Source organism: Nocardia sp. alder85J (assembly GCF_020176955.2).
In the GTDB taxonomy this organism is placed as follows: Bacteria; Actinomycetota; Actinomycetes; order Mycobacteriales; family Mycobacteriaceae; genus Nocardia.
The window spans coordinates 114,847-227,122 of sequence record NZ_JAIUCZ020000005.1 but is presented as its reverse complement, the minus strand read 5'-3'; the positions used below and the strand labels follow the sequence as shown (position 1 = coordinate 227,122).

Sequence of the window (112,276 nt, the reverse complement as noted above, 5' to 3'; positions counted from 1 at the left end):
CTGGCGGGTGCCGCTGACGGCCGCGGTGCGGCGGGTCGGTCCCGGAAAAGCCTTGCAGGGCAACCTGGATCCCGCCGTCCTGTTCGCGGGCGCGGATGTGATCGAACGCGAGGTCCGCCGCATCGCGCACGAGGCCGACGAGGCGATCACCCTCGGCGCCGCCGGCCATATCTTCAACCTCGGCCACGGCGTCCTCCCCGACACCGACCCCGGAGCCATCACCGCGACCGTCGAACTGATCCACAGCCTGCCCGCTCCCTTGTGAGCCCGCCGCCCGGAATCCGCTGCGCGGTCGTTCCGGGGATCACGGCGGCAGAGTCCCCTCGCGCTCCGCGGGCCGTGCCCGGTGATCTCGAGCCCGATCCGATGCCGCCCGCAGGGCGTGATGTGGGGGCGGTGGTGTCGGCGGATCCCGTTGCGCTCCATACCGCATCGCCGTGGCGGGCGCGGGTGACGGCATCGCCGCGGTCCTGCCGCTGTCGGCTGTGCAGCCATCGGCGACGATCTGTGCTGTCGGTACCGCCCACCGCCGAGCGAGTGTTGCGGGGTGGTTCTCCGAGGGTATCGACACCGAGTGCGGGTGTGCCCGGAGGAGCGAGTGGGGCGCGGAGTAGGTTCGCCGGAGGTGGAGCGGTCGGACGGAGGTGTTCCCGTGGTGCGGGTGGCGGTGGTCGGCGGCGGAATCAGCGGTCTGGTGGCGGGGTATCGGCTGCGGATCGCGTTCGGGCCGGATCTGGAACTGGTGCTGGTGGATCCGCGGGAGCGGATCGGCGGCACGTTGTTCACCGGGGAACTCGCGGGCGGGCCGATGGATCTCGGGGCGGAGGCGTTCGTCGGGCGGCGGCCGGAGATCCCCGCGCTGCTCGACGAGCTGGGCCTCGCGGACCAGTTGGTGCATCCGGCCGGTAAGCGGCCGCTGGTGTGGGCCGGTGGGTCGGCGCATCCGATGCCGGGCCGGACCCTGATGGGTATCCCGGCCGATGCCGAGACCGTCGGCGACCTGGTCGACACGGCGACCCTCGCGCGGATCGCCGACGAACCGAATCGCCCGCTGCGCTGGGAGCCGGGCACGGACGTGTCGGTCGGCGAACTGGTCGGCGACCGGTTCGGGGAACAGGTGGTGCGGCGCAGCGTCGATCCGCTGCTCGGGGGCGTCTACGCGGGGCCGGCGTCGGCGATCGGGGTGCGAGCGGCCCTGCCGACGCTGGCCGCGGCATTGGACGCGGGTGCGGGCAGCCTGTCCGAAGCCGTCACCCGGGCCCTGCCGCCACCGTCGACGGCCCCGGTGTTCGGCGGTATCCGGGACGGATATCGGGTGCTGCTGGACGGTCTGGCCGACGCGGCGGCTCCGAAGCTGGAAACCGGTACGGCGGCAACGGGTCTGGTACGCACGGCGGCGGGCTGGCGGCTGGATCCGCTCGGGGATTTCGACGCCGTGGTGCTGGCGACGCCCGCACCGGTCACGGCCGCGCTGCTCACGACGGTGGCGCCGGAGGTGGCGCGGGCCGCCGCGAGCATCGACCTGTCCTCGTCCGCGGTGGTGGCGCTGGCGCTGCCCGCTGACACCGCGCTGCCGGACAATTCCGGGATCCTGGTCGCCACCGGAGAATCCTTGCGCGCCAAGGCTTTCACCCTCTCCAGCCGGAAGTGGCCGCATCTGGCCGAGCGTGAGGTGGCCCTCGTGCGCGCCTCCTTCGGCCGCTTCGGCGACGACACCCCGCTGACCTGGACGGACGAGGCCCTGATCGCGGCCGCCGCCGAGGACCTCACCACGGTCACCGGAATTCCGATCCGCCCGGTCGCCGCCACCGTGCAACGCTGGCGCGCGGGACTGCCGCAGTACGCCCCCGGCCACCTCGACCGAGTCGCCGCGATCGAATCCGGCGTCGCCGAACTGCCGGGCCTGGCGATCGCCGGCGCCTACCTGCACGGCGTCGGCGTCCCGGCCTGCGCCGCCACCGGCACCGCCGCCGCCGACCGCATCCGCGCTCACCTCGGCCGCTGATCCCGCGACTCGTTCGGTGCGGAATTCGCAGTTGCCGGCGGGTCGTGGCGGCCGACCCGCGCGCTGCACCGGAGTCCGGACCGGCTCGATGCCGCAGCGGGTTTCGCAGCGGCCGGTGGGGTGGGTGCGGGTGGCGGGGCAGGGTGGGAGTGGCACGATGGGGGCATGGCGCGACTCGATTATCAGGCTCTCAATTCGACCATTCGGTACCTGATGTTCTCGGTGTTCCAGGTGGAGCCGGGAGTGCTCGGTGAGGATCGGGCGGCGGCGATCAAGGAGGCCCGGGCGTTCTTCGAGGGACTCGAGGAGCGCGGGGTGGTGGTCCGCGGCCTGTACGACGTGGCGGGGATGCGGGCCGACGCCGATTTCATGATCTGGACGCACGCCGAGCGGATCGAGGATTTGCAGGCCGCGTACGCCGATTTCCGGCGCACCACCGAGCTGGGGCAGGCCAGCAATCCGGTGTGGAGCAATGCCGCCCTGCACCGGCCCGCCGAGTTCAACAAGAGCCACGTCCCGGCCTTCCTGGCCGGCGAGGACGCGGGTAATTACATCTGCGTGTATCCGTTCGTGCGCTCGTACGAGTGGTACCTGCTGCCGGACGCCGAGCGGCGCAAGATGCTCGCGGATCACGGCAAGGCCGCCCGCGAATTCCCGGACGTGCGAGCCAATACGGTGGCCGCGTTCGCGCTCGGCGACTACGAGTGGATCCTGGCCTTCGAGGCGCCGGAACTGCACCGCATCGTCGATCTGATGCGCGAACTGCGGGCCACCGAGGCCCGGTTGCACGTCCGGGAGGAGATCCCGTTCTTCACCGGGCCGCGGGTCGAGATCGAGCAGCTGATCACCGCCCTGCCCTGAGCCCCGCGCGAATCACGCCCCGGTAATTCGGGGCGTGCTCCGCGCGCGGGCGGATCGTACGGTATATCGGTCCGCTCAGTGCGCGGGACTGTCCGAGGGGTGCAGTCGCAGCGAGATCGAGTTGATGCAGTACCGCTTGTCGGTCGGGGTCGAGTACCCCTCGCCCTCGAAGACGTGTCCGAGGTGGCTGTGGCAGTTCGCGCACAGCACCTCGACGCGGCGCATGCCCAGCGTGTCGTCCGCGCGCAGGATCACCGCGTCGGAGTCGGCGGGATCGAAGAACGACGGCCAGCCGCAGTGCGAGTGGAATTTCTCCGTGCTGCGGAACAGTTCGGCGCCGCAGGCCCGGCACTCGTAGATGCCGGGTGTCTCGGTATCGGTGTATTCGCCGGTGAAGGCACGCTCGGTACCGGCCTCCCGCAACACCGCGTACTCCTGCGGGTTGAGCCGGGACCGCCACTCCTGCGGGGTGAGCGTGATCTTCGGAGCGGGGATGTCGGTGTCGGAACTCATTGCACCGATTCTAGTTGCGTCGCCGGCGCCCGGCAGGTGACCGATCGGTGACGCCCGGTCAGGCCCGGGCGCCCTCCATGATCGACACCTGTTCCTTCGGCGCGGTGCCGACGGCGGAGGCGGGCGGGGTGTCCGGGCCCGCGCCGACGGCGGACGCCTGGTCGGCGGGCAGCAGGAAGGCCGGATCGATACCGGAATCCAGGCGTCCCTCGCGGCGGGCGGCCAGATAGCGGTCGCCGAGCACGCAGAACACCACGACCAGCAGCAGCCCCCAGCCGAAGGTGACGCGCAGGTATTCCAGCGCCCGGCCCGTGCTCTGCCAATGGTCCAGCAGCCACTTGTCGTAGGTCATGAAACCGAAGATGGCCAGCCACGCGGGCCAGTTGCGCAGCACCGAATTGCGCAGCGCCACGCTCATCAGGAACGGGAACACCAGCATCGAGTAGTACTGCTGGCCCAGCGACGGCAGCAGCCAGGACGCGATCAACAGCACCCCGGACATGGTGGTGACGAAGAACAGCTCGTCGTTGCGGTAGTAGCGGTACAGCAGCCACAGCGAGATCAGCACCAGCGCGCCCATGACGAGCCGCATCGACCAGGTCAGCCAGACCGGCAGGCCGTAGTACGCGGCGTTGCCGACGATCGCGCTGTTGAAGTAGTCGCGCGAACCCATGAAGTACGGGAAGGTCCGATGCACGAAATCCATCGGATCCTTGATCAGCGGCCAGGCGGCGGCCATCAGCACCGCGGGCACGCCCAGCGCGGTGATGAACACCTTCCACTGCCCGCGCAGCAACGGGATCAACAACAGCGGCGCCAGCGTCGGTTTCACCGCGATCGTGAGCCCCATGACGACACCGGCCCACAGATCCCGTCGTCGCAGCACCAGCGCCAGGAAGATCACCTCGGCGGCCAGCAGGCAGCCGTTCACATTGCCGAAAGCCAGTGTGTTGATGACCGTTTCGGAGGAGAACATCAGCACCAGCAGCCCCGGCGCCGCCGGCGACTTCAGGGCTACCTTGAACAGCCGCAGCAGCAAATACCAGGCGAGCACGATCGCGACGGCGTTGAGCGCGACGAAGCACCACTTCGACTTCTCGGGATCGATGAGCGCCAGCGGCGCGATCATCAGGGTGCCACTGGGCGGGTACAGATAGTGCGGATCGACGAGGTCGAAGTTCTCGTTGTAGATCGCGCGCCCGTTCAGGAACGCCAGCGACGCCTTGTACACCGGAGCGAAGTCGTCGGTGATGTTGAAGTTGGTGCCCTTGACCAGGACCGTGCGCAGCGCGGTGAGGACCGCGAACGGCCACAGAGCGAAGTTCAGAACCTCGGAAGTGGTGCGCGCGGTGCGCGGCTCGAGCTGACTGAGGAACACTGGGGCACGGTACACCGGAAACAACTCCGATGGTTGCTGGGGAGGGGTTTTCGGGGTGGGTCAGGCGGGGCAGGCGGAGCCGTCGGCGGGGAGGCCGGCGTCGTCGAGATAGCCGGTCAGATTCTGCTGGACGCAGGCGGAGTGGGTGAAGGTCGGATGGCCCCAGCCCTGCCAGGTCACCGTGGCGGTACGGGCCCCGGCCACGCCGAGGGCGCCGGTGACCGAGGGGCGGCCGTCGCCGCCGGTCACGGGGTCGGCGGTGTTGCCGAGGATCAGCACCGGCAGGGTGAGGGTGGCGGGAACCGGCGGCGGGGTGGGGACCGGCCAGGCCGTGCACGTCATCAGCCGCGCGGCGGCCACCCGGCCGAAGGCCGGATACTGTGTGCCCCACGTGGTTTCGAGGTCCTTGGCGTGGGCCGGGGTGGCCGGTTGCTGGCTGTCGCTGCACCGGGTGACGAACTGGCCGTCGGCGGCCACGGCCGCGGATTCGCGGAGGGTGAGTTTGCCGAGCGGGCCGCGGTCGCCGCGGCCGGCGGCGGCCAGCGCGTCGGCGAGTTCGGCGATGTGCGCGTCCTGGTCGGCGCGCGGGTCGCCGAGGAAGCCCGACACCGTGGTGACCAGTGCCCCGGCCGACAGGTCACCGAGGTCGCCGGCCGCGGCGCGGCGGATCAGATCGGTCACCGCGGCGCGAGGATCGGGGCCCAGCGCGCAGGAGGTGGCCACGCAGCGCTGGGCGAAGGCGGTCAGGGCCGCCTCGGCGCCCTTCACCCGCTGTTCGGCGCGGGTGGCGGTGTCGGTGTTGACCGCCTCGGGCGAGTCGAGCACCAGCCGGCCCAGGTGCGGGCCGTATTTGGCGGCATAGGCGAGGGCCACCCGGGCGCCGTTGCCGGTGCCGAGCAGGGCGATGGTGTCCACCTGCCACTGTCGCCGCAGCGCGTCGATGTCGTCGGCGGCGTGGGCGGCGTCGAAGGTGCCCTGATACGGCTGCAGGAAGTCCTGGCAGGCGATGGTGGCGTCCTGGCTGAGTTTCGCCATCGCGTCGACCGGGTCGCCGCCGCCGGTGGCGAACTGGCCCGCGTCGGCGAGCTGGCGGTGGGTGTCGGCGGGCAGGCAGTCGATCGGCTGCGAGCCGCCGATGCCGCGGCGGTCGACCGCGACGATCGGATGCGCGGCCAGCACCGCGGGTGCGGGCCCGGCGACCAGACCGGCGAGGGTGGCGATGGAGGAGCGGTCGCCGCCGGAGGTGAGCAGCAGGGGAGCGGCCCCGGCCGGGGTCTGCGGCGCGCGGGCGCGGGCCACCGCGGTGCGGAAGGTGCCCATGATCGCGCCGCCGGAATCGATCGGCGTCGCGTACTCGGCGCATTCGAAGACCACCCCCGCGGGTGCGGCGCCGAGCCCGAGCTGGTCGAATGTCGTTGCGGCACAATCGTGCCAGGTGAGATCGTGCTTCGGCGCCTGCGGGGCCGGCACGGCGGGTGCGGCGGCGACGCTGGTGGTGGCGGCCGCGCCACCGGCATGCGGATGTTCGACGGCGACGCCCGGACGCAGCGAGGGCCCGGCGCCACAGGCGGTGGCCAGCAGCCCGGTGGCCAGCAGCACCGGCAGTACGAGAGCACGGCGCCGCTGTGGTGCCAGAGCACGGCCCCGCCGTGGTGTCAGATCACGGCTCCGCCGTCGTGTCCTGCGCATGCGGTACAGCCTGCCACAACGGGTCAGCCCTGGCCGTGGCCGCGCTCCCAGCGGGTGAGCACCGTGCCGTCGTCGTCGAGCAGGGCGTGCCGCATGACCATCGGGGTGGGGGCGGCGCTGGGCCCCACCGCGATTCGGGTCGAGGAGCCGCCGACCAGCAGCGGTGACACGGTCAGGCACAGCTCGTCGACGAACCCGGCGGAGAGGAGGTCGCCGAACAGCGTGGGCCCGCCCTCGAACAGCACCCGCAGCAGCCCGCGTGCGCCGAGCGCCGCGCGGATCGCGGCCGCGGTGACGGTGTCGTCGCCGGCCTCGATCACCTCGGCCCCGGCGTCGGTGAGGGCCTGTTTGCGGCCGGCGTCGGCGGAGGTGGTGGTGAGGATCAGCGGCGGCCGTCCGGTGTCGGTGAACAGCCGCCCGGTGGGGTCGATGTCGGCGCGGGCGGTGACGACGGCGATCGGCGGCGGGGCCCCGGCCGGATCGCCGCCGAGTCCGTGGTGATGCAGGCGGATCCGGCGGTGGGCGTCGGTGCGGGCGCCGCCGTAGTTCTCCGCGCGGGCGGTACCGCCGCCGACCAGGATCACGTCGGCCAGATCGCGCAGGATCGCGAACACCGCGCGGTCCGCGGGCCCGCCGAGCGCGCCGGAGCGGCCGTCGACGGTCGCGGCGCCGTCGATGCTGGCGATGAAGTTGACGCGCAGCCACGGCGAATCCGGGTGCGCCGGATACGCGTAGAGCCGAACCAGATCGTCGGGGCCGAGCGTTGTGAACTGGGTCGCATTGGGCACACGGTGCATGATGTCCGATCACACCACGTCAGTAGGCTGCGTGTGTGCAACAACGCCTCGTCGATCGTCATCCGGATGTCCCGGCCGATCAGCTCATCGCCCAGATGGTGCCGCCGCCCACGTTCGACGAGGTGAGTTTCGACACCTACATCCCGGATCCGAATCAGCCCAGCCAGGCCGCGGCGGTCCGCAAGGCCGGTGAATTCGCGCAGCAGGTCACCAGGATCCATGCCGCGAACGGGAAGAAGTCCCTGTTCGGCAAGAAGAAGCACGTGCCCGGTGCGGGCCTGTACCTCGACGGCGGTTTCGGCGTCGGCAAGACCCACCTGCTGGCCAGCATCTACCACGCGGTGCCCGGCCCGAAGAGTTTCGGCACCTTCGGCGAGCTGACGAACCTGGTCGGCGCCCTGGGCTTCAACAATGCCCTGGATCGCCTGTCCGGCAACAGTGTGTTGTGCATCGACGAATTCGAACTCGACGATCCCGGCGACACCATGCTGGTGTCGCGGCTGCTGACGGAGCTGACCGCGCGGGGCGTCTCGGTCACGGCGACGTCGAACACGCTGCCCGGCCAGCTGGGTGAGGGCCGGTTCGCCGCCCAGGACTTCCTGCGCGAGATCAAGAAGCTCGGCGCGCTGTTCGACACCGTCCGCGTCGACGGCCCGGACTACCGTCACCGCGACCTGCCGCCCGCGCCGGAGCCGACCGCGCCGGGGCTGCTGGCCGAGAAGGCCGCGGCCACACCGGGTTCCACCCTCGACGACTTCGACGAGCTGCTGCGGCACCTGAGCACCCTGCACCCGTCCCGCTACGGCGCGCTGATCGGCGGGGTCGGCGCGGTGTACATCGGCAATGTGCACACGGTGACCGATCAGGCGGTGGCGCTGCGGATCGTGGTGCTCGCCGACCGGCTCTACGACGCGGGCATCCCGGTCACGGTCTCCGGTGCCGCGCTGGATCGGATCTTCTCCGAGGAGATGCTCGGCGGCGGTTACCGTAAGAAGTATTTGCGGGCCATTTCCCGCTTGTTGGCGCTGTCGCGTTTCGAAGCGCCCGCGGGTGCCGCATGATTTTCGAGCCCGCGGTCCTCGCGGGTGTGGAAGGAGTTCGATCGTGACCCGTCATCGCCTGTTCGGCGCCGCGCTGGTGCTGACCGCCACCGTGTCCTCCGGAGCCGGCCTGCTGGCGCCCACGATGGCGGCCGCGGCCGAACCGCCCGCCGCGACCGGTTCGGTGCTGTCCGGGGTGGACGATCGGTCGCTGCACCTGGAAGGTGTGCTCAACGCTCGCGACCTGGGTGGTTACCGCACCACCGACGGCCGCGTGGTGCGCACGGGCCTGGTGTACCGCACCGGTGAGCTGGGCAAGGCCACCGACGCCGACCTGGCCGCGCTGACCGGTCACGACGTGCGAGTGGTCGACGATCTGCGCACCTCGTTCGAGCGCACGGCCAGCGCCGACCGGGTGCCCGCCGGGGCCACCGCGAACTGGGACGACATCATCGGCGGCAATCCGGTGGAGATGCTGAAGTCGTTCAGCGCCGGCCCGGACCTGTACCGCGCGTTCATCACCGAACCGGCGGCGAACGTCGGCTTCGCGAACGTGCTGCACGACATCGCGAATACCGACGCAGCCGTGCTGTACCACTGCTCGGCCGGCAAGGACCGCACGGGCTGGACCTCGGCGGTGCTGCTGACCCTGCTGGGCGTGGATCGCGACACCGTGAACTACGACTTCCTGCTGTCGAACTTCTACCGCGACGCGCCCACCGGCGACATGGTCAACGGCGTCGCCCAGCCGGAACTGGACGCCGCCTTCGACCAGGTCGGCAAGAGCTACGGCAGTTTCGACAACTACCTGCACGAGGGCCTTAAGCTGACCGACGGCGACATCGCGGTGTTGCGGGCGAAGCTGCTGCACTGACGCCCGAGGTCGCCGCTGCGGTGGTCCGACGCCCGAGGCCGCCGCGTTCGGGCCGTCGCCGCATTGCCGACGGCGATTGCGGGCGCCTGCGCGGGATACGTTGTGTCAGATCGTCTTCTGCATGACGTAATCCCGGCACAGCCGGGTGCCGACGGTGAAGGTGCGGGTGCCGACGATCTCGAAGCCGTGTTTGGCGTAGAAGCGCTGGGCCCGCACGTTCTCCTGGTTCACACCGAGCCAGAGCCCGGCGCATCCGGCGTGGCGGGCCGCGTCCACGGCGGCCCGCATCAGTGCCCCGGACACCTCGCCGCCGTGGTGACCGGGCAGCACGTACATCTTGTCGAGTTCCAGCGCCGGTCGTCCCCGCACCGCGCTCGCGACGTCCGGATCGGCGGGCTCCCCGGCGACGAGCATGGCGTAGCCGACGATGTCGGTGTCGGTGACGGCCTTGAGCACGGTCCGGTGCGGATCGGTGAGGTAGTCGCCGAACCGGTCGCCGGACAACGCGTCCGCGATGAACGCCGCGATATCGGTGGCCGTCAGATCCGGGGGACAGGCCAGCGGGAAGGTCGCGGCCGCGACATCGCTGAGGGATTCGGCATCCCACAGCCCGGCCCGGTCGACAACGACTTCGGCCGGCGATCGTTCGGCGGTATCGATCGGCTGCTCGCTCATGGCGTTTCCGTCCGGCGGGTGAGGGCGACCCGGGTGGCGGTGCTCGGCGGTCTGCCGCGGCGCTCACCCGCCGTTTCCGTTCGGCAGGTGCGGGCGGTCGGCGTGGTGACGCGCTGCCGCCGGCTGCGGCCGCCGCACGCGGTGCTGTCGTGTCGCGACCGTTCCGGCCTCGGACCGCACATGGTCTACCCCTTCCGGCCGGTATCGGCGCGCGACGAGACGTCCGATGATGCGCGAATGTGATACGCAGTGTATCGGCGCGGCCGGTGCGCCGGTGCCCGGTCCCGGCCGAGATCCGCTGGCGCACGGCGATTCCCGAGGTCAGCGCGCCGGGTGAATGCTGGAGGGATCATGGGATGAATTAGGCTGTCGGGTGATGAGGCGTGCGTATCTGGTCTGGGGTGTCGGGGTTGTCGGCTATGTGATCGCGGTGTTGCAGCGCACCTCGTTCGGGGTGTCGGGGCTGGCCGCCGCCGACCGCTTCCACGCCGGGCCGTCGGTGCTGTCCGAATTCGTGGTGCTGCAGGTGATCGTGTACGCGGGCATGCAGATTCCGGCGGGGCTGATGCTGGACCGGTTCGGCTCGCGGGCGATGGTGGTCACCGGCGCGCTGGTGATGGCGTGCGGGCAGGCGCTGCTGGCGGTCACCGGGACGCTGTCGCTGGCGATCATCGGGCGGGTGCTGGTCGGCTGCGGCGACGCCTGCACCTTCATCTCGGTGCTGCGGCTGGTGCCGCGCTGGTTCCCGGCCCGGCGGGCGCCGCTGCTGTCCCAGGTCACGGCGATGCTCGGGCAACTGGGCCAGATCCTCTCGGCGGTACCGTTCCTGGCGCTGCTGCACACGGCCGGCTGGTCACCGGCCTACGCGACGGTCGCGAGCCTGTGCCTGCTGGGCGGGGTGCTGGCGCTGGCGCTGATCCGCGATCTGCCGCCGGGCTCCACCGAGACGCGGCCGGCGCCGGCGGGGGTGCGGCAACTGGGCGGACAGGTGCGGGCGCTGTGGCGGCACCCCGGCACCCGGCTGGGTTTCTTCACCCACATGGGCACGATGTTCTCCACCACCACCTTCGCGCTGATGTGGGGCGTGCCGTATCTGGTGTCGGCCCAAGGCTTCTCGCAGTCGGCGGCGGGCTGGCTGCTGACCGTGTCGGTGGCGGTGGCGATCGTCGCCGGGCCGCTGATCGGCGAACTGTGCGGCCGGTTCCCGCTGCGCCGGTCGCAGTTCGTGCTGACCATCATGGTCGCCGCGGTGGTGATGTGGACGAGCGTGCTGGCGCTCGGGCGGCCCGCGCCGGGCTGGCTGCTGGCGCTGCTGGTGGTGGTGATCTCGATCGGTGGCCCGGGCTCCAACGTCGGCTTCGACTACGCGCGCACCTTCCACCCCGGCAGCACGCTGGGTACCGCGCAGGGCATCGTGAACATCGGCGGCTTCCTGGCGACGCTGCTGGTGATCGAGGCGATGGGCCTGGTCCTCGGGCACGCCGGCGGATACACCTTCGGCGCGTTCCGGGTGGCCTGGCTGGTGCAGTATCCGGTCTGGATCGTCGCCTTCACCGGAATCCTGGTGTCGCGCAGGAAGACTCGCAGGCACCTCGAGCCGGCCGTGGCCGGTCCGGCGAGCGCGGACCTGGTCGTGCAGCCGGCGGCCGGCTGAGGTCAGGCGGCGCTCCACCCGCCGTCGACGGGCAGGATAGCGCCGTTGATATTGCTCGCGGCGTCCGAGGCCAGGAACACCGCCACCTCGGCCTGCTCCTCGGGGGCGGCCTGGCGCTCACCGAGCTGGATCACCGGATACAGCCGCGCGGCGCCGACCCGGTCGAAGTCGTCGGCCGATTTCGCGATGTTGGTGATGGTCGGGCCGGGCAGGATCGCATTGCAGCGGATGCCGTCCTGTGCGTACGCCCAGGCCACGTTCTTGGTGAGGCCGATCACGCCGTGTTTGGAGGCGGTGTAGGCGACACCGGCGGCGGCGCCGCGGATCCCGGCCTCGGAGGCGGTGTTCACGATCGCGCCGTGCCCGGCGGCGAGCATGTGCGGCAGCACCGCCTTGGTCATCAGGAAGGTGCCGGTGAGGTTCACCCGCAGCACCCGCTCCCAGACATCGATCGGGGTCTCCGCGGGCAGTTGCATCCGGTCCATGATCCCGGCGTTGTTGCACAGCACGTCGATGCGCCCGAACACGTCCAGGGCGCGGCGCACGGCCTGCTGCGCCGACTGCTCGTCGCCGATGTCGGTGGTCACCGGGACCGCCGTGGCGCCGATGTCGGCGACCACCTTCTCCGCGGCGGCGCCGTCGATATCGGACACCACCACATGGGCTCCCGCCCGGGCGAACGCCTGCGCCATGGCCCGGCCGATACCGGATCCGGCACCGGTGACGATCGCGACGTGGTCTTCGAAACTGTTGCTGCTCAAGGGATCTCCTCGGGTGGACGATCGGTTTCAGACGGTGACGGTGGTGCCGGGATAGGTGACGACCACCTTCTCGGCGGCGCCCGGGGTGAGGGCGAGCCGGAAGGCCTCCTGCACATCGGTGGCCGGGATGCGATGGCTGAGGATGCGGGCGAACCGGCCCGCGTGCGCGGCCAGCTGCGGGGTCACGGTGAAGATCTCGGCCGGATGCCGCTGCGCTCCGATGATCGTCAGTTCGCTGCGCCGGACCGCGTCCAGATCCAGCGGCGCGGGCCGTTTGTGGATACCGGCGACGACGAGCTTCGCCCCCCGTTTCGCGGCGCCGACCGCGGTGTCGACGGCCGCGGCGGTACCGGCGGCATCGATGTAGATGTCGGTGCCCGGCCGGGGCACGCCGAGCGCGTCGGTGCTCTCGCCGTGCAGGGCGGTGAGCCGACCCCGCACGTCCTCGCGTTCCGCATCGATGACCGCGTCCGCGCCGATCTGCAACGCGGTGGCCAGCCGCTCCGGCAGCAGATCGGTGACGACGACGTGTTCGACGCCGCGCAGTTTCAGCCAGATGGTGGCGCCCAGGCCGATCGCGCCGCCACCGAGCACCACCACCGTGTCCCCGCGCCGCGCCCCCGACCGCTCGACACAGTGGCGCGCCGCCGCCATCGGCTCGTTGAGCGCGGCCACCTCGAACGGCAGCGCATCGGGGACGATCGCGACGCTGGTGCCGACGACCGCGTTCTCGATCAACAGATAATCGGCCAGGCCGCTCACCTCGGCGCCGACGGCGACCACCTCACCGGCGGGTTCGTGGCCCAGCGGGATCGGCCGCAGCCGCCCGTCCGGACCGGGTACGCCGGCGGTGACGAACAGCGCGTCGGTGCCGCAGATCCCGCAGGCCCGGATCCGGACCAGGGCGTCCCGGGGGCCGGGTTCGGGGCGGTCGATGTCGACCACCGCGACGGTTCCGGCGGTGGCACCGGTCTGCACGGACTGCATCGTCGGCATGGATGCCATCCTCGCGCTGTTCGCCCACGGGTTGCCAGCAAGCGACGGTAACGGTCAGACCCGCGCGGGCTGTTCCGCGTCCGACACCGTGGTCGGGGCGGCCGACTCGCCGGCCTGCCGGTCGGTGATCGCCCGGCGGACGGGGATCGCCAGGCAGATCAGCGCGGCGACCAGCGAGACGCCGGAGCCGATCAGGAAGGTGACCCGGAAGCCGTGCTCGGTCGGGAAGACGTGACCGCCGAGGGTCAGGCTCATGGTGGCCAGCACCGCGCCGACGACCGCCGACGAGATGGAGGTGCCGACCGAGCGCATCAGGGTGTTGAACCCGTTGGCGGCGGCGGTCTCCGACTGCGGCACCGCACCCATGATCAGGGCGGGCATCGCGCCGTAGGCGAAGCCGACGCCGGAGCTGCAGATGATGTTGACGATCAGCAGGCCCCACGCGTGGTGCATCAGGGGCAGTCCGGTGGCGTAGCCGATGGCCATGACGACGGCGCCGGTGGTCAGCGTGAACTTGGGGCCGCGCACGGCCGACAGCTTCGCGCCGACCGGCGAGATGAGCATCATCATGACGCCGGCCGGGGCCATCCACAGGCCGGCCGCCAGCATCGACTGGCCCAGGCCGTAACCCAGCGCCTTCGGCAACTGCAACAACTGCGGGACGCTCAGTTGTAGCGCGTACATGCCGACGCCGACCGCGACGGTGGCGATATTGGTGAACAGCACCTGCGGCCGCGCGGTGATCCGCAGATCGACCAGCGGTTCCTCGGCGCGCAGCTCCCACCAGCCCCAGATCAGCAGCAGGACGATCGCGCCGGCGAACAGGCCGAGGATCGAACCGCTGGTCCAGCCCCAGGACGCGCCCTTGGAGACGCCGAGCAGCAGGCAGACCAGCCCGCCGCCGAGCAGGACCGCGCCGGCGCCGTCGAAGCGGCCCTGCTTGCCCTCGGAGGTGCCCTCGGGCACCACGACGGTGATCGCCGCGGTGGCGACCAGCACCAGTGCGGCGGCGGCCCAGAACAGCACCCGCCAGTTGCTGTACTGCGTGATGGCGGCGGCGATCGGCAGCCCCAGCGCGCCGCCGATGCCCAGCGAGGAGCTGATCAGCGCGATACCGGAACCGAGCTTCTCCGGCGGGAGCACATCGCGCAGCAGCGCGACGGCCAGTGGGATGGTGCCGAAACCGAGGCCCTGCAGGCCGCGGCCGACGATCATCATCGGCGCGTTGACCGCGAGCGCGGCGATCACCGAACCGGCGATCAGCGGCACGGTCGAGGCGATCAGCATGCGGCGTTTGCCGAGCATGTCGCCGAGACGACCGGCGACGGGTGTGGCGACGGCGCCGACGAGCAGGGTGATGGTGACCACCCAGGCGGTGGTCGAGGAGTTGCTGTGCAGGATCGTGGGCAGCTGGCCGAGCAGCGGCACCACCAGCGTCTGCATCAGCGACGCCACGATGCCGGTGTAGGCGAGCACCGCGAGGATGCTGCCGGGCCGGACCGGGGTCGATGCGGGCATGGAGTGCTTCTTTCCCTCTGAACGGAAGTTCAACTATATGCACCGTACATAGAATGTGTATGATGCACAATAGATGTGGTGCACGTCTCGCGTGGGACGATGCGGGCACACGATCAATGCCGATCGTGTCGGGAAGGATCGAGATGGACAGGCCGGTTGCGGACATCGAACTGGAGACGATGCTGCTCGGGCGACGGATGAACCCGGGCACCTCGCGGCGGCGCGAGGGCGCGGCACTGGACCGCTACAGCGCCTATGTGCTGCTGAGCCGGATCCGGGCCGAGGGGCCGATGTCGATCGGGCAACTCAGCGACGCCTTCGGGCTCGACGCCTCCACGCTGAACCGGCAGACCGCCGCCATGTGGCGCGCGGGGCTGGTGCGGCGCATCCCGGATCCGGACGGCGGCATCGCGCGGAAGTTCCGGATCACCGAGGAGGGGGAGCGGCGCCTGGAACTGGAACGGCTCGGCAACATCGCGGGCCTGGAGATGGTGTTCGAGCGGTGGACCGACGCCGAGATCGCCGAATTCGCCGCGTACCTACAGCGATTCAACGTCGGCATCGAGCGCATCGAGGGCCGGTCCTGGCCGCGCGCGGCGGATTTCCGGCAGGCGGGCTGAAGGCGGCGGAAATATCGCGGGCCCGTCGGCGTGCTGCCGACGGGCCCGGGAAATGTTGTGAGCGAACGGCATACGCCGATGTGCCCGCCTGTCGCATCGGTGTGAGCCGGTCGGCGGGTACGGCCGCGTATCAGGCCGGATCGGTGGTCCGGTCGCCGATCCACCGCGCGATATCGGTCTGATCCGCGCCGGGCCCGAGATCGCCGGAGGCCGCGGCCCACAGCTCCACGGCCCGCTCGCTGAGCGGGACATGCGCGCCGACCGCCGCGGCCAGCCCCTGCGCGATGCGAATGTCCTTGACCATCAAGCTCATCGCGAAGCCCGAGTCGTAGGTGCCGGGCAGGATGAACCGCGGGAACTTCAGCTCGGTGGAGGCGCTGCGCCCGGAGGAGATGTTGATGGTGTCGATCAGCACCTTCGGATCCACCCCGAAGCGCTGCCCGATCGCGACCCCCTCCGACGAACCCAGCAGATGGATCGCCGACATCAGATTGTTGATCGCCTTCACCGCGTGCCCGGCGCCGCTCGCACCCACGTGCTGCAACCGGCCCAGCGGCGCCAGCAGCCCGGCGACGCTCGCGACGGCCGCGTCCGGGCCGCCCGCGATCAGCGCCAGCGTGCCCGCGTTCGCGCCGGGCACCCCGCCGGAGACCGGCGCGTCGACCAGGGTGATCTCCCGTTCCGCCAACGCGGCCGAGAGTCGTTGCGTCGATTCGGGTTCCGACGAACTCATATCGATCACCACGGTGCCGGGCCGCAATTCGGCCAGCACCGCCGCGTCGCCGAGCACCGCCTCCACGATCGCGGAGGTCGGCAGCATCAGGATCACGAACCCGGCCCCGGCGACCGCCGCCGCGGCGGTGTCGGCCACCCGGCCACCGGCGGAAACCAGTGCCGCGCGGGCGGATTCGGCCGGATCGAAGCCGATCACGTCGACCCCGGCCTCGACCAGCCGCCGCGACATCGGCCGGCCCATGTTGCCCAGGCCGATGAAAGCGACCGGCCCGTTCACGAGTGCGCCTCCGACCCGGATTCGGCAGCGGCGGCGCGGTGTTCGGCCAGGATCGGCCCGGCGATCCGGAACGCCTCCACCCCGGCGGGCACCCCGGCGTAGATGGTGGCCTGCAACAGCACTTCCCGGATCTCCTCCTCGGTGACCCCGTTGGTCAGCGCGCCGCGCACGTGGGTGGCGAATTCACTGGACCGGTTCAGCGTGGCCAGCATCGCCAGATTCAGCATGGAGCGGGTGCGGCGGTCCAGGCCGGGCCGGGTCCACACCGAACCCCAGCAGTACTCGGTGACGAGTTCCTGCATGGGCAACTGGAAGTCGTCGGCGGCGGCCAGCGCCCGGTCGACGTACTCGGAGCCCACGACCTCGCGACGGACCTGCAGGCCCGCCTCCCAGAGTTCGCGGCGTGTGGTGTCGGCAGATGTCACGACGATTCCTTTCCCGGATGTCGGATGGGCGGCTGTCGGCCCGGAAGTGGTCGTCCGGCTCAGGCTTCGGGAATCGCGCTGTCCAGGAACAGATCCGGGGTGGGACGGTCGCCACCGCCGTAGCCGGACAGGTCCGCGATCCCGGCGTGCTCGGTGAGCATCTCGGCATCGATCAGGGCGCGACCGGTGAACTCGCGGGCCGGCCGGGACAGGATCGCCACCGCCGCGTCGGCCATGATCTCCGGGCTGCGGGCCGCGGTGAGCTGCTGCTCGCCGTCGGGCATGTTGGCCACCGCCGAGGTCGCGATGAAGGTCTCCGGCCACAGGCAGTTGGAGGCGATGCCCGCCTCGGCGTACTCGCTTGCCCAGCCCAGCGCCAAAATGGTCATGCCGTACTTGGACAGCGTGTAGGACGGATGCACACCCAGCCAATACGGATGGAGGTTCAACGGCGGCGCGATGGTGAGCACGTGCGCGTTCGACGAGGCCCGCAGATGCGGCACGGCGGCCTTGGTGAGCAGGAAGGTGCCGCGCAGGTTGATGTCCTGCATCAGCCCGAACTTCTTCGCCGACAACTTCTCGGTGGGTTCGGTGGCGATGGCGCTGGCGTTGTTGACGCAGATGTCCACCCCGCCGAACTTCTCGACGGCGGTGTCGATCACCCGCTGCACGTCCTCTTCGTTGCGCACGTCGCCGACCACCGCCGCGGCCCGGCCGCCGGCCGCCTCGATCTCGGCGGCGGCGGTGTGCACCGTACCCGGCAGCCGTGGATGCGGTTCCGCGGTCTTGGCCAGCAGCACCACATTCGCACCCTGCCGGGCGGCCGCCACCGCGATCGCCAGCCCGATCCCGCGGCTGGCGCCGGAGATCACCATCGTGCGGTCCGCCAGGGTGGGCTGCTCAGCCATCATTCTCCTTTTTCGGCGCATCTACTCGGGTCATTTGCGTTTGATGGTATTGGCATTCTCATTTTTTGCAAGTACGGTATCCATTGATGAACGACCATGTGCAGACCTCGTCCGGCATCCCGCTCGAGCCGGTCTACGGACCGGGTGATCGCGCTGCCGAACCGCCCGCTCCGGGCGTCTTCCCGTTCACTCGCGGCAACTTCGCCACCGGCTACCGCGGGCGGACGTGGACCTTCCGGCAGTACTCCGGCTTCGGCACGCCCGAGGAGTCCAACCGGCGCTACCGTTACCTGCTGGAACAGGGCGGCACCGGCCTGTCGGTCGCGCTGGACCTGCCCACCCAGTGCGGTTACGACTCCGACGATCCCGAGGTGAGCGAGGAGGTGGGCCGCGTCGGTGTCGCGGTCGACACCCTCGCCGACGCCGAGATCCTGTTCGACGGCATTCCGCTGGACAAGATCAGCACCAGCTTCACGATCAACGGCACCGCCGCGATCCTGCTGGCCTTCTATGTCGCCGCCGCGGAGAAGAAGGGGGTGCCGCGCGCGAAGCTCACCGGCACCATCCAGAACGACATCCTCAAGGAATACGCCTCGCGCGGCACCTGGATCTGGCCCCCGGAGCCGTCGCTGCGGCTGATCGCCGACACCATCGAGTTCTGCGCCGCGGAGGTGCCACGGTTCAACGCGATCTCGGTGGCGGGTGCGCACTTCCGCGACGCCGGCGCGAATGCGGTGCAGGAGATGGCCTTCACCCTCGCCGACGGTGTCACCTACTGCGACACCGTGGTCGAGCGCGGCCGGATGACCATCGACCAGTTCGCGCCGCAGGTCTCCTTCTTCTTCTACACGCACGGCGACTTCTTCGAGGAGATCGCGAAATATCGTGCGGGACGCCGTCGCTGGGCCACCATCGTGCGGGAGCGTTACGGCGCCACCGCCGACAAGGCGTCGATGTTCCGATTCGGTTGTGTCGCAGGCGGAGCCTCGCTGTACGCGCCGCAGGCGCAGAACAATCTGGTCCGCATCGCGTACGAGGCGCTGGCCTCGGTGCTCGGCGGCGTGCAGTCGATGTTCACCGCCGCCTGGGACGAGCCGTTCGCGCTGCCCTCGGAGGAGTCGGCGACGCTGGCGCTGCGCACCCAGCAGATCCTCGCCTACGAGACCGGGGTCACCCGGGTGGCCGATCCGCTCGGCGGCTCCTACTTCGTGGAGGCGCTGACCGACGCCACCGAGGAGCGCATCAAGGACATCATGACCGACCTGGAGAACCACGGCGGCATGGTCCGGGCGATCGAGGACGGCTACCTCCAGGGCCTGATCGCCGACGAGGCGTACAAGCTGCACCACGAGGTGGAATCCGGCGAACGCCCGGTCGTCGGCGTCAACCGCTTCGTCTCCGACGAGCCGGCGCCGGACATCGACACCTACGAACTCGACGCCGAAGGCCGTGAGCTGCAACTGAAGCGGCTCACCCGGGTGAAGGCCGAACGCGACTCCGCGGCCGTTCGCGCCAGCCTCGACGCGCTGTCCCGCGCCGCGGAGGGAACCGAGAACCTGATGCATCGCCTGATCGACTGCGCCAACGCCTACTGCACGGTGGGCGAGATGGTGAACGCCCTCAAGGGTGTCTGGGGCGAGTTCCAGCAGCCGGTGGTGTTCTGATGCCGGCCCGCATTCTCGTCGCCAAGCCCGGCCTGGACGGGCACGACCGCGGCGCCAAGATCGTCGCCCGCACCCTGCGCGACGCCGGATTCGAGGTGGTCTACACCGGCATCCGGCAGCGCATCGAGGACATCGTGTCGATCGCGCTGCAGGAGGATGTCGCCGTCGTCGGCCTGAGCATCCTCTCCGGTGCGCACGTGGCGCTGACCACCCGCACGGTGAACGCGCTGCGCGAGGCCGACGCCGGTGACATCGCCGTCGTGGTCGGCGGCACCATCCCGCAGAGCGACGTGCAGAAGCTGCTGGACGCCGGTGCGGCCGCGGTCTTCCCGACCGGCACCCCGCTGGAGACGCTGGTCACCGAGATCCGGGCGCTCACCGGGACGGCGACGCCGTCCTGAGCAGTCCGCAAGCGTAACCCGCAGCGCCACAGCAACTATCGTGAAACACCTGGAGGACAACGTGCGCATCGGTGTGATGATCGGCCCCGAGAAGGGCGACGCGACCCGCAAACTCACCCGGATGCTCGCCGACATCGACTGGGCCGAGTCCGCGGGCCTGGACACCGCGTGGATTCCGCAGCTGCCCAGTGACTTCGACGCGCTGATCACCATCGCCCTGATGGGCATGCGGACCACCCGCATCGAACTGGGCACGGCCGTGGTGCCGTTGCAGGCCCAGCACCCGATCACCCTTGCCCGGCAAGCATTCTCGGCGCACACCGCCGCCGGGGGCCGGCTGGTGCTCGGCGTCGGCCCGTCGCACCACTGGATCGTGCGCGACATGCTCGGGCTGCCCTACGACAAGCCCGCCGCCTACACCCGCGACTACCTCGAGGTGTTCAACGCCGCGCTGGCCGCCCCCGGCCCGGTCGACGTCGAGAACGACACGTTCACGGTGCACAACCCGCTGGATCTGGGCCCGGCCTCGCCGCTGCCCGTGCTGCTCGCCGCGCTCGGCCCGGTGATGCTGCGCATCGCCGGTGAACAGGCCGACGGCACCGTGCTGTGGATGGCCGACGAGCGCGCCATCGCCGACCACGTGGTCCCGAAGATCACCAAGGCCGCCGCCGACGCGGGCCGCCCCGCTCCCCGCGTGGTGGCGGGCCTGCCGGTCTGCCTGTGCCGCCCGTCCGAGGTCGACGAGGCCAAGACCCGCGCCAATCGCATTCTCGCCGAGGCGGAGACGTCACCGAACTACCAGCGGCTGCTGGACATGGGTGACGCGCAGAACGTCGGTGACATCTGCATCGCCGGTGACGAGGAGCAGATCGCGGCCCAGCTGCGCCGCTACGCCGCCGCCGGCGCCACCGACATGTCGGTGCGCCTGCTCCCGATCGGCGACACCCTCGACGAGCTGCGCGAATCCAAGCGCCGCACCCGCGAGATGATCGCGACCCTGGCGGCGGAGCTGCGGTGAGCGCGCCGGGGGAGGGGTCGCCGACCGGCGGCCCCGGCCCGCTCGCGGGCATACGCATCCTCGAGGTCGGCACCATGCTGGCGGGCCCGTACGCCACCATGATGCTGGCCGACCTCGGCGCCGAGGTCACCAAGATCGAACCGCCGACCGGCGAGATCTCCCGCCAGGTCAGCGACACCTACTTCGCCAGCCTCAACCGCGGCAAGCGCAGCATCCGCCTGGAACTCGGCACCCCCGAGGGCCGGCAGCGCCTGCATGAACTCGCCGCGAATTCCCATGCGCTGCTGGTGAATCTGAAACCGTCCGCGATCCGCCGCCTCGGCCTGACCTACGAGACACTGCGCGCGTACAACGAGCGCATCGTCTGCGTGGCGATCACCGGCTTCGGCCTCGACGGCGGCGACGACCCCGCCTTCGACTACATCGTCCAGGCCGCCACCGGCGTCGCCGCCATGACCGGCGACCCCGCGGCCCCGCCGACGCTGCCCGGCTACTCCTCCGCCGACAACTCCACCGGCCTGACGGCGGCCCTGGGCCTGCTGGCCCAGATCGTCTCCGGCCGCGGCGGCCAGGTCGACGTGAACCTCCGCGACGTGATGCTGTCCCAGCTGAACTACCACGCCGCCGCCTACCTCAACACCGGCACCGCCCCCACCCGCCGCCCCTTCGGCGCCCACTCGTATTACGTTCCGGCCCAGATGTTCCCGACCGCCGACGGCCACCTGGCCCTGTTCATCACCCACGACGGCTTCTGGAAGACCTTCGCCACCGAAGCCGCCGTGGCAGGCTTCCCCACCATGGCCGAACGCGCCGAGCGCCGCGAGGAGGTCCTCGCCGCCGTCACCACCGCGCTGGCCGCCGACACCGCGATCAACTGGGAAAACCGCCTGCGCCCCTTGGGCATCCCGGCCGCCGCCGTCCGCACCCTCCCCGAATCCCTGGACGCCACCCCGCAATCGGTGATCACCGCCGGCGACTTCCGCCTGGTCGGATCGCCCATCCGCATCACCGGCCACCACCCCGCCTACGGCCCACCTCCGGCCCTCGGCGAGCACGAGGACTGAAACGGGCACGGGCCCGGATCTTCCTTCCCGCTTCGGGCTGCGCCGGTCGCTCATTAGGATGTGCGCAGGTACCGGTCCAAGGAGACGGAGTCGAGTTGGCCATGCCGGCGTGGGCGGCGGATCCCGAGATGTTGATCATCACCGAGGATCAGTACCTGGCGCTGCCCGAGGACGTGCAGCGATCCATCGAGGTGGTCAACGGTCAGGTGATCTTCTGCCGCAGCGGAAGTCGGCAGCACAACCAGGTCGCCCGGCGTCTCGCGAACGAGATCGAGGCCGCCCGCCCCGAACATCCGTGCAGCCGATCTGCGGATTCAGGCGTCGAGTGCGGTGAAGGCGATGTCGACCGGGAACGGGTCGGTGAGGACGAGACGCTCCTGGTGGGTGTCTGCCAGCCGGTAGGTGCGGCTGGCCCAGTCCAGACGGAATTCCTGGATTATCTTGTTCCGGCGGTCGGCGTCGAGGTGCACGATGAGGTAGGTGCGGATGCCCTCTCGGGCATATTCCGCATGCTTGTCGACCGTGTCGGTGTACTCGGAGCCCGGTGACCCCACTTCGACCACCAGCAGGGCGTCGGAGGTCATCACCTTGCGGTCCTCGTCGAAGCATCGATTCAGGACCACATCCGGGCGGCGGAACGAGAATCCTGGGCTGGTGAGGCGGCTTGCCACATAGTGCATTTCGAAATCGGTCAGTACCTCGGTGTTAAATCGGGCACAGTTGCACGTGCTGTTGCGTCGCTCCGGTTCGGGTTCAAACTGGTCAGGATCTCCAGGTCGCCCGCGTTGTCAACGCTCGTCGCACCTGGCTGTTATCCGGTCGGGGCACGGTCGACCAGCAGTGACGTTCAGAGTCACGCATCTGAGTGCAGACATGTCGGCCTGATCGAGGGCGAAGGGAGGCCACGGTGAAGTGACCGGCGGCATCCGCAGATCCAGCAGATGCTGTCGCGCGGTCAGACGATCAGCGCGATCGCCCGGGAGTTACATCTCGACCGCAAAACCGTCCGCCGCGACGATCTCAGCGATGACCAACGCGAACGCCTGCACCATCCATCCAGACGATGCCGATCCGCGGATCCTGCAAGAGCAGGACCTGCTGAACCTTCTGGATACGGAGGGTTCAGCGATTGGCGACCGCTACTGCGGATACTGCGGTAATCGCCGAACGGTCCGGTGGCCGCCAAACTCGAGAATGTCCTGGATCTGGTCGAAGCTCACGGAGTCGCCGAGTTCTTCCAGATCAAACTGAATCGCTATCGTGGCATCCCGCTCGACCGCGTTGCGACCGTGGCTCGACCGGTGCGGTACTGGGGAATCTGACTGTCGCGCTTCAGTATTCGAGGTCCGACCACGGGATCGAGATCGGGAACGGGAAGTTGATCCGGATGCCGTCCTCGTCGTCGGGGGTCCATTCGTTCACGAACAGGTAGTTGGACCGGTACCGTGGCTGGACGCCATCGGGAAGCCGGCCGACGCGTGTCTCCAGTGCGTAGGCGCGGACGAATTCGATCGCGCTCGTCTCACGGTGCAGGTGGACTTCCCAGTACCAGGGGATTCCGCCGCTCGCGTAGCGCGCTCGCTTGATCTCCATCTCGCGGCTGCTGTTCGACGGTGAGAGCACCTCACCGGCGAGTAGGACGTCCTCGGCGCGGACATCCTGGTACGGCCGGTCCAGGCAACGATGTATCAGGAAGTCGGGGGTCAGGAAGCTGTTCTTGCCCGTTCTGCCGAAGAAGACGTTGATCTCGAGACCTGCCCGCCAGCATTCGTCCGGCCCGGTGGCCGCATGATCACGAACGCAGCGTTCGAAGGAATTCCACATTCGTGCCGTGAAGATCGAGTGTTCCGCAGGTCCGCGTCGCACCCACACGACGCGGCGGTCCCACAACTCGATCTCACCGGCGATCTCCTCCGGCAGCCGCTCGAGCTCTTCCCAGGTCATGAAGGCCGGGAGCTCCGGTTGCACGGCGAATTCGGCGGACATGCAGCCATGATAGCGAGGGCACGCCTGACGCTCACTCGTCGTACGTCACCGTGATCGACGCCGAATCCGGCACCCCCTGGCAGGTCAGGACGTACCCGTCCTCGATCTCGTCGTCGGCGAGGGCGTTGTTCTGCCGCATGGTCGCCTTGCCGTCGAGGATCTTGCCGATGCAGGTGGCGCAGTTGCCGGCCTCGCAGGAGAACGGCGGGCTCAGGGTGGCGCGGCGAGCGCTCTCCAGCAGCGTCTCGCCGTCCTTGCGGGGCACCGTCTTCTTCTTGCGGTTCAGGATGATCGTGACCGTGCCCTCCTCGGTCACCGCGGGGGCGGCGGGGGGAGTGGCGGCGATGGTTCCGGCCGTCTTGACGGTGTCCGCGTCCGGCTCCGCACCCGGGATCACCGGCGCGGCCGCCCCGAAACGCTCGCTGTAGATCAGCCCCGGACCCGGCAGCGCCAGCTCGATCATCTCCATGAACGGCTCCGGCCCGCAGATGTAGCTGTCGGCGTGCCCGTCGACCCCGGTGAACTCGCGGATAGCCGCCGGAGTGAGGAATCCGGCGTCGGCGTCGAGATGCCGGGTGACCGCCAGCCGGTCCGGATACTGCCGGACCAGCTCGGCCAGCGCCGACTCGAAGATCATCGACGGCTGGTCGCGGTCGGCACACAGCAGCCGCACCCGCCGCCCGGTGGTGGCCAGCGCGCTCTTGGCCAGCGACAGGATCGGCGTGATACCGCTGCCGCCGGAGAAGCCGAGCAGCGGAACATCGGTGTCGCGCAGGCAGAACCGGCCCGCGGCCTGGCTGATCTCGACCACGTCGCCCTCGGCGAGATTGTCGTGCATCCAGTTGGAGACCGCGCCGCCGGGTACCCGCTTCACCGTGGTCATCAGCTCGGTGTCGGTCTCCGGCGCGCTGGACATGGAGTAGGACCGGAACAGCTCGCGGCCGTCCACGGCGACCCGGAACGTGCAGAACTGCCCGGCCACGTAGGAGATGGGTGTGTCGTGGGGCGCCAGCACGAAGGTGCGGGCGTCGACACTCTCCTTGACGATCCGGGTCACGGTCGCGCGTTGAAACATTGGGGGTCTCGCCATGAACCGCCACCTCCTGGTATTAAGATTCTAACGTACAGAGAATACTATTCTCACTTACGAGACGAGATCTTCTCAACGAAGTCCCGCGACGGCAAGCATCGCGAGCGGAGATCGCCTCGTCGGCACGGATACCGGAACGGGCAGGAACACGACGATGAACGAGCCGATCGCGCTGGTCTTCGACGACCGGGCGTACTCGCGCACCCGGCTCGACGCCCTGGCCCGCGGCCTGGCCGTCACCCTGCGCGAGCGCGGGGTGCGCCGCGGCGACCGGGTGGCGCTGATGTCCGGCAACCGCCCCGAGTTCGTGATCGCCGTCCGCGCGATCTGGCAGCTGGGCGCCTCGGTGGTGCTGATCAGCCCCGCCTGGAAGCGCGCCGAGACCGAGCACGCGCTGGTCCTCACCCGGCCCGCCGCCGCGGTGGGCGACCAGCCGGTGCTGGCCGAGCTGATGTCGATGCTGTCACTGGACGAGCCGATCATCCCGCTGGTCGGCCCCGACACCGAACCCGAGCGCGACGCCGAGGCGGTGCTGGTGTTCAGCTCCGGCACCACCGGGATGCCGAAGGCGGTCCGGCACACCCACGCCTCCTTCGCCGCCGCGGTCGTGCACTGGCGTGACGCGCTGGAGCTGTCCGCCGCCGACCGGATCCAGGTGCTCACCCCGCCCTCGCACATCCTGGGGCTGTTGAACATCGAGACCGCGCTGGCCGTCGGTGCGCGAATCCGGTTGCACCGCCGCTTCGATCTGAACCGCATGCTGGAATGCATTGCCGAGGACAGGATCACGGTGGAGATGGCGGTGGCGCCGATCGCGCTGGCCCTGGCCCAGCATCCGGATCTGGAATCCTACGACCTGTCCTCGCTGCGCTACATCATGTGGGGCGCCACCCCGGTCACCGCCGGCATCGCCGAAACCGTCACGCGCCGAACAGGTGTCGGCTGGGTGCCGGCCTACGGCGCCAGCGAACTGCCGGTGATCGCCTGCAATCCGCTCGACGGCGCCCGCCTGGACAGCGTCGGCAAGGCGGTGCCCGGCGTCGAGGTCCGGGTGATCGACCTGGAGTCCGGAGAACCGTTGCCGCCCGGCGCAATCGGCGAGATCCAGCTGCGCGCACCGTCGCTGATGAGCGGGTACCTGCCGGAGGAGGCGAACGCCGACGCGTTCGACGACGGCTGGTACCGCACCGGCGACGTCGGCTCCGTCGACGCCGACGGCTGGATCCGGCTCACCGACCGGTCCAAGGAGATGATCAAGGTCAAGGGTTTCCAGGTGGCGCCCGCCGAGATCGAGGGCGTGCTGCTGAGCCATCCGGGGGTGATCGACGCCGCGGTGTTCGGCGTCCCGGACGGCGCGGACGGCGAGGCGATCGTCGCGGCCGTCGCGGTGTCCGCCGCCGCACCGCCCACCGCGGAGCAGCTGGGCGCCCTGGTCGCCGACCGGCTCGCCGGCTACAAGCGCCTGCGCCGGGTGCTGTTCGTACCCGAAATTCCGCGCCTGCCGTCCGGCAAGGTGCTGCGCCGAGTTCTCAAGGAGCAGTATGGACGTTCGACTGACCAGTGAGCAGCGCCAGCTGCGCGACGCGGCCGCCAAGCTGGCGTCCGACCTGGGCCCCGGCTCGGTGGGGGAGCTCGGCGACCCCACCCGGCTGGCGCGGCTGGAGAAGGCCGTCGACAGCACCGGCTGGCGGGCGCTGCGCTCCGACGGCGCCTCCGGCGTCGAAGTGGCGCTGGTGGCCGAGGAATTCGGCCGCGGCCTGGTGGACGTGCCGTTCCTCGGCCCGGTGCTGGCCGACGATCTGCGCGGGCAGCCCGACGAGGACACCGGCGGCTGGACGATCGCGGTCGAGGTGGGCGCCCGCTTCGGCGGTCACCGCGCCGTCGACGCGCGCGATGCCGAGCACGCGCTGGTGGTCGCCGACGGCGCGATCCTGTCCGGCGCTGTCGGCGAACTGCTGCCCGGCGCGGATCCGACCCGGGTCGACGCGGCCCTCACCGGCGCGGTGCAGTCGATCGGCGAGCTGTCGGCCGAGCAGGCCGCGCAGTGGCACGCACTGGCTCTGGTGGCCACCACCGCCGATCTGCTCGGCGCGGCCCGCGGCGCTCAGACCCTGGCCGTCGAGTACGCGAAAATCCGTGAGCAGTACGGACATTCGATCGGCTCCTATCAGGCGGTGGCCCATCTGCTGGCCGAGAGCCAGGCCCTGATCGAGGGTTCGATCAGCGTGCTGCGGCACGCCGCCTGGGCCGTCGACGAACTCCCCGCCGCCGAGGCCGTGCAGGCCGCTCGGATCGCGAAACTGTACTGCGCCCGCGCCGCCCGGACCATCTGCGAGACCTCGATCCAGGTGCACGGCGGCATCGGCAACACCTGGGAATGCCTCGCGCACATCTACCTGCGGCGGGTGCTCACCTCGACCGAACTGTTCCCCGTCAGCCTGGAGGAGATCGACCTTGGACTTTCGTGATTCGCCGGAGGAAGCGGAGTTCCGCACCCGGCTGCGCACCTGGCTGGCCGATATCGCCGGCACCTTCCCGACCTCGGGCGACGAGTACTGGGCCAAGCAGGGCGAGTGGCACCGCGCGCTGTACCAGGCCGGTTTCTTCGGCCTGTCCTGGCCGGAAGACGTAGGCGGACAGAACCTTCCGCCGGTCTACGACGTGATCCTGGACGAGGAGCTGGCGATCGCCGGCGCCCCGCCGCGGCCCAGCCTCGGCTATCTGGTGGTCGGCCTCGGCCACCACGGCAGCGCCGAACTCCAGCAGCGCTTCCTGCCCGGCATGATCAACGGCACCGAACGCTGGTGCCAGGGCTTCAGCGAACCCGGCGCCGGCTCCGACCTGGCCTCGCTGCGCACCACCGCGACCCGCGACGGCGACGAGTACGTCATCAACGGTCACAAGATCTGGACCAGCTACTCCGACGTCGCCGACTGGTGCCTGCTGCTGGCCCGCACCGACCCGCAAGCGCCGCGGCACAAGGGCATCTCGGCCTTCGTGGTGCCGATGAAACAGCCCGGTATCGAGCAGCGGCCGCTGAAGATGATCAGCGGTGTCACCAAGGAATTCGGCCAGGTGCTGTTCGACGGCGCCCGGGTGCCGGCCGACCACATGGTGGGTGAACCCGGCGAGGGCTGGAAACTGGCCATGACCGTCGTCGGCCACGAAAGAGAGCCCTCCACCCTGGGTTTCGCGGCCCGCTACGGAAAACTGGTGCGGCAGATGGCCACTCGCGTCGACGGCCCGCCTCCGGCCGATCTGGCCTGGGCCGCGGTCGAGGTCGAGATGCTGCGCCTGCACGTGCGGCGGCGGCTGTCCGAACAGCTCGACGGTATCGTCCACGGCCCCGACGGCTCGCTGGACAAGCTGCTGATGACCTGGGTCGACCAGTCCGTCGGCCACGCGGCACTGGCCGTCGGCGGCACCCGGGACCCGGAACTGCTCGGCTCGTACATGTACAGCCGCGCGCAGAGCGTCATGGGCGGCACCTCGCAGATCCAGAAGAACATCATCTCCGGTCGCATCCTCGGATTGGGAGCCTGACATGTACGACATGCCCGATGCGATCCGCGTGGAAGCCGAAGGCCCACTGCGGATCATCACACTGAACCGGCCGGAGCAGCTCAACGCCGTCGACGACGAGCTGCACCACGGCCTGGCCACGCTGTGGCCGCGGCTGTCCGCCGACCGCGGCGCGCGCGTCGCGGTGCTGACCGGCGCCGGCAAGGCGTTCTCCGCCGGCGGCGACTTCACCTACCTGAACGAGCTGCGCCAGGACGCCGATCTGCGGGCGAAGACCATCGCCGACGGCCGCGACATCGTGCTCGGCATGACCCGCTGCCGGGTCCCGGTGGTGACCGCGGTCAACGGTCCCGCGGTGGGGCTGGGGTGCAGCCTGGTGTCGCTGTCGGACATCGTGTACATGGCCGAGACCGCGCACCTGGCCGACCCGCACGTGCAGGTGGGCCTGGTCGCCGCCGACGGCGGCCCGCTGACCTGGCCGTTGCACACCAGCCTGCTGCTGGCCAAGGAGTACGCGATCACCGGCGCCCGGATCACCCCGGACCGCGCCCGCGAGATGGGCCTGGTCAACCACGTGGTGGCCGACCCGCTGACCGAGGCCCTGGCCTGCGCGAAGAAGATCCTCGAATTGCCGCAGCAGGCGGTCGAATCCACCAAGCGCATCCTGAACACGCACCTCGAGCGCGCGGTGCTGGCCACCCTGGACTACGCGCTCAGCCAGGAGAACCAGTCCTTCCAGAACGAGGACTTCGCCGCCATCGTCACCAGGCTCACCGCCAAGAAGGGGTGAGCGCGCGACCGCGCGTCGAATCGAGCCACTGTGGCCCGGGGCATCGCCCCGGGCCACAGTCGTGTCCGGACCCGGCCGGACGGTCCCCGGGACTCGGGTTGCCGCGGATGTGCGGCGGTCGCGTTCCCTGGGTATTCCGGCCGGCGTCGGCTTGAACTCGCGGTGATCGCAACTGTTTGCCGGTGTCGCCGAACCTGATCGAATGTATTCAGCCCTCTCGGACCGATGCTCCGGGCACGTGTGTTCCGTGCTGCGCTTATATCCGTCTGTGCAGGTTCTGAAGAGCGCCGATCGGACGCGATTGATAGAAATCAGCCTTAGTGCAAATACTGTCCCTTTTGACTGATTTGTGTATATTTCGGAGTGATCGCCCGGCGGGAACTGGCATGGGGATGGCAGATCGGGATTTTCCGCCCGCCGGGTGATAACTCGGTTCGGTACCTCGGGCAGGGGTGCCGGGCCGGGGCATCCGGGATGCCGGCGTCGCGTGTCCGCACGTGGCGTCGGCATCCGTGGTCCCCCATGAAAGTGAATACAGATGAGGAAAACCACTGCGTGCGCAGTGTTGCTGGTCGGTGCCCTGAGCACCGCCGGCGGCGCCGCGCAGGCCGAGCCGATCGTCGACCGGGCACCGGCGCAGCAGTCCGTCCCGGACCATCAGGCGATCGAACTGAACGGTATACATTTCACAATTGACCGCGAGGGCGGCACGCTCGTGCTGTCGGCCCCCGAGGCCGGCTTCGAGACCGCCGGCGGCACCCTGGTGGTCCGGGACACGGCCGGGAATTTCCAGGACTCCCTGCCGCTGTCGTACCGCACGGACGATCGGGAATATCCGATTGCCGCGGAGATCGCCGAGCACACCGTGCGACTGACGCCGTCGCGGACGGACGCCCACGTCGTCGCCGACCCGATCACCCCCGCGGCCATCGCGCACGGGCAGGACATCACCTCGGCCGGTGCGGTGAGCGAGTCGTTCACGCCGCGGGATCTGACCGCGCTGGTCGCCTACGCCCAGCGCGTCGGCATCGCGTCGGTCGCCGGCGCGGCGATCGGCGCGCTGGTCGGGGGCACCCTCGGCTGCGTCGCCGGCGCCGCCGTGGGCTCGGTGTCGGCCGCCGTCACCACATTGCTCGGCGGCGTACTCCCCGGTGCGGTCGTCGGCTGCATCGCCGGCGTCGCGACCGTGGGCACCGTCGGCACGCTGCTCGGCAATGCCCTGGTGCTCGGCCCGGTCGTGCTGTGGTCGAGTTACCAGTACTTCTCCACCATCCTGGCGCCGTGCAACGGCCCGGGGACCTACTGCGTGGATCCGGCGGCTCCGGCTCCCGCGAAGTGAGTGGAAGTACGGCGAATTAGGCCGGAGTAATCCGGCCGCGGTGGCCCGGGACGATCGTCCCGGGCCACGGTCGTATTCGACCGCGCGACGGCAGGCGAGCGTCGTTCGCGATCGTGGGATTCGAATATCGGATCGGATCTCGAAGTGGCCCTGGTCGATCGACTTCACTCGGGGTGATCCCGTCGCCGACCGCCCGTGGCCTGGGCGTCCGGTGGCGGGAATTCGCTCGGCGCGACAGCGCGGAAAGCGATGTCGCGCCGGACATCCGGGATCCCGGCACGTGTGTATATGCGCGCGTCCGGAATCCGCGGTCCCCCCGATGGAAAGTGAATACAGATGAGGAAAACCACTGCGTGTGCAGTGCTGCTCGTCGGCGCCCTGAGCGTCGCGGGCAGCGCCGCGAATGCCGAACCGATCACCGATCGGGCCCCGGCGCCGCAGCCCGTACCGGAGCACCAGGCGGTCGAACTGAATGGTGTCCATTTCACTGTCGATCGAGCGGGCGGGTCGATCGTGATCTCGGCCCCCGACGGCGCCTTCGAAACCGTGGACGGCAGTGTCGTCGTCCGTGACGCGGCCGGAAAGTTCAACGATTCGCTGCCGTTGTCGTACCGCAAGGACGATCAGGTGTTCCCGATCGCCGCGGTGGTCGCGGGCCACAGCGTGCGGCTGACCCCGTCGCTGACCGACGGGCACGCGGTCACCGACCCGATCACCGCCGCGGACATCGCGCGCGGGCAGCAGCAGGCCGCGGCCGAACCCGTGAGCGAGTCGTTCACCCCGCGCGACCTGAACGAACTGGGCCTGTTCGCCGCGCGCGCCGGCGTCGCGGCCGTGGGTGGCGCCGCCATCGGCGCGCTCGTCGGCGCGACGGCCGGTTGTGTCGCCGGCGGCATCGCCGGCTCGGTGTCCGCCGGAGCCACCACACTCCTCGGCGGGCTGCTCCCCGGTGCGGTGGTCGGCTGTATCGCCGGCGTGGCGGTCCTGGGAGCCCTCGGGACGATCGGCGGCTACGCACTGGCCGCCGGTCCGGTCATCATGTGGTCGGCGTACCAGTACTTCTCCACCGTGACGTCGCCGTGCACCGCGCCCGGCCCGATGTGTGTGAATCCGGCGGCGCCCGTCCCGGCGAATTAGTCCGTCGTACGGAACCCGCTGCGGCCGTTGCACTGTCGGAACAGGGGTGCGGCGGCCGGGGCGGGTTTTCCGTACGGTGGGGAGCATGGGGTACTTCGACACCAACTGTCTGGTCACCGGGGTGAGCCTGCGCCCGGTGGATGCCACCCTCGTTGTGTTGCAACGAGTCCCGGGGGCCTACCGGCCGATCACGTTGGGCATGACCGGTACCCACGATCGCTACGGCGCGATCGACGGCATCGAGGAGGATCTGAACACCGACCTGGTGGTCGGGTACTTCCGGGCCCGGCAACGCGACGGCCGGTTCGCGGCCCCCGAATGGGATTGCGACGAAACGGAAGTCGACGTCCTCGTCGCCGGTATCGCGCGCACCTGCGGCGCGGTCGCCTTCCCGGACTTTCCCGCCGGATTCCCCATTGCCACCGCGCTCGACGGCGAGATGATCGTGCACGCCCTGATCGCGCGCCCGGTCTGGGATGCGCTGACCCAGGTCGCGATCCGCGCGAACGACACCGTCGAGAACCAGTTCGAGCGCATCTTCGGCCCGGATTCCCCGGCTACCGAGATCTATCGCGACCGCCTGACCGACCTGGAGAAGCCGATCCGGGAACTGGCCGCGGTCACCGATTTCCTCTCCACCCACGGCCTGATCTGGGCTCCGCCCCCGGAACCCGCGCAACGGTACCCCACGGTCGGCTACGGCGCCATCCACACCGGCGACGACGTCCGCGACTACCTCCGCCGCGCCCAACGCGACTACCAGGACATCCCCGGCGTCCGCCTGGCGTTGACCCGCTACGCGGCCGCCGCCCGCGAACTGAACGACTGGTGAACAGCGAAACAACATACGCGACAGGCAGTTCCGGCCGCGCCCGCGGCACCTCGGTCAGCCGCCGCGCAACTGGTTCGGCGGCCCGGCAATTCGGTCGGCGGCTGCGTAACCAGCTCGGTGGCCGGGCAATTCGGTCGGCGACCGAGTCGTTCGCTCAGCGGCCGGGTGTCGCGGGTGTCAGGTCGACACCCGGCGGCGGCCGCAGCCGCCGCAGCGCCCCGTCCATGGCGGTGACGTACAGGGCCCAGCCGTCGCCGTCGCGGGCGATGCGCACCGAACTGGCGCCATCGGGTGGCATCCGGACCGGACCGGGCGTGATCAGCCCCGTCACCACGGAACACGCCGCACCGGTCGCGGGATCGGCCTGATACACCGCCCCGGCGACCTGATCGGCGAAGTACAGCGTGCCGGACCGGGCCGCATCCATATCGTCGGGCAGCGCGACCAGACTCGGGGCACCCAGCACGACGCTCGCGTTCTGGGGCGCGTCCAGCGGCACCCGGTAGATCTGCGCCGTCAGCGTGCTCACGTAGACCGCCTGCCGGTCTCCGGACAGTGCCATCCCGTTGGACAGGCCGAGCGGCGCCCACGCCTTGGTGTACTCCCCGGTGGAGGGCCGGTACCGGGACACGCCCTGGGAGGTGTCCGACGGTGCGGACGAGGCGATGAGCAGATCACCGTCGGGCAGCAGCAGCAACCCGTTGGGCATGTTCAGCCCGCCGAGCAGATCGGTGAACTCCCCGGTCGCCGGGTCGTAGCGATGCAACGCCCCCGGCGGCCCGGGAAACGCGTCACCGGTGAGGAAGTACACGGAGCGACCGTCGAACCGGACCCCGCCGGGCGCGGTCAAACCGCGTGCGAGCGTGTCGACCTCGCCCGAGGCCCGCAGGTGCAGCAACTCACCGGACTGCAACCCGGAGACGTAGAAACCGCCCTGCCCGTCCGGGTCCAGATTCTCCAGCTGGCCGTGCCCGGTCATCAGCGTGGTGGACTGCCACCCCGCCGAACAGTCCGTGGCCGCCGACGCCGCGCTCAGCTGCGCCTGCCCGGTGATCACTCCCGCGGCCGCCGCGGCGGCCAGCCATCCCGCGCGGATCCGCCCGCGCCCCCCGTTGCTCCCGATCCGCATGGGCGCCAATCTATCAGCGCCCTCACGGACCCGCCCGGCGTGACGTCGACCGGGTCTGCTGCCCGCCGGCCTGACCCGGAAACGACTGCGGGCCCGGTCGTCTCACGACAACCGGGCCCGCCGCATCGATCCGCGATCAGCCCTGGGCCACCAGTGTCTCCGAGCGCTGGACGGTTCCGGTGATCCCGGTCGCGTCCTGCCCGGCCAGCAGCACAGCGGCATTCGCCATCGCCTCCGGCGGCTCGATCGCCTCCGGCGGAATCTTCACCCCGCCACCACCGGCCGCCCACCCCTCGGTGAGCACCACCCGCGACGGGCTCAGGCAGTTGACGGCGATGTTGTCGCCCTTCAGATCCGAGGCCAGCCCCAGATACAGCCGCTCCGCCGCCGCCTTGGACACCCAGTAGGCGTTGGCGCCGCGGTCGATCATGTCGACCCCGGTGGTGGTGATCGCGATCAGCGAGCCGCCACCGCGGGCCCGCACGTGCGGGATCACCGCCTTGGTCACCAGGAACACCCCGGTCAGGTTGACGTCCAGGCACAGCTGCCAGCGCTTGAGCGGAGTCGTCTCGATCGGCCCCATCCACAGCACCCCGGCGTTGGCCACCAGGATGTCGATGCCGCCGAACGCGTCCACGGTGGTGGCCACCGCCGCGTTCACCGACTCCTCGTCGGAGACATCACACGGCACCGGCAGCGCGCGGCCGCCGGCCGCGGTGATCCGGTCGGCCACCGCGCCGATGGTGCCCGGCAGCTTGCCCTCGGTCTCGGAGCGGGCCGCGACCGCGACCGTGGCCCCCGCGGCCGCCAGGGCCTCGGCGACCGTGGCCCCGATGCCCCGGCTGGCCCCGGCGACGAAGGCGACCTTGCCTGCCAGCGAAGTCATCGCGGGCTCACTTCGGCGGGAAGCGGAGAGCGCCGTCGAGCCGGATGACGTCGCCGTTGAGGTAGTTGTTCTCGATGATGGCCTGTGCCAGCTGCGCGTACTCCTCGGACCGGCCCATCCGCTTCGGGAACGGCACCTGCGGGGCCCAGTACTGCTCGAGCTGATCGGCGGCCTTGCCGTAGGCGGGGGTGTTGATGGTGCCCGGCGCGATGCCGACCACCCGGATGCCCAGCGGCGACAGGTCGCGCGCGGCGACCAGGGTCATGCCGATCACGCCGCCCTTGGCCGCGGAGTAGTTCAGCTGGCCGATCTGGCCCTCGTACCCGGCGATGGAGGCGGTGTTGATGATGACGCCGCGGGCGCCCTCCTCCAGCGGCTCGGTCTTGGCCATCGCCGCCGCCGCCAGCCGCATGACATTGAACACAGCGGTCAGGTAGAACTCGATGGTGATCTTGAACCCGTCCAGGGCGAGCGGGGACCCGTCCTTGCCGACGAGCCGGCCGCCCTTGGCGGGGCCGCCGTGGGTGTCCACCGAGATGCGCAGCGGGGCCAGGGCCTCCGCCTCCGCGATCGCGGCCAGCACCGATTCCTCGCTGGTGGCGTCGGTGTGCACGTAGCGGATGCCCAGCTCGTCCTCGAGCTGCTTGCCCTTCTCGTCGGCGACATCCGCGACGACGACCTTGGCGCCGGCGGCGTGCAGGCGGCGGACGGTGGCCTCGCCGAGGCCGCCGGTACCGCCCACGACCAGCGCAGAGCTCCCGTTGATCTGCATAGTGCTTATCCTCTCTTGCAACTAGGACTCTCTTGAGGTGAGAATAATATTCTCATGAACATCAGCATGATCCTAGACATGGCCGCATCGGCCGGAGAACGACCGGTTATCACGGTCGACGATCGGTCGCTGTCCGCGTCGGACCTGCTCGCGCAGGCCCGCCGGGCGGCGGCGCGCTTCGGGCAGTACCCGGCGGTGCTGTACCTGGGCGCCAACCACCTGGCCTATCCGGTGGCCCTGTTCGGCGCGGCGCTCGCGGGCGTGCCGTTCGTCCCGCTGAACTACCGCCTCGGCGAACAGCAGCTCACCGCGCTGCTGGCCCGCCATCCCGGCGCGCTGGTGCTGCGTCCGGAGGATCTGGACGAGCTGGTCGCCGGTGACGCCGGCGAGGCCCCCGAGATCGAGGTCCCCTGGGACGGTGACGCGGTGGCGGTGATCATCTACACCAGCGGCACCACCTCGGAACCGAAGGCGGCGTTGCTGCGGCACCGTCATCTGATGGCGTACCTGCTCAACACCGTGGACTTCGGCGCCGCCGAGGAGGGCGCGGCCTCGCTGGTGGCGGTCCCGACCTACCACATCGCGGGCCTGACCAACCTGATGTCCAACCTGTACTCCGGCCGTCGTGTGGTCTACCTGTCGGCGTTCGACGCGGCGGGCTGGCTGGACACCGTCCGGCGGGAACACATCACCCACGCGATGGTGGTGCCGACCATGCTCGCGCGCATCGTCGCGGCGGTCGACGGCGACGACGCGAACGTCCCGACGCTGGCCAGCCTCTCCTACGGCGGCGCCCGCACCCCGCGTCCGGTGCTGGAGCACGCGCTGCGGGTCTTCCCGGCCACCGGTTTCGTCAATGCCTACGGCCTGACCGAGACCGCCTCGTCGGTCGCGGTGCTGGGCCCCGACGACCACCGGGTCGCCTTCGCCTCCGACGATCCGGCCGTGCGCGACCGGCTCGGCTCGGTGGGCCAGGCGCTGCCCGGCATCGAGATCCAGATCCGCAGCGAGGCCGACGAATTGGTGGGCACCGGCGAGACCGGCCTGGTGTTCGTGCGCGGTGAGCAGATCTCCGGCGAGTACGGCGGCCGCAGCGCCCTGGACGCCGAGGGCTGGTTCCCCACCCGCGATCTGGGCCGCTTGGACGCCGATGGTTACCTGTTCATCGAGGGCCGCGCCGACGACACCATCATCCGCGGCGGCGAGAACATCGCGCCCGCCGAGATCGAGGACGTCCTGCTCGAACATCCCGGGATCATCGAGGCCGCGGTGATCGGTGTCCCGGATCCGGAATGGGGGCAGCGGCTGGTGGCCGTGGTCGTGGGCGCCGAGGGCGGCGCCCCGATCGACCCGGAGGAGTTGCGCACCTGGGTCAAGGACCGGCTGCGGTCCTCGAAGACCCCCGACGCCATCGTCTTCCGCCCCGAACTGCCCAAGACCGAAACCGGAAAGCTGTTGCGCCGCAACCTCGTCGCCGAAATGGAGAGCTCCAATGCCTGAAGCCGTCATCGTCTCCGCGCTCCGCGCACCGATCGGCACCGCCCGCAAGGGCACCCTGCGCGACACCGACGCCTTCGAGCTGTCCCGCCACGTGGTCGGCGCGGTCGCCGAACAACTCGACGGCGCCCCGGTCGACGACGTGATCCTGGGCGAGGGCCGCTACGGCGGCGGTGTGCTGGCCCGGTACGCGGCGATCACCGCCGGGCTCACCAGCTCCGCGGGCCTGGCCAACAACCGGCACTGCGCCGCGGGCATGGCGGCGGTGCAGTCCGCCGCGGGCAGCATCCGCGCCGGCATGGACGAGCTGATCATCGCCGGTGGCGTGAACTCCGAATCCACCTCGCCGCGTTCGCGTTTCCGCATCGGCCGGGACGAGGAGGGCAACGAGCAGTGGCAGGACCCGTGGACCTCGCCGAGTCATCCGGAGCGGGTCGACGCCCCCACCATGGACATGTCGATCACCGTCGGCTGGAACACCGCGGTCAAGTCGGGCATCTCCCGCGCGGAGCTCGACGCCTGGGCGCTGCGCTCGCACCGCAACGCGATCGCCGCCATCGACGAGGGCCGGTTCAAGGAGGAGATCGTCCCGATCGAGACCCCGCACGGCCTGTTCGCCGTCGACGAGCACCCGCGCCGCGACACCAGCCTGGAGCGGCTGGCCGGCCTGAAGGTGCTGCACCCGGAGATCGAGGGCTTCAGCATCACCGCCGGTAACGCCTCCGGTTCCAACGACGGCGCCGCCGCCCTGGCGATCGCCAGTGACCGTCTCGGCCTGCCCGCCCTGGGCTACATCCGCTCCTGGGCCTCGGTCGGCGTCGACCCCGCCGACACCGGCCTGGCCCCGATCGAGGCGATCACCAAGGCCGTTGCGCGCGCCGGGATCTCGCTGTCCGCGGTGAAGCTCATCGAGATCAACGAGGCGTTCGCCTCGGTCCCGATCGCCGCGATCCGCGCCCTCGACCTGGACGAGCAGATCGTCAACTACTCCGGCAGCGGCTGCTCGCTGGGCCATCCGGTGGCCGCCACCGGCGCCCGCATGATCGTCACCCTCGTGCACGAACTGCGCCGCCGCGGTGGCGGTTTCGGCATCGCCGCGCTGTGCGCCGGCGGCGGCATGGGCTCCGCGACCGTCATCGAGGTCCCCGCCCCGTGACTCCGGCCACCCGCCGCCCCCCGCATCCGGCCGTGCCGCACGCGGCCGTCCCACCGTCACCGGATGCGGCGGTGCGGCGGCCGCCGGTCACGGCCGGACGGCCGAATACCACCGCACCGCGGCCACTTCCGGCGCCGAGTCGCGACCGGAGGCGGTCGTGACGACGGTGGCCGAATTGCTGGCGGCCGCCCGGTCGGGCTCGATGCGAGCCACCGGGCGACTGCTGAGCCTGGTCGAGAGTGACCAGCGGGACGAGGTGCTCACCGCCGTCGACCCCGCCCCGGTCCGGGTGGTCGGCGTGACCGGCCCGCCCGGCGCCGGGAAATCGACCACGATCGCCGCCCTGGTCGCCGGCTACCGCGAGCGCGGGCAGCGGGTGGCCGTCCTGGCCGTCGACCCGTCCTCCCCGTACAGCGGCGGCGCTCTGCTCGGCGACCGGATTCGCATGGCGCAGCACATCAACGATCCGGACGTGCTGATCCGCTCGGTCGCCACCCGCGGCCACCTCGGCGGCCTCGCGGCGGCCGTGCCCGCCGCGATCCGGCTGCTGGGGGCCCTGGGCTACGACCTGATCCTGCTGGAGACCGTCGGCGTCGGCCAGTCCGAGATCGAGATCGCCGCCATCGCCGATCCGACCCTGGTGATCCTGAATCCCGGTGCCGGAGACGCGGTTCAGGCCGCGAAGGCGGGCCTGCTGGAGGTCGCCGACATCATGGTGGTGAACAAGGCCGACCGCGACGGCGCCGATCAGACCGTCCGCGACCTGCGCCAGGAAACCCACGCCCCCATCCTGAAACTGATCGCCGCGCGCAACGAGGGCATCACCGAACTGCTCGAGACCATCGACGCGCACGCCCGCACCGACACCCCCGAGCGCCGCACCGCCCGCGCTCGCGCCCAGATCCTGTCCCTGGCCCAGACCCGCCTGCGCACCCACCCGGACCTGGACACCCTCGCCGCCGCCGTCGCCGCCGGCCACGGCGACCCCTACACCGCCGCCGAAAACCTGCTGCGCCCGGCCCGATCGGCGGCGGCGCTACCCTGAGGGCCGCCACCCGGAGCCGGTCCGCGGCGATACCGCCGCCCAGCGGTGCCCGGCCTGCGGACCGGCGGAAATGCTGTGTGCGCAAACACTATTCGAGCGCGTCGAGGATCTTGGTGACATTGCCGGTGAGCACCGACGTGAGAACCGTGCGTTGTGGTCGCCCGTCCTCGGCGATCGGCTCCCTGGTCAGCGCCGTCAGATAGGTGTCGGTGACATCGCTCGACGCGAGGCCCAGGGGTGACCGCCAGTCGTGCGACCGCAGATCGCCGAGGGTCTGCTTCAGCTGCTCGGAGGCGTTGCGTGCGCGGGAACCCGAACTCCACAGTTTCTCGCTCTCGTCGCGACGCGCCTCGGAGGACAGCATGAACTCGGTCTGCGCGGCCATGTTCGTGGCTTCGTGTCCCAGTCTCACCTCGGCCGCGTCGCCCGCGATGATCTGGCCGAACACGTCATCGGCAGCCGCCGCCGATTCACCTCGGTCCTGTTGCTCGAGGACGGTGCGGCGGACGATGTCCTCGGTCCGTTGCGCGCCGATACGGCGAGCGTTCTCCTCCGACCAGAGGCTGCGCTCGGTGCAATAGGACGCTTCCCGGTCGGCGACCACCCGCTCGAGTGCGCCGCCCTCCCGCAGGGCTCGCACCCACGACGGATTCCCACTCGATCGGGCGGTCGCGTCGTCGACGAACGTCGTGAAATCATCGACCAACTGCGCCTTGTGGCTGTTGCGCCGCTGAACGGTCTCCTGGGCCGACCGCCACATCCCGGCCGCCTCCCGATGCGCGTCGGCGGCCCGGTCGTAGGCGTCGCCCACCTCGTGCCACATGTCGTCGACGACGCCGTCGAGTGCCAACGGGTCCGTGTCGCTCGCCCAGTCGAACGACTGCATCTTGACGCCGAACCAGTCCTGGAACCGGCTGCCGGCCGACAACTCGGCATCGCGCGCTGTCACGTCGGCGAGTTCCGCATCGAACAGCGCCGATTCGACGTCGTCGTCCAGTTCGGCCAAGCGCGTGGTGGCCGTGTGCATCCGGTCCACCCGCTCCCGGAACGGCTCCGTCTCGTCGACCACCTCGGGGATGCCGTCGGACCGGCCGAGATCCAGCTCCGGCGCACGTTCCGCGTCCTCGACCGCACGCCCGCCCTCCCGGTCGACAACCGTCTTCTCGGCGGCATCGTCTCGAACAACGCGAGCCATATCGGCTTCGGTATCTCCCCAGGCCTCCGCCTCCTTCCTGGTGAGGCGTCTCAGATCGTCCAGGATCCGGGCGAGGACCCGGTTCAGATCGTCGGTCATGCGCGCCTCGCCACCGGGGCAGGTACGGGTGGCGCGGCGGCGATGCGGCGGGCGGTGAGTTCGTCGGTGCTGGGCTTCCGGAACACGGCTCGGGACATCCGTACCCTTGTCTGCTCGACACGGCACTACTCGTCAATGGGACCACTGATCCGCGACGATCGTCGCGATGAGCCCACCCGTCTCCGGGAACCCCCGGACGCGCTATCCGATCGAGTCGATCAGCAATGTCGCCGCGACCGCCGCCCCGTCGGTGCCGACCGTGCCGGCCACCTCGCCCGCCCGTGCCCGGGTGCCGGCCGCCAAGGCCGTCCCGACGGCGGCGGACGACAATTCCGGATCGGGATCGGCGTTCTCCGGCAACGACGCACCGATGCCGAGTTCGGCCACCCGCCGCGCCCAGTACCCCTGATCGGTCATCTGGGGGATCACCACCTGGGGCACCCCGGCGCGGGCGGCGATCGTCGTCGTGCCCGCACCTCCGTGATGGACGACGGCGGCGAGCCGGGGGAACAGCGCCTGATGGTTCACCTCGCCGACCACCAGACAGTCGCAGCGGTCATCGATCGCGGCCAACCGGGCCCATCCCCGGGACAGCAGCACCCGGCGGCCGTGCGCGCGGACCGCATCGATCGCGACCCGGGCAACCCCGTCGCGCACCCGCATGCTCCCGAAGCCGATGTACACCGGGGGAGTCCCCGCGTCCAGGAATGCCGTCAGCTCACCGGGCAGCGGCCGTGCGTCGGGAACGATCCAGGCGCCGGTCTGCACCACCTCCAGATCGGGCGATCCGGGCCACGGCCCCAGCACCGGATCCGCTGCCAGCAGCGGCCGGTCGGCGATGACGTGATCGCGCACATTGCGCACCGCCGGCAGCCCGAGCGCGGCCCGGTGGGCATCCAGCGCCGCGCCGAACTGCGCGTTCCACCCCTGCGCGTCGATCTCCCACAGCGTCGGGTTGCCGATGCCCGCCGGCGGCGGCAGTTCGCCCGCCATCCGAGGCATCGGCGCATGATGCGGCGAGGGCAGGCCGGTCGGCTGATAGCTCGCGTACCGATAGTGGATACCCAGCCGCTCCGCGGCCGACCGCCCGGCGATCTCCGTGATGCCGGTCGACACCACCACATCGCATCCGACGGCCGCCGCGGAAATCGTATCGAATTGCGCCGCAGGCCATTCGGCCATGTAGACCAGCAGTTCCGCCCGCGTGGCCCGCTCTCCGTCCGACCCCGGTATCGGCGGCCCCAACGGCACCAGCGGCACCCCGAGTTCGGTGAAGCGCGGCGCGAAATTCGGTGGCGCGCATACCCGTACCCCCACCCCGAACTCCCGTAGCCGCAGCGCGAGCCCCAGCGCCGGCTCGATATCGCCGCGCGTCCCGCTCGCCGACAACAGCACCTGCACGCCGTCACCCCTTGTCCGGATATCCTGGCCTGGACCGTAATCGGCCCGGTGCGCCCCGGAGTTCGATGTATCCCCACCGGTGACGAGGTCTTCGGCGCTGATTTCGCCATGGTGTTGCCGCAGTGTCGATCCGGTCGTCCTCACGCGCGGGGGCGGTGGCGCGGCCCGGATCCGCCCCCGTCCGATACGAGCCGCGGGACGTCGGAGCCCGAGATCGGCCGTGCCCCCGGCGGCGAGGCGCCGCCACCGATCGGGGACGGGCGTCGCGCTCGGCTCCGACAGGCCACGTGCCGCGTCAGACCTCCGGAGGTGAGGTGCCGGGCCCGTTCCCGAGCCACGGTGTCGCGGGAGGCGGGATGCCCGGATCGGTCCCGGGGAGCGGGGTGCCGCGCCGGACCTCCGGCGCCGCGGCGCCCCGGTCGTCCCCCGGCATCGGCCTCCCGTCCCGGACCGCGGCCGCGATCACCTCGACCGCCCAGGTGAGCGCCTCGCCGGCTTGGCCGGCGTCCAGCTGCCACAGGGTGGCGAGCCGCTCGAAAGTGCCCGGGTCCCAGAACAGGTCGAGGATCGCCACCGCCATCCGCCGCCGATCCTCCGGCCAGGTGGCCGCCGCGGCGGCCACCGCGGCAACCAGAGCCTCGCGCCGGTCGTGTTCGACGGCGGCGAGCGCGGGTTCCTGCGGCCGTTCGACATCCCAGTGCCGCACCGCGTACGAGGGCAGGCTCGCGAGCACCCGCGCGGTCACCGGCGCCAGATCCGTGAGGCTCAGCCCGGTGTAGGTGACACCGGACTCCTCGCCGAGCCGCCGCATGATCGCCTCGTGCAGATCGTGCTCGGTCGGGAAGTGCCGGTATACGGTCCGCTCGCTGACCCCGGCGCGCTCGGCGACCGCACGGAAGGTCAGACCACGCCAGTCCCAGGTGGTGAGCCCGTGCACCAGCTCGGACCCGGCCGCCAGGATCCGGTCGCGGGTGCGCGCGGCCCGCTCGCGCCGGAGCGGGCTGTCGTACGGCCGCCGCGTGTCACCGGTGTCGTGCGCGTCGGGTGCGGGGGAGGGGTGTTCTGCGTCGATCGGGCGAATCTCCTGTGCGGTGCGATGTATTCGTGTCATGATACTGACGCGAATTCAGTCGGGACTGACACTCGGCCGATGCGGCGCCGGACATCCGGCGCGCACCGGCAGGCCGGCTGCGTTCCACCGCCGGGTTCGTGCTCGTGCGGATGCGCCGGACATCCCGCGAATGCTACCGGCCACCCGTCGCCCGGCCGCCGCGCCGGGAGCCGGACCGCGTCCTCCGCCTCGGCGATCCCGGACGAGCGGCGCACCCCGTACCTGACACTCGGCAACCACGCACCACCACGACATTCGCGGCCGGCCACGGCGCCACCGGCGCGGCGAATGCGCTGATCGATGAGAGACATCCGATGGCGATCCACGACGATCTGCTGACCGAGGCCCGTTCCCTGCCCTCCAGCGCAACCGGCAACGGCCCGGCCGAATGTCACGACCTGATGGCCCTGAACTTCACCTCCCACTACTACCAGGCGTTCGCCCAGATCCCCTCGTACTCGCGCTGGTTCGCGCACGAGGCCGACCTGACCGCCACCTACCGCTACGAACGGCGCGTGCTGAAATTGCTGCAATGGGGTTTCCACCGCAGCCGTGGCGACCGCTTCCACGACATCGATTTCCGTGCGATGCAACAGGATCCGATCAGCGAGGTCACCCGCCGCTACGACCGGCTCGGCGAGCCGATCACCGACGAGTTCGCCGCCGGTATGCGGCAGTGGTGGCACGACAACGCCGAACAGCGCGAGGCCAACGTCCATCCCGACCCCGCGGCCTTCGGCCTGGACTTCGACGAGGTCCGGCCGCTGTTCGCCGAATACGTCGCCCGCGCGGCGATCTGGACCGCGTCCCGATGACGCGTACACCCACCGACAAGGAGTGAAACCCGAATGACCATCGACCTCACCGGCGGCATCGATCCCGAGCGCGAGAACGTCTTCGCCGACCGCCCGGACGATCCCGAGATGCGGGATTCGGTCAGCATGTGGATCTTCGACGACCGCGGTGCGGTGGCGCTGCCCCGGTTCGGGATCGAAGCCGTTGCCGCGCAATGGCATCACCGCGACCACCAGCTGAACCTGACCCTCGCCGACGGCCGCGCCTACCGGCTGCGCGAACCCGGCAAGGCGCATTCGCCCCTGGACGAGCACGGCCGGCCCAGCGTCCTCGGCGCGGGCCCGCTGGAATTCCGTTGCGTCACACCGTTCCGCACCTGGACCGCGACCTTCCGCGGCGCCGCCGTCGAAACCTCCACCGCGGCACTGACCCGCGCGGAGGTGGACGGCCCGCGTGCGGACCTGGAATTCGAGATCGAGACCACCATGGCGGTGCCGCCGTGGATCCAGGGTTCGCTGCTGCCGGAGGCGAAGGCGCTGCTGGACGGTTCGGTCGAGGGCGATCTGATGGGCGGCCCCCGCTACGAACAGCTGTTCCGCGCCACCGGCGTGGTCCGGGTGCGCGGGGAGGAGCACGCGTTCACCGGCAGCGGCCTGCGGATCCGCCGTCAGGGCGTGCGGCAGCTGTCCGAGTTCTGGGGCCACGCCTGGCAGTCGGCGGTCTTCCCGAGCGGAAAGGCGTTCGGCTACATCGCCTATCCGCCGCGTGCGGACGGCAGGCCGACCTTCAACGAGGGCTATCTGTTCACCGGCGACGGCGAGCTGATCCCGGCCCGGGTGGTGGAGGCGCCGTGGCTGGCCCGGGTGGTGCCCACCGGCGAGGACGTCTCCCTGGTCCTGGAATCGGAGCGGCTGGGCCGGGTCCGGATCACCGGCGAGACCCTGCTGGCCACCCACGACCTCACCGACCGCGGCAACTTCCCGGCCCTGCAACAGACCGCCGTCCGCTACACCTGGGACGGTGAGCAGACCTACGGCATGCTGGAACGTTCCAGCATGCGCGACAAGGTCGAGGGCCTGCCCGCCCGTGCGGCGCAATGAACAGCGCTGATCCACCCGAATGGGCCGAGTCGGATCGACATGCGACAGTGGAGGGTATGAACGATCACACCGTGGCCGCGACCCTGGCCGCGGAGGCGGGCGAACTGCTCCTCGCCATCCGCGACGAGGGCGGCGCCGCCGGCGACCGGAAGTCGAACGAGTTGCTGCTGGCCCGCCTGGCCGAGCTGCGGCCCGAGGACGCCGTGCTGTCGGAGGAGAGCACCGACAATCCTGTTCGGCTGCAACGGGATCGGGTCTGGATCATCGACCCGCTGGACGGCACCCGGGAATACGGTGAGCCGCCGCGCCCGGACTGGGCGGTGCACGTGGCGCTGGCGGTCGGCGGGGTGGCCACGATCGGTGCGGTGGCGCTGCCGGCCACCGGCGTGGTGCTGCACACCGGCGAACCGCCGGTGGTCCCGCCGCGCCCGGACGGCCCGATCCGCGCGGTGGTCTCGCGCAGCCGGGCCTCGTGGGAGGTACGGGAGATGGTCGCGCGGCTGTCGGCGGTGACGGTGCCGATGGGGTCGGCCGGCGCCAAGGCGATGGCCGTGGTGCGCGGCGAGGTGGACGTGTACGCGCACTCCGGTGGTCAGTACGAATGGGATTCCTGCGCACCGGTCGCGGTGGCGGCGGCGGCCGGGCTGCACGTGTCCCGGGTGGACGGCTCCCCGCTGCGCTACAACCGCCGCGATCCGTACCTGCCGGATCTGCTGATCTGCCGTCCGGAACTGGCGGACAAGGTGCTCGCCGCCCTCGCGTGAGCGGCCGCGCCCGAGAAGCCCTGGCCCGAGCGACGAAAGGGCCGCCACAACAGGTCGTTGCGGCGGCCGCGATCATCGGAATTCCCCGGGTCCGGGATCGCCGGACCGGGTACGGGCGCGTCGTTGCCCCGGATTTCCTGCTGCTGTGACTAGCTGCAGGCCGGAACCGCGGCGCCGCCACCCTGGAGGGCGAGCAGGGCACAGAAGGTGCTGGCGGCGACCTTCCACTGGTCACCCTCCTTCACCGCCGCCCCGGACTGGTCGGGCAGCACCGGGCTGCCACCGAGCAGCAGCGTCCACTTCACGTCGGCGTGGGTCGCGTCCTTCAGGCTCACCGACTGCACGGTGGCGGCGGTGCCCTGCGCCTGCGGGTTGCCCGCCTGCGCGGCGAGCACGGGCCCGAACTGGTCGCTCTTCTCGACCAGGGCGGTCCGCTGCGGCGCCGGGGCGGCGCCGTTGAAGAAGCCGACGAAGGCGTCGGTGACGGCCTTGGTGGTGGCCGGATCGGCGGCGGCGGCCGACGCGGACGCGGACGAGGCGGCCGCACTGGTCGAGGCCGCGGCCGAGGTGCTCGAGCTGCTGCTGCTGGACTTGTCGTCCGAGCAGCCGGTCAGCGCGGCCGTGGCGACGGCCAGACACGCGACCGCGGTCATGGTGTGGCGGATGATGGGAGCGCGCATGGCGATTCCTCTCCGGCGCACGGATCGAATTCCGATCGCCGATTTTTCGTGGGTTACTGATTCCTCCCGAGGCCGCGGGTGCCCTCTGGGCGTGGCCTCGGCAGAGGTCGAAAAGCGCGGATGGTGTGCTGTCGCGCGCCGTGACGGTCCACACCATAACCGCCACGCGCGCGACGCACGGACCTTTTCGTCCGATTTACCGGATATTTGCCTTCATATCGTCGAGCCGCGCCAGCACCGGGAATCCGCTGACGCTCAGCGCGTTCCCGTGCCCGGTCTGATGGATGTCGAACACGGACTGGATGGCGGCGTAAAAGCCCTGCACATCCAGGGTTTGATTGACCGCTCGTTTGGCCTGCCGCAGCCCGAAGGGTGGCATCTTCGCGATCTGTTCGGCCCAGGCCCGGGTCTCGGTGTCCAGCTGGTCGCGGGGGACCACCTTGTTGACCATGCCGACCTGTTCGGCCTCGTGGGCGGTGACCGGCCGGCCGGTGAACAGGATCTCCTTGGCCTTGCGGGGGCCGAGTTCCCAGGTGTGGCCGTGGTACTCGACGCCGCCGATGCCCATGAGGACGACGGGGTCGGAGAACAGGGCGTCCTCGGCGGCGATGATGAGGTCACACGGCCAGCACAGCAGCAGTCCGCCGGAGATGCAGCGGCCCTGGACCGCGGCGATCGAGGGCTTGGGGATGTTGCGCCAGCGCAGCGAGTACTCCAGATACCGGCGGGACTCGTTGGCGACGATCAGCTCCAGGGTGATCTTGTCCGGCACCGGCCCGCCGCCGCGCAGATCGTGCCCGGCCGAGAAGTGCTTGCCCTCGGCCCGCAGCACGATCACCGCGACCTCCGGATCGTCGCCCGCGCGCACCCAGGCGGCATCCAATTCGTCCAGCAGCGCGGCATTCTGGGCATTGGCGGCCTCGGGCCGGTTCAGCGTGATGGTCGCGACCTTGTCGGCGACCGCATAGTCGATATAGGACATGGGACCTCTTCTCCGCCTCGCGGCAGGTACAGCCTCGCGGCAGGTTCAGCCTCGCGGCAGGCCGAGCACCCGCTCGGCGATGATCGTGCGCTGGATCTCGGAGGTGCCGCCGGCGATGGTGCCGGCGAAACTGCGGGCATACCGTTCGAACCAGCTGCACGAGAAGTTGTCCAGGTTCATCGGCAGGTACGCCGAGGTGAAGCCCGGATGGGTCAGCCCGTCCGCACCCTGCGCGTACAGCGCCTGCTCGCTGGCCGACTGGACCGCCTCGGACCCGAGCACCTTCAGGATCGACAGCGACTGGGTGTCCTGTTCGCCGCGCGCGGCCCGGGACAGCGCCTGCGAACCCAGCAGCCGCAGCGCCTGCAGATCCATCGCCAGCGTCGCGTAACTGTCCTTGTCGAACACCGACCGCGGGTGGAAGTCCTCGGTGAGCTCCTGCAACCGGTCCGCGAAACTCAGCCAGAGCAGGGTGCGCTCGTGTCCGAGCGAGCCGTTGGCGACGGTCCAGCCGCCGTTGAGCGGGCCCAGCAGATTCGCCGCCGGCACCCGGGCCTTCTCGAAGAACACCTCGTTGAAGTCCAGATCGTGCGGTCCGCAGATGGAGGCGAACGGCCGCCGGGTGACCCCGGGGGTGTCGGTGGGGATCAGCAGCACGCTGATGCCCTTGTGCTTCGGCGCGTCCGGATCGGTGCGCACGAAGGTGAGCAGCACATCCGCGTCGTGGGCCCCGGAGGTCCACACCTTCTGCCCGTTCACCACGAAGTCGTCGCCGTCGCGGACCGCGCGGGTGCGCAACCCCGCCAGATCCGAACCGGCGCCCGGCTCGCTCATGCCCAGGGCCGCAGTGATTTCCGCGCGCAGGATCGGCACCGCCCAGCGCTGCTTCTGCTCGTCGGTGCCGAAGGTCAGCAGCGAGGCGGCGATGATGCCCAGGCCCTGCGGGTTGAAGCTGTGGTAGATCCGCCGCTTGGACAGTTCCTCCAGATGCACGTACTGCTGCAACACAGTGGCGTTGCGGCCGCCGAACTCCGGGGGATTGGCGGGCAGCAGCCAGCCGTTGTCGAACAGCAGCCGCTGCCAGCGCCGGGCCCATTCCGGCACATCGGCACTGGATCGGGCGCGTTCGGTGGTCTCGGCCGCGGCGGGCAGATGCTCCTCGAGGAAGGCCGCGAATTCGGCCCGGAATTCCTCGACGTCGGCGTCAAAGGACAGTTGCACGGTACTCCTCGGCGATCAGCGCTCGGTGCTCGGCCGCGCCGCCGAGCAGCAGCTCACCGGCTTTGGCCCGCTTCAGCGCGAATTGCAGGTCGTTCTCCCAGGTGAAGCCCATGCCACCGAACAGCTGAATGCCGTGGCGGAACACCAGGGACTGGCATTCGCCGGCGCTCGCCTTGGCCATGGCGGCCGCGAGCCGGCGGCGGGGGTCGTCCTCGGCGATGGTCAGCGCCGCGAAATAGGCCAGCGCACGGGCCCTTTCGATGGCCACGTACATATCGGCGGCCTTGTGCTTGACCGCCTGGAACGAGCCGATCGCAACACCGAATTGCTGCCGGTTGCGCACATGGTCCAGCGCCAGGTCGAGGATGCGGCGGCAGGCGCCGACGGTGGTGAGCGCCAGCCCGGTCAGCGCGACGTGGCGGGCGCGCTCGACGTCGACGTCGGCGCGGGCCTCGTGCCCGGCCCGAACCCCGGCGAAGGACACGTCGGCGACGTGCAGCACCGGATCGAACACCGGGCTGCGGGTCGCGGTGACCTCGCTCGCGGGCACCACGAAGACCCCGGCGGGGGTGACCACGGCGAACCGGTCGGCCCGGTCGCCGTCGAGCACGTGCCGCGCGGTACCGGTGAGCACCCAGCCCCCGGCGTCGAGATTGGCGGTGACGCCGGCGAACACCGCGGTCCCGGACTGTGCCGGATCCTCGAAATCCGGTGCCAGCGGCGCGAATTGGCTCATCGTCGCCAGATACGGGGTAGGATCGGTGGCGCGGCCCAGTTCCTCCAGCACGATGGCCAGCTCCACCGCGGCTGCCGGATCGGTGAGCTCGGTCCAGCCCTGCCGCACATAGGACTGCCACAACGCCGTGCTGTCACCGCCCTTGTCGGCGACCTCGCGGATCAGTGCCGGTGGGCACTGTTTCGCGACCACGTCGCGCACCGTGTCCTGCCACAACCGTTGGTCCGAGTCGAACTCGAAGAGCATCCCGGCCTGCCTCCTTAGCCAGTGGTGATTTCCACCATTGTGAGAATATCATTCTCTTATCACGAAAGTAATAGTCTCGAAAATGGTGGGGGACACACGTACGTTGTGCACAACCGTGGCGTACTCTCCGGTACAGTGCTCTCATGTTCTCCACACATGGCAGAGGACTGGTTCTCCGGTGAGCACTCCGAACGAAGAGCCGGCCTGGAAGCAGCGCGCCGTCGAGCGGTCCATCCGCACGGCCAAATTGCGCGCCGAGCAGCGCGTGCAGCGCTTCCTCGACGCCGCTCAGGCGATCATCACCGAGAAGGGCAGTACCGACTTCACCGTGCAGGAGGTCGTCGACCGTTCCCGGCAGTCGCTACGCAGCTTCTACCTGCAGTTCGACGGTAAACACGAATTGCTGCTGGCGCTGTTCGAGGACGCGCTGTCCCGCTCCGCCGACCAGATCCGCGCCGCCGCGGCCGGGCAGACCGACCCGCTGGAGCAGGTGCGCGTCGCCGTGGAGTTGCTGTTCGAGCTGTCCCGGCCCGACCCGACCGCGAAGCGGCCGCTGTTCACCGATTTCGCTCCGCAGCTGCTGATCTCGCATCCGGCCGAGGTGAAGGTGGCGCACGCGCCGCTGATCGCGCTGTTCGCCGAGTTGCTGGAGGCCGCGTCCGAGGCCGGCGAACTGCGGCACGGCATCAACCCGCGCCGGATGGCCGCGATGACGATGCAGACGGTCATGTTCACCGCGCAATCCGCCGGTGGCGCCGATGACGCGAACATGCAGCACCCGATCACCGCCGACGAGGTCTGGAACTTCTGCGCGCACGGCTTCGCCAAGCTGTAGGCCGCGCGCACGGCTGCGCCGAGCCCTGTCCCCGCTGTGCGTGCTTCCGGCCGCCGGAGTGAGAACGCTATTCTCAAAGCGGGAGAGTTTCACTTACACTCGAACGCATGTGGAGTGATCTTCTCGCCAGCCTCGCGGTGCGGCAGGTATCGGCGACCGACAGCGGCGCGGTGTTCGAGGGGCAGAACCTGCCGCTGGACTACCACCGGATCTTCGGTGGCCAGATCCTGGGCCAGTTCATGCAGGCCGCGACCGCGGTGCACCCGGACAAGTCGGTCAAGTCGATCCAGACGCTGTTCGCCAAGGAAGGCCACACCAGCGAGCCGGTGCGGTACGAGGTCACCACGCACCACGCCGGGCGGGCGTTCGCGACCGTGTCGGTCGTGGCCCGGCAGCCCGATCGGGTGGTCGCGACCGCCTCGCTCTCGCTGCACGCCGCCGAGGAGGGCCCGGTCGTGCAGACCGTGCCCGCGGTCCCCGCGCTGCCGAGTGCCGAGCACAAGGTGGAATTCAGCCTGATCCCGTGGGAGACCCGCTCGACCGGCCAGCTCGACGATCCCGCCGCGGGTGCGCCGGAATACGAGCTGTGGATGCGCACCCCCGAGGTGGATCCGGCCCTCGCGCCCGCGCTCACCGCCTACGCCACCGACCTCAACCTGATCGGCACCGCGCTGCGGCCCGTCGAGGGGGTCACCCAGGCCGACGCCCAGCAGAAGTTCGCCTCCGCGGTCACGTCGCACAGCCTGTGGTTCCACCGGCCCTTCCGCAGCGACGCCTGGCTGCTGCTGCGGCAGCACAGCCCGCTGCTGGCGCACAGCCGCGCCTTCGGCCGGGGCGACGTGCTCACCGAGGACGGCTTGCTGGTCGCCTCGTTCGCACAGGAAGCCCTGGTTCGCTTCAAATAAGTTCCAGCAGCCGAACATCGACGAGAACGAGTCCGATATGGGATCGAAGACGCTTCCGGGCAACGACATTCGCGTGGTCCAGTGGGCCACCGGCAACATCGGCACCCGCGCGCTGCGCGCGGTGATCGAACATCCGGGGTTGCAGCTGGCCGGGCTGTACGTGCACAGCCCCGACAAGGCCGGCCGCGACGCCGGCGAACTGGCCGGGATCGGCCCGGTGGGGGTGCCCGCCACCGGCGATCTCGCCGAGATCACCGCCCTCGGCGCGCAGTGCGTGCTCTACATGCCCGCCCGGTTCGACGCCGACGAGGTGTGCGCACTGCTGGAATCGGGTGCGAACGTGGTGACCACCTGCGGTGAGTTCCATCGCCCCGCGGGCATGGACCCGGCACTGCGCGATCGGGTGGAGAAGGCGTGCGCCGCCGGCGGCGCCTCGGTGTACAGCACCGGATCCAGCCCCGGGTTCATCACCGAGGCGCTGCCGCTGGTGCTGACCTCGATCCAGCGCCGCCTGGACCGGCTCGCCATCGACGAGTACGCCGATCTGTCGCAACGTGATTCGCCGGACATGCTGTTCAACCTGATGGGCTTCGGGCAGCCGATGGCCGAGTTCGACGACATGCGCGCCGCCTATCTCGGCGCCTCCTTCGGCCCGTCGCTGCGCCTGGTGGCCGATGCGATCGGTATCCCGATCGACGAGGTCGCCGCGCACGGCGAGTTCGCGGCCACTCCCCGCGAACTCACCATCGCCGCGGGCACTCTCGCCGCTGGAACCGTTGCCGCGCAACGGGTCACCGTCGACGCGCTGCGTGACGGCGAGCCGGTGCTGCGGTTCCGGGCCAACTGGTACTGCACCAAGGACGTGGAACCGGCCTGGGATCTGCGCGACACCGGCTGGCACATCTCGCTACAGGGCGACACCCCGCTGGAGATCGACCTGGTATTCCCGATCCCGCTGGAGCGCATGGCCGAAACCTCGCCCGGCTACACCGCGCACCGCGCGGTCAACGCCGTCGCGGCCGTGGTCGCGGCCCCGCCCGGCATCCGCACCACCGTCGACCTGCCGCAGGTGATCGCGCAGCTCGGCTGAACCGTGTTGCGGGGGTGGCGGATCCGCCCCCCGCAACCGTTCTAGGCGACCGTCACGCTGCTGCCGACGATGAGCGGCAACGACTCCCAGCCCCGCACGGTCGAGGTGGAGGCGAGTTTCGCGTTGTCCCAGTCGACTTCCCACGACGGGAATCGTTTCAGCAACTCCTGCATGGCGATCCGCCCCTCCAGCCGCGCCAGCGAGGCCCCGAGGCAGAAGTGCAGCCCGAAGCCGAAGGCCAGCTGATGCCGGATGTCGCGGTGGATGTCGAACCGATCGCCGTCGGGCACCCGGCGCGGATCCCGGTTGGCGGCCGCGATCAGCACCAGCAGCACACTGCCCGCCGGCACGACCGTCCCGTGGAACTCCGCATCGGCGGCGACGTACCGCCCGATCGCCGGCCCCGCCGGCTCCATCCGCAGGATCTCCTCGACCGCGTTCGGGATCAGCAGCGGATCCTCGACCAGTTCCCGCCGCTGCTCCGGATGTTTCGCCAGGATCGACCCGATCCACCCGATCAGCCGCCCGGTGGTCTCGTTGCCCGCCCCCGCCACCACGGTGAGATAGGTGACGACCTCGTCCCGGGTGAGCGTCCGCCGCACCCCGTGCTCGTCGTCGAATTCGGCGTGCAGCAGTTCGGTCATGATGTCGTCGGACGGATGCTCGAGCCGCCAGTCCAGATAATCGTTGAACGCCTCGTTGCTCAGCGTCGCCCCGCCCCGGAAATCGGCCTGCTGCCCCGGCTCCGTCCGCAGCGCCGAATCGGTCGACTCCCGGAACGCGGCCTGATCGGCCTCCGGAATCCCCACCAGCATTCCGATCACCCGCATCGGCAGCTCGGTCCCGACCGCGGCCATCAGATCGAACCGATCCGCACCGACCAACGGATCCAGTGCGGCGGAACAATATTGCCGCACCCGCGGTTCCAGCGCCGCGATCCGCCGCGGAGTGAACATGCGCGCCAGCAACTTCCGATGAATATCGTGCCCCGGCGGATCCTCCATGATCAGCGTTCCCGGCGGCAGTTCGATCCCCGACTTGATCAGTTCGAGGATGTTGCCCCGCCCCGACCGGAAGGTCCGCCAATCGTGCAGCGCCCGATCACAATCGTCGAACCGGCTGATCAGATGGAAGTCGTACTTCTCGTTGTAATAGATCGGCGACTGTTCCCGCAGCCGCCCGAAGGTCGGATGCGGATCCTGCGCCAGGATCGGATCGTACGGGTCCCAGTAGACAACATCATCGGTATTCACATGCGGCCCTTCCCTTTTCGACCGGCGGCGGTCCCCACCCGACCGCACCCGGCCCCGGCCACACCGGCCGCGCGGATGCGCCCGGCCGCGCGACCGCCTCGCGCCCGACTATACGCCGATGCTTAACAGTCGTTCAGCATTTCAGCGCGCCGGTCGGGGCCCCACGATCGAGGCGCGCTCCACGATCCGGGTGTGCGGCCAGTAGTCGCTGGTGGCGTAGTGCTGCACGGCCCGGTTGTCCCAGAACGCCACGGTATCCGGCTCCCACTTCAGGCGGACCTGATGTTCGGGTGAGTCGACGGTGCGGGCCAATCGGTCGATCAGCTCCCGGGACTCGCCGGACGCCAGCCCCTCGATCCGTTGCACGAACACCCGGTTCACGTACAGGTGCCGTCGTCCGGTCGCGGCGTGCGTGCACACCACCGGATGGCTCACCAGGGGGAATCGGACCCGCATCGCCTCGTGCTGATCCTCGGGCACCAGATGCCGGAATGCCTGGAGGAAATCGTGGACGGCGTCGAGATTCTCGACGGCGTCCCGGGTTTCCCGATCGAGACTGTCGTAGGCGGCGTACATGTCGGTGAACAGGGTGTCGCCACCGATCGGCGGCACCGCGATCGCATGCAGGATCGCCCCCATCGACGGCAGCTCCCGCCAGGTGACGTCGTGGTGCCAGGAATTCTCGTACCCGGACACCGACGCCGATTTCTCGAAACGCACCAATTCCGGTTGCTCACTGTTGGATTGCAGCGCCGGATGTATTTCCAGTTCCCCGAACCGCCGCGCGAACGCCAGATGTTGTGCGGGTGTCACCGGCTGCTCCCGGAAGAACAACACCTTGTAATCGTGCAGCGCCCGCCGGATGTCGGCGATCACCTCGTCCGGCAATTCGGCCGTGAGGTCCACCCCGCTGATCTCCGCCCCGAGCGTGACTCCCACCTGCCGGGCATCGAAATGCTGCCACCGCAGTCCGGCGAGCCGATCGCGCTCGGCGGCCAGATGCGTATACGGCCCGGTGAGCAGCGGTGGGTATGCGGGCAGTGGTACCGCGTGCGGCCCGCCGACGGGTCCGGGACGCTCCGCTACGGCCGACTCGGCCATATCTCCTCCACGAGTGTGCGTAGTGCTGTAGTCGCTTGACTACAGACTAGGCCCCGGCCGGCCCACCGGCCCCCGGCCCGCACCTACGACACCGCCGCCGGGGGCGACCGAACAGCGCGAACACCACCGTCCCCGCATTCGATTCACGCTGATTCCAGCTGCCGGGAACCTCGCCGCGCGACGGCTCACCGTCGAATTCCACCGCATCGGACGCCACCGAGACCGTGGCGATTCCGATCGGGCCACCGTCCGCTCGGCGCCCGCCCCCGGCCGCGGCCGGGCGACCCTCGGTTAGCGTGAACGAATGACCGAACGCCGAGCCACGCCGACCCGAGAGGGCCCGGTCGGCCGCGAGGCCGTCGCCGCCGCGGTGCTGACCCACGCCGCGGACCTGTTCGCCGAGCGCGGCCCCGCCGCGACCTCGATCCGCGACATCGCCGATCGCGCCGGGGTGAACCACGGCCTGGTCTTCCGCCATTTCGGCACCAAGGATCACCTGGTGGGGGAGGTCCTCGACCACCTGGGCGCCGAATCCGGCGCCCTCGCCGCCGCCGAGGGTTTCTCGGTCACCGACGCCAGATTCGCCCGCCACCTGCGCGTACTGGCCCGCTGCATCCTCGACGGCTACCCCGTCGAGCAGTTGCAGCAACGATTCCCGGTCATGCGGCAACTGCTGGACCGCACCCGCGCCGAGCACGCGGACGACCGCACCGCCGCCCTGGCCGTCGCGCACGCCGCCGCCTTCGGCCTCGGCTGGCAGTTGTTCGAACCGTTCCTCCGCGCCTCGACCGGGCTCCAGGACCTGCCCGCCACCGAACTCGGAGAACTGATCGCCACCCGGATCGGCCGCCTGCTCGCCGCCGACGATCGGGACTGAAGCCGTATCCCGGTGCCGGGCAGCGTCGCTCGCGGCTGGGAAGGTGTGACCGCACCGCGGTCACGTGCCGGATCGCAAGTATTTCAACACGCAACACGAGCACCGAGTTCTCCGAATGCGCGGGGCGCGAATTGTTTCCGGCGAATCGCCGAGCACGGCATGCGCGACCGGCGAGCCGTGTACTCGGATCGGGCTTCGCAATGATTGCGGCACTGGCACTTTCGATTCACCGGTACCGACTGGTACGCCTTATATGCTGGCGTTCAACATATTTCGATCCTCGTTTTCGAGTATCGGTTTAGGATGTGAGGCGCGGCGATCTCCGGAGCTCGCGCTCCCGGTACGCCGCCCGGTCGGTCCGGCCGGTCGTACGAGGGGAGTCAGCGTGGCCGTTTTCACCGCCGTCACCGTTCGCCACCCGAACTGACCGAGCAGCGCCGATCGCGATCGCTCCCCTGACGCACCCGCGACCGCCGTCGGCGTTCGCCGCACCGGCTACGCTGTCACCCCGTGGCCGACTGGCAGTGGGATCCGTCGCTGTACCGAGGCAGTGCCGACTACTACACCCGCGGCCGCATCCCGTATCCGAGCGCCCTCGCCGACGCCCTGTACGCCGCCCACCCTTTCGCCCCCTCCGCCCGCCTGCTCGACATCGGCTGCGGCCCAGGCTCTCTCACCCTCCTGCTGGCCGACCGATTCGACCGGGCGGTCGGAGTGGACGCCGACCCCGACATGATCGCCGCAGCCGCCGCCCTGGCCACCCGGGCCGGTCGCACGAACACCGGCTGGCGCTGCCTGCGCGCCGAGCAACTCCCCGCCGATCTCGGCCACTTCGACCTGATCACCTTCGCCCAGTCGCTGCACTGGATGGACCGCCCGAAAGTCCTGCACACCGCCCGGTCCATGCTCACTCCCGGCGGCATCTGCGCCCACGTGCACGCCACCACCCACGAAGGTGTCCCGCCCACCACCCCGGCCGAACACCCCACACCCCCGCACCCGGACATCAAGAACCTGATCACCGCATATCTGGGCCCGATCCGCCGAGCCGGAAACGGCCTGCTCCCGTCCGGCACGGCATCCGGCGAGGACGAGATCTACCGGGCCGCCGGCTTCACCCGAATCCACCGTTTCGAAATCCCGGGCCGCACCGTCACCAGAACCACCGACGACCTGGTCGCCGCCGTCTTCTCGCTGTCCGGCTCGACCCCACACCTACTGGGCGACAACCGAACCCGATTCGAAGCCGACCTCCGCCATCTGCTGCGCGAGGCCGCCCCCACCGGCCTCTTCAGCGAACACACCCGTGAGATCGCCGTCGACCTCTGGAAGCCGTGACCGGATGGCCCCCCGCCGAACCGGCCGAAGCTGTGCCGGGCCGACGATGACGAAGCCGCAATCCCGCCCGCGCCCGCGGCCGGCTCCCGGCCGCATGGTCCGGCGAATCCGATCGGAGACGCGACTACCGGTGTTGGAGCGGATGGTTCAGTCGAACCACCCGGGATCCCCGGCGGCGATGAACCCGGTCAGCACCACCGAATCCCGATGCGCCTCCTGCAACAGCACCCCGAGCCGCCGCAGCGCCTCGGCATCCTCCCCGTAGGCGACGAACATTCCGGCCTCGGGGTCGTAGCCGACCCGCTCGGCCAGCTCCGGCGCCCGCATGGTCACCGCCGACCGGGCCACCCCCGCCCACCCGTAACCGCCTCCGTCATAACCGAATTCGGTGAACACGGCCTCGGTGGCGAGCATGTGGTCATCGGACAGCATCAAGCAGTAGTGCCCGGGCTTGTGGTCGTACTCGAAGAACACCAGCGGAGCGAAGGTCTCACGATCGGTCACGCCCGGACCCTACCGGACACCCCACCCCACCCCGCGCCGATCCGCCACCCGGCCGCGCACCGGCCCGACGAGCGCATACGCGTTCGGCGCCCGGCCGGGCCGCTCTACAGTGGGACGATCGTGGATGAGGAGACCGGGCCGGTGAGCAGTGGTGAGGTGCAGCAGGTTCCCGTAGCGCTGGCCGACGAACGGGTCGGGGTGAACAGTGCGGTGGCCGCGGCGGTGACCCGGTGGGTGGGGTCGATGCCGGCGCTGTACGCGGTGCTGGTGGCCTTCACCGCGTACATGGCGGTGGCGACCTGGTGGCCCCCGATGCGCCGGCTGGATCCGTATCCGTTCCCGTTCCTGATGTTCCTGGACAATGTCGCCCAGCTGGCGTTGTGCCTGATCATCCTGGTGGGCCAGCGGGTGCTGACCGCGGCCGCGGATCGGCGGGCGGTGCAGACCTACGAGAACGCCGAAGCGATCTTCGTGCAGGTCGCCGCGCTGCAAGCACATCTGGACCGGCAGGACCGAGCCCTCAGCCGCGGCCTGAGCCTGCTCGATACCAGCCCACATCCGTGGATCGAGCGCCACCACGTGCAGAATCCACCGCAGGCCGCCGATCAGGTGGTCACCCGCAACGACCGCATCGCGGTATGGCTGACGGCGCGCCTGGGCAGTGTCTACGCGTTCTACATCGCCGCGGGGACGCAGGTGGTGTGGATCGTGGCCGCCGAGACCGGTGTCCAGCGATTCGACCGGTACCCGTTCCTGTTCATGTCGTTCCTGTCGACCCTGGCACAACTGGTGTTCATGATCGTGATCATGGTCGGCCAGGACGTCCTGGGCCGTTCCGGCGACCGCCGCTCGGAGCAGACCTTCCTGGACGCCCAGGCGGTGCTGCACGAATGCCGCCGCATGACGGACCGCCTGACCGCTCAGGACCGTGTGATCGACAGCCTCACCGGCTACGTCACCGTCCGGCTCACCGACCAGCTGGCCCGCGCGGCCCACGACACCGGCGAACGGGTCGCACACCAGACCCGCGTCCACACGGCCATGACCACCGGCCGCACCCCCGCCGAGGCCGGTGTGCTGCGCCGCTGGGACGACCTGACCGACCGCGAACGCGACGACTACCGCGTCCAGGCCCGCCGCATCGGCGAGAACCTCGCCGCCATCGGCTGTTTCATGGTCCCCGCCGGCGACCCGTCCCTCGACGTCACCTTCGACGACGCGGAGGTCCGTGTCCTGGCCCGCCTGTCCTACGACCGCTGGATCCAGGACAAGATCGCCACTCGCGCGGCCGCCCACGACGACCCCGACGACGCCACCCCCCTGCCCTGGGACGAATTACCCGACGCCGCAAGGGTCCGGCACTTCCAGACCGCCCGCCGCATTCCGGTCGTCGTCGCCCGCACCGGATTCCAAGTGCTCCGCGGCACCCCCGCCCTCCACCCCACCCGCCGCACTCCCACCCGGCCCACCGGCCGAACCCCCTCGAGCACAACGGTTCCCGACCGATCCGATGCCAGAGTGGGCCAGTGAGCGGATCGACCCTCGACATCCTGAAATCCGGCCTGTCCGACCCCGCCCCGAATCCGGGGCCCACCGGACGACCGCTCGCTGCGACTGCTCTCTGACCACCTGCGATCGTGAACGACACCCACGGCCTGCCCCGCGATCTGGTGGAGTACCTGATCGCCACCCGCTGACCCGTCCGCGCCCGGACGGGGCTCAGCCGATGTCGTTGGATTCCCGTGACAGGTGGAGGTAATGTCCCGTGCCGGCATCGGTGCAGGTCATCCCCGTGGGCTCGCTGTCGCAGGTGATGGCGCCCGCCGATCGGGTGCGGCCGTAGTCCAGCGTCGGCACGTTCGGGTTCTTCCCCGGGCCCGAGTAGGAGGGAACGATGGTGTCCCCGTGGCAGTGTGCGACGGGTTCGCCGCCCTGGTCCAGGCTGAACCGGTCGCCCCAGGCCAGATGGCATTCCGCGGGCCGCGGCACGGCGTAGTGACCGTCGCCCTGGCAGACCACGCTGCCCGTGCCGTCGGCCCGGACATCCATGGCGCAGAAGATGTTTCCCGACGGTGACTGGAATGTATCGCTGTCGGCGGCGGCGATCCCCGGGAAGGCGACGACCGCCCCGACCGCCGCGGCGGCGAGCAATGCGAGCTTGATGATGGTCACTGACGTGCTCCGTTCCTCGGCCCGCACTTCCTCCGAATGCGGCCGCACCAGATCCTAGATCCTCCCGTCCGCCCCGGAACCGGCTTCCGCGACCCGATCGCCCGGTCGTGACCGGGTCCGAGTCGTGCCGGTGCTCGGGTCAGGACTCCACGCCGGTATCGGCCGGCGGCCGGTGCGAGGCCAGGAACTCGTCCACGATGCGGACATGATCGTCGTGGGTGGTGCGGGCCGCCCCGACCAGCCGCCCGTAGGCGACCGGGCCGACCAGCTGCGCCATCGCGGCGGGCACGGTGTCGCCGCCGAGCGCCGCGCGACCCTCCTCGGTCGCGAACAGCTCCTCGAACGGCTGCCGGTAGTGATAGTGCAACCCCATGCGGAACATGGCGGCCTTGGTCATCTCCGCCGGGGCCTCGGCCGGGGCGCCGGCGGTGAGCCAGGTCAGCGCCACCTTGCTCAACGGCGCGGTCTGGATGACCGCCGCCTGCCGCTCGACCAGTTCGATCAGCTTGTCGCGCGACGACCCGTCGCCGGGCGCGGTCACCACCGGGAGGAGCACGCGGTACAGCGCGTTCGTCCCCGCTACGACCCCCTTGCCGAGGTACTTGTACAGGGTGTTCTTCGCGGCCTTCTTCCGCTCGCCGTACACATGGACGGCGAGCGGCCTGAGGCCACCCGATTTGATCAGCGTCACCACCGCACGCAACTGCTCGGTCCGCGTCGGCGGCGCCTGCGGAGTCTCCGCCGTCGGGGTGTCCTCGGTGGTCCCAGTCGTCATCGTGTGCTTCCCTCCAGAAATCTGCTGCCACTACCCCAGCAGGAACACTGCTGCCGATCCTACTGTGATCTTTCCGGTGCCCTCCGGCGCGAGCGGCGGACGACCGCCGAAGACGAAGGAGGGCAAGCCCGCTCGCCGCGAGTCAGCCGAGGCCGGCGGTCCGCACCGGCACCCCGGAGTCCGGCACCCCCGCGTAGCCGGGCAACTCGACCCCGTTGATCGCCCGCTCGATCAATTCCGGAAACCACTGGCCCTCGAAATCCACATCCGGTTCGGCGTCCGGCCCCGGGGCCTCGAGACTGCGCGCGTGCAACCGCCCGATCTCCTGGTTGGCCTCGACGAACGAACGCATCCGCCGCTCGTAACCGGCGAACCCCGCCACCGGATCCCAGTCCGCGGCGGCCAGTTCGCCGGCCAGCAGACAGGCCCCCACCAGCGCCAGCCCGGTGCCCTGCCCCGACAGCGGCGACGAACTGAACGCCGCGTCCCCGAGCAACCCCACCCGCCCGGCGGACCACCGGTCCATCACCACCTGGGCGACCTGGTCGAGGTAGAAGTCCGGCGCGTCGTCCAGATGCGCGAGGATGCGCGGCGTCATCCAGCCCATACCGTGCATCCGCTTGCGCAACAGGAGCTTCTGCGCCGCGACGTCCCGGTGGTCGATGTCCAGTTCGGCCGATGTGAACGAGAACATCGCCATCGCCCGGGTGGCGTCCCGGATCGGCCGCAGCCCCGCGGAACGCCCGGACTCCTGGTAGTCGATCAGCCAGCGGTCCAGCCCGAATTCGTTGGGCACACTGTAGAAGGCCATCACATGACCGAGATGCCGGACGAACCGTTCCCGCGGCCCGAACACCATCGCCCGCAACGCCGAATGCAACCCGTCCGCCCCCACCACCAGGTCGAACCGCCGCCGAACCCCACCGGCGAAGACCACATCGACCCCGTCCGCGTCCTGGTTGAGCTCGGCGATCCGGTCGCCGAAGACGTACTCGACCCCGTCGCAGGTGTCGTCGTACAGCACCCGGGACAGATCCCCGCGCAGGATCTCGATCTCGGAGATGAACCCGTCCCCGCCGTCGTCGTCCGCGCGAAAGGTCTCCAGCACCGTCCCGTCCCGGTCCACGGTGTACGCGCCCGCGGTCTCGGTACGCGCCGCCCGCACGGCCGCGTCCAGCCCCATGCGCCGGATCACCTCCTTGGTGACCCCGCGCGCATCCACCGCCTGCCCGCCGGGCCGCAACGCCGGGGCCCGCTCCACCACGGTCACCTCGGCCCCACGCCGGCGCAGCCAGTGCGCCAACGCGGGTCCCGCGATGCTCGCTCCCGCCACCAACACCCTGACATCACGCACTGCGCCTCCCGCTGACCCGCCCGGATCGCCTGCCGCTCCGGGGTGTTCGGACGTACCGACGCCGGATCCACCGGAAACTCATCGGCCCGGCGCGCGAGCCGATCGCGGCCGTCCCCCGTGTCCGGCCCGGTGACCCCGGCCCGCTCCGCCGGTATGGCCGAGTTCACAGCGCTCGCGCCGCGTTCGGGAGTAGCTTCTCGGGTATGGACAACGAGGGGCCCAGCCGGACCGCGCTGACGACTGCGTACGCCCGGGCCTATCACCAAATCGCCGACCGGCCAACGATTCTCACCGATCCGGTGGCGGCGCGCCTGCTGGGCGTCACCGCCGGCGAGCTGACCGAACTGGGCCGCCCCACCCCCGGCGGCCCCGACGGCGACGCGAATCTGGGCATGCTGCGCCTGGGCGTCGGCGACCGGCCCCGCCGCCTGTTCTTCGCCGCCCGTGCCCGTTTCGCCGAGGACCGGGTCGCCGAGGCCGTCGCCGCCGGCGCGCAGCAGGTCGTGATCCTCGGCGCGGGCCTGGACACCTTCGCCTACCGCAACCCGCACCCCGGCCTGCGCGTCTTCGAGGTCGACCATCCCGCCACCCAGGCGTGGAAAACCCGGCGCCTGGCCGCCTCCGGAATCGACCTGCCCGAGCGATTGACCTTCGTCCCGGTCGACTTCGAAACCGACACGCTGGCAACACGATTGGCGGACGCCGGCTTCGACCGGACCGATCCGGCCGTCTTCGTGTGGCTGGGCGTCGTCTTCTACCTCACCCCGGAGGCCGTCGGCGGCACCCTCGAATACATCGCCGGTCACTGCGCGCCGGCGGAGGTGGTCTTCGACTATCTGGCGGACACCGACGAGGATCGCGCCCAACTGCGCGCCCGCGCGACCCGGGCGGCGGCCGTCGGCGAACCCTGGTTCAGCTACTTCACCCCCGACGGCATCGCCGGCCGATTGCGTGCCCTCGGTTTCACCGCAGTGGAAGACCACTCCGCCACCGATCTCATCACCGGATACCTCGCCGAAGCCACCGAATTCGCGGGCGAACCACCCCGATCCCTGCGCCCGGTCCGCATCCTGCGCGCGAGCCGCTGACGAATTCCGCGACGCCCGGCGCCGCCATTACATGAAGTCCGGCGTGCGCACCGGACGATTCCGCGCGCCGCCGTGAATATTGCCGGCGGCCCGAATATTCGGCTGCCTGTCATGCGGCCATCGCATCGGGCCATGCGGCCGATGCATATCGGCGTGGTGCACATTCTCGTGGGGCGATGATCAGGACCCGGCTGCCCGTGCGGCGAATCCACCTGCGCGACAACCCGTACGGACCGGTCACCGACTGTTCCGGCGGCGTGGCCGCGCCGGAATCCGGCGGTGGGCAGAGTTCTTCAGACGGGATTCCAAGGTGCAACGAGTCAGATTGTCCGGTGTTCGCACTCGCATTCTTGCGATCGCGTTCGTCCCCAGCCTCGCACTCTTCGGTATCGGCGCCGGCTACACGATATATCTGAGCGACGAGGCGGGACATGCCGAGGATTACTCCCGCAGCATGGTGGACAGCCTGTCCTACAGTGAGAACCTGATCGGCTCGGTGGAACAGGAACGCCTGTTGTCCATGTGGCAGTTGTCGGGGCAGGACGGAAATCCCAAGGCGCTGGCCGAGGCGCGAACCCGTTTGGACAAGGCATTGGCGGCCTTCGACACCAGCGGTAAGAGCATGCGGAAAATCGGTGGTCAACTCCAGGAGAAGCAGGCCGAGGCCTTCAACGCCCTCATCCACACGCAACTTCCGGCGCTGCGGCTCGGCATCGACGCCGCCGCGGTGCCGACCTCCGACGTGTACGCGTTCTACACTGCACTTCTCGAAGGTATCGACAACGGCGGCAGCAAGGTCGTCGGCCAGAATGCCCCGACCATCGCCACGGCGATCAACGACATGATCACGCTGAAACTCGTGCAGTCGATCGAGGCGAATTCCCGGGGCAGCGCGCTGACCGTGGTGGCGGCCGGCGGTAACCTGCCCCCGGCGCTGATGGAGGAGTTCCGCAATACCGTCGGCCTCTACCACGCGCTGCTCGGCCAGCTGGTCAACGACCTCGACGGCCCGGACGTGAAGCTGGTGCAGGATCTGCTCGCCGGCCCCGCGCTGGCGCAGATGAGCACGATGGAGGATGCGCTGCTGCACCCCGCGCCGTCCAAAACCGGTGTCCCGGCGCCTCTTCCGATGACCCTCGAACAGTGGCGGGTGGCGGCGAACACGGTGAGCGAACAACTGTTCGCGTTGAAACGGCAGCATGATTCGCGCTCCAGCCTGTCGGCCGCCGATCTGGCCCACGATCGGTCCCGGGCCGTGCTGGTCGGCGGCGGCAGCGCGATCGCGCTGGCGATCGTGGCCTTCGCCATCGCGATCCTGCTGGCCAACCGGATCATCGGCCGGTTGCGCCGGCTGCGCGCCGAGACGCTGGCGCTCGCCGAGCGGAAACTGCCCGAGACCATGCGCAAGATCGACGCCGGCGAGCAGGTCGATCCCGCCGCCGAGGCCGCCGCGCTGGACTTCGGCACCGACGAGATCGGTGAAGTGGCACAGGCTTTCAATCGCGCGCACACCGCCGCGGTCGCCGCCGCCATCACCGAGGCCCGGACCCGGGAGGGGGTGCGGTCGGTCCTCCTCAACATCGCCCACCGCAGTCAGATCGTGGTGGCCCGGCAGCTGGAACTGCTGGACCAGGCCGAGTCGACGCAGGAGGATCCCGCCCTGCTGGACACCTTCTTCCGGCTGGACCACCTCGCCACCCGCGAACGCCGCAACGCCGAGAACCTGATCATCCTCGGTGGCGGTAAGCCCGGCCGGCAGTGGCGGCGTCCGGTGCCGCTGATGGAACTGGTCCGCAGCGCCGTGGCCGAGACCCTCGACTACGCGCGCGTCAACACCCACCGCCTGGCGCAGGTGTTCGTGCTGGGCACCGTGGTCGCCGACCTCATGCACCTGCTGGCCGAACTGGTCGACAACGCGACCGCGTTCTCCCCGCCGCAGTCACGGGTGGACGTGACCGGTAACAGCGTCGGCAAGGGCGTCGTCATCGAGATCAGCGATCAGGGGATGGGGATGCCCGCCGGCGAGCTGGAACGCGTCAACGAGATGTTGTCCAACCCACCGGATTTCGGTCTCACCACGCTGTCGGCGGACTCCCGGCTGGGTCTGTTCGTGGTGGCGCAGCTGGCCACCCGGCACGGAATCTCGGTACGGCTCAGTGATTCCGACTACGGCGGTATCCGCGCGATCGTGCTGATCCCGGTGCGTCTGATCACCACCGATCCGCCGGTCACCGACCACCTCCGCGATCGGGTGTCGGTGCGCTACAACCCTTCCGGCGCGACCGGATCACCCGCGCTGGAACCCGGGACGGAGCAGCCCTTCTCCGCCACCGAGTCCGGATCGCGCCGTGGACGGTAACCCGATTCGGCTGCCCGGCGACCATGTCGGCGGCCTGCGGTGACACACGACGATCACTTCCGGTTCGACGAGAACGCGCCACTGCTGCGGCCGTACGCGCTGATCCGCGGCCGCACCGTCAACCTGGGCCCCGACCTGGACATGCTCACCTTCGTGGTGACGGTCGAGCGCGGGCCCCGGTTGCGCCATCCGGAACCGGAGTACGCCGACATCCTCGAGCTGTGCCGCGTGCCGCAGTCGGTGGCCGAGGTGTCGGCGATCCTGCGATTGCCCCTGGTGGTCACCAAGATCCTGGTCAGCGATCTCATCGGTGACGGTTACCTCGATTGCCGGACGCCCGAGCACACCGACGTCGGGCCCGTGGACCTGCCCACCTTGCGGGCCGTGCTCGACGGCGTCCGCCGACTGTGACCGGGCCGGGTCTACGGCCGGCCGACGGCTTCGCCGACCGAATACGCCGACGGCCAGCGGCCGTCCCGGATCTCGCTGTGCACGATTCCGGTCAGCAACTGCGCGATGCGCTGGACCGCTACTCTGGATTCGCCTGCGGGAGAGGACATCAGGATGATGCGCCGCTCGACGACCGGATCCCGCAGGGGTGCGGCGCTCACCCGGCCGGCCGCCAGATCACCGGCGACCGTGATCAGCGGCAGGATCGTCCACCCCACACCCGCTGCCACCAATTGCCGGATCACATGGTGCGAGCTGGTGGTGGCCGCGATCCGCGGACCGCTGCTCGAAAAGCCCACCCGATCGAGCGAGGACCGCAGTGCGGTGCCGCGCGGCAGCATCACCAGGGGCTTGCCGACGACCTCGCGCAGCGAGATCGGCGATCGAGCGCGCAGACCGGCGGCCGCGGGAGCGACGACCCACAGTGGTTCGGAGGCAAGGAAACTGACTCGCAGTCCGAGGGTTCCGGAGGTCTCGGTGGTGAGGCAGACATCCAGATGACCGCTCTCCGTGCCGCGGTGCAGCCGCCGCGCGTCACCGGTGATGATGCGGAGGTCCACGCCGGGGCCGTCCCGGTGCACGGCCGCGAACAGGGTGACGCCGACGACTTCGGCGACACTGTCCAGCAGCCCGACGGTGACGGTCTCGTTCGGCGAATCCGGCACCGGTGCGATCTCCAGCCGCGCGCGGCCGAGCTCGTCCAGGGCGCGCCGGCTGCGGTCCAGCATGATCGCGCCGGCCGGGGTCAGGACCATGCCGCCGGGGGTGCGGTCGAACAGGGTGACGCCGAGTTCCTGCTCGAGGGCGCGGACCTGCCGGGTGACGGAGGACTGGGTCAGGTGCAGCACTTCGGCGGCGCGAGTGACGCCACCCGCGTCCGCGACCGCCAGGAACGCGGTCAATTGCTTGGTGTCCATGTCGAACAGCCGTGCCCCTCCGGACCGGACTCTCCGTCGGGTGCCCGGGTACAGTACGAACCCATCCGGACAATTTTGTCCGGATGGCACTATAGCCCGGACCCCGAGTAACTGCCATGGGAACAGCGGACCGGACGCCGATCCGGCTCAGCTGTCCGGCGCTGCGAGACCCGCCTTCAGCAGGGCCCACAGTCGTCGCGCCACCCCCGTCCGATCCGGCGCGTCCGTCCGGGACAGATAGGCGGCCATCATGTCCAGCCCCAGCCGCAGGTCCTCGACGGTGAGATCGGCACGGAGCGTTCCACGCTGCCTGGCGTCGGCCAGTTTCGAGGCGAGCACCACCGTCATCCGATCCGCCATGGCCGCGAGGCGGATATCCGAGGTCGTGGGGTCGACCATCACGAAAAACGCGTTGGACGAGACCAATTGATCGATCAGGGTCGCGATCAGGTCATCGAACGTGGTCTCCGGCCGGGCCACCAGCGCTTCCAGGAACTGGAGATTCTCCTCGAACACGGCCAGCCCCAAGCTCTGCCGATCCGGGAAGTGCCGATAGAGGACGGCCTGCCCGACCCCCGCCCGCCGGGCCACCCGGCTGATCGGCGCATGGACTCCGAACTCCGCGAAAACCTCCCGAGCCGCCGCGATGAGAGCGGCGCGATTGCTCGACGCGCCACCCGGTCCGCGATTCGGCCGGCGAGTCTTCTGCCCCGGTTCCGCCATGGCGGCCACAGTATCAATAGACAACTGACCGGTTTGGGGGATCGAATGCCGCTGCGGAGATCCAAATTCTAGCAGTGCTAGACAATGTAGCGACCGGATGCTACCGTTGCCGTAGTTTCTAGCGATGCTAAAAATCGAAAGGGCAAGCGTGGGATCGAGATCCGGGGAGCAGACGACATGACCTTCACCAGCAACGAGCAGCAGTTCCTCGCCGAAGCCGGAATCGGCCGCCTGGCCACGGTGTCGCCCGACGGCATCGTGCAGAACAACCCGACCGGCTACCGGGTCAATCCCGACGGCACGATCGACATCGGCGGCATGCGGATGCGTGCCAGCCGGAAGTACCGCAACGTCGAGTCCGGCAGCCGGGTGTCCTTCGTCGTCGACCAGCAGGTCTCGTTGGAGCCGTACGTGATTCGCGGCATCGAGATTCGCGGCACCGCCGAGGCGCTCGCCGACGAGGAGCCGCCGTTCCCGCCCCAGGAACGGGCGGTCATCCGAATCCACCCCGAGCGGATCATCTCCTGGGGCATCGACGGCGGCTCCTTCGACTTCACCGGCCGCGGTGGAACTCCAGGTGCACGGCGACGGTGATCGCGCGGTGAATCCGAATCGAGCGGCGCCTACCCGTGCCGCGCCACGTCCTCGCACAGGATGCGAGGCCAGCGGGCGAGATCGGCCGGCGTGCGCGCGACCTCGAGGGTCGCCTTCGGCAGCAGTCCCACCAGCGCCTCGGCGGTCGACACCGGATGGCCGGGGTCGTCGATCCAGGCCAGCACCGTGGTCGGCACGGTGATCGCGGCGATCGCCGCGGGGGCGGGCAGATCGCTCATCGCCGCCCCGCGGAACAGCGAGGGCAGCAGTTCCTCGGTGACATCCGGCCCGGTCTCCGGCGTTCCGACGGTGGCCGGCGGGCGCGGCGCGGCGAGATCGGCGGCGAGGAAGGCGTCCAGTCCCTGCTCCTCGATCAGCTGGGCGTTCTTCCGGTAGATGTCGGCCTTCGCGGCCCGGGTCGCCCAGGCGGTCGCGGGTACCAGCAGGGTGAGGCCGTCGAATCGGCCGGGGTCGCGGACGGCGGCGTGCAGCAGTGTCCCGGTGCCCATCGAGGGACCGACCCCGTGCACCTGCTCACCCGGAAACCACTGGTCGAGCAGCATCAGCAGATCGTCGGCCAGCGCCGGCCACCGATAGTCCTCGGGGACGGCGCGACCGGTCGAAAAGCCGTGGCCGCGTGCGTCGTACCGCAGCAGCCGGGTCCCGCTGAGGCCGCGGCCGAGATCGAGGTCCATCAGCCGGTCACGGTGGCGGCTGGAGGTCAGGCCGTGGAGTTGGACGACGGGGTGGCCTCCCTCGTCGCTCAGTTCCACATCGAGGTCGGCGCCGGGAACGCGGAAGGTCGGCACGGTGGCTCCAGGGTGAGACGGCGGACGCGCGGAAAGATGTCTAGGATACCGTCATGCGGCTGACCAACGTGGCGCACCTCCGCCTGCCGTTCGGCCGCCTGCTGGGTTTCGACGTCAGCGTGGACCGGGTCGGCCGGTCGCTTCCCGTGTCCTTCGACCAGCGGCGACACGTCGGTGCCGGTGATCGGGCGGGCTCGTGGATGGCGTTGTCCCTCAGGCTCCCCGCGCCGGTACCCCTCGACGACCTCGCGACGGCCTGGCTGGCGGTGATCGAACGGCACGGCACGCTGCGGTCGGTGTTCGTGCCGGGCGAGGACGGCGAACCCCGGCTGCACGAGGTCGGCATCGCTCCCGGCGGCTGGGTCGAACACGAGATCGCGCCGGGGCAGGCGGTCAACGATGCGCTGCGTGCGGTACTCGATCGCGCCTGTTCCCCGTACAGCCGTCCGTCGCACCGGCTGTGCGTGCTGGAGACCGCGGTGGGTCCGACGCTGGTGATCGCCGCCGACCACTCGCACGTCGACATGTGGTCGATGCTGGTGATCGCCCGCGATCTGCTGGCGGCGCTGGCCACGGTGCAGCGGGGGTGCCCGCCGGAGTTGCCGCCCACTCCCGCCTTTGCGGAACACACTCTCGCGCTGCGGGATCGGCAGTCCGCGCCGGCCGAGGTGCACCGCCGCTGGGCCGAGGTGCTCGCCGCCAGCGGCGAGGTGATGCCGCGGTTCCCGCTGTCACTGGGTGAGGCGACGTTGCAGGAGGAACGCGTCGAGGTGCGCGACGTCCTCGACGTCGACGACAGCGCCGCGTTCTCGGCGCAGGCCCGCGACGACGGCGTCTCGACCCTGGCGCTGGTGGTGGGGGCGATGACCGAGGTGACCCGCGACCTGGCCGGCACCCCCCTGCGAGCCGTGTTCCCCGTGCACAGCCGCTACGACACCACCTGGCACGACTCGGTGGGCTGGTTCATCACCAACTCGGTGCTCGAGTCGGCCGATCCGGACCCGCGCGCCAGCGCCGACGCGGTCAAGGAGGCCGTCCGGATGGGCTCCTGGCCGCTGGAGGACATCCTGCGGCCGTGGGGCGGGATGCCCGAGGCGCCGGGGATGTTCGCGATCTCGTGGCTGGACCTGCGCCGACTACCGGTGCGGGTCGACGCCACCGGACTGGAGGCCCAGTACGTCGGCGCCATGATCCGCACCGACGGCGTGATGCTCTGGTTCATCCTCGACGAGGCGGGCCTGCACCTGCGCTGCCGCTACCCGGACACGCCCGAGGCCCGCCGGCACGTCGGCACCTGGCTGGACACCCTGATCGCCCGCCTGAAGTCGCGGGCACGCGCCTCGGTCGGTGGCCTGCTCCGGCTCGGCGACCGCAGCTATCGGGTGCAACGAGCCGAGCGCGCCGACGTCCCGGCGCTGGTCGAACTGCTGTCCGACGACGAGATCGGCCGTACCCGTGAGGGTTTCGACCTGGCCCGCTACGAGGAGGCATACGACGCCGTCACCCGGGACCAGGCACACTACCTGGCCGTGGTCCGGGACGAGGGCGACAAGATCGTCGGCACCATGCAGCTCACCGTCATCCCCGGCCTGTCGCGCGGCGGCGCCACCCGCCTCCAGATCGAGGGAGTCCGCGTCGCGGCCTCCGAACGCTCCCGCGGCATCGGCACCGCGATGCTGGAGTGGGCACACGCTCACGGCAGGCACCGCGGCGCGACCCTGGCCCAGGTCACCACGGACCGGGCCCGCGAACGAGCACATGCCTTCTACGCTCGACTGGGCTACGAGAACAGTCACGTCGGACTGAAGCGGCCGCTCTGAAGCATCAGGGCGACTGCCTCGACCCAGACGATCCGCGCGAGCGGATCGGCCTCTGCGAGATAGGAACTAGCGCGAGGTGAGGCCCGCGAGGGCCGCCTTCGCGGGCGCGTATCCGGCTCGAGCGGACGCGAGATACACGCGCCTGGCGGCGTCGGTGCGCCCCGAGGATTTCCACTGATCGCCCAGCGCCTTCAGCGCGACCATGTCGCCGTCCTGTTCCACCTCGCGGTAGAGGAGTTCGGCCAGGTCGTTCTCGCCCCGGGCCTCGTGAACCGTTGCCAGATGGACCTTTCCGAGGACGTGGCCGTGGTCGACGTAGCGGCGGTACCAGTAGGCGGCCTGGCCGAGGTCGCCCGCCTTCATGCACATGTGGCCCAGCGTGAGCATCGAGAGCGTCTCGCCGCTCTCGGCGGCCTGCCGGTACCAGTGCTCGGCTTCGGTACGGGCGCCGCGGTTTTCGAGCAGTCGCGCCAGGAACGACATGGACAGCGCGTCGTTCATCGCCGCGGCCTCGCGGAGCAGCCGTTCGGCTTCGCCGATGTCGCCGCGCTTCTGATGATCGCGGGCACGGGCCAGCAGCTGACCGACCTCCCCGCGCCGCCGGCCGCCTCCCGTCGATCGTGAATTACGCCCGGGGACTTCCGGTTTCGATTCGAGGGCAGGCGGCGTCCGATCCGCCAGCAGCGTCAGCGCCCGGGGGATGGAGGGCCGCGCCTCCGGCTGTTTGTCCATCAGCGCGGTGATGAGCCGACCGAGCGGCCCGGCGCGCGCGGGCGGGGGAGCCGCATCGAACATCACCGCCTTCATCGTCCCGTGAATGGTGTCGCGGCGGAACGGCGACACTCCCTCCACCGCGTGATAGAGGGTGACACCGAGGGAATACAGATCACCGGCCGGCGTCCCTTCGCCGTCGATCCGCTCGGGCGCCATGTACTCGAACGAGCCGATGATGGTCTCCTTGGCCGTCAGCGTGTGATCGGAACGATGACGCGCGGTGCCGAAATCCGTGAGCAGCACCCCACCGTCGGTGGCGAGCAGGATGTTGCCCGGCTTGACATCCCGATGGACCACCCCGGCCTCGTGCGCGGCCCGCAGCGCCTGCAACAACGCCGCGGCGACGGTGGTGGCCTCCGCGACCGCCACCGGCCCGTCACCGTCGAGCTGTTGCTTCAGGGATCGCCCGGACACCAACCGCATCACGATCCAGGGCGTCACACCGTCGGTCACCACATCGAGCACCCCGACGATATTCGGATGATCCCGCAGCCGCGCGGCATTACGCGCCTCACGTTCGGCCCGTGCGACCCGCTCGGCATGCTCCGCACTCGATTCGGCCTGCGGCAGCAGCACTTCCTTCACCGCGACATCGACACGCAGCCGCTGGTCACGGGCCCGCCAGACGGTCCCGAACCCACCGCTGCCCAGCTTCTCGATCAACCGGTAGCGGTCGGCGAGCACCCAGCCCGGTCGTCCCAGCCCCGACATGAAGACCCCCAGCGGTTCTGTGCCCCGGCAGCGTTCGGGCCCAGCCAACTTTACTCGAACACCACCGCCGCCGTCTCCCCGCTCATCCTCCCCACTCACGAGCCGACCCCGGCTACGCAGGCGATCGGCCGGTCTCCGAATCATGCACGCGCAACGGGAGTTCCCGCGGTGCCACGGTCATTGCCGAGGTCGACAGCGAATTACATCCGCAGCCGGGACGGGTCGTCGACGCGCCGAACCGTTCCGGGCGATGGTGCGAGTCCGCGCGGCCGACGGTCTCAGCTCGCGGCCGCCAGCACCCGCCACCGCTTCCGGGGACGGGAGCGAACCGGCGGAGCCGCGCATTCGATGCGCCGGCGCGCTTCGTCGGTACTGATCCGCAGCAGATCGGTCAACAGCTCGACGGTGTCCTGATAGCCGGTATCCGCGGCGAGGCCGCGCCGCTCGGCTTCGGCGACGGCCGCGCGCATGGCAGCATCGAGCCGCCTCCGGCGACGTTCGGTTTCGACGAGGGTGCGCAGCAAGTCGACATCGGCCAGTTCCGGCCATCCGGAGGTACGAGAAACCGGCGCCAGCGCGGTCGAATGTATGTTCACCCGCGGCAGCCTACCGCATGAGTAGCACATATGTTCGATAACGCGACCGGCGTGCTCCCGGGGCGTCCGTACGGCGGTCGCGGGCGATCTCGTCGGCCCGGCCGCGGCGAGCACCGCGCGCTACGTCGCGGCGGCGGATACGGTCAAACGGTGTGCCCGGCGCGGATACCGGGCAGCGGCCTTCTTCAGCGCCGCCGCTACCGGCGAGAACTGCCTCCGCTGTAGCAGGGCGAGGAAGGCGTCATCGGACGGTAGCTGCGAAAGGACGCCGGCGACGAAGGCCCTGTCCTTCGAGCTGTGACAGGTATCGAGTAGCCGGGCCAGCGTCGGCGCTGCGGCCGGACCGACCTGGCAGACCACATTGAACAGTGGCGCCTTGTCGGGAAACAGCGTGTGCATGTCCATCGGCGCACCGCCTTTCAAGTACCCGATGCGATCCAGCTGCGCGGCGGTCGTCACTGCCGGGACCAGCAGGTCGAAGGTCCAGGAGCGCTGGTCGGCGGCCCGCTGGTCGGCCAGGTCCGCCTCGAGCCAATCCTGCCGTTCCGGCAGCAGGTACGACGACAACATCCGGGCCTGTAGCACAGGACCCGTGTCGCGCAATGCCTCGACCCGCCCCACCGCCGCGGCGTACTCCGTGTCGGACGCCGCGGCCAGATGGGCCCGGATCAGCCGAGCGGCCTCGGAATGCATGCCCCACCAGGGTTCGTCCTGCGGTCGGCAGGACAGGACGTCGTACCAGGGCACGTGGTAGCTGCGCCGACGCCACGGCGTCCAACCGCCGGGGTCCTCCACACGCCTGTCCACCGTCAATCGTCCGGCGTGCGTGAGGACATCGACGGCGAACCCGATCCCGCCCGCGGAGACCCAGCCCTCGACCATGGGCGCGGCGAGTTCCTCGCGAACGTGCCGGCCGTGCCGGACCATCGAGGAACAACAACTGTTCTGGTCGTCGGTGAGGATCGTGGCGACCGCTGCCGCGCCCAGCGCGGAAGGCTCTGTCCGGCCCGGAGATTCGAGGTGATCCAGCCACGACATCCCGGCATCGGCCGGCTCGGCGTTCCCCTCACGGCGTCCATTGCCGAGCAACCCGATGATCCGCTCCCGCTGCCGCTCGACCACCCGCGTCAACGGCGCGGTGGGTGCGGCCTCGATCGGCCGATGGCCGGTCACCCCCCGAAACGGCTCGGCCCTGGCCAGCCACCGTTTCGGCACGACCCACGTGTCCTCATCGTTCATGAGCGCAGGCTAACGCCGCCCACCGACAAACTGACCGCCGTCACCCGAGCCCCGTGGCCGTCCGGCACTCGGACGGTCGTCGCGGAGAGCGGCGCCGGGCGGTGGTCGAGGGCCACGGTCAGTTCGGCCGTTCCCCCCGGTCGTCGTATGCCGCTCGAGCGGCATCGATATGCCCCAGATGCGCGATGCTCCACTCCAGTAGCGGGGCGGTGGCTTCGCGGAGGGTTCGGCCCATCGGGGTGAGTTCGTAGCTCACATGGGGTGGCATGACGTTGTGGACGGTGCGGGTGAGGATGCCGTCGCGTTCGAGGCTGCGCAGGGTGACGGTGAGCATGCGCTGGCTGATGCCGTCGATGTCTCGTTTGAGTTCGGTGAAGCGGCGGGGGCCCTGGTCGAGGTTGCGCACGACCAGCAGTGACCATTTGTCGCCGACCAGGTCGAGGACCACTCGGGTGCGGCAGGCGTTGTCCTGTGGCGTGCTCATGGTTACCTCCAGGGAACCGGGGCACCGGAATGTGCCTTATTGCCTGCGGTGTGTCGAGTGGCCATCATAGTGATGGTTCTCGAACAGTACCGGGTTACCTATGGTAACCATTCGCGCGCTGTCGCGCCTCCAACCGAAGGATCCTGGCAAACATGTCGACATTTCTGCTGGTACACGGTGCCTGGCACAGTGGGCGGGTGTGGGAGCGGCTGGCGCCGCTGCTGGAGTCGGCGGGGCACCGTGTGCTCGCGCCGTCGCTCACCGGCTACGGTGACAAGGCGCATCTGCTCGGTCCCGAGGTGGGACTGGACACGCATGTCGACGACATCGTCACGCTGATCGAGCGGGAGGATGCCGGCGAGGTGGTGCTGGTGGGGCACAGTTACGCGGGGCTGGTCATCTCCTCGGTCGCCAATCGGGTTCCCGGCCGGATCGCCCATCTGGTCTATCTCGATGCGATGGTCCCCGAGGACGGTGAGACCGCGGTGGATGTCCTGCCTGTGACGCAGCACATGATCGACCTCGCCGCGAGTTCCGGTGCGGGCTGGCGCATTCCGCCGATGCCGGAACTGCCGGCGCCCTTCGGGCTGTTCGGGGTCACCGATCCGGTGGATGTGGAATGGCTGCGGGGGATGCTCTCGGATCAGCCGGTGCGCTGCCTTCAGCAATCGGTCCGGCTGGACAACCCGGCCGTGCAGGCGATCCCGCGCACCCACATTCACTGTGTCGGGGCAGCGCCGGAGGGTGTCACGCGGCGGCCTGTTCCGGCGGTGCAGCCCAACGGAACTCCGTCGCAGGTGTGGGAATTGCCCACCGGTCACGACTGCATGGTCACCATGCCCGTCGAACTCGGCGACATGCTGTTGCGGCTCGGTAGTAGTCGCGCACGGAATCTGGCCGGAGCCGCCTGCGCGCGGTAGCCACCGGCTCCCCGGTGGCAGGATGCCGGTGTGGGTGATTATTTCGAACGTATCGTCGACCTCGAGGTGGCCTCCGCCGAGGCGGGCGCGGTGGCCGAGCGCATGGTGGACTGGATGGTGTCGCGGGGATGGCTGCTCCGCGAGACTTCACGCGACTCGATGTACAGCCTCCAGGTCGACGAAGGCCATGTGCCGGGTCCCGATTGGATGCGGATCACCCAGGAGTGGGGCGACGACTGGATCCCCGGACCTGTCGCCGTCATCGTCGGCCGCCATGAACATCATGCCGGTCAGGGTGGGATCGAACCGTCCTCCGCGGTGTGCCCGCATTGCAGGTCCACCACCGTCGTCATCGACTACCCGCAGCGGTGGGAGGCCGATCCCGTTGTGTGGCAACCGTTCTCGGAGGCCATCGAGGCATGGAAGGATACCGGGGCCGGCTCGGCGATCTGCCCCTCCTGCACCACGTCGAGCCCGATCACCGCCTGGCACTGGGCGGACGATTTCGCCCTGGGCTGCCTCGCCTTCGACTTCTGGGGCTGGCCACCGCTCACCGAGGACTTCATCGCCGAGTTCGCCGGTCGGCTCGGGCATCGAATCGGGCACCACACGGGCAAGTTCTGAACCGGCGAGCGATTCACTGGTGTGCGAAGCGGAATCCCGTCGCCCGCAACCGCGCCGAGCTGATCGGTACCTCCGGGGATCCGATCTCGCCGCGGTAGGTCAGCGCGGGAAGTCCTGCCGCGGTGCAGATCTCGCCGAAAACCTGTTCGTTGGTCGGTGGCACCACCGCATCCGGGTAGGCGTTGTAGACGCCGGTGAGTTCGTGGGTGACCACGTGGTCCAGTGCCGCCGCGGCATCGCGGTAGTCGATCCGGTACAGCAGTGCCCGCGCCGCGAACGGCACACTGCCACCGAGCCTTTCGTGGGCGAAGCGGACCCGGGCGGGGTAGTCCATATCGCGCGGATGGCCGTAGACGTCGGGTATGCGTAGCACCGCGCCGCGCCCGGCGTTCAGCACGATCTGTTCGGCGGCAACGAAATTGCGGGGTGAGGCGTCCGGATCGTCGGTCGTCGGGGTGGACTCGTCGACCTCGGGGACGGCGGCCGCCCCGTACACCGAGCCGGAGCCGGCGAAGACCACCCGCTCGTGCAGATCCGCGGCCACGCGGGCGCTCGCCACCAGCGTGTCGGCGTATTCCGCGACCCGGGACGCCGCGTCGAACGCCCTGGTCAGCCGCGGGCTCACCGTCAGGACGACGGCGTCGGCGCCGTCCACCGCGCGGGCCACGGCGGTCCGGTTCGAGCCGCGGGTGACCACCACTTCCGTGCACACCCGGCGCAGCTCCGGAATTCGTTCCGGTGTGGTGGTCGTCCCGGTCACCACGTGCCCGGCCTCGGTCCAGCGCCGGGCCAGCTCCATGCCGACGTTGCCACAGCCGATGATCGCGTACCGCACGGAAACCTCCAGAGGGAAACGGTGTTTCCATTGTGTACCCGAGTCGCCCGGTCCGCGCGGTGAGCGACCGATCGACGTATCCTGACCCGCACGCAGCGGTGTGCCGACAGTGAGGCCGATTCATGATTCAGACCTTCGCGGTGAAGGACGGCTGGCCCGCGCTACGCGCCCGGTGGGCGGATCGTCTGCCCGGAGAAGACCTGGCACTGCTCGACGAGGTGGTGGAATTCGCCGGGCACAGCCACGCCGGTCAGCGCCGACCGGCCGGTGAACCGTACCTCGAGCACCTGCTCGAAGCCACGCGCGTGCTCGTCGAGGCCGTCGGGATCACCGATGTCGACATCCTGCGGGCCGCCGTGCTGCACGACGTGGTCGAGGACACCCCCTGTTCGCTCGACGAGGTCCGCGAGCGTTTCGGCGATCGGGTCGCGGCACTGGTCGATTGGGTCACCAAGCCGCCGCGCCCGGCGAGCCGCAGCCGCGAGGAGGCGCGCGGCGCCTACCTGGCCCGGCTGGCCGGTGCGCCGGACGACGCGATCCTGGTGAAGCTCGCGGACCGGTTGAGCAATGTCCAGCGCCTGGACACCCACCCCCGGCCCGCGAAACAGCGCGACTACTACAACGAGACCGTCCGCACCATAGTGCCACTGGCCCAACGACATCCGTGGTTCCGCGACTGGTACGGCGCCTGGCGGCACGAGTTCCGCCGACTTGCCGAGGAACCCTGATCGCCTGCCGCTCAGGAGATTCGGCTGCCCACCGATTGCGCGAGGAACGGCCAGGAGCGATGCAGTTCGTCCTCCCAGTACCCCCAGGAGTGGGTTCCCTCCAGCCGATCGTCCACTGTGACAGGGATGTTCAGAGCATGCAGGCGATCCTCCAGATTGACGGTGCAATAGTGCACGGCGGCCTCGATCGGCCCGCCGAAGGTGATCTGGATCGGCAGCGGGATCCGGCCCTCCTGCACCCGCCGGTCGGCCGGGGTGTCGTGGGGCGCGGCCGGTACGCCGTTGCCGGCGCTGAGATAGACGGTGGTGCCCCGTAGTTCGTCGGCGTGCAGCAGCGGGTCGTTGGCCCGCCAGGCCGGGCCGTCGGCGGGTCCCCACATGTTCTCGACACTGCGTGCGCCACCCCAGTTCTCGACGGTGAGGCGCACGAATTCGTGCCCGACCGGATCCGAGGTCTGGGCGCACCCGCTGTAGGAGGCCACACTGTTCCAGAAGCCGGGCTTGGCGATGGCGAGATTCAGTGCCGACGTGCCGCTCATCGAAACCCCGGCCAGGGCCCGCTTCCCGTCGGCGTGCAGGTACTCCTCGATGACCGGGGGCAGTTCGTCGTCGAGGAACGTCTGCCATTTGTTGCGGCCGAGCACGGGATCGTCGCGCTGCCAGTCGGTGTAGTACGAACTGCTGCCGCCGATCGGATTGACCACGTTGATGTCCTTGTCGCGCAGGAACTCCAGCGCGTCGGTCTGCGCGTCCCACCCGCTCTGGTTCGGCCCGCCCTGGGAACCGTTGAGCAGGTACAGCGTCGGCCGGGGCGCCGGGTCCGCGGCGTGCACGATCTGGATCGGGATCTCCTTCCCCATGGCCGGGGAGAAGACCGTGACCGTCTCCCGCCGATCACCGCCGGGGTCCGCCGACACGATCCGGGCCGGCTCCGGCGCGGCGGACGCGGGTGTGGCCGCCGCCGATCCGGCCGCGAGCAGGGCGCACACCACTCCCCAGTGCAGTATCGATCGCGGTGATCCCACAGTCGTTCCCTTCGGTCCGGTGTTGCCGATTCGCGGTGCTCTGAGGAGTTCGTGTTGCCCGCCCCGATGGTTTGGCCGTCCCGGCGACGGATTCCGGCGGATGTCAGCGCACGGTGATCGCGCGGCTGTGCCGGCCGGTGGCGCCGCTGGGGAAGGGCGGGGCCCGGCGCTCGGTCTGCCGGTCACCGGCGCCGTCGGTCGCTCTGACCTGAATGAGGTGGGTGCCAGGCGACTCCGGAGACCGGTTCCCGCGCCGCCGCCGGCCATGACCACGGCCATCGTGGCGAACAGGGCCTGTTCGTCGTGGCTGCCGAAGCGGCGGATCGCGGCGGTCTCCAGCGGACGCGGGCAATGCTCGATCACGGTGGCCGCGAGGGCCGAAAACAGTGATGCGGCACCGTCGATGACCGCGGCCACCAGTTCACCGACCCCCAGCACGAGGGCCGCGGCGAGGCGGCCGCCGCCGCGGCCCGCGCGCGACCGCGCTCCGGCCGCGCATCGACATCGGGCACAGCAGATGTCATCGGCACGGTCAGGCAGGCGGCATGAGTACGGTGTCGATCAGATAGACCGTGGCATTGGCGGTCTGCACACCCCCGCAGACGACCGAGGCGCCGCCGACGGTGATGTCGTCACCGTCGCGAGTCGCGGTGAGGTCCGCGCCCTCGACGGTCTTGTGCACACCGGCGATCCGGTCGGGTGCGATCCGGCCGGGCACGACGTGGTAGGTCAGGATCTTCGTCAGCGTCGCCGTGTCGGTCTTCAGCGCGTCGACCGTGGCGGCGGGGATCGCGGCGAATGCCGCGTCGACGGGTGCGAACACGGTGAACTGGCCGCCGTCGAGCGTATCCACCAGATCCACCTGCGGATTGAGCCGGCCGGACACCGCCGAGACCAGCGTCGTCAGCAGCGGATTGTGGGAGGCGGCCACCGCCACCGGATCCTGCGCCATTCCCGCGGCGGATCCGGCGCCGGTGGGCACCTGCTGCGCGTAGTTCTTGCAGCCGGGCCCGACCGGGGCCGCCATCGGCGCGGCCGCCGGCGTCGCGGCACGGGCGGACGAGGTGGCGACGGCCGCGGTGCCGGTCTTGTCCGCCGAACAGGCGGCCAGCGCCACCACGACGGTCGACAGGGCGAATGCCGCGGTCACGCGACGACGAACAGACGTCATGGTTGTCCTTGTCTCCGTAGGCAGGCGATCGCGGGACCGGACCGCCGGATATCCGACACTGCGTGCGCCGCGTCGCGAGCGCACCGGCCGGCGCGACGCACCGACCGGCCCCGGCGAACGCGGGCACGGAATGGACTTCGCACCGCACCGGGCCGCGGTTTGGTCGGCCGGAGGAAATCTCCGGCAACATCCGGGCGGGCTGTGGGTGTCGCCGCGCATTTCAGAGTTTCGTCACCGATGTCGCGGCCCGATCCGGGCTTCCTGCACCTAGCGTCGAACAGTGAGCGAACACCCGGTTCGCGTGGTCCGCGGGCGCGATGTCGCCCGGCCCGGGAAAGGAGATGTGGTCGCATGAATTCGACCGATCCGACGGTCGAGACGGCTGCCTCCGCGCATCCCGGCCGGAGCCCGCGCGGCCCCGAGGTCGCCGCCCGGGTCGGCATCGCCCTCGGCACCGCGATCCTGGTGTGCTTCGTGACGGGACTGCTCAGCCACTGGATCCAGCACCCGCCGACCTGGTTCCGCTGGCCGGTGCACCCGGTCTGGCTGTACCGGCTCACCCAGGGCGCCCATGTGGTGTCCGGAGTCGCCGCGGTGCCGTTGGTCCTGGTCAAGCTGTGGTCGGTGTACCCGCGGCTGTTCCAGAAGCTGAGGCCGCGCTCACCGCTGTGGTTCGCCGAGCGCGGCTCGATCGCCCTGCTGGTCGGGTCGGTGCTGTTCGAACTGTCCACCGGCCTGGCGAACATCGCCCAGTACTACCCCTGGAAGTTCTTCTTCCCCGCCGCCCACTACGCGATGGCCTATGTGGCGATCGGTGCGATGGCGGTGCACCTGGCGGTCAAACTGCCGGTGATCCGCGAGGCGCTCGCCCGCCCCGCCGATACCCCGCCCGATCCCGGCCCCGGCCGGGTACGGGTGTCGCGCCGCGCGGTCCTCGGCGCCGCCTGGGCCGGCGCCGCCGTGGCGGCCCTCTCGGTGGCCGGGCAGACCGTCCCCTTCCTGCGCTGGGCCGCGCTCCTCGCTCCTCGTTCCGGCCATGGCCCCCAAGGGGTTCCGGTCAACCGCACCGCCGCCGAAGCCGGAGTCGCCACCACGGCCGCCGCCCCCGGTTACCGCTTGGTCGTCGCCGCCGGAGACCGCTCCCGGGAATTCACCCGCGCCGAACTGACCGCCATGCCCCAGGCCGAGGCGAACCTGCCGATCGCGTGTGTCGAGGGCTGGTCCGCCGCCGCGCACTGGTCCGGGGTCCGGCTGCGCGATCTGCTCGATACCGTGGGATACCGCGGCGGCGACGTCCGCCTGACCTCCCTCGAACAATCCGGCCTCTACCGCGGCTCGGTGCTGCCCGCGCCCTTCGCCGCCGACCGTGACACCCTGATCGCCCTGGCCCTCAACGGCGAACCGCTCGACCTGGATCACGGCTACCCCTGCCGCCTCATCGCCCCGAACCGACCCGGCGTACTGCAAACGAAATGGCTGTCGCGGATCGAGGTGTCGGCATGACCACGGCCCTGCGCGCGATCCTGCTCGTCCTCGGCGTGGCCTCGGCCTGGTACGGCATCCACACGCTGCTCGGCTTCCCCACCACGGATCTGATCTCGGTCGTCGTGTGGTTCGCCGCCGCGATCCTGGTGCACGACGCCGTCTTCGCGCCACTGGTGGCTGCCGCCGGTGTCGGCGCCCGCCACCTGCTGCCGGTCACCTGGTGGGCACCCGCGGCGTGCGGCGCGGTGTGTACCGTCGCGCTGCTGGCGGTGTCGGTCCCGGTGATCGGCCGCCGTCATGCCCGCCCCGTGAACCCGACCGTCCTCGATCGCCCCTACCAGGCCGGGCTGATCGCGGCGATCCTGCTGATCTGGCTCCTCGTCGCACTCGTCGTGGTGGCGAACAGAATTCGCCTCCGTCGCATCACCTCGGCGGCGCTTTCCGATTCCGCAGCCACCGATTCCGACTGATCGGCCTTCGCAACGGTCCGGCTCGGCCCGAGGCGATCCGGCCTCGCGCCGGCGTGGGCATCCGTCAGCGGTGCGGGGCCGCCGACGGCCGCGCGTCCGCGGCGGCTGCATGGAATCGCTTGGTGCGTAGCTGATATCGGCGCTCGGCGTAGGCGAGGTCGTCGGTCCACAGCCGCAGCGCGGCCCGCCGCATGAGCGGTCGCAGCAGCGGCAGGGCACGGTGGGCGTGGCGGAATCCCGGCCGGGCCGAATCGGCGATCACCGCCTCGACCACGGTGGTGCGGGCGCGGCCGTCGGCGCCGATATCGGTGGGCGTGGCATGGGTTTCGACGATGCTGCCCGCGCCTTCGCCGGAGACGATGCGCATCACGATGGTGCGCGGATCGGGGCAGGTGAATTCGGCTTCGACCGGTACGCCGAGGTGGCGGGTGACCCGGAAGGTGACCGTGACCAGGAAGCGGTCGTCACCGGCGTCCGGGGTGCCGGTGACCTCGAGCCGGGTGAACGAGTAGGGATGGAACCAGGAACCGTGCCAGGGGTCGAGCCGATTGGCGATGATGTCGGCCGGTTCGCAGATTCCGGTGACCGTGGCGACCGCGTGCACCCGGGTGTCGGCGGGCCGCGGAGCGAGAATCGGTGTGTCGGTGGGGGTTTCCCGGCCGATCGCATCGAGCCGGACCCAGCACAGCACACCGTCGTCGTGGGCCGGGTACGGCGTCCAGCGCGGTGTGCAGCCACCGTCGAGCCGCAGGCCGTGCCAGCGGCACAGCAGCGCGCCCTCGTGCACCCGGCCGGTGGCCAGCTCGGCGCCCAGGTGGGGGCATGCCCCGGGCCCGGCGTGCACGCGGCCCCGGTCGTCCCGCCACGCGACGATCTCCAGGCCCGCGACGGTGGCGCCGAGAGGCCGTGCGCCGCCGATGTCCCGGCTGGCGGCCAGCACGTACCAGTTGCCCGACGGCCGCCGACCGGCCGCGTGCAGGGCGTCCTCGATCAGCCGGGGTCGCGCCTGCTCGTGGGTGGGCCGTTGCCGCGACCAGGACTGCGGTGAGATCGGCCGCAGCGGAATGGCTCTGCGCAACCGGTCCGGGATTCCTGTCATCGGTGTCGCTACGCCTTTCGTGTGGCCAGGCTGCGCAGCAGCCGTGAACGCCCGTGGGTCGGAACGGTGTGCAGTGCGTGCCCGGCGGCCCCCCAGCGAGCCAGCAGCGCATTGGCCGCGGCCCAGCCGGTGGTGGCGGCGCGTTCCATCAACGCGACCGGCAGATCGACCCGGATGCCGTCACCGGCCAGCACGAGATCCGGATCGGGTGTGCGGATTCCGGGCCGCAGCGCGAAATCGCCCGGCGCGAAACGCGGGCAGTCCTGCCGCCGGAGCGTGACCTCGCCGAGCACACCGGCCTGCGCGGTTTCGGGATAGAGCCGGTGCAGGCGATCCGTCAGCCGGGCTCGCGGATCGTCGTCGGAATCGAGTGCGTAGGCGTGCAATTCGACGACGCTGCCGCGGTGGCGCCGAGCCCAGTCGGCGGCGCCGCGCTCGTAGCGTTCCAGGACGCTCACATTGTCCAGCGGCGCCAGGCCGCCGGTGGCCAGGAAGGCCGGCCGGTCCGCGGCGACCGGTCGATCCAGCCACAGCCGGTGCACGAGAAATGCCGGGGCGGTACCCAATCCGGCGATCGCCGCCCGCCACGCCGGATCGCCGAGTGTGGGGGAGGCGCCGACGATGTCGCGCAGCCCGCCGATGTCGGTGGCGAGCACGACGGCGTCGACGTCCAGGGCGGCGCCGGTGTCGTCGCGGACCCGCAACCCCGCTGTCCGGCGCTGGATATCGGTGCAGCGCACGCCGGTTCGGACGGTGACGGCCCCGGGCATCGACGCGGCGGTGAGGTGTTCGCGCAGCGGCGTCCACAGCGCGGTGTCGAAATTGTCCTCGGCCACATCGAAGATCAGGCCCTCGCTGGAGCCCAGGAAGTAGATGTGGAACATGGCGGCCAGTTCCGCGGCCGACATGCGGTGGGGGAGTGCGAAGAAGCTGCGGGAGAACACCTCGAACGCCAGATGCCGGGCCGCCTCGGGGAATCGGACGGCCCGGAGGAAGGCGTCGGCGTCGAGATGGTCCAGGGCCGTGTAGATCTCGGGGATCGAGACCGCGGCCAGCGGGGCCGCGGCGCGCGGGTCGATGCGCGCCAGATCACGCAGCCGGAAGGTCGGGCTGCGCAGCGCGAAGGTGAGCGCGTTCCACGGTGGGGTGCGCGGCAGATGCCGGAAGCTGTCCCGGCGGCCCTGCGCGTCGACCAGCGGGTAGTCCGCCAGCGGCCGCAGCCGCTCCAGGCCGGGATCGCTGCGGGACAACAGTTTTCGCAGGTTGTAGTACTGCCGGAAGAAGGCGTGGAAACCGCGGTTCATCCCGACCGTGGTGCCGTCGCCGAGGCGTTCGGTCCAGCCGCCGACCCGGCCGCCGAGATGGTCCTCGCGTTCGAGGATCTCGACGGTCACGCCACGTTCGGCCAGTCCGGTCGCCGCGGCCAGCCCGGCGATCCCCGCGCCGATCACCGCCACCCGCGGCGCGCTCCCGCCGCCGCCGAGGTCGAGGACGCCGGGCCCGGCCGGGTGCAGCACCCGGCGCGGGTCGGTGCCGATGCCGGTCATCGCCGGCCGCCGTCGCGCCGCGCGGTGTGCTCCCAGACCAGCAGCACCAGCGTCACCAGTGCGAAGCCGAACAGGAAATCCTCGATCGGAATGCCCAGCGGCGCACGGACACCGAGGATGTGCGCGGGGTTGTAGACGACCGTCGGTGTGCTGCCGTGGGTGAGCCAGCCGTCGACCGGGATCTGGAAGGCGAACACGATCGCCAGGCACAGCCAGTACTCGGTGCGCCGGAACAGACCCGTACGCAGCCACCCGATCTCGGCCGCGCAGGTCGCGGCGGCGGCCAGCAGCGCGGGCCCGGTGTAGCCCAGCAGCAGCCCGCTCACACCGGCCTCCGGTCGCGGCGCAGCCGGGTGACCATGGCGCCGACCGCGTTGAAGGTCAGCAGCCCGCACACCGGGATCACCAGGAAGAACAGCACCTCCTCGATCGGCAGGCCACCGGGCACGGTGACGCCGAGCAGGAACCGCGGGTCGAAACGCCAGATCCCGTGCGCGGTCGCGAGCACGTCCCAGGCCACGAACCCGGCGGCGATCGGCGCGATCGCGGTGACGGTCCGGCGCGGATGCCGATAGACGCCGTCGCCGACCAGTTCCAGGGGTGCGGTCACCGCGAGACAGGCGGCGAGTATCGCGGCGTAGTGCCAGTGTCCCATCTCATACCTCCCCGGCCCGGGCGGGCCTGCGCGGGCCGCGCCAGCTCTGCCACAGTCCGGCCGCGCCCACCGCCGCCCGGCGCGGAATCCCCACGCGGGCACGGTGAACGAAGATGTCGAAGTCGAGATCCTCGATACGGTCCAGGATTTCGCCGTAGAGGGTGTGAGCCGCTGCCACGCACGGGCGTGAGCGCGGCTCGAGCAGATCGATACCGCGGCGGGCGTAGCGGTAGATCTCGCGGGTGCGCGCGTGCTGCGCGGCGAGGGCCCGGCGCACGCGCGGATCGGTGCGGCGGTGCGCCTGACACCAGTGCAGCAGTGCCCGATCCACGCCGTGCACCGCGAGTTCGTCGGCGGGCAGATACACCCGGTCGCGGGCCAGATCCTCGTCGACATCGCGCAGGAAGTTCGTCAGCTGGAACGCCTTGCCGAGCGCGGCCGCGTACGGGGCGGCCTCCTCGGCCGCGCCGACCGTGCCCAGCACCGGAAGTACCTGCAAGCCGATCACTTCCGCGGATCCGTGGATGTAGCGGTCGAGCGCGGCCCGGTCCGGATAGTCGGTCACGGTCAGGTCCATGCGCATGGAGGTCAGGAAGGATTCGAACAGGGCGCCGGGAATCCGGTAGTGGCGCATGGTGTGCAGCACCGCGGGCAGCACCGCGTCGCCGTCGGCGTCGGCGGCGTGGAACTGCCCGGCCAGCGCGTCGAGCCGCCGCTCGCGCTCGGCGGCGCCGAGGCCGGGATCGGTCTGGTCCAGGATGTCGTCGGCGCGGCGGGCGAAGCCGTACAGCGCGTGGATCGCCGGGCGCTGGTCGGCCGCCAGCAGCCGGGTGGCGAGGAAGAAGGTTCTGCCGTGCCGCGCGTTGAGCTCGCGGCAGGCCCGGTAGGACGCGCGCAGGCCGGTGTCGTGCCGGAGGTCGGCGGCGAAGGCGTTGTTCGACAAGGGACTCCGATCAGTGGACAGCGAAAGTTCGCAGGCGCGCCGCCGCGGCGGCGACCAGGCCGGGATAGGAAACGGACGCCGCCCCGACGCCGGTGATGCGGTCGGCGGCCAGCCGCCCGGAGACGAGCACCGGCGGAATACCCACTCCGGGAACGGTGGAACCGCCGGCCAGCACCACATTGTCCAGACCGCGGATCAGGTTGGCGGGCCGGAACGGCCCGGTCTGGGCGAAGGTGTGGGCCAGCGCGAACGGACTGCCGGCCAGCATGCCCTGGCGCGCCCAGTCGGCGGGGGTGGTCACCCGGAGCAGGTGCGCGTCCGGCAGTTCCGTGAGCCGGTCCCCGGCGGTGGCGAGCAACTCCCGCGCGTACGCCGGGCCGAAGCGATCCCAATTGATCCGTCCGCGTGCGAGATTCGGTACCGGGGCGAGCAGATACAGCAGTTCGCGTCCGGGCGGGGCGAGCGTGGGATCTCCGGCGGTGGGCCGGGTCACCAGCAGCGACGGGTCGCGCATCACCCGCCCGTGCACGGTGATGTCGCGGAACGTCTCCTCCCAGGCCCGCCCGAACAGCAGGGTGTGATGCCCCAGTTCGGGTGCGGCCGCGACGCCGAGGTGCAGCACCACCGCCGACGGCGCGGCCACCGGACCCAGCGGCCGCCGCGATCGATGCGACAGGAGCCGGTGGCTGTCGGCCAGTTCCGAGGTCAGCACGACCGCGTCGCAGGCGATCCGCTCCCCGGACGCGGTGACCACCGCGCGCACCCGGGATCCGACGCGGTCGGTACCGGTCACCGTGGTCGCGTAGCGCAGGCGCACACCCGCGGCTTCGGCGGCCGCGGCCAGCGCGTCCGGCAGCGCGCGCATCCCGCCGCGCGGGAAGTACACGCCCCCGATGGTGTCCATATAGGCGATGACGGCGTACGCGGCCAGTGCCCGCGCCGGGGTGACGCCGGCGTACAACGACTGAAAGGTGAACAGCCGCCGCAGCTCCGGATCGCCGATGTGGCGGGCCACGGCCCGGTCCCAGTGCCGGAACCCGCCGAGGGCGACCAGCCGGCCCAGCGCCGGGTTCAGCATCGACAGCGGCGAGTCGAAGTTGGCGGCGATGAAGCGGTCGAATTCGGCGTGGTACAGCCGGGTCAGCCAATCCCGCAGGCGCCGATAGCCGTCCGCCTGCGCGGGACCCGCGAAGTCGGCGACCGCGGCGGCCATCCGCTCGGTGTCGGTGTGCACCTCCAGCCACCGTCCGTCCGCGTAGCGGGCCCGGTAGGCGGGTTCGACGGGGTCGAGGATCAGCCGGTCCCGCATCCGTTCGCCGACCGCGGCGAAGACCTCCTCGATCAGGTCCGGCATGGTCAGCACGGTGGGTCCGGTGTCGAGCCGGTAGCCGTCGACATCCGCGCGCCCGGTCCGGCCACCGGGCACCGTATCGCGTTCCAGCACCGTGACCGTCCGGCCCCGGCCCGCCAGATGCAGCGCGGCCGACAGTCCGGCCAGCCCGGCCCCGACGACGACGATGTGGTCGCTGCGGCCACTGATCGTGCGCATCGCGCTCCTTCGTTCACGTGTCCCGGTGGGTGCAGATGTCGGCCATCCCGTCCAGCAGCCGCCGCTGACGCTCGGGCAGCGCCGCCGCGGTGATCCGCCGGGCCTCCACGACCCGGTCGGCGATCATCCGCTCGATGTGCTCACGGGCCCCCGTCGCCACGATCAGCTCGCGGAGATGTTCCACCGCAACCGCATCGATGTGCGGCGCCGACAGCAGCGCCTGCAACTCGCGGCGGGTGGCGGGGTCGGCCAGTTGCCCGGCGGCGACCACCACGGTCGTCGCCTTGTGCTGGGCCAGGTCGTTGTCGCTGGGTTTGCCGGTGACGGCGGCGGCGCCGAAGATGCCCAGCAGGTCGTCCCGCAGCTGGAACGCCTCCCCGACGACGCGGCCGTACAGACCCAGCGCCGCCAGCGTGCCGTCGTCGCAACCGGCCATGGCCGCACCCAGTTCCAGCGGCCGCCGCACCGTGTAGTTGCCCGATTTCGCCGCCGCGACGGTCAGCACCGTCTCCAGATCGGGTTCGGTGCGGGCGTCGTTGAGCAGATCCGCGAACTGCCCGAGCGCCAGCTCGACGCGCATCGCGTCGTAGCGCGGCCGCACCCGATGCAGGGCCTCGCGGCCGATCCCGCTGTCGCGCAACATCGTGTCCGCCCAGATCAGGCAGATATCGGCCAGCAACGTCGCCGCGGATTCGCCGAACCGGTCCGCGGAGCCGGGTAGCCGGGCCTCCCGATGCCGCCGGCCGAACCGGAGGTGAGCGGTCGGCTGGTTGCGACGGGTCTGCGCCTCGTCCATCACGTCGTCCTGGATCAGGGCGAACGCGTGCAGCAGTTCGAGGCTGCCCGCGGCGCGCAGTGCGGCCGGATCGGGTTCGGCGCCGCACAACCAGCCCAGATACATGAAGCCGGAGCGCAGGCACTTGCCGCCGCAGAGGTACTGCCGGGCGATGTCGTCGACGGCGATGCCGTGCACCGGCCCGATCCGGTTGCGATCCAGGAACGCTTCGAGCTCGCCGAGCACATCCGCCCGCACCGAGGCGCGCCAGGCGCCGAACGATGCGGCGGCGGCCGGCGGCAGGCCCGCGACGGGACCGGGCGATCGGTCGGATCCGGACGCGACGACGCTCACAGGAACTCCTCGGTCGAGCGAAACGGCGAATCATCGTGCGATACCGCGGTCACCGGCCGTGGACCGAGACCTGCATACTCGGCCAGCGTCTGTTCGATCGCATCGTACGGACGGGTGGCGGCGATAGCCCCCGCAACACGCGCGGCGGCCTGCCGATAGGACGGCGTGGTGAGCACCCTGTCGACCGCGGCGGCCACCTGTCGCCCGGTCGGCCGGGCCGTGCGCAGGTCGACCCCCACCCCGAAATGCGCCACTCGCGCGGCCACCTCCGGCTTGTCGGCGCAGCCGCCGGCCACCACCAGCGGCACCCCGTGCGCCAGGGCCGCGTGCACCCCGCCGTAGCCCCCGTTGGTGACCATCACGTCCACCGTGGGCAGCAGTCCGGCATACGAACAGAAATCGACGACCCGGGCATTGCCGGGGGTGCCGATCGGCAACCGCTGCGCCCGCCCGGTGGTCGCGATCACCTCGAGGTCACCGCGGTCGGCCAGCCCCGCCAGCGTGGGCACGATCAGCTGGCCGGGATCGCCGTTGTTCCAGGTGCCCTGCGTGACATGCACCCGAATCCGGCGCTCCCGCACCGGGACCGGCTCCCAGTCGGCCATCCCGTCGTCGACGGGCAGCGGCCCGGTGAACACCACCGAGTCCGGCAGATCGCGGCGCCGATATTCGAAGGCGGGCACGGTCAGTTGCAGCAGCCGGTCGGCCAGCAGCGGCCAGTCGGTGAGGAAAACCGGTGCGGCCGCGACGCCGGCGGCCCGCAAGGCCGCGTCCAGCCGGATCCGCACCTCGCGCAACAACACCCGATGGGTGAACCAGGTCATGCGCGAATACCGCGCCCCCGCCCGCGGCCGCCACCCGGCCCCGAACGGCGCGGTGTCCCGGCTCGACACCGTGAGCGGCCCGACCCCGCACACCAGCACCGCCGGCCGCGGCCGGCCCGCCAGCAGCAACGGCAGCGCACCGGTGAAGGCCAGATCGACCAGCACCGCCGCCGCGGCCTCCCGCTCGAGTTCGGTTCGCAGCGCGGCATACTGCGCGACCAGCGGCGCCACGAACACCGACAGCAACTCCGCCCGCCCGGTCCGCCACCGCTGCACGAGCCCCGGCCGGGTATCCGGCGACCCGCTCGCCGCGACCCCACCGGGCAATGTCACCGCCCGCATCCCGCGCGCGACCGCGAGCGCACCGAATTCCGCCCCGGTGAGCAGCCGCACATCGTGCCCGCGCCGGACCAGTTCCGCGCCGATGCCGAGCATCGGCAGCGCATGACCGGGGATCGGACTGGCAGCGAGCAGATATCGAGCCATGCGGGCGGCGGTCCTTCCTGGGCGACACCGCCACTCTACCCCAATCGATGCAGAAACGATGCACGACCGCCGCGTCGCCGGCAGCGCGAATTCCGCGTGGCAGCGGCACTAGGGGCAATGCCGCTCAGTTTGGCATTGTGCCCGGTTGTCAACCGGGCACGATGTGTACGTTGATCTGGGTTTTGTAGGTGGTGCGGTCGATCGGGCCTTTGGCGCGGTGTTTGGAGATGGCGCGTTTGACCACGCGGGGGCTGGTGCGTTCCCGGCGTGGCGGGAGCGGGTCGGCCAGGATGGCGCGGCCGATGGCGCCGATCAGGTCGATGGTGGTGCCGGCCAGGACTGCGGCGGCGTGGATGAGCTGGTCGCGGGCAGTGTGCACGGCGATGGTGAAACTGGCGCGGTCGGCGGTGAAATCTCCGCTGGCCAGGGCGGTGTCGGCGATGGCGGTGCGTAGTGCTTGGTAGGTGATCAGCAGGGCATAGATCTCTTGGGTGACACCGCCGGGAGTGCGGGCACGTAACACCCGCCCGCCCAGTATGGTCGATTTCAGCTCGAGATAGCTGGTTTCGATCTCCCACCGCTGATGATAAAGCCGAACCAATTCGGTTGCAGGGTACTGGGTTTCGTCGGTCAGGGTGGTGATCAGACGGTAGCGGCCGACCCGGCGCGGGCCACCCTGGCAGCGCACGACGATCTCGGCGTCGACCACGCGCACCAGGACCGGGCCGACCCGCGCCAGCCACGACCGGTCCTGCAGATGCTTGATCGGCGGCAAGACGCGGTTGTCCTTGCAGCGAATCAGTAGCTCCGCCCGCGTGGCGGAGATCTTCTCGATCAGGGCCGCGACCGCGAAGTTGCGGTCGGCCAGCAACAGCATGCCTGGTTTCAGGCAATCGAAAAGCTGTGGTGCGTAGCTGGTTTCCCCGGTCAGGTAGGGGCCGGACACCGCGTCGATGACGGTGCGGGTGCCGCAGGCGACCACGGTCAGCAGCCGCAGCATCGGATACCCGGCCGCGGCGTCGGGCCGCCCGGTCTGGCGGCCGAACATCGCCGAGTTCGCAGTGCTGTCGGGGGTGAACATCGTGGTGCCGTCGATCGCGCACACCAGCAGCCCGCGCCACCGCACCGCACCCACGCCCGGACCTGCCACCAACGCGAACAAGGCCCGCAGCGGCGCGGGGCCGACCCGCCGCAACGCCTGGGTCACCGCCGAAGACGCTGGTGCTGGCACCGGCACATCGCCCAGGCCGCTGACCAGCCGCGCCCACACCTGCCGGTAACCGATCTGTTCGAACAACGCCCCGGCCAGCAGCAGATACACCACCACCCGCGAGGGCAGCACACGCACCCGCCGCTCAGTGGCCCGCGTGGCCTCCAACGCGGCATCAACGAGGTCGAACGACACGATCTGGGTCAACTCACCCAGATGCCCCGGCGCGAACACCCCCGCAGCTACCGCCGCACGCCGGGAGATGACAGACTGAACCGACAGCGGAACTCCTTGGTCGAAGGCTTGTCTTTGGCGGACAACACCTCTCTACCAGCAGTTCCGCTGTCTTTTCTACCCAGACCTCCAGCCCCGCAACAACATCCCCTTGACAGCTGGCCCACCACCCAAACTGAGCGGCATTGGCACTAGGGGCGGCCGAGCGCCGCCCGGGTATCCGGCCTCAGCGCACGCGTTCGTAGCGCAGATAGACGACGCGCGAGCTCAATGTCCGGGACTCGGCCAGCCGCAACCCCAGTGGCGCGGCCAGCGGCGGGAAGTACGGCGTCCCACTGCCCAGCACGAACGGCTTGACGAACAGCCGATAGTCGTCGACCAGATCCGCGGCGATGGCGGCCGCCGCCAGCCCCGCCCCGCCGATGGCCACCACCCCGTCACCCGGCTGATCCCGCAGCCGCCCGATCTCGGCGGCGATGTCACCGGTGGCCAGGCGCGCATTGCCCACCACCGCATCCAGCGTGCGGGAGAAGATCACCTTCGGGATCGCCCGCCAGATCCGCGCGAACTCCAATTCCGCCGGATCGGACATGGTCTGCTCGGCGGTCTCCCACACCAGCATGGCCTCGTAGAGAGCGCGCCCGCACAGATGCGCGGCGACCTCGCGGGTCTGCTCGACATGAAAGCCGAACTCCTCCGCATCCGGTGCGGTCCAGCCGATATCACCGCCCGGCCCGGCGATGAAGCCGTCCAGCGACACGCTCATCGAGTAGATCACCGGCAGCATCGGACCTCCTCCGCGACGGGGCGAGTGCCGCCGAGCAGATCGAGAACCTCGCCCGAACCTGCGGCTATCGTAGTGCGTGCGCGGCTCGGCGCGGCGGTACCCGGGCGGCGGTGTCGGCATCGCGCGCGTGGTCCTCGGCGCGACACCGGGGATGGCCGCCGCATGCCGGGACCGGCCTGCCGGAGTCTTCACGAGGCCGAAAGACGCAGCGCCGGTGGCGGATCCGCATTTCCCGAAGGCCGCCCGGCGCTGCTCGGCCGAGCAGCCGGACTCCGGAGCGGCGGGCAGCACCCCTCGGACCCGCTACTGCCCGCCGTCTCCGAAATCCCTGCGAGGCAACCGATCCCGGTCACCGGGTTCAGATGCCGGGCGCGGCCGACGACGTGGTGTCGCGGGCGCCGGTGCTCCCGGTCTCGGCGACGACCACGAACTTCATCGACCTGCCGTCGGTGAAGCACGCGCGCAGCGGGGCCACCGTTCGCCGGTGTTCCGGATCGGATTCCCAGGCGTAGAAGTCGCGCAGATCGCGCCACTCGCTGGTGATGAGCCACTGTTCGGGATCCGCGGGCGATCGGCACACCTGATCGACGACGTGTCCGGGCACGCCCTGTGCGATCAGGTGCCGGATTCCCTCGTAGGCGGCGAGGAAGTCGCGCTCGCGGTCGGGCGCCACCCGGATCAGGAACACCACCCGGCCGGGTCCGAGTTCGTGCTGCTCGTCGGTCATGACATACCTCCGTGTCTGCGCAGGATCAGCGCGCTGTTGAAGCCGTCGAATCCGCGGGCGACGACGGCCGCGACATCGACGTCCGCGGCGCGCGCGGCGGGGATCAGGTCCAGATCGGCGTGCGGGGTGGCGGTGCCGAACGCGGGCAGCAGGCCCTCACGCATCGCGAGCAGCGCCGTGGCGACCTCGAGCGCCGAACTGCCCTGGTAGGCCCGGCCCAGCAGGGCCTTCTGCCCGGTCACCGGGACACCGGCGGGAAAGACCTCGCGCAGGGCGGCCGCCTCGGCGCGATCCGCTGCGGGCACGCCCAGCGCATCGGCGAACAGCACGTCCACCGCGGTGGCCGCGGCACCGGCCCGGTCCAGGGCCAGCCGCAGCGCCGCCGCCAACTGGTCCGAGGGCAGGTCCTCGGCGACCACGCCGTGCGGGCGGGACCGGCGTCCGTCATGGGTGGCGGCATGGCCCGCGATCTCGCCGTAGATGTACGGGACGCCCCGGGCGATCGCGTGGGACTCCTCCTCGACCACCAGCACCGCACCGCCTTCGGCGGGCACGAAACCTGTTGCGTCCGTGTCGAAAGGCCGATAGGCGCGCCGCGGGTCGCGACTGGGGCTGAGCCAGCCGCTGCTCTGCTGGCAGGCCAGCGCGTACGGGCTCAGCGGCGCCTCGGTGCCACCGGCGAGCACGACATCCGCACCGCGCCGGATCAGCCGGGCCGCGACCGCGAAGCTGTCCAATCCGCCTGCGGCCTCGGCGATCACGACACTCGCCGGCCCCTTCATCTGATGTGCGATGGAGGTCTGGCCGACGGTGGCCGCGTAGAACCAGGCGATCGACTGGTACGCGCTGACCGTCCGGTTGGGCCCGGTCCACAGCCGTTGCATCTCCCGCTGACCGAAGTGGTTGCCGCCGGAGGAACTGGCCAGCGCCACCGACATCCGATACGGATCCAGTTGCGCCGGATCGAGATCCGCATCGGCGAAGGCCTGAGCGGTCGCCGCCAGCGACATCCACGTCCACCGGTCGGTCTGCACGATCAGCTTCCGATCGATATGGTCCTCAGGATCGAATCCGCCGACCTGCCCGGCCAGTCCGCATCCGTACCGCGACGCGTCGAACGCCGCGATCGGCGTCAGCCGATTCTCGCCCGCCAGCACGGTATCCCAGTGGTGAGCGGCCGAATTACCGCTGGGCGCAACGACTCCGATGCCGGTGACGACGGCGTTGCGGCTCATCGCAGCTCCGGCGGCCGGCGGAACACCATCGCGGACTGGAACCCCCCGAATCCGCTGCCCACCGAGAGTGCGTGCCGCACCGGGACGCTACGGGCGGTGCCGGGCACATAGTCCAGATCGCACTCCGGGTCGCGGTGCCGCCAGTTGGCCGTCGGCGGAATCACCGCGGTCTCGATCGCCAGCGCACAGGCCGCCATCTCCAGGGATCCGATGGCCCCCAGCGAATGTCCGATCATGGACTTCAGCGAACTGATCGGCGTCCGGTACGCGAACGGGCCGAGAGCCCGCTTGTACGCGGCGGTTTCGTGGCGGTCGTTCTGCTTGGTGCCCGAACCGTGCGCGCTGATGTAGTCGACCGCATCGGTGTTCAGCCGCGCCTGATCCAGCGCATCGCCGATGGCCAGCGCCATTTCGGCGCCGTCGGGCCGCAGCCCGGTCATGTGATATCCGTTGCAGCGGTTGGCGTAGCCCGCGACCTCCGCGTAGATGTGGGCGCCGCGGGCCAGCGCGTGCCCCATCTCCTCCAGCACCAGCACCGCGGCGCCCTCACCGAGCACGAATCCGCTGCGGGTCCGGTCGAACGGCCGGGACGCGGTGGCGGGATCCTCGTTGTCGCCGGTGGTGGCGCGGATCGCGTCGAAGGCCGCCATCGAGATGGGGGAGATGGGTGCGTCCGCCGCGCCCGCCAGCACGATATCGGCCTCACCGTCCTGGATCAGCATGTGCCCGTGGCCGATCGCGTCGATGCCGGAGGTGCAGCCGGTGGAGACGACCGTGGCCGGACCGTGCACGCGGAACCGGGCCGCCACCTCCGCGGCGACGGTGCTCGGCACCAGCGCCTGATACAGGTACGGCGAGCAGGCGGCGTCGTCGACGAGCCAATGCCGGCCGCCGTCGCTGGCCACCACGAATTCCGATTCGAGGGTGATCGTCGCGCCGACCGCGCTGCCCATCGACACCCCGGTGACCGTGCGCTGCGCATCGGACAGCTCCAGGCCGCTGTCTTCGACGGCCTCCTGCGCGGCGACGAGGGCGAATTGCGTCAGCCGATCGGTGCGCCGGATCTCCGCCGGCGTGAGACCCGCTGCGGCCGGGTCGAATTCGCATTCGGCCGCCACCTGGGATCGAAAACCGCTGGGATCGAACAGGGTGATCCGCCGGGTGGCGGTGCGCCCGGAGGTCACGAACTCCCAGAACGACTTCCGGCCGATCCCGCCCGGCGCCACCACACCCACGCCGGTCACCGCGACGCGTCTCACGACGTGTGCTCCAGGGTCTCGGTGTCGACGTGCCCCAGTTCCGGGCGCGGGGCCAGCGGTCCCAGGTGGAAGACGACCAGCGCCTCCCCGGAACCGGTGTTGCGCAACCGATGCCGGGTGCCGATCGGGATGAACAGCGCCTGCTCCCCGGCCATCACCCAGGGCTCGTCGTCGAGGTCCACGGTCAGCTCACCGCGTACGCAGAAGAGGAATTCGTCGGAATAGGGATGGAAGTGCTCGCCGATGAACTCCCCGGGCGGAATGGTCGCGGCGCCCATGAATCCGGCGGTGGTGCCGACATTCCGTGGGCTCAGCAACGTTCGGAGGTCGCCGCCGCGGCGGCGGTCGGCGGGCACGTCCGTCATGGTGACCAGGACGGGCACGGGTTGGGACATCGGCCTGACTCCTACTGTGGTGTCGCGGAAACAGCGGCGTGGTCACGTTCGATGCGCTCCTTGATGATGCGCATCTGAACGCCGGAATTGGCGTTGATCCGGGCCGTCATGGTGTCGTCGTCGACCGGGGCCCCGGATTTCATGTGGAAGTCCTGCTTCCAGACCATCGTGGTCACGCCGTCGGCCTCGGTGTAGGCCCAGCGAATGTGCATGTGCTCGAACGGGCCGGTTTCCACCCGGTGCGCGCTGACCGTCCAGGTGGCCGGGTCGACGGTGCGTTCGCTGACCCAGCTCCACACCTGCCCCTGCTCGTCGGGATGCATCTCCAGCCGGAAGCGGACCGTGTCGCCGACCTCGGCGATCACCTCCACCGCCGCGTATTCGGTGAACAGTTCGGGCCAGGTGCGCACGTTGTTGGTCGTGGCCCACACCACCTCGCGCGGTGCGGCGATCGAAATGCTGTTCTCGGTCTGTGCCATGGTCAGCCCTCCGTCGTGGTCAGTTCGTCCCGGACGTGCGCGGTGATGTGCTCGCCGGTCAATTCGAGGATTTCGTCCGGCAGTCGCACCCCGTAGGTGTCCATGACGGTGGTCTGGATCTCGAGCGCGCCGAGGGAGTCGACACCGAGCTCCTCCAGCGTCTGCTGCTCGGGCGATTCGCCCGCGGTGGGGTCCAGGCCCAGTCCGACGTTGCGGCGCAGGATCTGCCACAGATCCTCCAGACCGAAGTTCTTCGACATATCCGTACCTCTCGGCTATCCGATGTGTTCCGGGCCGGTCTCCGGTGACCACCGGTAGAACAGCTTCGCCCGTGCGTCGGCGGGGCCGCGCCAGGTGGGCAGATACGGTGACACGTATTGCGCCAGTGCGGCACTCACCCGTACGAACTCCGGGTGCGGCGCGATGCGCCCGATCGCGGCCGCGCCCTCGTCCGACGTTTCCAGCAGGTGCACGTAGACATCGCCCAGCGCATAGAGTTCGCGGCGCGAAACCCCGGCTATCGCAGGCAGTTCCGTGCGATCGGATTCGGCGAATATTTCGCCGATCGCCGAATATTCCTCGGGGCGTATGCGCGCCACGATCAGTGAGCGGTTCATCGGTCGTCTCCGAACTCGTGATCGAACGTCGAAACAGCGGTTGTCCGTCACGATGTCGGCTGCCCGTGAGGCTCGGCAATCCATGATCGAACTCGGAAATTACACCCCTCCGTACCCAGCGGCACGGTCCAGCCGAGACCGACTTGGACAAATCTGGACACCGCTGCCTCGCGCCCCGGCTCCGCCCGGGAACCGGTGGCAGCCGGGACGTCGAACGGTCCGTCCGGCGGCCACCGGACGGGGCAGATGTCGCCGTTGTGACATCGCCATGACAACCGCGACGTGACAGCCGTGCGGCTGTTCACACGGCGTCACCGAATTCGGCACGGTGATCGCTCGCCCATGCCTCGCAACGGAATCCGGATATACTCGCACCGCCTTCCACAATGCGGCCGGAGGGGCCGATCACCTGCCGCCGGGTGATGAATCCGCGATACAAGATGGACAGCCGGTGACCATGTCCCACGGACAGCGCCCCGAGGGTGTGATGAGCGGCAACGGCCCGGACCCGCGCCGGGTGGCCGACCTCACGAGTCTGGTGCGCGAACTGGACCTGTTGCGGATCCGGGCCGCACACGGCACCCGCAAGACCCGGGTGAGCATCGACGACCTGCACCGGAAACTCGCGGACATCCCGCGGTCCACGCTGGCGAACTATCTGAGCGGCAGGCATTTCCCGCCCGCCGACCTGCTCGACCGCATCGTGATCGTGCTCGGCGCCTCGTCGGTGGAGCAACGCGCCTGGAGCGAAGCGTGGTTCGCCGCGTCGGAACAGCGGATCGGTGATCGATGGTCCTTCGGCCGGACGGCGCCGGTCGCGACGCCGCGCGAACTGCCGGTCGCCGTGCGCGGATTCATCGGCCGCCGTGCGCATCTGCGCACGCTGGACGCGATGCTGGACGGCTCGGCCGCGAATATGCCGATCGCGGCGATCACGGGCACCGCCGGTGTCGGCAAGACCGCATTGGCCGTGCAGTGGGCGCACCTGGTGTCCGATCGGTTCCCGGACGGTCAGCTGTACATCGACCTCCAGGGCTTCGACACCGGTGATCCGGTGGCCCCGTCCGACGCCCTGGCCTCCTTCCTCGGCAGCCTCGGCGTCCGGCCGGACGAGATCCCCCGCCACGAGGCCGAACGCGCGGCCCGCTACCGCACGCTGCTCGCCGAGCGGCGCATGCTGGTGGTTCTGGACAACGTGCACTCGGCGGCCCACGTGCGGCCGCTGCTGCCCGGCACATCGGCCTGCCTGGTACTGGTGACCAGCCGCAACACCCTGTCCGGCCTGACCGCCGGCAGCGGCGCCACCCGGATCACCCTCGAGCCGATGCCCGGCGCCGACGCGCTGCGGCTGCTCCGCTCCCGGATCGGCGCCCGCGTCGACGTCGAGCCCGAGGCCGCCGCTGCACTGATCGACCGTTGCGCCCGGCTACCGCTGACCCTGCGAATTCTGGCCGAGCACATGGTGATGCACCCGCATGCCGCCTTCGCCGAGGTACTGCGCGAGTTCACGCCGAAGAACTCCCTCGACCTGCTCGACGCGGGGGAGGACTCCCGCACCGACATCCGCTCGGTCTTCTCCTGGTCTCTCGACCATCTCCAGGAGGACGCCGCGACGGCCTTCCGCCTCCTCGGCCTGCACCCCGGCCACGACTTCGACGCCCACGTCGTCGCCGCGCTGGCCGGCGTGGACCGCGGCGACGCCCGCCGCCTCCTCACCGCCCTGCACCGCGCCCACCTGCTGGAACCGCGCGGCGACCACGGCCGCTACGCCATGCACGATCTGCTCCGCGCCTATGCCGCCGAACTCGCCGCCACCATCCCCGCGGCGGAGCGGCAGGCGGCGACGGGCCGCATGCTGGACTACTACCTGCACGCCACGACGAGCGCCGTCGGGATGATGCAAGCCGGCGACGAGGACCTCCGGCGACGCTCGCGTCCGAACGCGGCGACGCCCGCCTTCGCCGATCCCGCCGCCGCGGACGCCTGGCTGTCGCTGGAGAAGACGAACATCGTCCGGGTCGCCGTCTTCGCGGTGGAACACGAAAACCACGGCTACGCCATCGATCTCGTCCAAGCCCTGAGCCGCTTGATCCACAACGGCGGCTTCCACACCGAGGCGTTGAGCATTCTCGTCCCGGCGTTGTCGGCGGCCCGCCGCCACCACGACGCCCGCGGTGAAGCGTTCGCGCTCAACCGGCTCGGCATGATCCACACCCGACTCGGCGAATACCGCGCGGCCCACGACTTCAGCCGCGCGGCCCTCGACGTCGCCGGCCGCGCGCGGCAGTCGCTGGAAGCCGCCGGCGATGCCGCCCTCGCCGAATCGAGCCACTTCCAGGCGGGCGCCACCGAACCGGTGCCGATCACCCGGGCCGTCGCATTCCGATTCGGCGAGGCCGCCGCGCTGAGCAACCTCGCCGCCGTCTACACCAGATTGGGTCGCTACGACGAGGCGCTGGAGCACCAGAACCAGGCCCTCGCCATCATGCGCCGGTCCACGGTCCGCGCGCTCGAGGTACCGGCCCTGGCCAATCTCGGCGAGATCCACCTCGCCGCCGGCCGCTACCCGGAAGCGATCCAATTCTGCACCGAGGCACTGCAACTCGCCAGGGAGTCCGGTCCCCGCGCGTACGAGGGCATCGCACTGACCCGCCTCGGCGACATCCACGCGGCCCAGGACCGCCCCGACGAAGCCGAGAAGCTGTACCGCGAGGCCCACACGATCGCCGTCCAGACCGACGACCTGAGCCTGGAAGCCGAATCCCTCAACGGACTGGGCGCCCTCCTGCACACCCGGGCCGAACACACCAAAGCCCTGAACTACCACACCGATGCGCTGGTCATCGCCCGCTCGATCGGCCAGCGCCACCAATGGGCCACCGCCTTGGCCGGCGCCGCCCGCGCCCAGCACGCCCTCGGCCTGCACGACCCGGCTCACCACAACCTCGAGCAGGCCCTGACGATCTTCACCGAACTCGGCGTCCCGGAGGCCGACGAAGTCCGCGCCTGCCTGAACGACATCGACCGCGCCCCTCGAAGTTACGGCCCAGTCTGATCGAATACCTCTGGGTCGCAACGCCGTTCCCGCGCACGGAAGTTCGTGCGCTCAGTACGGCGGCGCCGCAGGTCGGGGAGTCGGCATCACCGACCGTGAAGATCGGAATCCGGGTCCGCGTCTGCGGACTCGGTTGTGCCCGGAGGTTTTCGATACTGTCTTACAGAAATTGCCCCAGGTGAGCAGTCGGCAGAAGGGGCCGATCACGGCGAAGGGCCACCGTGGTGACGGATGCCGGCTCTCGTACCACGTCGCCTTCCTCGATGTCGTTCCCGGTCTCGACTCCTGGCCCATCCTGACCGGCCTGCGCAGATCACCCGCCGCGATTCGTGATCTCCTGTGCCGCTGACGATTTCGATCAAATCATCGACGGCGGGATGTCGGGGCGACGGTATTCGGCGTCGCTGCGGCGGGCGGAGATCGTTCTCACCCCCGGGAATAACTCGATCGCAGGTAGGGTCGGGTCGACTTGTCGATCGAGCGGGATTCCGGGAGCGTGCGATGCCGCGGTTGCTACACCAGTTCGCCGTATTGGGGGAGCCGGTGGAATCCGCCTCCGGCGAGTGGGCACTGCGCTACGACGGGGACGGTCGCGCGGTGATCGCGCGCCGTGACGGTGTAATCACCTGGGCCGCAGGCGCGGTCGGCTCCCTGCGGCTCGAGCTGGACGGAGTGTTCGTCGTGTACGACGGCGACACCCCGATCTGGCGCGGCGACATTCCGATTCGCGGCTACACCTCGTTCCAGATCACCGACTAGGGTGACGGCGTGCTCTACGACGACGGATTGGCGCTCTACAGCGTGCTCACCGGCCCGATCCGAGCAGTGTCCCTGGGGGACCGCGCACCGGTGGCGGAGATCCTGGGCTCCCGATTCCTGGAGTCCCCCAACGGAAAACGCACCGTGGTACGACAGCACGAGCAAGCCGGCCTGGTGCACAAGCGGAAATTCGTGGGCGGTGGCTTCACCACCGTCGTGCAGCCCGCGGAAGTCCGGACGCTGCTGCGACCGGATACCTGGCTGACATGGCGATTCCTGGAGACCGACGACGGCGGCGCCTGGGAACTGGTGCTCGTCGACGCCGCCGACGAGGTGCTCTGGATATGCGGCCGCGGCCACGTCGGCTCGCCGGGATCGGACCACGCCGACGACCCGCGACAACCCGAGGACGAGGCGGAGGCCGGCGACGAAGCGTCCCTGATCGCCTGGATGGACGTGGGCCTGGACCTGGAAGCGTACTGCGTCACCGTGATCCACGACGTGGACCCGGACGAGGCGCTGCGCCGCTTCGGCGCCACGGACGCCGAGATCTCCACGGCCACATGGACGGAACTGCTACGCCGAGCCGGCTACGAGGACGTCGACTGGCACCACGTCGTGGCCGCCTTCCCGCTGGGCCCGCACACCCTGCTCGTGGAGGACAACGGCTGGGAGGGCGCCAACCGCCCCGACCTCTCCCGCGGCACCTTCGCGGTCTCGTCGTATTGCAGCGTCAACGCCGACACCCTGTTCCTGGTCAGCCGGGACGGCGAAACCCTGGCCACCTTCCAGGAGAACTGCCCCAGCGACGCCGAAGGCAGCGATATCGGTGTGCTGACCCGGGCCCTGTCCGAAATGGGCATCGACGACCCCCAAGCCTTCGACGACGATGACGAGAACTTCCTCGAAGACCTGGAACTGTTGTGCCGGGTGGCGAACGTCCGCCCCACGGTCGCGGACATCACCGCCCCCGCCCGCGTCACCATCCTGTCGAGATAACCCACAACCCCTGCCCCGGAAGGACATCCACGTGCCGGACACCCCCACCTGGACGCCCCCGCAAACCCCCGAGGAATGGCGCCCCGAGGAATGGCGCCCCTACCTTCTCGAATACGGCGAAATCTACGTCCGGACAGCCAACGAGTACGTCCGCCCGTACCTGACCGCGGAACAGGTGGAGACGCATTGGTTCGGCGCCGCCCCCGCCGACGAACACACCATCGCCGCCACCGAACAGCGCCTGGGCCTGACACTCCCCCCGAGCCTGTCCACCTTCCTGCGCGCCACCGACGGCTGGCGGGCCGTAGGCGGCTGGATCGACGAAATCTACGGCTGCGCCGACCTCGCTTGGCTCCGCGACACCGAGATGGGCGCGGAACTGATCGAAATCTACAGCGAGGACGAACAGGAGGACGACGACGACCCGAACGAATACCTCGTCCTCTTCCGCCGAGCCCTCCGAATCGCCGCAGGCGAAGACCTCTGGCTCCTCGACCCCACCCTGACCCACCCCGACGGCGAATACACCCTCTTTCAATTCTACCCGAAATACGGTGACGCACGGGAGTATTCGAGCTTCGCCGAACTGGTCCACGACAGCCGGGACACCATGATCAAGCTCGCCGAGACCGGCGAATGAGCGGCGGGGCTGTCCGCTGAGTTCGCCCACGGCGACGACTCTGCTAATCAGAGCCTTACCGGCCGACCACCAGAAGAAACGTCCGCCACGGCATTCTCGTCATGCGCATCCGCATGAACCAAGCCCTGGCCGAGGGGCTGTCCCGTGGCCGGCCGCTACGGCCAGAACGTCGCGACCGCAGCCTCGGTCAGCACCGGTTGTTCGCCGGGAAGCGGGCCCAGCGCGATCAGCTCGGCCGCGGAGGCCGCCGGCCATCCGCTGACCGCGATGCTGGTGTCAGCCCGTGCCCGTCGTAGTTCGGTATCCGGCGCAAGGCCGACGACGTCGCCGACCATCCAGACGGCGTTCGATCGCCGATGCAGTAGTTGTGCCCCGGCAGCACTGAAACCATGGGCGTGGCAGGCTGTTTCGAGTCCGGTCTATCCGGGCAGTGCACTGTCGGTCATCGCCGACCTCGATGAACAGCGGCTCGCGGACGAGTTGCGGCTGGGTCGCCGGAACGACCTGTTTGACCAGCGCATTTGCAGGCGGGCGAGCGGTGCCCGCCGGGGTGCTCCGGACAACGGTAGATTCGCCGGGGTCTGTCTTTGAAAGTGCTTGTGTCAGCGCGCTTTCGCTGCGAGCGCTGACGGGGGTCATCGTTGGGGTGCTGCCGTCTTTCTGGATCGGGAACAGCCGTGAGTTGGTCGTCGATCGGTGTCGTGTTGCCGCATGCGCGCATGAAACGCGTTGGCGTTCCTATGAACCCGATGGTCCACTCGTGCGCGAGTCCTATACTGGCGCTACATGTCGTCGGCCACCGGCCGAACGCTGCCAAGGGGGTTGGTGGGATGCCCGGTTCGTCGGATCTGCGGTCGCTGTTCAGCTTCGGTGGTGGTGACATCGACGCACAGGAAGTGTTCGCGAACCGGCACGACGAGTGGAAGGCTGTCGTGGACGGTCTTCTCGCGCATGTCGCCCGGGTTCAGACACCTGATTTCCGGGTGGACGATTTCGTCGGACCCCGTCGCAACGTGCTGGTGTTCTACGGTGTCGGCGGGATCGGTAAGACCATGCTCTCCAAGCAACTCGAGGCGCATCTGCTCGCGAAAGAGGGCCGGCATCCGGTGGTGGCCTGGTCGGCCATTCCCGACCAGGTGGGGCGGTTGCTGCCGGTGCGGATCGACCTCGCTCGTCAGGGCGGTGTGGATTTCGAGGACGCGGTATTGGCGGTGCGGCTGGTACTGGGCAGGCTGGGACGGCCGATGCGCGCGTTCGACCTCGCAATGCGTCACTACTGGGAGGTGAACCATCCCGGTGAGCCGTTGGAGGGGTACCTGCAACGGAACGGCTTCTTGCGCCGGCTGTCCGACTCGGTGTCGTTACCCGAGGACATGCGGGCGGTCATGGAGGACGTCGCCCAAGCGGTCGAGATGCCCAGCGCTATCGGCGCCAGCGCGTTGTCGATCTTCTCCACATTCTCGAAACTGCTGCGGAATCGGCATGACAAGGCGATAGCGTTCGCGCGCTGTGCGCGGCTGCCCGATCTGCTGGAGGCCGATCAGGACATCGAGACTCTCGGTTACTTTCCGCATCTGCTGGCCTGGGATCTTGCCCAGATTCCGCCGAAGCACTCGTCGACTCCGGTGATTCTGCTGGACACCTTCGAGGAGATCTCCGACCGCAGCCACCGGGAAGTGGAGAAGCTGTTCCAGCGCATGGTGTGGCTGATGCCCAATGCGCTGTTCGTGATCACCAGCCGCAACCGGCTCGAGTGGGACAATCCTGCCCTCGAAGGCCAATTCGATTGGGCAGGACCGCATCGCTGGCCCGGTCTGGCGCCTGGTGCGACGGGTGAGCCGCGGCAACACCTGGTCGGTTATCTGTCCGACCATGATCGTGAGCAGTACCTGCGTGACCGTCTCACTCGCGCAGGCGAACCTGCGATTCCGGGCCCTGTTCGCGATGAGATCTCCGCCAGGTCATACGGTTTGCCGCTGTACCTCGATCTGGCTGTCATGCGATTCCAGGATCTGTTGTCCCGCAACGGAGTTACTCCCGATCCCGAAGAGTTCCAGCGGGATTTCCCCGCTCTGGTGGCTCGTATCGTCCGTGACCTCAGTCCGGACGAGCGGACCGTCCTGCGTACGGTGAGTCTGCTGGACTCGTTCACGATCGATCTCGCGACCGAGGCCGCCGGGTTGTCTCGCGATGCCGCCGCTCTGAATCTCGTCGAACACCCCTTCGTGACACACGATCCGGCCGCACCTTGGCCGTACCGACTGCACGATCTGTTGCGGACTACCGTCCGGGCCGCGGACGCCACCACGGAGGACCGCTGGTCTCCGGCGGATTGGCGCCGCGCGGCTCGAACCACTCTCACCGCTCTGGGTACCAGGGTGCCGGTGACCGGCGGTTACCGGTGGCGCCAGGGGTTGATGTCGTGTCTGACCCAGGGCCTGAACCTCGCCTGCGAATACGATCTCGAGCCCGACTGGCTCGTCGACGCCGCGTGGCGGTATGTCATGGAATCGGTCTGGGAGCCGTTGGAGATCGCCGAGGTCGCTGAGAATGATTGTGCCGCCTCGGGATTGGCCAAGACACTACACGCGATCTCGCTCGGGCAGCGCGCCGACCGTCAGGTCAGCGTCGACGAACTCACCGACGTGCTCGCCTCGGACCACCTGTCCGCGGCGGGTGAGGATCTCGCCCGCTACTACCTCGGCGAAAATCAACGTCATCTCGGCCTCTTCCGGGAATCCGCGGCGAACATGCGCCATGTTGCGGCGGGCACCAGTCCGATGGCCGGACAGGCATTGCGAGGCTTGTCCCACATTGCCCGCCACCTCGGCGAATTCCCCGAGGCTCTGTCGACGATTGAGGCGCTCGACCACGACACCCACTACTACCGAGCCCTCGGCCATCTCTGGTGGGTGCATGCCGATTTCACTCGTGCGTTCGCGGCGTACACAGCCGGACGACAGGCTGCTCTCGATCACGACCAGCCCGGCCCCGCGGCGCTCGCCCAAGCCGGACTGGCGTTCGCTACCGCACTCGGCGACGCCGATCATGCCGCGGGCCAGATCGCCTTGGCCAACAAGCTGCTGCGCGGCCTGAATCAGACTTGGTCGCAGGCTCAGGTGAGTACCGCCGTGCTGCTCCAGGATGTCGGCCGGGACACCGAATGGTCCGAGCATGTCGCCGAACTCGAGCGGTCGTATTCCGGCGACGGACTCGGATCCGCGCTGGCCTACCTCCGCTTCGCCGACTGCTTCCATCGTGCGGTTCGAGATGATCGCGTGGGATTGCACGCCGCTCGCGGTCGACTCGAACAGTGCACTGCGGGTGGTGAGTACTACTACCTCGTCGAAATCGCGCACTTTTTCGATGACACCACCGCCGACATGCAAGTGCCGCCCGCACAATGGATCGACGGTGCCGATACGGTCGCCCGCCGATGGCGCACCCGAGTCGCCGACCGGCGCCGGGCGCTCGGACTCAAAGCCGATCCGGCCCCTGGAGCGGGGACTAGAGTCGAGCGAATGGCTGACCGAAACGTTCACCCGTTCAATGCCGAATCATCTCATCACACATTGCAATTGGCGGCATTGGAAGCCGATGTCCGGATCGACGACGCCCGACTGCTGCGGATGGGTGAGAACGCCATCTATGCGCTCGAAAGCGCCGGTGTCGTCGCCCGGATCGCGCGTAGTGACGAACGTCTGCCCCGCGTCGAGAAGGAACTCGCCGTTGCACGGTGGCTCGCTCATCACGGGTATCCGGCGGTCCGGGTCGCCGAGCGACTCCCGCAGCCGATCCGGGTCGACGGCCGTGTGGTCACCTTCTGGAACCTCGTCGATATCGTCGGCGAGGCCACCACCGATCAACTCGCGGCCCTGCTCCGGGAGTTCCACTCCTTGCCTCAGCCGGGCTTCCCGCTCCAGACCTTCGACCCCTTCGTCGCCGTCCCCGACCGGCTGTCCAATCCGGGCAATGCGGATCCGGACGACGTCGCGTTCCTCACCGAGATGTACCATCAGCTGCGCGAAAGTTACAGTGCGATAGAATTTCCCGAGCTGACCACCATCCACGGAGATGCTCATCTGGGTAACGTCCTCGCCACCGCCAATGGCCCCCTGCTGTCGGATTTCGAGGTCGTTGCGCACGGTCCGTGGCAATGGACATCACCACCATCGCCATGACGGTCGATCGCTTCGATATGAGCGCTACCGAGTATTCCGCGTTCGCGCAGATCTATGGACGTGACGTCACTCGACAGTCCGAGTATGAAACGCTGCGTGCCGTGCGAGAGCTCACCATGGTCACCTGGCTGATGCAGATCATCGACGTCAGCCCGCGACATGCGGCAGAATTCCGCCACCGGGTCGCGTCGCTGCGCGCCGGCGACACCCGGCAGCGCTGGAATGCGTTTTAGGCGCGATCTCGACAGGGCTCAGCAGGACTCGATGTGGTGGGGCTGATACCTTCGACCGGAGTGCGTCTTATGGTGCCGCACCAGGCAATTCGCCGGGTCGCGGCAAGATGGAACTATGCCCGGGAAGCAACAACGGCCCACATACAACATCTGGCTGATCAGGCTGTGCTGGGTGATCCTGGTCGTGGTTCTGTTCGGTGGGGTGATGGGGCTCGACGCGGTGTGGCATCCGCATGGTAAAAGCGATCCGAAGGGTATTCCGATTGCGTTGTACGGGCTTGCCGTCGTCCTGGTCGGCGGCGGATTGATCGCTGGGATGTCGCGGAGGTAGGCGGGCGCGGGAGCGGCGCTCATTCCGGCCAGGCGCTGTCGCGGATGATGTCGACGAAGTCCTGGCGCTGGAAGGTCGGGTCGAAGTGGGCCAGGACGTCGTCGTTCATGGTTCCGAAGGTGGTGTCGGGGCGGTCGGCCATGCCTTGGTGGAAGGCGCGGAGGATGCGGTTCTTGAAGTCCGGGCGGGGGTGGGCGGCTACGACTGCGGTGCGTTGGCCGGCGGTGATCTCGTCGAGGTCGAAGCCGAGGACGTCGGTTTCGACGCCGAGGGTGACCACGGCGACCTCCGGTGGCAGGCGCAGGGGGATTTCGGGGGTGGTGTGCAGGGCGATGGCCAGCCAGACGGTGCGGGCGTCGTGCTCGGGGCGGCCGTGGTCGAGGAGGAAGTTCTGTGCGGCGTCGGCGCCGTCGAGTTCGAATCGCTGCGTTGTGGTGCCGTAGCCGGGGGTCAGGCCGAGGTCGTGGAAGAGGGCGCCCACGTAGGCCAGTTCCGGGTCGGCGGTGAGGCCGCGGGCGGCCAGTTTCAGTGAACCCCAGAGGAATACCCGGCGGGAATGGTTGAAGATCGTGTCGTCGGCTGCGGCTCGGACCAGTGCTGTCGCGGCTCGGACGAGTTCGGTGTCCGGAATGGTTATTCCGGCGATTGTTTCGGGCATTCGTCCTCCAAGGTCGGTGGCCGGTGTGCTCCCGGCTCAGTTGCCGTCGGTGAGGATCTCTTGCGGGTCTACGCCGATGACGGCCAAGAGGGCGGTTACCTTGCGGTCGAGTTCGTGGCCGACTTCGGTGATCCGGGGGTCGTCCAGACCGGCGAAAACGGTGCTCGGCTGGTCCAGGGCGAAAACGGCGTTGCCGTGCTCGTCGGCGAAGATCAGCACGCGCAGTGGTGCGTACAACAGGGCCAGGGGGCTGTGCCGGTACATTCGCTCGGCGATGACATGGTTGCCGAGCAGGTACTCGACCGCCGGGTTGTGGTGACCGGCGGCCGACATCAGTGGTTTCGCGTCGATCGACGCGAAGATCATCAGGCCGTGCGGGGCGTTCGCGGCGACGGCCGCGCGGATCTCGTCCCAGGATCCACCGCGGGCGGTGATCGATTCGACCGCGGCGCTGTCGAATACCGGTGCGGCTCTTTCGAAGTCCCGTCGGAACGTCTCGAACGGGAGGTCGGTGCCGATCTGCCAACGCGTCACGGTGTGCGCGTTGCGGTGGATATCGGTCATCATCACGTCCTGATCCGGTGCCGGCATGGGGGTCGGAATCTACCGGTTCCGTGGATACCCGATCGGACCTGGTATCCATGGGAGGCGTGCTGCCGGGCGTGTCGATTACCGCGCGGAGGGTGTGAACCGCCCTTCCCGAGGCGGACGAATCAGCCGCACTCCGAGAGTAGCCACATCCACTGCGGCCGCGCGACCGATTTTCTGCGCCGCGCACCAGGGCGACCACACGATCGACAGCTGGACGCGGTCCGGCACCCGAAAAGCACGGTGCCGGTGGTGAATCCATCTCACGACCGGCACCGTGCACTGAACCTTCTACAGCTGCGCCAACCGTGGCGCCGCACCCTCGGCCCGGATCAACGCACCCGCCTCGCGGGTGAGTTCCCGTGCGCTGCCCAGCAATCCGTCGAGCACCAGCACCCGGCGGATGTGCCGGTGCAGGTCGTGCTCGTCGGTGAAGCCGATGCCGCCGAGCACCTGCTGGCAGTGCCGGGTCGCGGTCAGGGCGGCCTGGCCGGCGGCGGCCTTGGCCAGCAGGGCGCCCAGGTCGCTGTCGGCCACCGTCAGGGTGGCTTCCGCGCCTTCCAGGGCGACCAGGGTTTCGGCCAGGCGGTGCCGGACCGCTTGGAACGAGGCCAGGGGGCGGCCGAACTGGACCCGGTCCAGGACGTGGGTGCGGGCCAGGGAGAGCATGGTCCGGCCGGAGCCGATCAGCCACCAGGCCAGGGCGGTGCGGCCCGCGGCCAGCGGAATCTCGCTGCCGGAGTCCACCTTTCGCAGGGGGAGTTCCCCGTCCACTGCCGCGCCGGCGGCGGAGGCGGCGGAATCGCCTCGCTCCCAGGCGATCCAGGCGCCGCCGGTGAACGGCAGCGGGACGGTGGCGTCGTCCGCAACCGGTTGCCCCGCCGCGTGCCGCACCACGTCGTTGAGGACGGAGGCGTGCGCGCCGGTCTCCCCGAGCAGCCGGAACACCAGGGGCACCGCGACTTCCGGCATATCGGTGAGCATGTCGAGCCAGCCGAGGTCGGTCAGCGCGCGGTCCAGCGCGCCGCCGGTGGTGGTCGACATCGTCTTGCGCAGGGTTTCGGTGAGCAGTTCCAGCTCGGCGGGATCCATGCTCATGCTCACTCCTTGCCCAGGTCCAGCAGGCGGCGGGCGATGATGTTGCGCTGGATCTCCGCGGTGCCGCCGTAGATGGTGGCGGCGCGGGCGTACAGGAACTCGGTCCGCCATTCGATGTCGTCGAATTCCACCGCGCCGGGGACGAGGTCCCGGACGGTGTTCATCAACTGCTGTTCCGCGGTGGCCAGCAGCACCTTGTCGACCGAGGTCTCCGGGCCCAGGTGGCCGCCGTCGGCGAGGGTCTGCTGGGTGATGCGGGAGCGGCAGCGCAGGGTGTGCAGCGCCAGGTACGCGGAGCCGAGTTCGGCGTCCACGCCGGTGTCGGACAGTGGCGCGGTGGTCTGCGCGATCAGCTTGTCCAGGCGGTTGAACAGGTAGGCGCCACGGTGCCAGAAGCAGGTGGAACGCTCGTGCGGCAGCAGGTCCATCGCCAATTGCCAGCCGTCGCCGAGGTTTCCGAGCATCCGGTCACCGGGCACCACCACATCGTCGAAGTACACTTCGGCGAATTCATCGAGACCGTGCATGGTTTTCAGCGGCCGCACGGTGATGCCGGGGGTGTCCATGTCGACGAAGAAGGCCGTGATCCCAGCGTGGCCGGGCGCGGTCCGGGTGAGCAGGACGCAGCGGGACGCGTACTGCGCCAAACTGGTCCACACCTTCTGGCCGTTGACGATCCAATTGTCGCCGTCGGGAACGGCTTTCGTCGTCAACGAGGCCAGGTCGCTGCCGGAACCGGGCTCGGAGAAGCCCTGGCACCACTGTTCGGCGCCGGACAGCATCAGCGGCACCATCTCCGCGGCCAGCTCGGGCCGGGCGTGGGAGATCATCGTCGGTACCAGGACCTCGATCATCGAGTACAGGCCGGGCTCGGCGAGGTCGCGGGTGGCGACCTCCTCGCCGAGCACCGAGCGCAGTACGGCGGGCCCGCCGAGCCCACCGACTTCGGCGGGCCAGCCGTACCGCATCCAGCCGGCGTCGTACAGGGCCCGGCGAACCCGGCCCAGCTGCGCCACCTGTCCGTCCAGCGAGTGGTCGGCGCCGGGGGACAGGTCGTTCTCGTCGAGCCAGCTGCGCAACTCCGAGCGGAACTGCGCCACATCGGGTATCACAGGTGCACTCATACAGCGTCCTTTCACGCCGGGCGAAACCGGTGGGACAAGGCTCAACTCTTCGAGCGTTCGAAGGCGTGCGGGATGCCGCTGTCGTGCTCCCCGCTCCGCCGGATGAACGTCATCTTCCGGGTCTTCAGCCGCCAGCCCTGCTCGGTCCGCACCAATTGGTCGGTGTAGTACCCGATGCGCATGTCGTGCGCGCTGTGCTCCACGAAGCACAGCGTCTGGGTGCCGGTGGCGGTGTCGCCGTCGATCTCGAGCAGCGGAGTTCCGGTGAGGAACAGGCCTTTCGGCGCCGCCTCCACCAGTTCCGGGAACAGGTCGAGGGTGTAGGTGTCACCGAAGGCGCTGTAGGAGCCGTCGGGGGTGAACACCTCCAGCACGCCCTGTACGTCGCCCTTGGTCATGGTGACCGCGTACTTGGCGAGCAGCTGCTGGATCTCCAGCAGATCTTCAGTTCTGGACAAAGACCTTGCCGCCTTTCATGACGAACCCAACCTTCTGGGTCACGGAGATGTCGTCGAGGGGATTGCCGGGCACGGCGATGATGTCGGCCAGCAGGCCCTCGGCGATGCGGCCGCGGTCCTCGGCGTCGATCAGCTCGGCCGCGTTGACGGTGGCCGCCCGCAGCACATCCGCCGGATCCAGGCCGCGCGCCACGAGCGCGACGAGTTCGGCGGCGTTCTTGCCGTGCGGGATCGCCGGCGCGTCGGTGCCGACGGCGATCTTCACGCCGGCCTTGTAGGCGGCCAGCACCGAGTTGCGCGCCTTCGGATACATCTCCGCCGCTTTGGCTTTCAGCTTCGGGTCGGCCTTGGAGATGTCCATGTAGTCGGTGAGCCCGGTGGTCGGCACCAGCCAGGTGCCGCGCTCCACCATCAGGTCGATGGTGTCGTCCTCGATGAGGAAGCCGTGCTCGATGCAGTCGACGCCGCATTCGATGGCGTGGCGGACCGCGTCGGCGCCGTGCGTGTGCGCGGCCACCTTCATGCCGCGGCGGTGTGCCTCGTCGGTGATCGCGCGCAGCTCGTCGTCCGAATAGTGTTGCGCGCCGGGCGATCCGGTCAGCGACATGACGCCGCCGGAGACACAGATCTTGATCACCTCGGCGCCGTACTTGATCTGGTACCGCACCGCCTTGCGCACCTCGTCCACGCCGTTGGCGATGCCCTCTTCCAGGGTCAGGTGCAGCACGTCGGGGGCGAATGCGGAGAACATGGTGGGATCCAGGTGCCCGCCCAGCGGGGTGATCGCGTGGCCGGCGGGCACGATGCGCGGCCCGTCGATCCAGCCCTGGTCGATCGCCTTGCCCAGCGCGACGTCCAGCAGATACCCGCCGGTCTTCACGAACAGGCCGAGGTTGCGGACGGTGGTGAACCCGGCCCGCAGCGTGCGGCGGGCATTGCCCACCGCACGCAGCATTCGCAGGGCCGGGTCATCGGTGACACTGGAGGACAGGCCGGTCTCGCCGCGGCCGCCCATCAGGAGGTTGACCTCCATGTCCATCAGGCCGGGCAGCAGTATCTGGTCACCGAGATCCAGAACCTCGTCGCCCTCCCCTGCTGTTCCGCCGACTCCGACGATCGTTTCACCTTCGATACGCACAATGCCTGGCCGCACGATTTCGCCGGTGACGACGTCGAGCAGGCCGGCCGCCTTCAGTGTCAGCATGATTCAAACCACCGGCTCCTGAATGCAATCGAGGTACGCGGCGCCGGAATCGGGCACCCGCGCCTGCTTCCACACCTCCACCGGGAACGACACCATCACCAGCGACTGCAACAGGTGGAACAGGTAGCGCTGCGGGTCGGGCAGATCGCTCCAGTCGAAGGTCTCGATGTGGTCCAGCGCGGGCTGCAAGCGCGGGAACACCGTGTCGTACAGGTCCTGCATCTCCTCCATCGAGGAGGCCAGCCGCTTGGCGTAGCGCTCCGGCTCGGTGGCCAGGATCCACTCCTCGAACCGCTGGAGGTCAGCGAAATCGGCAGGGAGGGTTTTGATTTCGGTGTTCGTCATGATCAGTTCGCCTTTCCG

118 protein-coding genes (2 of these 118 running past the window's edge) are annotated in these 112,276 nt (G+C 69.9%); 52 read left to right on the top strand and 66 right to left on the bottom strand.

Annotation, left to right across the window (positions count from 1 at the left end):
- From hemE to hemQ, 3 genes are all read left to right on the top strand, one after another.
- A protein-coding gene (hemE, locus tag LBW94_RS20820; RefSeq protein WP_225061277.1) for a uroporphyrinogen decarboxylase crosses the window boundary here: on the top strand, positions 1-265 show its 3' portion. The gene continues 803 nt to the left of window position 1, outside the view; 265 of the gene's 1,068 nt are visible here — the last part of the coding sequence; its start codon lies beyond the left edge, outside the window; it ends in the stop codon at positions 263-265.
- A gap of 387 nt (positions 266-652) precedes the next feature.
- A complete protein-coding gene (locus tag LBW94_RS20815; RefSeq protein ID WP_225061276.1) occupies positions 653-2,005 on the top strand; it encodes a protoporphyrinogen oxidase in 1,353 nt (450 codons plus the stop codon).
- A gap of 165 nt (positions 2,006-2,170) precedes the next feature.
- A complete protein-coding gene (hemQ, locus tag LBW94_RS20810; protein WP_225061275.1) occupies positions 2,171-2,866 on the top strand; it encodes a hydrogen peroxide-dependent heme synthase in 696 nt (231 codons plus the stop codon).
- A gap of 75 nt (positions 2,867-2,941) precedes the next feature.
- On the opposite strand, the gene msrB is transcribed toward hemQ, so the two are convergent.
- The 4 genes from msrB to LBW94_RS20790 are packed head-to-tail and all read right to left on the bottom strand — an operon-like array spanning position 2,942 to position 7,243.
- Complete coding sequence (gene msrB, locus LBW94_RS20805; protein WP_225061274.1) at positions 2,942-3,379, bottom strand: peptide-methionine (R)-S-oxide reductase MsrB; 438 nt, start codon at positions 3,377-3,379, stop codon at positions 2,942-2,944.
- 58 nt (positions 3,380-3,437) lie between these two features.
- On the bottom strand, positions 3,438-4,757 hold the full coding sequence (locus LBW94_RS20800; RefSeq protein WP_225061273.1) for a glycosyltransferase family 87 protein: 1,320 nt from the start codon (positions 4,755-4,757) through the stop codon (positions 3,438-3,440).
- A 60-nt stretch (positions 4,758-4,817) separates the two neighbouring features.
- Positions 4,818-6,446, bottom strand: a complete 1,629-nt coding sequence (locus tag LBW94_RS20795; protein ID WP_225061272.1) for an alpha/beta fold hydrolase — start codon at positions 6,444-6,446, stop codon at positions 4,818-4,820.
- A 23-nt stretch (positions 6,447-6,469) separates the two neighbouring features.
- On the bottom strand, positions 6,470-7,243 hold the full coding sequence (locus LBW94_RS20790; protein ID WP_225061271.1) for a pyrimidine reductase family protein: 774 nt from the start codon (positions 7,241-7,243) through the stop codon (positions 6,470-6,472).
- A gap of 35 nt (positions 7,244-7,278) precedes the next feature.
- On the opposite strand from LBW94_RS20790, the gene zapE reads away from it, so the two are divergent.
- Both zapE and LBW94_RS20780 read left to right on the top strand, forming a co-directional pair.
- Entirely contained in the window at positions 7,279-8,304 is a 1,026-nt protein-coding gene (gene zapE, locus LBW94_RS20785) for a cell division protein ZapE (protein WP_225061270.1), read from the top strand.
- A gap of 43 nt (positions 8,305-8,347) precedes the next feature.
- Complete coding sequence (locus tag LBW94_RS20780) at positions 8,348-9,157, top strand: tyrosine-protein phosphatase (RefSeq protein ID WP_225061269.1); 810 nt, start codon at positions 8,348-8,350, stop codon at positions 9,155-9,157.
- 105 nt (positions 9,158-9,262) lie between these two features.
- Here the strand turns inward: LBW94_RS20780 and LBW94_RS20775 are convergent, their stop codons facing one another.
- Positions 9,263-9,832 carry a GNAT family N-acetyltransferase gene (locus tag LBW94_RS20775; RefSeq protein WP_225061268.1) on the bottom strand — a complete coding sequence of 190 codons (570 nt, stop codon included), beginning with the start codon at positions 9,830-9,832 and terminating at the stop codon, positions 9,263-9,265.
- Between the two features lie 33 nt (positions 9,833-9,865).
- Between LBW94_RS20775 and LBW94_RS20770 the strand changes: the two genes are divergently transcribed.
- Together LBW94_RS20770 and LBW94_RS20765 are read left to right on the top strand one after the other, a co-directional pair.
- The gene (locus LBW94_RS20770) at positions 9,866-10,075 is read left to right on the top strand and encodes a hypothetical protein (protein ID WP_225061267.1); all 210 of its coding nucleotides are present in this window, start codon (positions 9,866-9,868) and stop codon (positions 10,073-10,075) included.
- A gap of 133 nt (positions 10,076-10,208) precedes the next feature.
- Positions 10,209-11,486 (top strand): MFS transporter, encoded by a 1,278-nt coding sequence (locus LBW94_RS20765; protein ID WP_225061266.1) that lies wholly within the window; start codon positions 10,209-10,211, stop codon positions 11,484-11,486.
- Between the two features lie 2 nt (positions 11,487-11,488).
- Here LBW94_RS20765 and LBW94_RS20760 read toward each other — a convergent pair whose 3' ends face one another.
- From LBW94_RS20760 to LBW94_RS20750, 3 genes are read right to left on the bottom strand one after another with little or no spacing between them, the layout of a single operon-like run.
- The gene (locus tag LBW94_RS20760; RefSeq protein WP_225061265.1) at positions 11,489-12,247 is read right to left on the bottom strand and encodes an SDR family NAD(P)-dependent oxidoreductase; all 759 of its coding nucleotides are present in this window, start codon (positions 12,245-12,247) and stop codon (positions 11,489-11,491) included.
- 27 nt (positions 12,248-12,274) lie between these two features.
- A complete protein-coding gene (locus LBW94_RS20755) occupies positions 12,275-13,243 on the bottom strand; it encodes a zinc-dependent alcohol dehydrogenase (protein ID WP_266271696.1) in 969 nt (322 codons plus the stop codon).
- 54 nt (positions 13,244-13,297) lie between these two features.
- On the bottom strand, positions 13,298-14,761 hold the full coding sequence (locus tag LBW94_RS20750) for an MFS transporter (protein ID WP_225061263.1): 1,464 nt from the start codon (positions 14,759-14,761) through the stop codon (positions 13,298-13,300).
- Positions 14,762-14,904: 143 nt separating this feature from the next.
- On the opposite strand from LBW94_RS20750, the gene LBW94_RS20745 reads away from it, so the two are divergent.
- Complete coding sequence (locus LBW94_RS20745) at positions 14,905-15,381, top strand: MarR family winged helix-turn-helix transcriptional regulator (protein ID WP_225061262.1); 477 nt, start codon at positions 14,905-14,907, stop codon at positions 15,379-15,381.
- 130 nt (positions 15,382-15,511) lie between these two features.
- On the opposite strand, the gene LBW94_RS20740 is transcribed toward LBW94_RS20745, so the two are convergent.
- From LBW94_RS20740 to LBW94_RS20730, 3 genes are read right to left on the bottom strand one after another with little or no spacing between them, the layout of a single operon-like run.
- Positions 15,512-16,393, bottom strand: a complete 882-nt coding sequence (locus tag LBW94_RS20740) for an NAD(P)-dependent oxidoreductase (protein WP_225061261.1) — start codon at positions 16,391-16,393, stop codon at positions 15,512-15,514.
- Positions 16,390-16,818, bottom strand: a complete 429-nt coding sequence (locus tag LBW94_RS20735) for a carboxymuconolactone decarboxylase family protein (protein WP_225061260.1) — start codon at positions 16,816-16,818, stop codon at positions 16,390-16,392. Before LBW94_RS20735 ends, LBW94_RS20740 begins: the two co-directional genes overlap by 4 nt.
- Before the next feature lie 59 nt (positions 16,819-16,877).
- On the bottom strand, positions 16,878-17,726 hold the full coding sequence (locus LBW94_RS20730; RefSeq protein ID WP_225061259.1) for an SDR family oxidoreductase: 849 nt from the start codon (positions 17,724-17,726) through the stop codon (positions 16,878-16,880).
- A gap of 86 nt (positions 17,727-17,812) precedes the next feature.
- Here LBW94_RS20730 and LBW94_RS20725 point away from each other — a divergent pair, with 86 nt between their 5' ends.
- The 4 genes from LBW94_RS20725 to LBW94_RS20710 all read left to right on the top strand — a co-directional run bounded on the left by LBW94_RS20725 (position 17,813) and on the right by LBW94_RS20710 (position 21,873).
- The gene (locus LBW94_RS20725; protein WP_225061258.1) at positions 17,813-19,390 is read left to right on the top strand and encodes a methylmalonyl-CoA mutase family protein; all 1,578 of its coding nucleotides are present in this window, start codon (positions 17,813-17,815) and stop codon (positions 19,388-19,390) included.
- Complete coding sequence (locus tag LBW94_RS20720) at positions 19,390-19,791, top strand: cobalamin B12-binding domain-containing protein (RefSeq protein WP_225061257.1); 402 nt, start codon at positions 19,390-19,392, stop codon at positions 19,789-19,791. Before LBW94_RS20725 ends, LBW94_RS20720 begins: the two co-directional genes overlap by 1 nt.
- Positions 19,792-19,852: 61 nt before the next feature.
- On the top strand, positions 19,853-20,809 hold the full coding sequence (locus LBW94_RS20715; protein WP_225061293.1) for an LLM class F420-dependent oxidoreductase: 957 nt from the start codon (positions 19,853-19,855) through the stop codon (positions 20,807-20,809).
- Positions 20,806-21,873: a CaiB/BaiF CoA transferase family protein gene (locus LBW94_RS20710; RefSeq protein ID WP_225061256.1), complete on the top strand. Its 1,068-nt coding sequence runs from the start codon at positions 20,806-20,808 to the stop codon at positions 21,871-21,873. Before LBW94_RS20715 ends, LBW94_RS20710 begins: the two co-directional genes overlap by 4 nt.
- A 53-nt stretch (positions 21,874-21,926) precedes the next feature.
- On the opposite strand, the gene LBW94_RS20705 is transcribed toward LBW94_RS20710, so the two are convergent.
- Positions 21,927-22,166 (bottom strand): hypothetical protein, encoded by a 240-nt coding sequence (locus LBW94_RS20705; RefSeq protein ID WP_225061255.1) that lies wholly within the window; start codon positions 22,164-22,166, stop codon positions 21,927-21,929.
- Between the two features lie 21 nt (positions 22,167-22,187).
- Positions 22,188-22,553 (bottom strand): Uma2 family endonuclease, encoded by a 366-nt coding sequence (locus LBW94_RS20700; RefSeq protein ID WP_225061254.1) that lies wholly within the window; start codon positions 22,551-22,553, stop codon positions 22,188-22,190.
- Positions 22,554-23,048: 495 nt separating this feature from the next.
- On the opposite strand from LBW94_RS20700, the gene LBW94_RS20695 reads away from it, so the two are divergent.
- Complete coding sequence (locus LBW94_RS20695; protein WP_266271689.1) at positions 23,049-23,195, top strand: hypothetical protein; 147 nt, start codon at positions 23,049-23,051, stop codon at positions 23,193-23,195.
- Positions 23,196-23,205: 10 nt separating this feature from the next.
- On the opposite strand, the gene LBW94_RS20690 is transcribed toward LBW94_RS20695, so the two are convergent.
- The gene (locus LBW94_RS20690) at positions 23,206-23,859 is read right to left on the bottom strand and encodes a Uma2 family endonuclease (RefSeq protein WP_225061253.1); all 654 of its coding nucleotides are present in this window, start codon (positions 23,857-23,859) and stop codon (positions 23,206-23,208) included.
- 31 nt (positions 23,860-23,890) lie between these two features.
- Complete coding sequence (locus LBW94_RS20685) at positions 23,891-24,949, bottom strand: ferredoxin--NADP reductase (RefSeq protein ID WP_225061252.1); 1,059 nt, start codon at positions 24,947-24,949, stop codon at positions 23,891-23,893.
- A gap of 154 nt (positions 24,950-25,103) precedes the next feature.
- On the opposite strand from LBW94_RS20685, the gene LBW94_RS20680 reads away from it, so the two are divergent.
- The 7 genes from LBW94_RS20680 (at position 25,104) to LBW94_RS20650 (ending at position 32,569) form a co-directional block, all read left to right on the top strand.
- Positions 25,104-26,513: a class I adenylate-forming enzyme family protein gene (locus tag LBW94_RS20680; protein WP_225061251.1), complete on the top strand. Its 1,410-nt coding sequence runs from the start codon at positions 25,104-25,106 to the stop codon at positions 26,511-26,513.
- Positions 26,491-27,417: an acyl-CoA dehydrogenase family protein gene (locus LBW94_RS20675; protein WP_225061250.1), complete on the top strand. Its 927-nt coding sequence runs from the start codon at positions 26,491-26,493 to the stop codon at positions 27,415-27,417. Before LBW94_RS20680 ends, LBW94_RS20675 begins: the two co-directional genes overlap by 23 nt.
- A complete protein-coding gene (locus LBW94_RS20670) occupies positions 27,404-28,492 on the top strand; it encodes an acyl-CoA dehydrogenase family protein (RefSeq protein ID WP_225061249.1) in 1,089 nt (362 codons plus the stop codon). The genes LBW94_RS20675 and LBW94_RS20670 overlap by 14 nt, the downstream gene beginning before the upstream one ends.
- A 1-nt stretch (position 28,493) precedes the next feature.
- Positions 28,494-29,261 carry an enoyl-CoA hydratase/isomerase family protein gene (locus LBW94_RS20665; protein ID WP_225061248.1) on the top strand — a complete coding sequence of 256 codons (768 nt, stop codon included), beginning with the start codon at positions 28,494-28,496 and terminating at the stop codon, positions 29,259-29,261.
- A 538-nt stretch (positions 29,262-29,799) separates the two neighbouring features.
- Positions 29,800-30,600 (top strand): hypothetical protein, encoded by an 801-nt coding sequence (locus LBW94_RS20660; RefSeq protein WP_225061247.1) that lies wholly within the window; start codon positions 29,800-29,802, stop codon positions 30,598-30,600.
- Positions 30,601-30,936: 336 nt separating this feature from the next.
- The gene (locus tag LBW94_RS20655; RefSeq protein ID WP_225061246.1) at positions 30,937-31,737 is read left to right on the top strand and encodes a hypothetical protein; all 801 of its coding nucleotides are present in this window, start codon (positions 30,937-30,939) and stop codon (positions 31,735-31,737) included.
- Between the two features lie 85 nt (positions 31,738-31,822).
- Positions 31,823-32,569: a hypothetical protein gene (locus LBW94_RS20650; protein WP_225061245.1), complete on the top strand. Its 747-nt coding sequence runs from the start codon at positions 31,823-31,825 to the stop codon at positions 32,567-32,569.
- 154 nt (positions 32,570-32,723) lie between these two features.
- On the opposite strand, the gene LBW94_RS20645 is transcribed toward LBW94_RS20650, so the two are convergent.
- The 3 genes from LBW94_RS20645 to LBW94_RS20635 form a co-directional block, all read right to left on the bottom strand.
- Entirely contained in the window at positions 32,724-33,698 is a 975-nt protein-coding gene (locus LBW94_RS20645; protein WP_225061244.1) for a hypothetical protein, read from the bottom strand.
- A 136-nt stretch (positions 33,699-33,834) separates the two neighbouring features.
- Positions 33,835-34,584: an SDR family NAD(P)-dependent oxidoreductase gene (locus LBW94_RS20640; protein ID WP_225061243.1), complete on the bottom strand. Its 750-nt coding sequence runs from the start codon at positions 34,582-34,584 to the stop codon at positions 33,835-33,837.
- A gap of 7 nt (positions 34,585-34,591) precedes the next feature.
- Positions 34,592-35,356 carry an SDR family NAD(P)-dependent oxidoreductase gene (locus tag LBW94_RS20635; RefSeq protein WP_225061242.1) on the bottom strand — a complete coding sequence of 255 codons (765 nt, stop codon included), beginning with the start codon at positions 35,354-35,356 and terminating at the stop codon, positions 34,592-34,594.
- A 54-nt stretch (positions 35,357-35,410) separates the two neighbouring features.
- Here LBW94_RS20635 and LBW94_RS20630 point away from each other — a divergent pair, with 54 nt between their 5' ends.
- The 3 genes from LBW94_RS20630 to meaB all read left to right on the top strand — a co-directional run bounded on the left by LBW94_RS20630 (position 35,411) and on the right by meaB (position 39,054).
- On the top strand, positions 35,411-36,856 hold the full coding sequence (locus tag LBW94_RS20630; protein ID WP_225061241.1) for a class I adenylate-forming enzyme family protein: 1,446 nt from the start codon (positions 35,411-35,413) through the stop codon (positions 36,854-36,856).
- Positions 36,849-38,009, top strand: a complete 1,161-nt coding sequence (locus tag LBW94_RS20625; RefSeq protein ID WP_225061240.1) for a thiolase family protein — start codon at positions 36,849-36,851, stop codon at positions 38,007-38,009. Before LBW94_RS20630 ends, LBW94_RS20625 begins: the two co-directional genes overlap by 8 nt.
- A 202-nt stretch (positions 38,010-38,211) precedes the next feature.
- On the top strand, positions 38,212-39,054 hold the full coding sequence (gene meaB, locus LBW94_RS20620) for a methylmalonyl Co-A mutase-associated GTPase MeaB (protein ID WP_225061292.1): 843 nt from the start codon (positions 38,212-38,214) through the stop codon (positions 39,052-39,054).
- 88 nt (positions 39,055-39,142) lie between these two features.
- On the opposite strand, the gene LBW94_RS20615 is transcribed toward meaB, so the two are convergent.
- The 3 genes from LBW94_RS20615 to LBW94_RS20605 all read right to left on the bottom strand — a co-directional run bounded on the left by LBW94_RS20615 (position 39,143) and on the right by LBW94_RS20605 (position 42,860).
- On the bottom strand, positions 39,143-40,348 hold the full coding sequence (locus LBW94_RS20615) for a hypothetical protein (RefSeq protein WP_225061239.1): 1,206 nt from the start codon (positions 40,346-40,348) through the stop codon (positions 39,143-39,145).
- Between the two features lie 201 nt (positions 40,349-40,549).
- Positions 40,550-41,749: a glycosyltransferase gene (locus LBW94_RS20610; protein WP_225061238.1), complete on the bottom strand. Its 1,200-nt coding sequence runs from the start codon at positions 41,747-41,749 to the stop codon at positions 40,550-40,552.
- 295 nt (positions 41,750-42,044) lie between these two features.
- Positions 42,045-42,860, bottom strand: coding sequence for a TetR/AcrR family transcriptional regulator (locus LBW94_RS20605; RefSeq protein WP_225061237.1), 816 nt, complete (start codon positions 42,858-42,860; stop codon positions 42,045-42,047).
- 314 nt (positions 42,861-43,174) lie between these two features.
- Between LBW94_RS20605 and LBW94_RS20600 the strand changes: the two genes are divergently transcribed.
- The 4 genes from LBW94_RS20600 to LBW94_RS20585 are packed head-to-tail and all read left to right on the top strand — an operon-like array spanning position 43,175 to position 45,668.
- Entirely contained in the window at positions 43,175-43,675 is a 501-nt protein-coding gene (locus LBW94_RS20600) for a hypothetical protein (RefSeq protein ID WP_416276923.1), read from the top strand.
- Between the two features lie 33 nt (positions 43,676-43,708).
- Complete coding sequence (locus LBW94_RS20595; protein ID WP_225061236.1) at positions 43,709-44,755, top strand: hypothetical protein; 1,047 nt, start codon at positions 43,709-43,711, stop codon at positions 44,753-44,755.
- A gap of 56 nt (positions 44,756-44,811) precedes the next feature.
- Complete coding sequence (locus LBW94_RS20590; protein WP_225061235.1) at positions 44,812-45,519, top strand: 3'(2'),5'-bisphosphate nucleotidase CysQ; 708 nt, start codon at positions 44,812-44,814, stop codon at positions 45,517-45,519.
- Positions 45,516-45,668, top strand: coding sequence for a hypothetical protein (locus tag LBW94_RS20585; RefSeq protein ID WP_225061234.1), 153 nt, complete (start codon positions 45,516-45,518; stop codon positions 45,666-45,668). Before LBW94_RS20590 ends, LBW94_RS20585 begins: the two co-directional genes overlap by 4 nt.
- Here the strand turns inward: LBW94_RS20585 and LBW94_RS20580 are convergent, their stop codons facing one another.
- The 4 genes from LBW94_RS20580 to LBW94_RS20565 form a co-directional block, all read right to left on the bottom strand.
- Entirely contained in the window at positions 45,669-46,199 is a 531-nt protein-coding gene (locus LBW94_RS20580; RefSeq protein WP_225061233.1) for a hypothetical protein, read from the bottom strand.
- 196 nt (positions 46,200-46,395) lie between these two features.
- Positions 46,396-47,181 (bottom strand): enoyl-CoA hydratase, encoded by a 786-nt coding sequence (locus LBW94_RS20575; RefSeq protein ID WP_266271679.1) that lies wholly within the window; start codon positions 47,179-47,181, stop codon positions 46,396-46,398.
- 45 nt (positions 47,182-47,226) lie between these two features.
- Positions 47,227-48,402 (bottom strand): acyl-CoA dehydrogenase family protein, encoded by a 1,176-nt coding sequence (locus LBW94_RS20570; RefSeq protein ID WP_225062142.1) that lies wholly within the window; start codon positions 48,400-48,402, stop codon positions 47,227-47,229.
- The gene (locus tag LBW94_RS20565; RefSeq protein ID WP_225062141.1) at positions 48,386-49,384 is read right to left on the bottom strand and encodes an acyl-CoA dehydrogenase family protein; all 999 of its coding nucleotides are present in this window, start codon (positions 49,382-49,384) and stop codon (positions 48,386-48,388) included. Before LBW94_RS20565 ends, LBW94_RS20570 begins: the two co-directional genes overlap by 17 nt.
- A gap of 178 nt (positions 49,385-49,562) precedes the next feature.
- On the opposite strand from LBW94_RS20565, the gene LBW94_RS20560 reads away from it, so the two are divergent.
- From LBW94_RS20560 to LBW94_RS20550, 3 genes are all read left to right on the top strand, one after another.
- Positions 49,563-50,219: a TetR/AcrR family transcriptional regulator gene (locus tag LBW94_RS20560; RefSeq protein ID WP_225062140.1), complete on the top strand. Its 657-nt coding sequence runs from the start codon at positions 49,563-49,565 to the stop codon at positions 50,217-50,219.
- A 107-nt stretch (positions 50,220-50,326) separates the two neighbouring features.
- Positions 50,327-51,124, top strand: a complete 798-nt coding sequence (locus LBW94_RS20555) for an acyl-CoA thioesterase (RefSeq protein ID WP_225062139.1) — start codon at positions 50,327-50,329, stop codon at positions 51,122-51,124.
- A gap of 37 nt (positions 51,125-51,161) precedes the next feature.
- Positions 51,162-52,214, top strand: a complete 1,053-nt coding sequence (locus LBW94_RS20550; protein WP_225062138.1) for a dihydrodipicolinate reductase — start codon at positions 51,162-51,164, stop codon at positions 52,212-52,214.
- Between the two features lie 41 nt (positions 52,215-52,255).
- Here the strand turns inward: LBW94_RS20550 and LBW94_RS20545 are convergent, their stop codons facing one another.
- Together LBW94_RS20545 and LBW94_RS20540 are read right to left on the bottom strand one after the other, a co-directional pair.
- Entirely contained in the window at positions 52,256-53,467 is a 1,212-nt protein-coding gene (locus LBW94_RS20545) for a cytochrome P450 (RefSeq protein ID WP_225062137.1), read from the bottom strand.
- A 141-nt stretch (positions 53,468-53,608) separates the two neighbouring features.
- On the bottom strand, positions 53,609-54,568 hold the full coding sequence (locus LBW94_RS20540; protein ID WP_225062136.1) for a TauD/TfdA dioxygenase family protein: 960 nt from the start codon (positions 54,566-54,568) through the stop codon (positions 53,609-53,611).
- Between the two features lie 304 nt (positions 54,569-54,872).
- Between LBW94_RS20540 and LBW94_RS20535 the strand changes: the two genes are divergently transcribed.
- Positions 54,873-55,445: a helix-turn-helix domain-containing protein gene (locus LBW94_RS20535; RefSeq protein ID WP_225062135.1), complete on the top strand. Its 573-nt coding sequence runs from the start codon at positions 54,873-54,875 to the stop codon at positions 55,443-55,445.
- A gap of 510 nt (positions 55,446-55,955) precedes the next feature.
- A complete protein-coding gene (locus tag LBW94_RS20530) occupies positions 55,956-56,783 on the top strand; it encodes a class I SAM-dependent methyltransferase (protein ID WP_225062134.1) in 828 nt (275 codons plus the stop codon).
- A gap of 147 nt (positions 56,784-56,930) precedes the next feature.
- On the opposite strand, the gene LBW94_RS20525 is transcribed toward LBW94_RS20530, so the two are convergent.
- Positions 56,931-57,287: an immunity 51 family protein gene (locus LBW94_RS20525; RefSeq protein WP_225062133.1), complete on the bottom strand. Its 357-nt coding sequence runs from the start codon at positions 57,285-57,287 to the stop codon at positions 56,931-56,933.
- 120 nt (positions 57,288-57,407) lie between these two features.
- Between LBW94_RS20525 and LBW94_RS20520 the strand changes: the two genes are divergently transcribed.
- Complete coding sequence (locus LBW94_RS20520) at positions 57,408-58,817, top strand: DUF1003 domain-containing protein (RefSeq protein WP_225062132.1); 1,410 nt, start codon at positions 57,408-57,410, stop codon at positions 58,815-58,817.
- A 189-nt stretch (positions 58,818-59,006) separates the two neighbouring features.
- Here LBW94_RS20520 and LBW94_RS20515 read toward each other — a convergent pair whose 3' ends face one another.
- The 3 genes from LBW94_RS20515 to LBW94_RS20505 form a co-directional block, all read right to left on the bottom strand.
- Positions 59,007-59,459 (bottom strand): DUF6636 domain-containing protein, encoded by a 453-nt coding sequence (locus LBW94_RS20515; protein ID WP_225062131.1) that lies wholly within the window; start codon positions 59,457-59,459, stop codon positions 59,007-59,009.
- Between the two features lie 139 nt (positions 59,460-59,598).
- Positions 59,599-60,234 carry a hypothetical protein gene (locus tag LBW94_RS20510; protein ID WP_225062130.1) on the bottom strand — a complete coding sequence of 212 codons (636 nt, stop codon included), beginning with the start codon at positions 60,232-60,234 and terminating at the stop codon, positions 59,599-59,601.
- Positions 60,235-60,376: 142 nt separating this feature from the next.
- Positions 60,377-61,588 (bottom strand): FAD-dependent monooxygenase, encoded by a 1,212-nt coding sequence (locus LBW94_RS20505; protein ID WP_225062129.1) that lies wholly within the window; start codon positions 61,586-61,588, stop codon positions 60,377-60,379.
- Between the two features lie 203 nt (positions 61,589-61,791).
- Between LBW94_RS20505 and LBW94_RS20500 the strand changes: the two genes are divergently transcribed.
- The 3 genes from LBW94_RS20500 to LBW94_RS20490 all read left to right on the top strand — a co-directional run bounded on the left by LBW94_RS20500 (position 61,792) and on the right by LBW94_RS20490 (position 65,446).
- Entirely contained in the window at positions 61,792-62,676 is an 885-nt protein-coding gene (locus tag LBW94_RS20500; RefSeq protein ID WP_225062128.1) for a class I SAM-dependent methyltransferase, read from the top strand.
- Between the two features lie 325 nt (positions 62,677-63,001).
- Complete coding sequence (locus LBW94_RS20495) at positions 63,002-65,035, top strand: sensor histidine kinase (RefSeq protein ID WP_225062127.1); 2,034 nt, start codon at positions 63,002-63,004, stop codon at positions 65,033-65,035.
- A gap of 39 nt (positions 65,036-65,074) precedes the next feature.
- A complete protein-coding gene (locus tag LBW94_RS20490) occupies positions 65,075-65,446 on the top strand; it encodes a DUF742 domain-containing protein (RefSeq protein WP_225062126.1) in 372 nt (123 codons plus the stop codon).
- 11 nt (positions 65,447-65,457) lie between these two features.
- Here the strand turns inward: LBW94_RS20490 and LBW94_RS20485 are convergent, their stop codons facing one another.
- Together LBW94_RS20485 and LBW94_RS20480 are read right to left on the bottom strand one after the other, a co-directional pair.
- Entirely contained in the window at positions 65,458-66,402 is a 945-nt protein-coding gene (locus LBW94_RS20485; protein WP_225062125.1) for a LysR family transcriptional regulator, read from the bottom strand.
- A 147-nt stretch (positions 66,403-66,549) separates the two neighbouring features.
- Positions 66,550-67,125 (bottom strand): TetR/AcrR family transcriptional regulator, encoded by a 576-nt coding sequence (locus LBW94_RS20480; protein WP_225062124.1) that lies wholly within the window; start codon positions 67,123-67,125, stop codon positions 66,550-66,552.
- Positions 67,126-67,302: 177 nt separating this feature from the next.
- Here LBW94_RS20480 and LBW94_RS20475 point away from each other — a divergent pair, with 177 nt between their 5' ends.
- Positions 67,303-67,719, top strand: a complete 417-nt coding sequence (locus LBW94_RS20475) for a PPOX class F420-dependent oxidoreductase (RefSeq protein WP_225062123.1) — start codon at positions 67,303-67,305, stop codon at positions 67,717-67,719.
- 29 nt (positions 67,720-67,748) lie between these two features.
- On the opposite strand, the gene LBW94_RS20470 is transcribed toward LBW94_RS20475, so the two are convergent.
- On the bottom strand, positions 67,749-68,528 hold the full coding sequence (locus tag LBW94_RS20470; protein ID WP_225062122.1) for an alpha/beta fold hydrolase: 780 nt from the start codon (positions 68,526-68,528) through the stop codon (positions 67,749-67,751).
- A 53-nt stretch (positions 68,529-68,581) separates the two neighbouring features.
- On the opposite strand from LBW94_RS20470, the gene LBW94_RS20465 reads away from it, so the two are divergent.
- A complete protein-coding gene (locus tag LBW94_RS20465) occupies positions 68,582-70,348 on the top strand; it encodes a GNAT family N-acetyltransferase (protein ID WP_225062121.1) in 1,767 nt (588 codons plus the stop codon).
- A 66-nt stretch (positions 70,349-70,414) separates the two neighbouring features.
- Here the strand turns inward: LBW94_RS20465 and LBW94_RS20460 are convergent, their stop codons facing one another.
- The 4 genes from LBW94_RS20460 to LBW94_RS20445 all read right to left on the bottom strand — a co-directional run bounded on the left by LBW94_RS20460 (position 70,415) and on the right by LBW94_RS20445 (position 74,152).
- Positions 70,415-71,833, bottom strand: coding sequence for a serine/threonine-protein kinase (locus LBW94_RS20460; protein ID WP_225062120.1), 1,419 nt, complete (start codon positions 71,831-71,833; stop codon positions 70,415-70,417).
- A gap of 278 nt (positions 71,834-72,111) precedes the next feature.
- Positions 72,112-72,429, bottom strand: a complete 318-nt coding sequence (locus LBW94_RS20455) for a DUF222 domain-containing protein (protein ID WP_225062119.1) — start codon at positions 72,427-72,429, stop codon at positions 72,112-72,114.
- A 120-nt stretch (positions 72,430-72,549) separates the two neighbouring features.
- Positions 72,550-73,668 carry a hypothetical protein gene (locus tag LBW94_RS20450; RefSeq protein WP_225062118.1) on the bottom strand — a complete coding sequence of 373 codons (1,119 nt, stop codon included), beginning with the start codon at positions 73,666-73,668 and terminating at the stop codon, positions 72,550-72,552.
- A gap of 118 nt (positions 73,669-73,786) precedes the next feature.
- Complete coding sequence (locus LBW94_RS20445) at positions 73,787-74,152, bottom strand: winged helix-turn-helix transcriptional regulator (RefSeq protein ID WP_225062117.1); 366 nt, start codon at positions 74,150-74,152, stop codon at positions 73,787-73,789.
- A gap of 152 nt (positions 74,153-74,304) precedes the next feature.
- On the opposite strand from LBW94_RS20445, the gene LBW94_RS20440 reads away from it, so the two are divergent.
- Together LBW94_RS20440 and LBW94_RS20435 are read left to right on the top strand one after the other, a co-directional pair.
- Positions 74,305-75,072, top strand: coding sequence for an alpha/beta fold hydrolase (locus tag LBW94_RS20440; RefSeq protein WP_225062116.1), 768 nt, complete (start codon positions 74,305-74,307; stop codon positions 75,070-75,072).
- Between the two features lie 30 nt (positions 75,073-75,102).
- Positions 75,103-75,696 carry a hypothetical protein gene (locus LBW94_RS20435; RefSeq protein ID WP_225062115.1) on the top strand — a complete coding sequence of 198 codons (594 nt, stop codon included), beginning with the start codon at positions 75,103-75,105 and terminating at the stop codon, positions 75,694-75,696.
- A gap of 13 nt (positions 75,697-75,709) precedes the next feature.
- On the opposite strand, the gene LBW94_RS20430 is transcribed toward LBW94_RS20435, so the two are convergent.
- Positions 75,710-76,531, bottom strand: coding sequence for an NAD(P)-binding domain-containing protein (locus tag LBW94_RS20430; protein ID WP_225062114.1), 822 nt, complete (start codon positions 76,529-76,531; stop codon positions 75,710-75,712).
- A 122-nt stretch (positions 76,532-76,653) separates the two neighbouring features.
- On the opposite strand from LBW94_RS20430, the gene LBW94_RS20425 reads away from it, so the two are divergent.
- On the top strand, positions 76,654-77,259 hold the full coding sequence (locus LBW94_RS20425) for an HD domain-containing protein (RefSeq protein ID WP_225062113.1): 606 nt from the start codon (positions 76,654-76,656) through the stop codon (positions 77,257-77,259).
- Between the two features lie 11 nt (positions 77,260-77,270).
- Here LBW94_RS20425 and LBW94_RS20420 read toward each other — a convergent pair whose 3' ends face one another.
- Complete coding sequence (locus LBW94_RS20420) at positions 77,271-78,284, bottom strand: alpha/beta hydrolase (RefSeq protein WP_225062112.1); 1,014 nt, start codon at positions 78,282-78,284, stop codon at positions 77,271-77,273.
- A gap of 532 nt (positions 78,285-78,816) precedes the next feature.
- A complete protein-coding gene (locus LBW94_RS20415; RefSeq protein ID WP_225062111.1) occupies positions 78,817-79,455 on the bottom strand; it encodes a fasciclin domain-containing protein in 639 nt (212 codons plus the stop codon).
- Positions 79,456-79,806: 351 nt separating this feature from the next.
- Between LBW94_RS20415 and LBW94_RS20410 the strand changes: the two genes are divergently transcribed.
- Both LBW94_RS20410 and LBW94_RS20405 read left to right on the top strand, forming a co-directional pair.
- Positions 79,807-80,958 carry a molybdopterin-dependent oxidoreductase gene (locus LBW94_RS20410; RefSeq protein ID WP_225062110.1) on the top strand — a complete coding sequence of 384 codons (1,152 nt, stop codon included), beginning with the start codon at positions 79,807-79,809 and terminating at the stop codon, positions 80,956-80,958.
- Positions 80,955-81,410 carry a hypothetical protein gene (locus LBW94_RS20405; protein WP_225062109.1) on the top strand — a complete coding sequence of 152 codons (456 nt, stop codon included), beginning with the start codon at positions 80,955-80,957 and terminating at the stop codon, positions 81,408-81,410. The genes LBW94_RS20410 and LBW94_RS20405 overlap by 4 nt, the downstream gene beginning before the upstream one ends.
- 64 nt (positions 81,411-81,474) lie before the next feature.
- Here LBW94_RS20405 and LBW94_RS20400 read toward each other — a convergent pair whose 3' ends face one another.
- The 17 genes from LBW94_RS20400 to LBW94_RS20320 all read right to left on the bottom strand — a co-directional run bounded on the left by LBW94_RS20400 (position 81,475) and on the right by LBW94_RS20320 (position 96,585).
- A complete protein-coding gene (locus tag LBW94_RS20400; protein WP_225062108.1) occupies positions 81,475-82,509 on the bottom strand; it encodes a DUF5914 domain-containing protein in 1,035 nt (344 codons plus the stop codon).
- An 8-nt stretch (positions 82,510-82,517) separates the two neighbouring features.
- Entirely contained in the window at positions 82,518-84,056 is a 1,539-nt protein-coding gene (locus LBW94_RS20395; protein ID WP_225062107.1) for an FAD-dependent oxidoreductase, read from the bottom strand.
- Entirely contained in the window at positions 84,053-84,382 is a 330-nt protein-coding gene (locus LBW94_RS20390; protein WP_225062106.1) for a lycopene cyclase domain-containing protein, read from the bottom strand. Before LBW94_RS20390 ends, LBW94_RS20395 begins: the two co-directional genes overlap by 4 nt.
- On the bottom strand, positions 84,379-84,711 hold the full coding sequence (locus tag LBW94_RS20385) for a lycopene cyclase domain-containing protein (RefSeq protein ID WP_225062105.1): 333 nt from the start codon (positions 84,709-84,711) through the stop codon (positions 84,379-84,381). Before LBW94_RS20385 ends, LBW94_RS20390 begins: the two co-directional genes overlap by 4 nt.
- 1 nt (position 84,712) lies before the next feature.
- Positions 84,713-85,654 (bottom strand): phytoene/squalene synthase family protein, encoded by a 942-nt coding sequence (locus tag LBW94_RS20380; protein WP_225062104.1) that lies wholly within the window; start codon positions 85,652-85,654, stop codon positions 84,713-84,715.
- A 10-nt stretch (positions 85,655-85,664) separates the two neighbouring features.
- Positions 85,665-87,203: a phytoene desaturase family protein gene (gene crtI / locus LBW94_RS20375; protein WP_225062103.1), complete on the bottom strand. Its 1,539-nt coding sequence runs from the start codon at positions 87,201-87,203 to the stop codon at positions 85,665-85,667.
- A 13-nt stretch (positions 87,204-87,216) separates the two neighbouring features.
- On the bottom strand, positions 87,217-88,281 hold the full coding sequence (locus LBW94_RS20370; protein ID WP_225062144.1) for a polyprenyl synthetase family protein: 1,065 nt from the start codon (positions 88,279-88,281) through the stop codon (positions 87,217-87,219).
- Between the two features lie 47 nt (positions 88,282-88,328).
- The gene (locus tag LBW94_RS20365) at positions 88,329-89,642 is read right to left on the bottom strand and encodes a glycosyltransferase (protein WP_225062102.1); all 1,314 of its coding nucleotides are present in this window, start codon (positions 89,640-89,642) and stop codon (positions 88,329-88,331) included.
- A gap of 148 nt (positions 89,643-89,790) precedes the next feature.
- Positions 89,791-91,086: an IS4 family transposase gene (locus LBW94_RS20360; RefSeq protein WP_225062800.1), complete on the bottom strand. Its 1,296-nt coding sequence runs from the start codon at positions 91,084-91,086 to the stop codon at positions 89,791-89,793.
- A 226-nt stretch (positions 91,087-91,312) separates the two neighbouring features.
- On the bottom strand, positions 91,313-91,873 hold the full coding sequence (locus tag LBW94_RS20355; RefSeq protein ID WP_225059136.1) for a dihydrofolate reductase family protein: 561 nt from the start codon (positions 91,871-91,873) through the stop codon (positions 91,313-91,315).
- A gap of 358 nt (positions 91,874-92,231) precedes the next feature.
- Complete coding sequence (locus LBW94_RS20350) at positions 92,232-92,600, bottom strand: antibiotic biosynthesis monooxygenase family protein (RefSeq protein ID WP_225059137.1); 369 nt, start codon at positions 92,598-92,600, stop codon at positions 92,232-92,234.
- On the bottom strand, positions 92,597-93,835 hold the full coding sequence (locus LBW94_RS20345; protein ID WP_225059138.1) for a beta-ketoacyl synthase N-terminal-like domain-containing protein: 1,239 nt from the start codon (positions 93,833-93,835) through the stop codon (positions 92,597-92,599). Before LBW94_RS20345 ends, LBW94_RS20350 begins: the two co-directional genes overlap by 4 nt.
- The gene (locus tag LBW94_RS20340; protein WP_225059139.1) at positions 93,832-95,094 is read right to left on the bottom strand and encodes a beta-ketoacyl-[acyl-carrier-protein] synthase family protein; all 1,263 of its coding nucleotides are present in this window, start codon (positions 95,092-95,094) and stop codon (positions 93,832-93,834) included. Before LBW94_RS20340 ends, LBW94_RS20345 begins: the two co-directional genes overlap by 4 nt.
- Positions 95,091-95,489, bottom strand: a complete 399-nt coding sequence (locus tag LBW94_RS20335) for a cupin domain-containing protein (protein ID WP_225059140.1) — start codon at positions 95,487-95,489, stop codon at positions 95,091-95,093. The genes LBW94_RS20340 and LBW94_RS20335 overlap by 4 nt, the downstream gene beginning before the upstream one ends.
- Positions 95,490-95,500: 11 nt before the next feature.
- Complete coding sequence (locus tag LBW94_RS20330; RefSeq protein WP_225059141.1) at positions 95,501-95,968, bottom strand: SRPBCC family protein; 468 nt, start codon at positions 95,966-95,968, stop codon at positions 95,501-95,503.
- Positions 95,969-95,970: 2 nt separating this feature from the next.
- Positions 95,971-96,228, bottom strand: coding sequence for an acyl carrier protein (locus LBW94_RS20325; RefSeq protein WP_225059142.1), 258 nt, complete (start codon positions 96,226-96,228; stop codon positions 95,971-95,973).
- A 15-nt stretch (positions 96,229-96,243) separates the two neighbouring features.
- Complete coding sequence (locus LBW94_RS20320) at positions 96,244-96,585, bottom strand: TcmI family type II polyketide cyclase (protein WP_225059143.1); 342 nt, start codon at positions 96,583-96,585, stop codon at positions 96,244-96,246.
- A 457-nt stretch (positions 96,586-97,042) separates the two neighbouring features.
- Between LBW94_RS20320 and LBW94_RS20315 the strand changes: the two genes are divergently transcribed.
- From LBW94_RS20315 to LBW94_RS20275, 9 genes are all read left to right on the top strand, one after another.
- Complete coding sequence (locus LBW94_RS20315) at positions 97,043-99,640, top strand: ATP-binding protein (protein WP_225059253.1); 2,598 nt, start codon at positions 97,043-97,045, stop codon at positions 99,638-99,640.
- A gap of 178 nt (positions 99,641-99,818) precedes the next feature.
- Positions 99,819-99,989, top strand: a complete 171-nt coding sequence (locus LBW94_RS20310; RefSeq protein WP_225059144.1) for a hypothetical protein — start codon at positions 99,819-99,821, stop codon at positions 99,987-99,989.
- 152 nt (positions 99,990-100,141) lie between these two features.
- Positions 100,142-100,399 (top strand): hypothetical protein, encoded by a 258-nt coding sequence (locus LBW94_RS20305; RefSeq protein WP_225059145.1) that lies wholly within the window; start codon positions 100,142-100,144, stop codon positions 100,397-100,399.
- A gap of 9 nt (positions 100,400-100,408) precedes the next feature.
- Complete coding sequence (locus LBW94_RS20300) at positions 100,409-101,398, top strand: DUF6461 domain-containing protein (protein WP_225059146.1); 990 nt, start codon at positions 100,409-100,411, stop codon at positions 101,396-101,398.
- A gap of 31 nt (positions 101,399-101,429) precedes the next feature.
- The gene (locus LBW94_RS20295; RefSeq protein ID WP_225059147.1) at positions 101,430-102,038 is read left to right on the top strand and encodes an SMI1/KNR4 family protein; all 609 of its coding nucleotides are present in this window, start codon (positions 101,430-101,432) and stop codon (positions 102,036-102,038) included.
- A 144-nt stretch (positions 102,039-102,182) separates the two neighbouring features.
- Positions 102,183-102,629, top strand: coding sequence for a hypothetical protein (locus LBW94_RS20290; protein WP_225059148.1), 447 nt, complete (start codon positions 102,183-102,185; stop codon positions 102,627-102,629).
- A gap of 239 nt (positions 102,630-102,868) precedes the next feature.
- Positions 102,869-106,219 (top strand): aminoglycoside phosphotransferase family protein, encoded by a 3,351-nt coding sequence (locus LBW94_RS20285; protein WP_225059149.1) that lies wholly within the window; start codon positions 102,869-102,871, stop codon positions 106,217-106,219.
- On the top strand, positions 106,195-106,452 hold the full coding sequence (locus LBW94_RS20280; RefSeq protein ID WP_225059150.1) for a hypothetical protein: 258 nt from the start codon (positions 106,195-106,197) through the stop codon (positions 106,450-106,452). The genes LBW94_RS20285 and LBW94_RS20280 overlap by 25 nt, the downstream gene beginning before the upstream one ends.
- 172 nt (positions 106,453-106,624) lie before the next feature.
- On the top strand, positions 106,625-106,783 hold the full coding sequence (locus LBW94_RS20275; RefSeq protein WP_225059151.1) for a hypothetical protein: 159 nt from the start codon (positions 106,625-106,627) through the stop codon (positions 106,781-106,783).
- 19 nt (positions 106,784-106,802) lie between these two features.
- Here the strand turns inward: LBW94_RS20275 and LBW94_RS20270 are convergent, their stop codons facing one another.
- The 8 genes from LBW94_RS20270 to LBW94_RS20235 form a co-directional block, all read right to left on the bottom strand.
- Positions 106,803-107,441: an HD domain-containing protein gene (locus LBW94_RS20270; RefSeq protein WP_225059152.1), complete on the bottom strand. Its 639-nt coding sequence runs from the start codon at positions 107,439-107,441 to the stop codon at positions 106,803-106,805.
- Between the two features lie 36 nt (positions 107,442-107,477).
- On the bottom strand, positions 107,478-108,032 hold the full coding sequence (locus LBW94_RS20265) for a DUF302 domain-containing protein (protein ID WP_225059153.1): 555 nt from the start codon (positions 108,030-108,032) through the stop codon (positions 107,478-107,480).
- A 288-nt stretch (positions 108,033-108,320) separates the two neighbouring features.
- Positions 108,321-109,127 (bottom strand): acyl-CoA dehydrogenase family protein, encoded by an 807-nt coding sequence (locus LBW94_RS20260; protein WP_225059154.1) that lies wholly within the window; start codon positions 109,125-109,127, stop codon positions 108,321-108,323.
- Between the two features lie 2 nt (positions 109,128-109,129).
- Positions 109,130-110,251 (bottom strand): acyl-CoA dehydrogenase family protein, encoded by a 1,122-nt coding sequence (locus LBW94_RS20255; protein WP_225059155.1) that lies wholly within the window; start codon positions 110,249-110,251, stop codon positions 109,130-109,132.
- A gap of 41 nt (positions 110,252-110,292) precedes the next feature.
- Positions 110,293-110,709 carry a nuclear transport factor 2 family protein gene (locus LBW94_RS20250; RefSeq protein WP_225059156.1) on the bottom strand — a complete coding sequence of 139 codons (417 nt, stop codon included), beginning with the start codon at positions 110,707-110,709 and terminating at the stop codon, positions 110,293-110,295.
- Entirely contained in the window at positions 110,696-111,913 is a 1,218-nt protein-coding gene (locus tag LBW94_RS20245; protein WP_225059157.1) for a metal-dependent hydrolase family protein, read from the bottom strand. Before LBW94_RS20245 ends, LBW94_RS20250 begins: the two co-directional genes overlap by 14 nt.
- Before the next feature lie 3 nt (positions 111,914-111,916).
- Positions 111,917-112,258, bottom strand: a complete 342-nt coding sequence (locus tag LBW94_RS20240; protein WP_225059158.1) for a hypothetical protein — start codon at positions 112,256-112,258, stop codon at positions 111,917-111,919.
- Between the two features lie 2 nt (positions 112,259-112,260).
- Positions 112,261-112,276: the 3' end of an aromatic ring-hydroxylating oxygenase subunit alpha gene (locus LBW94_RS20235; RefSeq protein ID WP_225059159.1), read on the bottom strand. 1,262 nt of this gene lie beyond the right edge of the window; 16 of the gene's 1,278 nt are visible here — the last part of the coding sequence; the start codon falls outside the window, past its right edge — the gene reads right to left on this strand; it ends in the stop codon at positions 112,261-112,263.

Bases quoted from the DNA above. Each gene is read 5' to 3' on its own strand.
- hemQ (WP_225061275.1), top strand. From the start codon at position 2,171: ATGGCGCGACTCGATTATCAGGCTCTCAATTCGACCATTCGGTACCTG.
- msrB (WP_225061274.1), bottom strand. From the start codon at position 3,379: ATGAGTTCCGACACCGACATCCCCGCTCCGAAGATCACGCTCACCCCG.
- LBW94_RS20795 (WP_225061272.1), bottom strand. From the start codon at position 6,446: ATGCGCAGGACACGACGGCGGAGCCGTGATCTGACACCACGGCGGGGC.
- LBW94_RS20790 (WP_225061271.1), bottom strand. From the start codon at position 7,243: ATGCACCGTGTGCCCAATGCGACCCAGTTCACAACGCTCGGCCCCGAC.
- LBW94_RS20775 (WP_225061268.1), bottom strand. From the start codon at position 9,832: ATGAGCGAGCAGCCGATCGATACCGCCGAACGATCGCCGGCCGAAGTC.
- LBW94_RS20765 (WP_225061266.1), top strand. From the start codon at position 10,209: ATGAGGCGTGCGTATCTGGTCTGGGGTGTCGGGGTTGTCGGCTATGTG.
- LBW94_RS20755 (WP_266271696.1), bottom strand. From the start codon at position 13,243: ATGCCGACGATGCAGTCCGTGCAGACCGGTGCCACCGCCGGAACCGTC.
- LBW94_RS20750 (WP_225061263.1), bottom strand. From the start codon at position 14,761: ATGCCCGCATCGACCCCGGTCCGGCCCGGCAGCATCCTCGCGGTGCTC.
- LBW94_RS20745 (WP_225061262.1), top strand. From the start codon at position 14,905: ATGGACAGGCCGGTTGCGGACATCGAACTGGAGACGATGCTGCTCGGG.
- LBW94_RS20730 (WP_225061259.1), bottom strand. From the start codon at position 17,726: ATGGCTGAGCAGCCCACCCTGGCGGACCGCACGATGGTGATCTCCGGC.
- LBW94_RS20725 (WP_225061258.1), top strand. From the start codon at position 17,813: ATGAACGACCATGTGCAGACCTCGTCCGGCATCCCGCTCGAGCCGGTC.
- LBW94_RS20720 (WP_225061257.1), top strand. From the start codon at position 19,390: ATGCCGGCCCGCATTCTCGTCGCCAAGCCCGGCCTGGACGGGCACGAC.
- LBW94_RS20705 (WP_225061255.1), bottom strand. From the start codon at position 22,166: ATGTTCGGGGCGGGCGGCCTCGATCTCGTTCGCGAGACGCCGGGCGAC.
- LBW94_RS20700 (WP_225061254.1), bottom strand. From the start codon at position 22,553: ATGCACTATGTGGCAAGCCGCCTCACCAGCCCAGGATTCTCGTTCCGC.
- LBW94_RS20690 (WP_225061253.1), bottom strand. From the start codon at position 23,859: ATGTCCGCCGAATTCGCCGTGCAACCGGAGCTCCCGGCCTTCATGACC.
- LBW94_RS20685 (WP_225061252.1), bottom strand. From the start codon at position 24,949: ATGGCGAGACCCCCAATGTTTCAACGCGCGACCGTGACCCGGATCGTC.
- LBW94_RS20680 (WP_225061251.1), top strand. From the start codon at position 25,104: ATGAACGAGCCGATCGCGCTGGTCTTCGACGACCGGGCGTACTCGCGC.
- LBW94_RS20675 (WP_225061250.1), top strand. From the start codon at position 26,491: ATGGACGTTCGACTGACCAGTGAGCAGCGCCAGCTGCGCGACGCGGCC.
- LBW94_RS20665 (WP_225061248.1), top strand. From the start codon at position 28,494: ATGTACGACATGCCCGATGCGATCCGCGTGGAAGCCGAAGGCCCACTG.
- LBW94_RS20660 (WP_225061247.1), top strand. From the start codon at position 29,800: ATGAGGAAAACCACTGCGTGCGCAGTGTTGCTGGTCGGTGCCCTGAGC.
- LBW94_RS20655 (WP_225061246.1), top strand. From the start codon at position 30,937: ATGAGGAAAACCACTGCGTGTGCAGTGCTGCTCGTCGGCGCCCTGAGC.
- LBW94_RS20650 (WP_225061245.1), top strand. From the start codon at position 31,823: ATGGGGTACTTCGACACCAACTGTCTGGTCACCGGGGTGAGCCTGCGC.
- LBW94_RS20645 (WP_225061244.1), bottom strand. From the start codon at position 33,698: ATGCGGATCGGGAGCAACGGGGGGCGCGGGCGGATCCGCGCGGGATGG.
- LBW94_RS20640 (WP_225061243.1), bottom strand. From the start codon at position 34,584: ATGACTTCGCTGGCAGGCAAGGTCGCCTTCGTCGCCGGGGCCAGCCGG.
- LBW94_RS20635 (WP_225061242.1), bottom strand. From the start codon at position 35,356: ATGCAGATCAACGGGAGCTCTGCGCTGGTCGTGGGCGGTACCGGCGGC.
- LBW94_RS20630 (WP_225061241.1), top strand. From the start codon at position 35,411: ATGAACATCAGCATGATCCTAGACATGGCCGCATCGGCCGGAGAACGA.
- LBW94_RS20625 (WP_225061240.1), top strand. From the start codon at position 36,849: ATGCCTGAAGCCGTCATCGTCTCCGCGCTCCGCGCACCGATCGGCACC.
- meaB (WP_225061292.1), top strand. From the start codon at position 38,212: ATGCGAGCCACCGGGCGACTGCTGAGCCTGGTCGAGAGTGACCAGCGG.
- LBW94_RS20615 (WP_225061239.1), bottom strand. From the start codon at position 40,348: ATGACCGACGATCTGAACCGGGTCCTCGCCCGGATCCTGGACGATCTG.
- LBW94_RS20605 (WP_225061237.1), bottom strand. From the start codon at position 42,860: ATGACACGAATACATCGCACCGCACAGGAGATTCGCCCGATCGACGCA.
- LBW94_RS20600 (WP_416276923.1), top strand. From the start codon at position 43,175: ATGGCGATCCACGACGATCTGCTGACCGAGGCCCGTTCCCTGCCCTCC.
- LBW94_RS20595 (WP_225061236.1), top strand. From the start codon at position 43,709: ATGACCATCGACCTCACCGGCGGCATCGATCCCGAGCGCGAGAACGTC.
- LBW94_RS20590 (WP_225061235.1), top strand. From the start codon at position 44,812: ATGAACGATCACACCGTGGCCGCGACCCTGGCCGCGGAGGCGGGCGAA.
- LBW94_RS20580 (WP_225061233.1), bottom strand. From the start codon at position 46,199: ATGCGCGCTCCCATCATCCGCCACACCATGACCGCGGTCGCGTGTCTG.
- LBW94_RS20575 (WP_266271679.1), bottom strand. From the start codon at position 47,181: ATGTCCTATATCGACTATGCGGTCGCCGACAAGGTCGCGACCATCACG.
- LBW94_RS20565 (WP_225062141.1), bottom strand. From the start codon at position 49,384: ATGCTCTTCGAGTTCGACTCGGACCAACGGTTGTGGCAGGACACGGTG.
- LBW94_RS20555 (WP_225062139.1), top strand. From the start codon at position 50,327: ATGTGGAGTGATCTTCTCGCCAGCCTCGCGGTGCGGCAGGTATCGGCG.
- LBW94_RS20550 (WP_225062138.1), top strand. From the start codon at position 51,162: ATGGGATCGAAGACGCTTCCGGGCAACGACATTCGCGTGGTCCAGTGG.
- LBW94_RS20540 (WP_225062136.1), bottom strand. From the start codon at position 54,568: ATGGCCGAGTCGGCCGTAGCGGAGCGTCCCGGACCCGTCGGCGGGCCG.
- LBW94_RS20535 (WP_225062135.1), top strand. From the start codon at position 54,873: ATGACCGAACGCCGAGCCACGCCGACCCGAGAGGGCCCGGTCGGCCGC.
- LBW94_RS20510 (WP_225062130.1), bottom strand. From the start codon at position 60,234: ATGACGACTGGGACCACCGAGGACACCCCGACGGCGGAGACTCCGCAG.
- LBW94_RS20500 (WP_225062128.1), top strand. From the start codon at position 61,792: ATGGACAACGAGGGGCCCAGCCGGACCGCGCTGACGACTGCGTACGCC.
- LBW94_RS20485 (WP_225062125.1), bottom strand. From the start codon at position 66,402: ATGGACACCAAGCAATTGACCGCGTTCCTGGCGGTCGCGGACGCGGGT.
- LBW94_RS20480 (WP_225062124.1), bottom strand. From the start codon at position 67,125: ATGGCGGAACCGGGGCAGAAGACTCGCCGGCCGAATCGCGGACCGGGT.
- LBW94_RS20475 (WP_225062123.1), top strand. From the start codon at position 67,303: ATGACCTTCACCAGCAACGAGCAGCAGTTCCTCGCCGAAGCCGGAATC.
- LBW94_RS20465 (WP_225062121.1), top strand. From the start codon at position 68,582: ATGCGGCTGACCAACGTGGCGCACCTCCGCCTGCCGTTCGGCCGCCTG.
- LBW94_RS20460 (WP_225062120.1), bottom strand. From the start codon at position 71,833: ATGTCGGGGCTGGGACGACCGGGCTGGGTGCTCGCCGACCGCTACCGG.
- LBW94_RS20450 (WP_225062118.1), bottom strand. From the start codon at position 73,668: ATGAACGATGAGGACACGTGGGTCGTGCCGAAACGGTGGCTGGCCAGG.
- LBW94_RS20445 (WP_225062117.1), bottom strand. From the start codon at position 74,152: ATGAGCACGCCACAGGACAACGCCTGCCGCACCCGAGTGGTCCTCGAC.
- LBW94_RS20440 (WP_225062116.1), top strand. From the start codon at position 74,305: ATGTCGACATTTCTGCTGGTACACGGTGCCTGGCACAGTGGGCGGGTG.
- LBW94_RS20425 (WP_225062113.1), top strand. From the start codon at position 76,654: ATGATTCAGACCTTCGCGGTGAAGGACGGCTGGCCCGCGCTACGCGCC.
- LBW94_RS20415 (WP_225062111.1), bottom strand. From the start codon at position 79,455: ATGACGTCTGTTCGTCGTCGCGTGACCGCGGCATTCGCCCTGTCGACC.
- LBW94_RS20410 (WP_225062110.1), top strand. From the start codon at position 79,807: ATGAATTCGACCGATCCGACGGTCGAGACGGCTGCCTCCGCGCATCCC.
- LBW94_RS20405 (WP_225062109.1), top strand. From the start codon at position 80,955: ATGACCACGGCCCTGCGCGCGATCCTGCTCGTCCTCGGCGTGGCCTCG.
- LBW94_RS20400 (WP_225062108.1), bottom strand. From the start codon at position 82,509: ATGACAGGAATCCCGGACCGGTTGCGCAGAGCCATTCCGCTGCGGCCG.
- LBW94_RS20395 (WP_225062107.1), bottom strand. From the start codon at position 84,056: ATGACCGGCATCGGCACCGACCCGCGCCGGGTGCTGCACCCGGCCGGG.
- LBW94_RS20385 (WP_225062105.1), bottom strand. From the start codon at position 84,711: ATGGGACACTGGCACTACGCCGCGATACTCGCCGCCTGTCTCGCGGTG.
- crtI (WP_225062103.1), bottom strand. From the start codon at position 87,203: ATGCGCACGATCAGTGGCCGCAGCGACCACATCGTCGTCGTCGGGGCC.
- LBW94_RS20365 (WP_225062102.1), bottom strand. From the start codon at position 89,642: ATGGCTCGATATCTGCTCGCTGCCAGTCCGATCCCCGGTCATGCGCTG.
- LBW94_RS20355 (WP_225059136.1), bottom strand. From the start codon at position 91,873: ATGCTGCCGGTGATCTACTCGATGAGCGTGTCGCTGGACGGCTTCATC.
- LBW94_RS20350 (WP_225059137.1), bottom strand. From the start codon at position 92,600: ATGACCGACGAGCAGCACGAACTCGGACCCGGCCGGGTGGTGTTCCTG.
- LBW94_RS20345 (WP_225059138.1), bottom strand. From the start codon at position 93,835: ATGAGCCGCAACGCCGTCGTCACCGGCATCGGAGTCGTTGCGCCCAGC.
- LBW94_RS20335 (WP_225059140.1), bottom strand. From the start codon at position 95,489: ATGTCCCAACCCGTGCCCGTCCTGGTCACCATGACGGACGTGCCCGCC.
- LBW94_RS20330 (WP_225059141.1), bottom strand. From the start codon at position 95,968: ATGGCACAGACCGAGAACAGCATTTCGATCGCCGCACCGCGCGAGGTG.
- LBW94_RS20325 (WP_225059142.1), bottom strand. From the start codon at position 96,228: ATGTCGAAGAACTTCGGTCTGGAGGATCTGTGGCAGATCCTGCGCCGC.
- LBW94_RS20320 (WP_225059143.1), bottom strand. From the start codon at position 96,585: ATGAACCGCTCACTGATCGTGGCGCGCATACGCCCCGAGGAATATTCG.
- LBW94_RS20315 (WP_225059253.1), top strand. From the start codon at position 97,043: ATGTCCCACGGACAGCGCCCCGAGGGTGTGATGAGCGGCAACGGCCCG.
- LBW94_RS20305 (WP_225059145.1), top strand. From the start codon at position 100,142: ATGCCGCGGTTGCTACACCAGTTCGCCGTATTGGGGGAGCCGGTGGAA.
- LBW94_RS20285 (WP_225059149.1), top strand. From the start codon at position 102,869: ATGCCCGGTTCGTCGGATCTGCGGTCGCTGTTCAGCTTCGGTGGTGGT.
- LBW94_RS20280 (WP_225059150.1), top strand. From the start codon at position 106,195: ATGGACATCACCACCATCGCCATGACGGTCGATCGCTTCGATATGAGC.
- LBW94_RS20270 (WP_225059152.1), bottom strand. From the start codon at position 107,441: ATGCCCGAAACAATCGCCGGAATAACCATTCCGGACACCGAACTCGTC.
- LBW94_RS20265 (WP_225059153.1), bottom strand. From the start codon at position 108,032: ATGCCGGCACCGGATCAGGACGTGATGATGACCGATATCCACCGCAAC.
- LBW94_RS20260 (WP_225059154.1), bottom strand. From the start codon at position 109,127: ATGAGCATGGATCCCGCCGAGCTGGAACTGCTCACCGAAACCCTGCGC.
- LBW94_RS20255 (WP_225059155.1), bottom strand. From the start codon at position 110,251: ATGAGTGCACCTGTGATACCCGATGTGGCGCAGTTCCGCTCGGAGTTG.
- LBW94_RS20245 (WP_225059157.1), bottom strand. From the start codon at position 111,913: ATGCTGACACTGAAGGCGGCCGGCCTGCTCGACGTCGTCACCGGCGAA.
- LBW94_RS20240 (WP_225059158.1), bottom strand. From the start codon at position 112,258: ATGACGAACACCGAAATCAAAACCCTCCCTGCCGATTTCGCTGACCTC.